Annotated in this window: 101 protein-coding genes, 1 tRNA gene and 2 pseudogenes (2 of these 104 cut by a window edge); 46 read left to right on the plus strand and 58 right to left on the minus strand. The window is 65.7% G+C overall.

The window, feature by feature from the left end:
* On the plus strand, positions 1-2,415 hold the 3' portion of the coding sequence (locus ACZLIB_RS14560) for a UvrD-helicase domain-containing protein (RefSeq protein WP_478467990.1). The gene continues 339 nt to the left of window position 1, outside the view; only the last 2,415 of its 2,754 coding nucleotides appear in the window; the start codon falls outside the window, past its left edge; it ends in the stop codon at positions 2,413-2,415.
* 221 nt (positions 2,416-2,636) lie between these two features.
* Here the strand turns inward: ACZLIB_RS14560 and ACZLIB_RS14565 are convergent.
* The 3 genes and pseudogenes from ACZLIB_RS14565 to ACZLIB_RS14575 form a co-directional block, all read right to left on the minus strand.
* Positions 2,637-2,935: pseudogene (locus ACZLIB_RS14565) on the minus strand (transposase); the annotation flags it as partial.
* A 306-nt stretch (positions 2,936-3,241) separates the two neighbouring features.
* Positions 3,242-3,718: a hypothetical protein gene (locus tag ACZLIB_RS14570; protein ID WP_478444811.1), complete on the minus strand. Its 477-nt coding sequence runs from the start codon at positions 3,716-3,718 to the stop codon at positions 3,242-3,244.
* Between the two features lie 770 nt (positions 3,719-4,488).
* On the minus strand, positions 4,489-4,728 hold the full coding sequence (locus ACZLIB_RS14575) for a hypothetical protein (RefSeq protein WP_279912174.1): 240 nt from the start codon (positions 4,726-4,728) through the stop codon (positions 4,489-4,491).
* A gap of 455 nt (positions 4,729-5,183) precedes the next feature.
* On the opposite strand from ACZLIB_RS14575, the gene ACZLIB_RS14580 reads away from it, so the two are divergent.
* Complete coding sequence (locus tag ACZLIB_RS14580) at positions 5,184-5,399, plus strand: helix-turn-helix transcriptional regulator (protein ID WP_010480570.1); 216 nt, start codon at positions 5,184-5,186, stop codon at positions 5,397-5,399.
* A 65-nt stretch (positions 5,400-5,464) separates the two neighbouring features.
* On the opposite strand, the gene ACZLIB_RS14585 is transcribed toward ACZLIB_RS14580, so the two are convergent.
* Positions 5,465-5,554 (minus strand) — tRNA-Ser (locus ACZLIB_RS14585).
* Positions 5,555-5,678: 124 nt separating this feature from the next.
* Here ACZLIB_RS14585 and ACZLIB_RS14590 point away from each other — a divergent pair.
* Positions 5,679-6,749 carry a DUF4241 domain-containing protein gene (locus tag ACZLIB_RS14590; RefSeq protein ID WP_478467992.1) on the plus strand — a complete coding sequence of 357 codons (1,071 nt, stop codon included), beginning with the start codon at positions 5,679-5,681 and terminating at the stop codon, positions 6,747-6,749.
* An 81-nt stretch (positions 6,750-6,830) separates the two neighbouring features.
* On the opposite strand, the gene ACZLIB_RS14595 is transcribed toward ACZLIB_RS14590, so the two are convergent.
* A complete protein-coding gene (locus tag ACZLIB_RS14595) occupies positions 6,831-7,823 on the minus strand; it encodes a LysR family transcriptional regulator (protein ID WP_005410175.1) in 993 nt (330 codons plus the stop codon).
* Positions 7,824-7,945: 122 nt separating this feature from the next.
* Between ACZLIB_RS14595 and ACZLIB_RS14600 the strand changes: the two genes are divergently transcribed.
* Entirely contained in the window at positions 7,946-8,533 is a 588-nt protein-coding gene (locus ACZLIB_RS14600; RefSeq protein ID WP_032129793.1) for an FMN-dependent NADH-azoreductase, read from the plus strand.
* 223 nt (positions 8,534-8,756) lie between these two features.
* Positions 8,757-9,108 (plus strand): annotated as a pseudogene (locus ACZLIB_RS14605) (SH3 domain-containing protein).
* Positions 9,109-9,287: 179 nt separating this feature from the next.
* On the opposite strand, the gene serS reads toward ACZLIB_RS14605, so the two are convergent.
* The gene (serS, locus tag ACZLIB_RS14610; protein WP_032129791.1) at positions 9,288-10,568 is read right to left on the minus strand and encodes a serine--tRNA ligase; all 1,281 of its coding nucleotides are present in this window, start codon (positions 10,566-10,568) and stop codon (positions 9,288-9,290) included.
* Between the two features lie 113 nt (positions 10,569-10,681).
* On the opposite strand from serS, the gene ACZLIB_RS14615 reads away from it, so the two are divergent.
* A complete protein-coding gene (locus ACZLIB_RS14615; RefSeq protein WP_049399657.1) occupies positions 10,682-11,320 on the plus strand; it encodes an energy transducer TonB in 639 nt (212 codons plus the stop codon).
* Between the two features lie 119 nt (positions 11,321-11,439).
* Positions 11,440-12,012, plus strand: a complete 573-nt coding sequence (locus ACZLIB_RS14620) for an energy transducer TonB (protein ID WP_107432860.1) — start codon at positions 11,440-11,442, stop codon at positions 12,010-12,012.
* 272 nt (positions 12,013-12,284) lie between these two features.
* Here ACZLIB_RS14620 and aroA read toward each other — a convergent pair whose 3' ends face one another.
* The 4 genes from aroA to ACZLIB_RS14640 form a co-directional block, all read right to left on the minus strand.
* Positions 12,285-13,592 carry a 3-phosphoshikimate 1-carboxyvinyltransferase gene (gene aroA, locus ACZLIB_RS14625; protein ID WP_478467993.1) on the minus strand — a complete coding sequence of 436 codons (1,308 nt, stop codon included), beginning with the start codon at positions 13,590-13,592 and terminating at the stop codon, positions 12,285-12,287.
* A 76-nt stretch (positions 13,593-13,668) separates the two neighbouring features.
* A complete protein-coding gene (pheA, locus tag ACZLIB_RS14630; RefSeq protein ID WP_478467994.1) occupies positions 13,669-14,868 on the minus strand; it encodes a prephenate dehydratase in 1,200 nt (399 codons plus the stop codon).
* Between the two features lie 51 nt (positions 14,869-14,919).
* Positions 14,920-16,005 carry a 3-phosphoserine/phosphohydroxythreonine transaminase gene (gene serC, locus ACZLIB_RS14635; protein ID WP_478467995.1) on the minus strand — a complete coding sequence of 362 codons (1,086 nt, stop codon included), beginning with the start codon at positions 16,003-16,005 and terminating at the stop codon, positions 14,920-14,922.
* A gap of 459 nt (positions 16,006-16,464) precedes the next feature.
* On the minus strand, positions 16,465-17,271 hold the full coding sequence (locus ACZLIB_RS14640; protein WP_032127717.1) for an FHA domain-containing protein: 807 nt from the start codon (positions 17,269-17,271) through the stop codon (positions 16,465-16,467).
* A gap of 125 nt (positions 17,272-17,396) precedes the next feature.
* Here ACZLIB_RS14640 and ACZLIB_RS14645 point away from each other — a divergent pair, with 125 nt between their 5' ends.
* The 3 genes from ACZLIB_RS14645 (at position 17,397) to ACZLIB_RS14655 (ending at position 19,492) form a co-directional block, all read left to right on the plus strand.
* Complete coding sequence (locus ACZLIB_RS14645; protein ID WP_005417302.1) at positions 17,397-17,672, plus strand: polyhydroxyalkanoic acid system family protein; 276 nt, start codon at positions 17,397-17,399, stop codon at positions 17,670-17,672.
* Positions 17,673-17,752: 80 nt separating this feature from the next.
* Positions 17,753-18,244, plus strand: a complete 492-nt coding sequence (locus tag ACZLIB_RS14650; protein WP_049399651.1) for a phasin family protein — start codon at positions 17,753-17,755, stop codon at positions 18,242-18,244.
* Positions 18,245-18,481: 237 nt separating this feature from the next.
* The gene (locus ACZLIB_RS14655) at positions 18,482-19,492 is read left to right on the plus strand and encodes a restriction endonuclease (protein ID WP_049463202.1); all 1,011 of its coding nucleotides are present in this window, start codon (positions 18,482-18,484) and stop codon (positions 19,490-19,492) included.
* Positions 19,493-19,611: 119 nt separating this feature from the next.
* Here ACZLIB_RS14655 and ACZLIB_RS14660 read toward each other — a convergent pair whose 3' ends face one another.
* The 4 genes from ACZLIB_RS14660 to ACZLIB_RS14675 form a co-directional block, all read right to left on the minus strand.
* Positions 19,612-20,004, minus strand: a complete 393-nt coding sequence (locus tag ACZLIB_RS14660) for a type II toxin-antitoxin system HicB family antitoxin (protein WP_049463201.1) — start codon at positions 20,002-20,004, stop codon at positions 19,612-19,614.
* A 13-nt stretch (positions 20,005-20,017) separates the two neighbouring features.
* Positions 20,018-20,194, minus strand: a complete 177-nt coding sequence (locus tag ACZLIB_RS14665) for a type II toxin-antitoxin system HicA family toxin (RefSeq protein ID WP_223224646.1) — start codon at positions 20,192-20,194, stop codon at positions 20,018-20,020.
* A gap of 73 nt (positions 20,195-20,267) precedes the next feature.
* A complete protein-coding gene (hutC, locus tag ACZLIB_RS14670; protein WP_049422110.1) occupies positions 20,268-20,996 on the minus strand; it encodes a histidine utilization repressor in 729 nt (242 codons plus the stop codon).
* A 28-nt stretch (positions 20,997-21,024) separates the two neighbouring features.
* Positions 21,025-22,395 carry a formimidoylglutamate deiminase gene (locus tag ACZLIB_RS14675; protein WP_478467996.1) on the minus strand — a complete coding sequence of 457 codons (1,371 nt, stop codon included), beginning with the start codon at positions 22,393-22,395 and terminating at the stop codon, positions 21,025-21,027.
* A 67-nt stretch (positions 22,396-22,462) separates the two neighbouring features.
* Here ACZLIB_RS14675 and hutI point away from each other — a divergent pair, with 67 nt between their 5' ends.
* The 4 genes from hutI to hutU are packed head-to-tail and all read left to right on the plus strand — an operon-like array spanning position 22,463 to position 27,739.
* Positions 22,463-23,686, plus strand: coding sequence for an imidazolonepropionase (gene hutI / locus ACZLIB_RS14680; protein WP_125892038.1), 1,224 nt, complete (start codon positions 22,463-22,465; stop codon positions 23,684-23,686).
* Positions 23,683-25,224, plus strand: coding sequence for a histidine ammonia-lyase (hutH, locus tag ACZLIB_RS14685; RefSeq protein ID WP_478467998.1), 1,542 nt, complete (start codon positions 23,683-23,685; stop codon positions 25,222-25,224). The genes hutI and hutH overlap by 4 nt, the downstream gene beginning before the upstream one ends.
* On the plus strand, positions 25,221-26,075 hold the full coding sequence (hutG, locus tag ACZLIB_RS14690) for an N-formylglutamate deformylase (protein WP_197615094.1): 855 nt from the start codon (positions 25,221-25,223) through the stop codon (positions 26,073-26,075). Before hutH ends, hutG begins: the two co-directional genes overlap by 4 nt.
* Positions 26,072-27,739, plus strand: a complete 1,668-nt coding sequence (gene hutU, locus ACZLIB_RS14695) for a urocanate hydratase (RefSeq protein WP_049399643.1) — start codon at positions 26,072-26,074, stop codon at positions 27,737-27,739. The genes hutG and hutU overlap by 4 nt, the downstream gene beginning before the upstream one ends.
* Before the next feature lie 146 nt (positions 27,740-27,885).
* Here hutU and ACZLIB_RS14700 read toward each other — a convergent pair whose 3' ends face one another.
* From ACZLIB_RS14700 to ACZLIB_RS14710, 3 genes are all read right to left on the minus strand, one after another.
* Complete coding sequence (locus ACZLIB_RS14700; RefSeq protein WP_478468000.1) at positions 27,886-28,113, minus strand: T6SS immunity protein Tdi1 domain-containing protein; 228 nt, start codon at positions 28,111-28,113, stop codon at positions 27,886-27,888.
* Between the two features lie 4 nt (positions 28,114-28,117).
* Positions 28,118-28,555, minus strand: coding sequence for a GAD-like domain-containing protein (locus ACZLIB_RS14705; protein WP_478468001.1), 438 nt, complete (start codon positions 28,553-28,555; stop codon positions 28,118-28,120).
* A 108-nt stretch (positions 28,556-28,663) separates the two neighbouring features.
* Entirely contained in the window at positions 28,664-29,077 is a 414-nt protein-coding gene (locus ACZLIB_RS14710; protein ID WP_478468002.1) for a hypothetical protein, read from the minus strand.
* A 324-nt stretch (positions 29,078-29,401) separates the two neighbouring features.
* Here ACZLIB_RS14710 and ACZLIB_RS14715 point away from each other — a divergent pair, with 324 nt between their 5' ends.
* Together ACZLIB_RS14715 and ACZLIB_RS14720 are read left to right on the plus strand one after the other, a co-directional pair.
* The gene (locus ACZLIB_RS14715; RefSeq protein ID WP_478468003.1) at positions 29,402-30,838 is read left to right on the plus strand and encodes a serine hydrolase domain-containing protein; all 1,437 of its coding nucleotides are present in this window, start codon (positions 29,402-29,404) and stop codon (positions 30,836-30,838) included.
* A 187-nt stretch (positions 30,839-31,025) separates the two neighbouring features.
* Positions 31,026-33,137 (plus strand): TonB-dependent receptor family protein, encoded by a 2,112-nt coding sequence (locus ACZLIB_RS14720; protein ID WP_478468005.1) that lies wholly within the window; start codon positions 31,026-31,028, stop codon positions 33,135-33,137.
* A 45-nt stretch (positions 33,138-33,182) separates the two neighbouring features.
* Here ACZLIB_RS14720 and ACZLIB_RS14725 read toward each other — a convergent pair whose 3' ends face one another.
* From ACZLIB_RS14725 to ACZLIB_RS14735, 3 genes are all read right to left on the minus strand, one after another.
* Entirely contained in the window at positions 33,183-33,701 is a 519-nt protein-coding gene (locus ACZLIB_RS14725; RefSeq protein WP_478468007.1) for a hypothetical protein, read from the minus strand.
* 254 nt (positions 33,702-33,955) lie between these two features.
* Positions 33,956-34,339 carry a nuclear transport factor 2 family protein gene (locus tag ACZLIB_RS14730; RefSeq protein ID WP_032127707.1) on the minus strand — a complete coding sequence of 128 codons (384 nt, stop codon included), beginning with the start codon at positions 34,337-34,339 and terminating at the stop codon, positions 33,956-33,958.
* A gap of 52 nt (positions 34,340-34,391) precedes the next feature.
* The gene (locus ACZLIB_RS14735) at positions 34,392-34,967 is read right to left on the minus strand and encodes a TetR/AcrR family transcriptional regulator (protein WP_049463188.1); all 576 of its coding nucleotides are present in this window, start codon (positions 34,965-34,967) and stop codon (positions 34,392-34,394) included.
* A gap of 69 nt (positions 34,968-35,036) precedes the next feature.
* Here ACZLIB_RS14735 and ACZLIB_RS14740 point away from each other — a divergent pair, with 69 nt between their 5' ends.
* Entirely contained in the window at positions 35,037-35,582 is a 546-nt protein-coding gene (locus ACZLIB_RS14740; RefSeq protein WP_478468008.1) for a thioesterase family protein, read from the plus strand.
* A gap of 37 nt (positions 35,583-35,619) precedes the next feature.
* Here ACZLIB_RS14740 and ACZLIB_RS14745 read toward each other — a convergent pair whose 3' ends face one another.
* Together ACZLIB_RS14745 and ACZLIB_RS14750 are read right to left on the minus strand one after the other, a co-directional pair.
* Positions 35,620-35,799: a hypothetical protein gene (locus ACZLIB_RS14745; RefSeq protein ID WP_182266372.1), complete on the minus strand. Its 180-nt coding sequence runs from the start codon at positions 35,797-35,799 to the stop codon at positions 35,620-35,622.
* A gap of 320 nt (positions 35,800-36,119) precedes the next feature.
* On the minus strand, positions 36,120-37,250 hold the full coding sequence (locus ACZLIB_RS14750; RefSeq protein WP_478468010.1) for an agmatine deiminase family protein: 1,131 nt from the start codon (positions 37,248-37,250) through the stop codon (positions 36,120-36,122).
* Positions 37,251-37,355: 105 nt separating this feature from the next.
* Here ACZLIB_RS14750 and ACZLIB_RS14755 point away from each other — a divergent pair, with 105 nt between their 5' ends.
* Positions 37,356-38,216, plus strand: a complete 861-nt coding sequence (locus ACZLIB_RS14755) for a LysR family transcriptional regulator (RefSeq protein ID WP_049400161.1) — start codon at positions 37,356-37,358, stop codon at positions 38,214-38,216.
* A gap of 70 nt (positions 38,217-38,286) precedes the next feature.
* Here ACZLIB_RS14755 and ACZLIB_RS14760 read toward each other — a convergent pair whose 3' ends face one another.
* The 4 genes from ACZLIB_RS14760 to ACZLIB_RS14775 form a co-directional block, all read right to left on the minus strand.
* A complete protein-coding gene (locus ACZLIB_RS14760) occupies positions 38,287-38,640 on the minus strand; it encodes a hypothetical protein (RefSeq protein WP_478468012.1) in 354 nt (117 codons plus the stop codon).
* Positions 38,641-38,784: 144 nt separating this feature from the next.
* A complete protein-coding gene (locus ACZLIB_RS14765) occupies positions 38,785-39,303 on the minus strand; it encodes a hypothetical protein (protein ID WP_478468014.1) in 519 nt (172 codons plus the stop codon).
* 80 nt (positions 39,304-39,383) lie between these two features.
* A complete protein-coding gene (locus tag ACZLIB_RS14770; protein ID WP_478468016.1) occupies positions 39,384-40,187 on the minus strand; it encodes an SGNH/GDSL hydrolase family protein in 804 nt (267 codons plus the stop codon).
* A 49-nt stretch (positions 40,188-40,236) separates the two neighbouring features.
* Positions 40,237-41,202 (minus strand): DUF2268 domain-containing putative Zn-dependent protease, encoded by a 966-nt coding sequence (locus tag ACZLIB_RS14775; RefSeq protein ID WP_032127700.1) that lies wholly within the window; start codon positions 41,200-41,202, stop codon positions 40,237-40,239.
* Between the two features lie 138 nt (positions 41,203-41,340).
* Between ACZLIB_RS14775 and ACZLIB_RS14780 the strand changes: the two genes are divergently transcribed.
* Entirely contained in the window at positions 41,341-42,324 is a 984-nt protein-coding gene (locus ACZLIB_RS14780) for a hypothetical protein (protein WP_132810441.1), read from the plus strand.
* A 10-nt stretch (positions 42,325-42,334) separates the two neighbouring features.
* On the opposite strand, the gene ACZLIB_RS14785 is transcribed toward ACZLIB_RS14780, so the two are convergent.
* The 3 genes from ACZLIB_RS14785 to ACZLIB_RS14795 all read right to left on the minus strand — a co-directional run bounded on the left by ACZLIB_RS14785 (position 42,335) and on the right by ACZLIB_RS14795 (position 46,113).
* Positions 42,335-42,655: a hypothetical protein gene (locus ACZLIB_RS14785; RefSeq protein ID WP_132810442.1), complete on the minus strand. Its 321-nt coding sequence runs from the start codon at positions 42,653-42,655 to the stop codon at positions 42,335-42,337.
* Between the two features lie 133 nt (positions 42,656-42,788).
* On the minus strand, positions 42,789-43,541 hold the full coding sequence (locus ACZLIB_RS14790) for a hypothetical protein (protein WP_478468017.1): 753 nt from the start codon (positions 43,539-43,541) through the stop codon (positions 42,789-42,791).
* Between the two features lie 109 nt (positions 43,542-43,650).
* Entirely contained in the window at positions 43,651-46,113 is a 2,463-nt protein-coding gene (locus ACZLIB_RS14795; RefSeq protein ID WP_182266378.1) for a S9 family peptidase, read from the minus strand.
* A gap of 294 nt (positions 46,114-46,407) precedes the next feature.
* On the opposite strand from ACZLIB_RS14795, the gene ACZLIB_RS14800 reads away from it, so the two are divergent.
* On the plus strand, positions 46,408-47,055 hold the full coding sequence (locus ACZLIB_RS14800; protein WP_152906901.1) for a hypothetical protein: 648 nt from the start codon (positions 46,408-46,410) through the stop codon (positions 47,053-47,055).
* Between the two features lie 515 nt (positions 47,056-47,570).
* On the opposite strand, the gene ACZLIB_RS14805 is transcribed toward ACZLIB_RS14800, so the two are convergent.
* On the minus strand, positions 47,571-47,900 hold the full coding sequence (locus ACZLIB_RS14805; RefSeq protein ID WP_006376346.1) for a hypothetical protein: 330 nt from the start codon (positions 47,898-47,900) through the stop codon (positions 47,571-47,573).
* A 572-nt stretch (positions 47,901-48,472) separates the two neighbouring features.
* Here ACZLIB_RS14805 and ACZLIB_RS14810 point away from each other — a divergent pair.
* The 4 genes from ACZLIB_RS14810 (at position 48,473) to ACZLIB_RS14825 (ending at position 51,630) form a co-directional block, all read left to right on the plus strand.
* On the plus strand, positions 48,473-48,979 hold the full coding sequence (locus tag ACZLIB_RS14810) for a hypothetical protein (protein WP_239669774.1): 507 nt from the start codon (positions 48,473-48,475) through the stop codon (positions 48,977-48,979).
* 12 nt (positions 48,980-48,991) lie between these two features.
* Positions 48,992-50,413 (plus strand): XVIPCD domain-containing protein, encoded by a 1,422-nt coding sequence (locus ACZLIB_RS14815; RefSeq protein ID WP_478468019.1) that lies wholly within the window; start codon positions 48,992-48,994, stop codon positions 50,411-50,413.
* A gap of 70 nt (positions 50,414-50,483) precedes the next feature.
* The gene (locus ACZLIB_RS14820) at positions 50,484-51,260 is read left to right on the plus strand and encodes a HipA family kinase (RefSeq protein WP_049422090.1); all 777 of its coding nucleotides are present in this window, start codon (positions 50,484-50,486) and stop codon (positions 51,258-51,260) included.
* Complete coding sequence (locus tag ACZLIB_RS14825; RefSeq protein ID WP_049400180.1) at positions 51,238-51,630, plus strand: DUF3037 domain-containing protein; 393 nt, start codon at positions 51,238-51,240, stop codon at positions 51,628-51,630. The genes ACZLIB_RS14820 and ACZLIB_RS14825 overlap by 23 nt, the downstream gene beginning before the upstream one ends.
* Before the next feature lie 12 nt (positions 51,631-51,642).
* Here ACZLIB_RS14825 and ACZLIB_RS14830 read toward each other — a convergent pair whose 3' ends face one another.
* From ACZLIB_RS14830 to ACZLIB_RS14840, 3 genes are all read right to left on the minus strand, one after another.
* The gene (locus tag ACZLIB_RS14830) at positions 51,643-51,867 is read right to left on the minus strand and encodes a hypothetical protein (RefSeq protein WP_125892069.1); all 225 of its coding nucleotides are present in this window, start codon (positions 51,865-51,867) and stop codon (positions 51,643-51,645) included.
* A 62-nt stretch (positions 51,868-51,929) separates the two neighbouring features.
* Positions 51,930-53,360 (minus strand): serine hydrolase domain-containing protein, encoded by a 1,431-nt coding sequence (locus ACZLIB_RS14835; protein ID WP_478468020.1) that lies wholly within the window; start codon positions 53,358-53,360, stop codon positions 51,930-51,932.
* Between the two features lie 219 nt (positions 53,361-53,579).
* The gene (locus ACZLIB_RS14840) at positions 53,580-54,485 is read right to left on the minus strand and encodes a LysR family transcriptional regulator (protein WP_049400186.1); all 906 of its coding nucleotides are present in this window, start codon (positions 54,483-54,485) and stop codon (positions 53,580-53,582) included.
* 119 nt (positions 54,486-54,604) lie between these two features.
* On the opposite strand from ACZLIB_RS14840, the gene ACZLIB_RS14845 reads away from it, so the two are divergent.
* Complete coding sequence (locus ACZLIB_RS14845) at positions 54,605-55,594, plus strand: zinc-dependent alcohol dehydrogenase family protein (protein ID WP_478468022.1); 990 nt, start codon at positions 54,605-54,607, stop codon at positions 55,592-55,594.
* Between the two features lie 43 nt (positions 55,595-55,637).
* Here the strand turns inward: ACZLIB_RS14845 and ACZLIB_RS14850 are convergent, their stop codons facing one another.
* The 7 genes from ACZLIB_RS14850 to ligA form a co-directional block, all read right to left on the minus strand.
* Positions 55,638-58,166, minus strand: a complete 2,529-nt coding sequence (locus tag ACZLIB_RS14850) for a membrane-bound PQQ-dependent dehydrogenase, glucose/quinate/shikimate family (RefSeq protein ID WP_478468023.1) — start codon at positions 58,164-58,166, stop codon at positions 55,638-55,640.
* A 131-nt stretch (positions 58,167-58,297) separates the two neighbouring features.
* Positions 58,298-61,012, minus strand: coding sequence for a DNA gyrase subunit A (gene gyrA, locus ACZLIB_RS14855; RefSeq protein ID WP_125892079.1), 2,715 nt, complete (start codon positions 61,010-61,012; stop codon positions 58,298-58,300).
* Positions 61,013-61,232: 220 nt separating this feature from the next.
* Positions 61,233-62,297 (minus strand): S-methyl-5-thioribose-1-phosphate isomerase, encoded by a 1,065-nt coding sequence (mtnA, locus tag ACZLIB_RS14860; protein WP_049400195.1) that lies wholly within the window; start codon positions 62,295-62,297, stop codon positions 61,233-61,235.
* 47 nt (positions 62,298-62,344) lie between these two features.
* Positions 62,345-63,073 (minus strand): DUF3011 domain-containing protein, encoded by a 729-nt coding sequence (locus ACZLIB_RS14865; protein WP_032127686.1) that lies wholly within the window; start codon positions 63,071-63,073, stop codon positions 62,345-62,347.
* A gap of 142 nt (positions 63,074-63,215) precedes the next feature.
* Positions 63,216-64,172: an EF-P lysine aminoacylase EpmA gene (gene epmA, locus ACZLIB_RS14870; protein ID WP_478468025.1), complete on the minus strand. Its 957-nt coding sequence runs from the start codon at positions 64,170-64,172 to the stop codon at positions 63,216-63,218.
* Entirely contained in the window at positions 64,169-64,654 is a 486-nt protein-coding gene (locus tag ACZLIB_RS14875; protein WP_032127684.1) for a GNAT family N-acetyltransferase, read from the minus strand. Before ACZLIB_RS14875 ends, epmA begins: the two co-directional genes overlap by 4 nt.
* A 49-nt stretch (positions 64,655-64,703) precedes the next feature.
* Positions 64,704-67,175, minus strand: a complete 2,472-nt coding sequence (gene ligA / locus ACZLIB_RS14880) for an NAD-dependent DNA ligase LigA (protein WP_478469937.1) — start codon at positions 67,173-67,175, stop codon at positions 64,704-64,706.
* A 237-nt stretch (positions 67,176-67,412) separates the two neighbouring features.
* Between ligA and ACZLIB_RS14885 the strand changes: the two genes are divergently transcribed.
* Positions 67,413-68,537: a pyridoxal phosphate-dependent aminotransferase gene (locus ACZLIB_RS14885; RefSeq protein WP_478468026.1), complete on the plus strand. Its 1,125-nt coding sequence runs from the start codon at positions 67,413-67,415 to the stop codon at positions 68,535-68,537.
* Positions 68,538-68,697: 160 nt separating this feature from the next.
* Here ACZLIB_RS14885 and zipA read toward each other — a convergent pair whose 3' ends face one another.
* Together zipA and smc are read right to left on the minus strand one after the other, a co-directional pair.
* Positions 68,698-69,435 (minus strand): cell division protein ZipA, encoded by a 738-nt coding sequence (gene zipA / locus ACZLIB_RS14890; RefSeq protein WP_006376490.1) that lies wholly within the window; start codon positions 69,433-69,435, stop codon positions 68,698-68,700.
* Between the two features lie 46 nt (positions 69,436-69,481).
* Positions 69,482-72,985, minus strand: coding sequence for a chromosome segregation protein SMC (gene smc / locus ACZLIB_RS14895; protein ID WP_478468028.1), 3,504 nt, complete (start codon positions 72,983-72,985; stop codon positions 69,482-69,484).
* A 173-nt stretch (positions 72,986-73,158) separates the two neighbouring features.
* Here smc and ACZLIB_RS14900 point away from each other — a divergent pair, with 173 nt between their 5' ends.
* Positions 73,159-73,884, plus strand: a complete 726-nt coding sequence (locus ACZLIB_RS14900) for a DUF1963 domain-containing protein (RefSeq protein ID WP_478468030.1) — start codon at positions 73,159-73,161, stop codon at positions 73,882-73,884.
* Positions 73,885-73,986: 102 nt separating this feature from the next.
* Positions 73,987-74,574 carry a YwqG family protein gene (locus tag ACZLIB_RS14905; RefSeq protein WP_478468031.1) on the plus strand — a complete coding sequence of 196 codons (588 nt, stop codon included), beginning with the start codon at positions 73,987-73,989 and terminating at the stop codon, positions 74,572-74,574.
* A gap of 110 nt (positions 74,575-74,684) precedes the next feature.
* Here the strand turns inward: ACZLIB_RS14905 and rplI are convergent, their stop codons facing one another.
* The 5 genes from rplI to ACZLIB_RS14930 all read right to left on the minus strand — a co-directional run bounded on the left by rplI (position 74,685) and on the right by ACZLIB_RS14930 (position 77,038).
* Positions 74,685-75,134 carry a 50S ribosomal protein L9 gene (rplI, locus tag ACZLIB_RS14910; protein ID WP_014037734.1) on the minus strand — a complete coding sequence of 150 codons (450 nt, stop codon included), beginning with the start codon at positions 75,132-75,134 and terminating at the stop codon, positions 74,685-74,687.
* Positions 75,135-75,238: 104 nt separating this feature from the next.
* Positions 75,239-75,469: a 30S ribosomal protein S18 gene (rpsR, locus tag ACZLIB_RS14915; protein WP_002804494.1), complete on the minus strand. Its 231-nt coding sequence runs from the start codon at positions 75,467-75,469 to the stop codon at positions 75,239-75,241.
* An 11-nt stretch (positions 75,470-75,480) separates the two neighbouring features.
* The gene (gene rpsF, locus ACZLIB_RS14920) at positions 75,481-75,918 is read right to left on the minus strand and encodes a 30S ribosomal protein S6 (RefSeq protein ID WP_005410228.1); all 438 of its coding nucleotides are present in this window, start codon (positions 75,916-75,918) and stop codon (positions 75,481-75,483) included.
* Positions 75,919-76,078: 160 nt separating this feature from the next.
* Positions 76,079-76,621 (minus strand): CbrC family protein, encoded by a 543-nt coding sequence (locus ACZLIB_RS14925; RefSeq protein ID WP_049400202.1) that lies wholly within the window; start codon positions 76,619-76,621, stop codon positions 76,079-76,081.
* A 78-nt stretch (positions 76,622-76,699) separates the two neighbouring features.
* Positions 76,700-77,038 carry a HesB/IscA family protein gene (locus ACZLIB_RS14930; protein WP_006376495.1) on the minus strand — a complete coding sequence of 113 codons (339 nt, stop codon included), beginning with the start codon at positions 77,036-77,038 and terminating at the stop codon, positions 76,700-76,702.
* Between the two features lie 128 nt (positions 77,039-77,166).
* Here ACZLIB_RS14930 and asnS point away from each other — a divergent pair, with 128 nt between their 5' ends.
* From asnS to ACZLIB_RS14990, 12 genes are all read left to right on the plus strand, one after another.
* Positions 77,167-78,561, plus strand: a complete 1,395-nt coding sequence (gene asnS, locus ACZLIB_RS14935; RefSeq protein ID WP_478468033.1) for an asparagine--tRNA ligase — start codon at positions 77,167-77,169, stop codon at positions 78,559-78,561.
* A 30-nt stretch (positions 78,562-78,591) separates the two neighbouring features.
* Positions 78,592-78,891 carry a hypothetical protein gene (locus tag ACZLIB_RS14940; protein WP_005417403.1) on the plus strand — a complete coding sequence of 100 codons (300 nt, stop codon included), beginning with the start codon at positions 78,592-78,594 and terminating at the stop codon, positions 78,889-78,891.
* 7 nt (positions 78,892-78,898) lie between these two features.
* Positions 78,899-79,213, plus strand: a complete 315-nt coding sequence (locus tag ACZLIB_RS14945) for a hypothetical protein (RefSeq protein ID WP_014037738.1) — start codon at positions 78,899-78,901, stop codon at positions 79,211-79,213.
* Positions 79,214-79,220: 7 nt separating this feature from the next.
* Positions 79,221-79,859: an FMN-binding negative transcriptional regulator gene (locus ACZLIB_RS14950; protein WP_478468034.1), complete on the plus strand. Its 639-nt coding sequence runs from the start codon at positions 79,221-79,223 to the stop codon at positions 79,857-79,859.
* A 72-nt stretch (positions 79,860-79,931) separates the two neighbouring features.
* A complete protein-coding gene (gene can, locus ACZLIB_RS14955) occupies positions 79,932-80,594 on the plus strand; it encodes a carbonate dehydratase (protein WP_014037740.1) in 663 nt (220 codons plus the stop codon).
* Between the two features lie 19 nt (positions 80,595-80,613).
* Positions 80,614-81,135, plus strand: a complete 522-nt coding sequence (locus ACZLIB_RS14960) for a 3-hydroxyanthranilate 3,4-dioxygenase (protein ID WP_049422134.1) — start codon at positions 80,614-80,616, stop codon at positions 81,133-81,135.
* A 162-nt stretch (positions 81,136-81,297) separates the two neighbouring features.
* Complete coding sequence (kynU, locus tag ACZLIB_RS14965) at positions 81,298-82,572, plus strand: kynureninase (RefSeq protein ID WP_032127677.1); 1,275 nt, start codon at positions 81,298-81,300, stop codon at positions 82,570-82,572.
* Between the two features lie 31 nt (positions 82,573-82,603).
* Positions 82,604-83,971: an FAD-dependent oxidoreductase gene (locus ACZLIB_RS14970; protein ID WP_032127676.1), complete on the plus strand. Its 1,368-nt coding sequence runs from the start codon at positions 82,604-82,606 to the stop codon at positions 83,969-83,971.
* Positions 83,971-85,410 (plus strand): exodeoxyribonuclease I, encoded by a 1,440-nt coding sequence (sbcB, locus tag ACZLIB_RS14975; protein ID WP_182266389.1) that lies wholly within the window; start codon positions 83,971-83,973, stop codon positions 85,408-85,410. Before ACZLIB_RS14970 ends, sbcB begins: the two co-directional genes overlap by 1 nt.
* Positions 85,407-86,093, plus strand: a complete 687-nt coding sequence (locus ACZLIB_RS14980) for a DUF2461 domain-containing protein (RefSeq protein ID WP_032127674.1) — start codon at positions 85,407-85,409, stop codon at positions 86,091-86,093. The genes sbcB and ACZLIB_RS14980 overlap by 4 nt, the downstream gene beginning before the upstream one ends.
* On the plus strand, positions 86,093-87,073 hold the full coding sequence (locus tag ACZLIB_RS14985) for an aldo/keto reductase (RefSeq protein WP_049463159.1): 981 nt from the start codon (positions 86,093-86,095) through the stop codon (positions 87,071-87,073). The genes ACZLIB_RS14980 and ACZLIB_RS14985 overlap by 1 nt, the downstream gene beginning before the upstream one ends.
* A 42-nt stretch (positions 87,074-87,115) precedes the next feature.
* Positions 87,116-87,667, plus strand: a complete 552-nt coding sequence (locus ACZLIB_RS14990; protein WP_478468035.1) for a DUF2939 domain-containing protein — start codon at positions 87,116-87,118, stop codon at positions 87,665-87,667.
* 206 nt (positions 87,668-87,873) lie between these two features.
* Here the strand turns inward: ACZLIB_RS14990 and ACZLIB_RS14995 are convergent, their stop codons facing one another.
* The 3 genes from ACZLIB_RS14995 to ACZLIB_RS15005 form a co-directional block, all read right to left on the minus strand.
* On the minus strand, positions 87,874-88,818 hold the full coding sequence (locus tag ACZLIB_RS14995) for a 5'-nucleotidase (protein ID WP_005410242.1): 945 nt from the start codon (positions 88,816-88,818) through the stop codon (positions 87,874-87,876).
* Between the two features lie 47 nt (positions 88,819-88,865).
* The gene (locus ACZLIB_RS15000) at positions 88,866-89,639 is read right to left on the minus strand and encodes an NAD kinase (protein ID WP_006376667.1); all 774 of its coding nucleotides are present in this window, start codon (positions 89,637-89,639) and stop codon (positions 88,866-88,868) included.
* Positions 89,640-89,847: 208 nt separating this feature from the next.
* On the minus strand, positions 89,848-94,824 hold the full coding sequence (locus ACZLIB_RS15005; RefSeq protein WP_149909403.1) for an NAD-glutamate dehydrogenase: 4,977 nt from the start codon (positions 94,822-94,824) through the stop codon (positions 89,848-89,850).
* A 250-nt stretch (positions 94,825-95,074) separates the two neighbouring features.
* Between ACZLIB_RS15005 and ACZLIB_RS15010 the strand changes: the two genes are divergently transcribed.
* Genes ACZLIB_RS15010 through ACZLIB_RS15020 form a run of 3 tightly spaced genes read left to right on the plus strand, consistent with a single transcriptional unit; the run spans position 95,075 to position 100,188 of the window.
* The gene (locus ACZLIB_RS15010; protein WP_478469938.1) at positions 95,075-95,731 is read left to right on the plus strand and encodes a TetR/AcrR family transcriptional regulator; all 657 of its coding nucleotides are present in this window, start codon (positions 95,075-95,077) and stop codon (positions 95,729-95,731) included.
* A complete protein-coding gene (locus ACZLIB_RS15015) occupies positions 95,731-96,999 on the plus strand; it encodes an efflux RND transporter periplasmic adaptor subunit (RefSeq protein ID WP_049422071.1) in 1,269 nt (422 codons plus the stop codon). Before ACZLIB_RS15010 ends, ACZLIB_RS15015 begins: the two co-directional genes overlap by 1 nt.
* Positions 97,000-97,014: 15 nt before the next feature.
* A complete protein-coding gene (locus ACZLIB_RS15020; protein ID WP_049400218.1) occupies positions 97,015-100,188 on the plus strand; it encodes a multidrug efflux RND transporter permease subunit in 3,174 nt (1,057 codons plus the stop codon).
* Between the two features lie 139 nt (positions 100,189-100,327).
* Here ACZLIB_RS15020 and ACZLIB_RS15025 read toward each other — a convergent pair whose 3' ends face one another.
* Entirely contained in the window at positions 100,328-100,591 is a 264-nt protein-coding gene (locus tag ACZLIB_RS15025) for a hypothetical protein (RefSeq protein ID WP_080355173.1), read from the minus strand.
* 155 nt (positions 100,592-100,746) lie between these two features.
* A complete protein-coding gene (locus tag ACZLIB_RS15030) occupies positions 100,747-101,895 on the minus strand; it encodes an acyl-CoA dehydrogenase family protein (protein WP_180845359.1) in 1,149 nt (382 codons plus the stop codon).
* Between the two features lie 153 nt (positions 101,896-102,048).
* On the opposite strand from ACZLIB_RS15030, the gene ACZLIB_RS15035 reads away from it, so the two are divergent.
* Genes ACZLIB_RS15035 through metH form a run of 3 tightly spaced genes read left to right on the plus strand, consistent with a single transcriptional unit; the run spans position 102,049 to position 106,825 of the window.
* On the plus strand, positions 102,049-102,978 hold the full coding sequence (locus tag ACZLIB_RS15035) for an ArsR/SmtB family transcription factor (protein ID WP_032127664.1): 930 nt from the start codon (positions 102,049-102,051) through the stop codon (positions 102,976-102,978).
* Between the two features lie 13 nt (positions 102,979-102,991).
* Complete coding sequence (locus tag ACZLIB_RS15040) at positions 102,992-104,083, plus strand: homocysteine S-methyltransferase family protein (protein ID WP_032127663.1); 1,092 nt, start codon at positions 102,992-102,994, stop codon at positions 104,081-104,083.
* Between the two features lie 57 nt (positions 104,084-104,140).
* Complete coding sequence (metH, locus tag ACZLIB_RS15045; RefSeq protein ID WP_478468037.1) at positions 104,141-106,825, plus strand: methionine synthase; 2,685 nt, start codon at positions 104,141-104,143, stop codon at positions 106,823-106,825.
* A gap of 211 nt (positions 106,826-107,036) precedes the next feature.
* Here the strand turns inward: metH and ACZLIB_RS15050 are convergent, their stop codons facing one another.
* The 6 genes from ACZLIB_RS15050 to ACZLIB_RS15075 all read right to left on the minus strand — a co-directional run.
* Positions 107,037-109,109, minus strand: coding sequence for an acyltransferase family protein (locus ACZLIB_RS15050; RefSeq protein ID WP_478468038.1), 2,073 nt, complete (start codon positions 109,107-109,109; stop codon positions 107,037-107,039).
* A 48-nt stretch (positions 109,110-109,157) separates the two neighbouring features.
* On the minus strand, positions 109,158-109,847 hold the full coding sequence (locus ACZLIB_RS15055) for a DUF2058 domain-containing protein (protein WP_032127660.1): 690 nt from the start codon (positions 109,845-109,847) through the stop codon (positions 109,158-109,160).
* 10 nt (positions 109,848-109,857) lie between these two features.
* The gene (locus ACZLIB_RS15060; RefSeq protein ID WP_019660397.1) at positions 109,858-110,097 is read right to left on the minus strand and encodes a SlyX family protein; all 240 of its coding nucleotides are present in this window, start codon (positions 110,095-110,097) and stop codon (positions 109,858-109,860) included.
* Positions 110,090-111,439, minus strand: coding sequence for a UDP-glucose dehydrogenase family protein (locus tag ACZLIB_RS15065; protein ID WP_032127659.1), 1,350 nt, complete (start codon positions 111,437-111,439; stop codon positions 110,090-110,092). Before ACZLIB_RS15065 ends, ACZLIB_RS15060 begins: the two co-directional genes overlap by 8 nt.
* Positions 111,440-111,462: 23 nt before the next feature.
* Positions 111,463-112,440 carry an FKBP-type peptidyl-prolyl cis-trans isomerase N-terminal domain-containing protein gene (locus ACZLIB_RS15070; RefSeq protein ID WP_019337358.1) on the minus strand — a complete coding sequence of 326 codons (978 nt, stop codon included), beginning with the start codon at positions 112,438-112,440 and terminating at the stop codon, positions 111,463-111,465.
* A 96-nt stretch (positions 112,441-112,536) separates the two neighbouring features.
* Positions 112,537-112,786 carry the 3' end of a glutathione peroxidase gene (locus ACZLIB_RS15075; protein WP_019337359.1) on the minus strand. It continues 338 nt past the right edge of the window, so 250 of the gene's 588 nt are visible here — the last part of the coding sequence; its start codon lies beyond the right edge, outside the window; it ends in the stop codon at positions 112,537-112,539.

Consider the following 112,786-nt stretch of genomic DNA (forward strand, 5'->3'; position numbering starts at 1 on the left):
GCAGATGCCCTCATCGACCGGGGCAGCACCGGCCGCCGCTGGATCACGCACGAACACCAGCAGGCACTGCTGGCCGGTCGCCCCGCCCTGCCGCTCCCGCCGCGCGAGCTGGAACAATTGTTCCTGGATGAGGATGTGCACGAGGACCTGCATTCGCCCAGCCACCGTGCAGCACTGGACGCCCTGGGCGACTGGCAGCTGGACTGGCCCGAGGCGTGGGCCGACGCCAACGCAACCATGGCAGCGCGCGAACGGGTACTGGCCAAGGACTTCCTGGACCGGGTCGAGAGCAAGCCGCTGACCGACGAACAGGCCCGCGCCGTCATCTGTTTCGACAACCGCGTGCAGGTCGTCGCCTCCGCTGGCTCTGGCAAGACCTCCACCATGGTCGCCAAGGCCGCTTATGCCATTGATCGCGGCTTTGTCGAACCCGAACGGATCGTGATGCTCGCCTTCAACAAGGACGCTGCCAAGGAGCTGGAGGAGCGCGCGCAGCGATGCTTCGACCGGCTCGGCATGGGCGACACCGTGGTTGAAGCCCGGACCTTCCACGCCCTCGGCCTGGCCATCGTCGCCAAGGCCACCGGACGCAAGCCCGACATCCCCGAATGGACCACTGACGCCACGCTGGGCTTCAACAAGCTGGCCGAACTGGTGGATGACCTGAAGGACCGCTCGACCCACTTCCGCACCCAATGGGACATGTTCCGCCTGGTGTTCGGGCGCGACCTGCCGCCATTCGGCGCGGAAATGGAGGCCGACGGCTACGACCGCGATGGCACGCCCTACATCCGTACCCTGCAGGGGGAACGGGTGAAGAGCCTGGAAGAGTGCGTGATCGCCGACTGGCTCTTCTACAACGGCGTGACGTACGACTACGAGCGACGCTACGAATTTGATACCGCGACAGACACCCATCGCCAGTATCGCCCGGACTTCTACTATCCGGACGCCGGGCTGTATCACGAGCACTTTGCGCTGGATGCTGATGGTCAGCCGCCGAAGCACATTGCCAACTACAGCGAACGGATGCACTGGAAGCGCCAGCAGCATGTGGCACGCGGCACGGCCCTTGTCGAGACGACATCCTTTGGCCTGCGCAACGGGCATGCCCTGCGGGATCTCGCAGAGAAGCTTGGCGAGTGTGACATCGAGCTCGACCCGAACCCGGACCGCGAGCTGCCCGATCAGGGCGCCAAACCGATGCCCGATGCGGACCTGATCGGCTTGATGCGCACCTTCATTGCCCACGCCAAGAGCAACTGCCTGACGCTGGACGATATGGCCGCACGCCTGCGGCAGATGCCCGAGGATCAGTTCAAGGAGCGACACCGTCGCTTCCTGGAAATCGCAGGGCCGGTTTTCCAGGCTTGGGACAACGCACTGGCTGACGAGCGCGGCATCGACTTCGAGGACATGCTCAACATGGCGGCCGGGCTGCTGGAACAGGGCCGCTACGAATCGCCTTACGAGCTGGTGATGGCCGATGAATTCCAGGACGCTTCGCGCGCCCGCGCACGCCTCTGCCGTGCATTGGTCAGCCAACCGGGCCGCTATCTGTTTGCAGTGGGCGATGACTGGCAGTCGATCAACCGCTTCGCCGGGGCCGACGTTTCGGTAATGACCGGATTCCGCGAGTGGATGGGCCATGGCCAGGTGCTGAAACTGGAACAGACGTTCCGCTGCCCACAGGCGCTCTGCGATGTGTCCAGCCGCTTCATCAGCCGCAACCCCGCGCAGATCGCCAAAGCAGTTCGCTCAGCTGCACCGGCGATGGGCCCGGTACTGCAGGCGTTCCAGATGAACCGGCGTGAGGAGGTGCAGGATGGTGTTCGCCAGTACCTCGCCAAGCTGCATCAGCAGTTGTTGTCCGGGGCGGTGCCGCAAGGGCGCAACGGACGCGTGACGGTCTTCATCCTGGGGCGCTACCGCGCCGATCGCAGCGCGATGCCTTCGGATTGGAAGACAGCCTTCGGCAGCACGATGGAGGTCGAGTTCCTGACCGCACATCGATCGAAGGGGCGCGAAGCGGACTACGTAATCCTGCCGGGCATGATCAACCGCAGCTTTCCGAGCCTGCGCGCGGATGACCCGGTGCTTTCCCTGGCAATGCCGGATGGGGATACCTACCCACTGAGCGAAGAACGGCGGTTGTTCTATGTGGCGCTGACGCGAGCGCGGCGGTCGGTTGCGATGTTCACGCTGCAGGGCAAGCACTCGCCGTTCCTGGATGAGCTGGTCAAGGACGGGGCCGTGGAAGTGACGAGCCTGTCTGGCGCGGCCATCCACGAAGAACGCTGTCCGGTATGCAAGGTGGGCGTGTTCGTGGACCGCAATGGACCGCATGGGGCCTTCCGGTCGTGCTCCAGTTATCCGTTGTGCCACAACAAGCCGAAGGGTGGGCGGCGTGGGTAAGTGCATTCGGCCTCATCCATGTGCACCCGCCCAAACCAGGCTGCGCAGGCTGACGTAACGGCTCGATGTCTGGGCAGTAGCTGCGGAAGCAGCAAGAAAGGCCCCTGCTCCAAGGGGCATTTCCATGATTCTGGCAGAGAGAATGCCGGCCATGTAACCGACGTCGCTGGTACCAGCGACGTCGTCAACCGCACAAGGCGGACGGTGATCAGAACACGGCTCACCCGACACCTCAGGATGATTCCTTTGCAAAGACCGTCGCCGCTCCTCGCAAAAAATCCCATTCCTTCTTGACCCGAGCCAGCTCACGCTTAATGCGAGCCAGCTCGTCGTCCCGTGGCGCCCTGGTGCCGCCGAAAGCGGCAGCTCCCGGGTGCTGTGCTTCCCGCTTCCAGCGGGTCAGTAGGGTGTCCCGAACTCCCGGCTCCCACGCCACCTGGGCACAGCTGACGCCGGGCTGGCTTGCCTGCTCAACCACACCACGCTTGAACTCGACACTGAACTTCCTACGCTTTGACATGAACACTCCTCATGGCCTGCATCGGCCCTCTTGTGAGTGTCCGTGAAAACGGGATTGAACCCGTCGCCCGGCCAGACAGCGTGCACGTCAGCCCGCGGTACAGAGGACCGGGAAGGCGAATCGCGATGCCGCCGACCACGCGCTGCACGACACGCAGTTCACCAAGCGCGAGCGCCAGGAGCGCGCCGCCTACTACACAAACGAAGCCGAGCGGCGGGAGTTCCGCGCAGCGCTCGGCGGCCAGCAGATCACCAGTATCAAGGAGGCGCACTCATGACCCGTTGGCGTGACACTTATCGCGGCCGATCACTCGGCCGGCACAATTCCCGCCTCCACTGCGGCCGCATCGCAAGCGGTATCAACTTGTGTGATATGGCCATGCACGAGCTGCACCACCTTCATAGTGGTGCCCCAATCATTGTCTGACGGAACGCCAGCCAACGTCTCAGCGCTTGGAAATATGCGCGCCCAATTCTGGACGATCGCCATAGCGGCGGCCAAGTGTCCGGCAACCGGATGGCCGATGTAATGCAGCCGATCGCTGAGCGACTCCGCCACCGGGAATCTTTGCAGGAGTACCGAGCCTCGTATGCGACTACGGAAGCCCGGGTCTGCCAAGAACTGTCTTTCTGCGCCCTCAGCGAGCATCGCGTCCAACGTGCCTTTCAAGATGCCACGGGCCAATGCCGCCTCAGCCCGTATTTGGATGAGGACCAGCAATCGGCGAGCACGCTCTTGGTCGGCACGGGCTTTCGATTCCTCCGACGCAATTTTCACGGCCAAGTTCGCAGCTCGATTGGCCGCTCTGCCCAGTCTTACGGACATGCGCCCAAGACAGTTTGCCTGGCGGCCAAGCCGAAGCGTAGCGATGCCGAGAAATACCGTCGCAAAGACTGCGAGTGTCGCGACGACAACCGCCCACCCGTCCCACCAGACGACACAGCCGTCGACCCCCAAGCCCGAGCACGTACTAAAGCCGCTCCACCAGCTCATTCCCTGATCCCCCTGTGGACTGCCGGGTATTCTGCCACGCCAATGCGGCCGGAGGAGATCACCCATGGCTGACCAGCTGCTCACCGCTGCACCTGTGCTCAACGTCACCCGCGCGCAATTCGTTGCTTCGCCCGGCGCGAGCGTCCTTGCCGCTCGATTCCAATGTCTATTGTCGTGCGTTCACGTCGTGATCCGCCCAGGCGAGCATGTGTGCGACACCAGGTTCTCCTTGCGCGCGCCTCACACCGCCCCTTGCACCCAATGTCTTAGGTAGACCACCGATGACTGACGGCTTTCCTGCTTCCAGATCGAAGCTCCCCACCGCTCCCGCCTGGGAGCGATTGATGGTGACCCAGTGCCAGCGAGAGGAAATGCGGCACGAAGACGCCCACGCAGATGTTTCCGTTCACTCCATCCGTGCCACCGCATGGTTTGCTTGGAGGGGTCAATCCAAGTACCACGGTGGGTTTGCGGGAGCACGCCGCGGCGCGGCGTCATTCAAACCATTGGGATTTCCTCAGGGAACGAGAGGAGAGTGCGACTCTCCTCTCGCGGACATCTCATTTCTTCCAGCCGTTGTCCAAGAACGCGTTGAGGTCGTCGCGCTTGAACGGTGCCCTGCCCGCATACGTAGCCAGTTTAGTGCCGACTTTCTTCCTATTCTCGTCAGTCAGACCATAACCGCGAGTCTTCAGATACTGATCAATGAAGTAACTCACCTCGTACTGCTCGGTCATCGAGACAAACACTCGATCTATCGGACCACGGTAGTGCTTGTTATCGCTGCTGTTCCAGTTCATTTCGGCCTCCATTAAGTGCCAAGCACAGACTATATCCCCCAGCACACTGCGGCCACGGACAGCCATGTGGATAAGTTGTGGATTAAGAAAATTAAAGCTCGGCTCCGAGGCCCCCAGACTACGCCAGAGCTATAGCCACAAAATGGAGGGCGCATAATGACTCCGCGACATGTAGCTCACCCCGAAGGACTGCCGAACTGCGCCGCCGGCCGCCGGGCGCCACATCCACGACAAGCGCTGCCCGTCCGCTGGCGGCGGCCACCTGGTCGAGTGCGCCTGCAGGTCGACCAGCAAGCATGACGATCCCGATGCGACCATTGCTGCCTGGCGCAGGCTCAACCGACCGGTGCGCGGCGCGCGCCACCCATCGGTCGATACGCCGATCGACAACGTTCTGCAGTTCCAGCTTGGGCTGGCCGACCGCCCTACGGAGGCTAGTCGTATCGGAGGCCATCATGGGCGCGGCTGAAAGACTGGAAGAGCTGCTATCGCTTGATCGCGTGCGCCAGATGACCGGTATGGGCACCACCTTCATCTACGGCGAGATCAAAGCTGGCCGCTTCCCGCGCTCTATCCGCATCGGCCGTCGCGCACTCTGGATACAATCCGAGGTGCAAGGCTGGGTTCGGCAGCAGATCGCGCAGAACCGACCTTTGCAGGTGGATGGGTAAGCGGGCGGGTAGCGAAGGCTGTAGAAACGAAAAAGCCCCTATTTCTAGGAGCTTTTTGTAAAGACTGGCGGAGAGAGTGGGATTCGAACCCACGGAAGGTTTAACCCTTCGCCGGTTTTCAAGACCGGTGCCTTAAACCGCTCGGCCATCTCTCCAATCGGGTCCCGGTCGCCCGGGCAGCGGCGTATTCTCGCACGTGAAGGGCATTTGCCCAAGACCACCCTTGCCCCCGCCCTTCGCATCCGGCACGGTGGGGCCTTCACTGCAATCGGAGCCCCCATGGCCCACCTCGATCTGGCCAACCTGCGCACCACCCTGCTGGACGACACCCAGCTGGCCGCAGTGGCCCTGCACCGCTCGTTCGCCGGGCACCTGCCGGTCAGCAGTGGGCATGTGGTGGTCTGCGATCCGCTGGTCCAGGCCGAGGCGCCGGCGCTGGCCGACTACACCGCCCCGCTGGGCCGGCATCCGGTCGAAATCATCGTGCACAGCGGCCGCCCGGCGCTGGCCGTGGTCTGGTTCAAGCCCCGCGAAGCCCTCACTGCGTCTGCCCTGCACTGGCAGATGGCGCGCTGGACCACGCAGGACCTGACCGGCCTGGATGAGGACAGTTTCATTGGCTATCCGGTCGACGCCGGCATCGGCTGCTTCATGGATACCAACACTCAGCAGGCACTGCTGGCCCTGATCGAACAGACCGATGGCGACGAAGACAGCGAGTGGTCGGATGCGCTGATCGACCATGACGGCCTGGATGAAGGCGCCGAGTACCGCCCCTGGGGCGAGGACTCTCCACACGGCCTGGTCGTATTCACCAGCGGCTGGGGCGACGGCGTCTATCCCAGCTACTGGGCGCTGGATACCTCCGGCATTCCGGTCGCCCTGGTCACCGACTTCCTGTGCATCCAGGGCGGTGACGGGCGCGACGAGCGCGAGATCGCCGACCAGGCCTATCGCGACAGTCTTCCACCCGAAGAAGCTGAAGCGCTGGCACGGCTGGTTGCCGCCGTGGACCGCGACGACCCGGATGCGCTGCGAGAGCTGCTGAAGGATGCGCCACAGCGCGCCAACCAGATTGAGCCCGGATGCGGTGGCACCGCCGTGTTCGAGGCAATCCGTCTGGACCGCCCAGAGGCGTTGCGGGTGCTGCTGCAGGGCGGCGCGTTGCCGGCAATGCCCGAGCGGCTGCACATGAGCAAGGTGACCAGTTACCTGGACTACGCGCGCTTCCTGAAGAAGCCACGCAGCGCGGAACTGATGGCGGTGCTGGAAGCACCGGTCATTGCCGAGCCCAGGCCGGCCGCACCGCCGCGGCGCAGCTTCTGGGACCGGCTGTTCGGCCGGAACTGACCGGGGCCGGAAAGCAGCAACGCCGGGCATGGCCCGGCGCTACCGTTTCACAGATTGGCGGTGCGGTTGCGGCCAGGTGCCTCAGCCCGCGTCCACCGCCAGCGCGCCCAGCGCACTGGCCTTGATCCGCTCCTTGGCCTTTTCACAGGCGCCACCGCAATCCAGGCGCGAGGCCTCCAGCTGCGGCGGCAGGTGCTCGGCCAGGAAGTCGATGAACACGCGCACCGCCGGCAGAAGGCCGCGGCGCGAGGCGAACACGGCATGGCACACGCCCTGCGGCAGCGACCAGTCCGGCAGCACCACTTCCAGCTCGCCGTTGCGCACGGCGTCGGCGCACACGGTTTCCGGCAGCATGGTGATGCCGAAGCCGTCCTTCACCATGCTCTGCAGCAGCGGGAAGTCGAAGCCGGCCACGCGCGGCTGCAGGTCGACCCGGCGCACTTCGCCTTCCGGGCCGTGCAGCTCCCAGCGCTGGCGGGCTTCGTCTTCGCTGATGCTGAGGGTGACGTGCTGGGTCAGCTCTTCAGGATCCTTCGGCCGGCCGGCGCGATCCAGGTACTTCGGGCTGGCCACCAGCAGTTCCTGCACCTGTCCGAAGCTGCGCATCACCAGGCTGCCATCGTCGTCCAGGCGCGAGCGCACGCGCAGGGCCACGTCGTAGCCTTCGTTGATGATGTCCACGCGGCGGTTGCTGATGTTCAACTGCAGGCGCACCTTCGGGTACTGCTCAAGGAACTTGGGCAGCAGCTTGGGCAGCTGCATCTGCGCCAGCGATACCGGCACGCTGGCGCGCACCACGCCGCGCGGTTCCGCGCTGAGGCGGTCCACCACTTCGCGTGCGGCCTGTGCCTCGGCCAGCATCGTCTGCGCGTGGCGGTGCACGCTGGTGCCGACATCGGTGACGGCGAAACGACGCGTGGAGCGCTGCAGCAAGCGAACGCCCAAGTCGGTTTCCAGCTGGCTGATGCGGCGGCTCAGGCGCGACTTGGGGATACCCAGTGCGCGCTCGGCGGCGGCGAATCCGCCATGGTCGACCACCATCGCGAAGTAGTACAGATCATTCAGGTCATGCATGCCCGAGTTCCATATCTAGAACAATACGTGGCATTCAACCACCTTTATTCCGCCTTTGCAACAACCTATCGTTCTCTCCGTCGGCGGCAAGTCCGCCACCTCTCCCGAACATAGGTACTGCCATGAAGCTTCTGCACATCGACGCCAGCGTGCTTGGCGACAACTCCGTCTCCCGCCACCTGACCGCCGCCGTGGTGGCCCAGTTCACGCAGCAGATCGACGGCCTGCAGGTTGATTATCGCGATCTTGACGCCAATCCGGTACCGCATCTGCGCAGCGGATCGCTTGCCAAGGCCGACGCTGCCGAAGCCGCCGATGCTGAACAGGTACTCGAGCAGTTCCTGGCGGCCGATATCGTGGTGATCGGCGCGCCGATGTACAACTTCAGCATTCCGTCCACCCTGAAGGCCTGGATCGACCGCGTGGCCGTGGCCGGGCGCACCTTCAAGTACACCGAGAACGGCCCGGTCGGCCTGGCCGGTGGCAAGCGGGTGATCATCGCCAGCAGCCGTGGCGGCATCTACACCGATTCGCCCGCGGACTTCCAGGAGCCGTTCCTGCGCCAGACGTTTGCCTTCTGGGGCATCAACGATGTCGAGTTCGTACGCGCCGAAGGCATCGCCTACTCGCCGCAGCACCGCGAAGACGCCATTGCCGGCGCACTGGCTGCGCTGCCGTCGCACGAAGCGGCCGAGGCCGCCGCGGCGTAACGCGTTCCAGCGTTCGGCGCCGCTCTCTCCTCGTCTGGGCGCTGAACGCGGGCCGGGATCCCCTCCCCCATCCCGGCCCACCCTGGCGGCCCCGCTTTGCGGGGCCGTTTTTTTGTGGCGTATGGACTGAGCGCTACGTCATCCACGCATGGCGTGGCTCTACCGCACGTGCGCATGGATACGCTGCCATGCGCGACGCTCACCAGAACGTTAGGCTGGGGCCATGAACTACATCGTGACCACTGCACACCGCAGCGAATTTCCGCACCCGATCACCCTGCGCCGTGGCCAGGCGCTGGTGGTGGGCGAACGTTATGAAGGGCCTGAAAGGCTGGGAAGACTGGTTCCTGTGCGAGGCAGAGGGCCAACAGCCGGGATTCGTGCCGGCGCCGGTGATCGGCCGCGACGCGCAGGGTGGCGCATTTGCCACGGAAGACTACTGCGCGCGGGAACTGGATGTGGATCCCGGGCAGCTGCTGCGTGGCGAGCGCACGCTCAATGGCTGGGCGTGGTGCGTGCCGGAAACCGGCGAACCGGGATGGGTGCCGTTGGAGAAGCTGCGGGTTCTGGAGTGATCACGGTGGCTCATCCACGCATGGCGTGGATGTAGCCCGCATCGTAGATCCACGCCATGCGTGGATACGGTGCCATGCAAGCATGGCACCCACCAGAGCCGCAGCAGTGCCATGCAAGCATGGCACCCACCAGAGTCAGAGCAGTGCCATGCAAGCATGGCACCCACCCCATCAGGCTATCATCCGATGGTTTCCAGGCCACCCATGTACGGGCGCAGGGCCTCCGGCACGGTGATGCTGCCGTCGGCGTTCTGGTAGTTCTCCATCACTGCGATCATCGCGCGGCCAACGGCCACGCCCGAGCCGTTCAGCGTGTGCGCCAGCTCCGGCTTGCCGGTGGCCGGGTTGCGCCAGCGGGCCTGCATGCGGCGGGCCTGGAAGTCACCACAGTTCGAGCACGAGGAGATCTCGCGGTAGGTCTCCTGCGACGGCAGCCAGACTTCCAGGTCGTAGGTCTTCACCGCCGAGAAGCCCATGTCGCCGGTGCACAGCAGCACCTTGCGGTACGGCAGGCCCAGCTTTTCCAGCACCACTTCGGCGCAACGGGTCATGCGCTGGTGTTCGGCGTCGCTGTCTTCCGGGCGGCTGATCGAGACCAGCTCGACCTTCTCGAACTGGTGCTGGCGGATCATGCCGCGCACGTCGCGGCCACCGCTGCCGGCCTCGGCACGGAAGCACATCGAGTGGGCGGTCATGCGCAGCGGCAGGCGTTCGGCATCGACGATCTCGTCGCGCACGATGTTGGTCAGCGGTACTTCCGAGGTCGGGATCAGGTAGCGCGTGGAGTCGCCCACGGCGGTCTTGAACAGGTCGTCCTCGAACTTCGGCAGCTGGCTGGTGCCGCGCAGCGAATCGGCGTTGACCAGCAGCGGCACGTTGGTTTCCTCGTAGCCGTGCTCACCGGTGTGCAGGTCGACCATGAACTGGGCCAGCGCACGGTGCAGGCGCGCGATCGGGCCGCGCAGTACGGTGAAGCGCGAACCGGACAGCTTGGCGGCGGTTTCGCCGTCCAGCCAGCCATTGCGGGCGCCCAGTTCGACGTGATCGAGCACCTTGAAGTCGAACTGACGCGGGGTTCCCCAGCGCGCCTGCTCGACGTTGTCGTTCTCGTCGGCACCGGCCGGCACGTCATCGGCCGGCAGGTTCGGAATGCCCATCGAAATGGCATCGATCTTCTCGCGCAGCTCGTCCAACGCCACTTCCGAAGCCTTCAGCTCGTCGGCGAAGGCGGCGACCTCGGCCATGATGGCCGAGACGTCCTCGCCCTTCGCCTTGGCCTGGCCGATGGCCTTGGAACGGCTGTTACGCAGGCTCTGCAGCTCCTGGGTCCGCACCTGGATGCGCTTGCGATCGGCCTCCAGGGACTCCAGGGCAGACACGTCGAGCTCGAAGCCGCGGCTGGTGCGCAGGCGTTCGGCGAGGTCGGCGGGCTGGTGGCGGAGCAGGGCTGGATCAAGCATGGCAGGTGTCGTGGTGGGTATCAGGGATGGGATTATCGCTTGTTATACGGATTTCTGCCGCCCGGTTCATTCCCGGCGTGGCAGAATCGGGCTATTCCGTACTGGTCCGGTCCATGTCTGCACCCCGCTCGTCGTCCGCCAAGTCGTTCACTGTGCATATCCCGCGCAACGCCCTGAAGATCGCCGGCATCGCCTTCGGCGTGGGTGTGCTGCTGTTCGTGCTGGTCTGGCTGACCGGCCGTGACAAGGAGTTCTTCCGCGCCGACCCGGCCGCACAGACCCCGCAGGAAACCGCCCAGGTCGAGCCCCTGCCGGAACCCTTGGCCGCTGCGGCCGGTTCCAGCGACATGCCTGACGCCAAGCCGGCACCCGTGGAGGAAGAAGCGCCGAAGCTGGTCGAAACCGCTCCGCCGCCACCCGCCCCGATCGCCGAGCCGGCCCCGGCCGCCCCGGGCGCTGCGCCGGCTGCGACCAGCAACAGCCAGCCGATGCCGATTGCCGGCCAGTCGCCGCCGCCGTCGTACCCCGCCGCCGCCCTGCGCGCCGGCGAAACCGGCACCGTGGTGGTACGCGTAGACGTGGACGCCACCGGCTATCCCAACAACGCCACAGTGATCCAGCGCAGTGGTTCACGCGACCTCGACCGTGCCGCCACCGACGCGGTGCGCCGCTGGCGTTTCACCCCGGCGCAGAGCAATGGCCAGGCCGTGCCCGGCAGCATTGAAGTACCGTTCGACTTCAAGACGCAGTAAATGAACGCTTCCCGGCAGGCAAACTGAACCCTGCCGGTGGCGTTGACGCAGCGCTGACACTTCCCGTCCATGGCTCGGGCAACACTTCCCACGTCGTCAGTTGACGGAAGGAGTTTGCGATGACTGCCACCACCCACGAAGACCTTCATTCGCCGCAGCTGCAGCAGGATTCGAGCGTGCAGCACAAGCCCACGTCGCCCTGGATGTGGATCGCGCTGATTGTGGCGATGTTTGCGGCCGCCCTGCTGTGGCTGCGCCATTCCAACCAGGAGGATGTGGCGCCGGCACCGGTTGGTGAGCGCATGTTGCCCGCCCCTGAGCAGGCTGCGGTGACTGATGCAGCAACACCTGCAACGCGCCAGGCTGCCCCTGCCTCCAGCCAGCACAAGGCCGCACCGGCGATACGTAATCGCGAAGCACGCCCGCTGGCCAGCAACCGCATGCCCACCTACCCCGCTGCTGCACTGCGCAGTGGCGTGCAGGGCAGCGTGATCGCCAGCCTGAATGTTGATACCCGTGGCAATGTCGCCAACGCTGCGATTGTTTCGCGCAGCGGCGAGCGCAGCCGCGACCTGGACCGTGCGGTGCTGAACACCGTGCAGAACTGGAAGTTCCAGCCTGCGGTGCATGACGGCCGCGCAGTAGCAAGCGTGGTGCGGGTCCCGGTGGATTTCCGTACCGAGCAGCGTTGATCGCGGACGAGGGGTTCGTGATGTTTCGACGGAGGCTTCGGCCTCCGTCCTTTTATTTGGAGAAGCGTGCCAACCAAGGTTGGCACCTTCCGGGCGATATGAGCGTGCCGACCAAGGTCGGCACCTACCGGGTGATATGAGCGTGCCAACCAAGGTTGGCACCTACCGGGCGATATGAGCGTGCCGACCGAGGTCGGCACCTACCGGGTGATGTGAGCGTGCCAACCAAGGTTGGCACCCACCGGGTTACGTCATCTGCCGGGCGTGGCCGCTCAGGCCAGGTTGAACCCGGCGCTGCGCGCCAGGCCATCGAAGTCCGGGAAGGAGGTGGCGACGTTGGCGATATCGTTGATGCGCACTTCGCCGTCACTGATCTGGCCGGCGATGGCGAAGGCCATGGCGATGCGATGGTCGCCGTGGCTTTCGATGGTGCCACTGCCCAGGCGCACACCGCCGTGCAGGGTGGCGCCGTCTTCGGTTTCATCCACCTGCATGCCCAGCGCGCGCAGGCCGGTGGCCATCGCGGCAAGGCGGTCGGACTCCTTCACCCGCAGCTCGGCCGCACCGCTCACCACGGTCTGGCCTTCGGCGGCCGCAGCGGCCACGAACAGCGCAGGGAACTCGTCGATCATGTCCGGCACCAGTGCTTCCGGAATGCGTGCGCCCTTCAGCGGGGCGTAGCGCACCACCAGGTCGGCCACCGGTTCACCGCCCTGCTCGGCCGGGTTTTCTTCGGTGATGTCCGCCCCCATCAGGCGCAGCGCGTGCAGCAAACCGGCGCGACGCGGATTCAGGCCGACCTGCTTCAGGCGCAGTTCGGAGCCGGGAATGATGCTGGCCGCCACCAGATAGAACGCGGCTGAGGAGAAATCGGCGGGCACCACGATGTCGGTGGCGCGCAGGCGCTGGCCGCCACGCAGGCGGGCCTTGCCCGGCGAGAATTCGATCTCCACCCCGAATGCAGAGAGCATGCGCTCGGTGTAGTCGCGAGTCGGGTGCGGTTCCAGCACGCTGGTTTCGCCCTGCGCGTACAGGCCGGCCAGCAGCACCGCCGACTTGATCTGCGCGCTGGCCACCGGCGAGGCGAAGTCGATGCCGTGCAGCGTCTGGCCGCCATGCACGTGCAACGGCGGCGTGCCATCGCTTTCAGTGTCGATCTTCGCGCCCATCTGCGACAGCGGGCCGGTCACGCGGCGCATCGGGCGGCCGGACAGCGACTCATCGCCGATCAGCGTGCAGTCGAATGCCTGGCCCGCCAGCAGACCGGCCAACAGGCGCATGCCGGTGCCCGCGTTGCCGCAGTCCAGCGGCGCATCCGGCGCCTTCAGGCCGTCGATACCGACGCCGTGCACGATGCGCTGCGACGGGCTGGGGGTTTCGATGCGCACGCCCAGCTGGCTGAAGATGCGCGCAGTGGCGCGGGTGTCCTCGCCTTCCAGAAAACCCTCGATATGCGAGGTGCCATCGGCCAGCGCGGCGAACATCACCGAGCGGTGAGAGACCGACTTGTCGCCGGGAATGGTCAGGCTGCCCTGCAGCGGCTGGCCCTTGCGGGCGATCCAGTGTTGCGCGTTGCTCATCGTTCGATCATTCCGTAAACGCCGGCAGCGCCGGCGATGCATCAGGGAGCGGCGGCCGTGGCCGCCGCGGCAGCACTCAGGGCACGGCCACCGGATAGGAGCCCAGCACCTTGATCTGCGCCGAGTGCGCTTCCAGTTCGGCCAGCGCGGCCTGCATCGGCGCATCGTCGATGTGGCCGGCCAGGTCGATGAAGAAGCCGTATTCCCACTTGCCGTGGTGCGACGGGCGCGACTCGATGCGGTTCATGCTGATGCCGTGGCGGGCGAACGGGCTGAGCACGTCGAACAGCGCACCGGGCTTGTCATGGATGAACACCAGCACCGAGGTGCGGTCGTGGCCGGAGGTCGGGAAGATGTTGCGGCCCACCACCAGGAAGCGGGTGGTGTTGTCGGCATCGTTCTGGATCGGCTTGGTGACCACCTTCTTCAGGCCGTAAACATGGCCGGCACTCTCGCCACCGATGGCCGCTGCGTCGTCGGCGTTGCGCGCACGACGCGCACCTTCGGCATTGCTCGAGACCGGAATCTTCTCGGCCTTGGGCAGGTTGGCGCGCAGCCACGCCGAGGTCTGCATGAACGACTGCGGATGCGCGTAGATGCGCTCGATGTCCTCGATGCGGCCGCTGCGCGACATCAGGTACTGCTGCACACGCAGTTCCACTTCGCCACAGATCTTCAGGTTGGAGGTCAGGAACATGTCCAGGGTGATCTGGATGGTGCCCTGCCCCGAATTTTCCACCGGCACCACGCCGAAATCGGCGTTGCCCGCTTCCACTTCCTGGAACACTTCTTCGATGCTGGCCATCGGCAGGCCCAGCGCCGAGCGGCCGAAGTGCTTGAGCACGGCCTGCTGGCTGAAGGTGCCTTCCGGGCCGAGGTAGCCGATCTTCAGCGGCTCCTGCTGGGCCAGGCAGGCCGACATGATCTCGCGGTAGACGTGCACCAGCAGCTCATCGCTGAGCGGGCCTTCATTACGGTCCACCACCATGCGCAGCACCTGCGCTTCGCGCTCGGGACGGTAGTAGTCGACGGCGGCGGCGAGCTTGCCCTTGGCCTTGCCGACCTGGTGGGCGAAGCGGGCGCGCTCGGCGATCAGGCTCTGGATGTCGCGGTCGATCTGGTCGATCTTCGAGCGCACATCGGCCAGCGCCAGCGGCGCCAGGGTGGGTGCCGGGTTCGACGCGGCCTTGGCCTTGCCCTTCGCCCTGGTGGGCGCGCTGTCCTTGGCCGGTTCAGCCTTCTTCGGCGCCTTCTTGCTGGATTTGCTGCTTGCCATCGGAGTTCCTTGTTGCGGGGCACGCACCCGACGGTGCGCGCCGTTCATTGCTCAACCGTGACGCTGCTGGAAATCGGCCATGAAGGCGACCAGCGCCTCGGCCCCGGCCAGCGGCATGGCGTTGTACAGCGAGGCGCGGATGCCACCCACCACCTTGTGGCCCTTCAGCGCCAGCAGGCCAGCGGCCTTGGCTTCGGCGACGAAGCGGGCATCAAGCTCGGCATCAGGCAGGAAGAACGGGATGTTCATCCGCGAGCGTGCCGGGTGTGCGACCTCGTTGCGGTAGAAGCCGCCGGAGCCGTCGATGGCGCCGTACACCAGCGCTGCCTTGGCGGCATTGCGCTTGGCGAACTCGGCCACGCCGCCCTCGGCCAGCATCCACTTGAACACCAGGCCGGCCAGATACCAGTTCCAGGTGGGCGGCGTGTTGAGCATCGAGTCGCGAGCGACGTGCGAGCGGTAATCGAAGATGTCCGCCCGCGGCTGGCCGCTGCGCTCCAGCAGATCGCGGCGGATGATCATCACCGCGATGCCGACCGGACCGAGGTTCTTCTGCGCGCCGGCGTAGATCACGCCATAGCGGCGCACATCCAGCGGTTCGCTGGCGATGGACGAACTGAAGTCGGCGATCAGCGGGACGTTTCCGGTATCGGGTACATCACGGAACTCGACACCGTGGATGGTCTCGTTGGCGGTGAGGTGCACGTAGGCGGCGTCGGGCGACAGCTGCCAGTCGGCGCGCGGCGGCAGCGTGCGGTAACCATCGGCCTCGCTGCTGGCGGCGATGTTGACATCAACGTAGACACCGGCCTGCTTGACCGCCGTCTTGCCCCAGTGACCACTGACCACGTAATCGGCACGCTGGCCGGGGGTGGCGAAGTTGAGCGGGATCAGCGCCTGCTGGGTGGTGGCACCACCGGACAGGAACAGCACCGCATAGTCTTCGGGGATGTCGAGCAGTCGACGCAGGTCGGCCTCGGCCTCGGCGGCCACGGACATGAACTCCGCACCGCGATGGCTCATTTCCACGATCGAGGCACCGGTACCGTGCCAGTCCAGCATTTCCGCCTGCGCCTGGCGCAGGACCGATTCCGGCAAGGTTGCAGGGCCGGCACTGAAGTTGAACGCGCGCGTCATGTCACACCTGTGGGGCAAGACCCCTAGTATGCCGCAGTGCACCAGCCTTGCGGCCTAGTGCGGCAAGGGAAATTTGGTTTCATTGGAATCCATTGGCCAGCAGCATTGCCCCGGTAGTCGCCGACCTTGGTCGGCGTACGCCGTCAGGCGTCAAGCCCACCGGAGAAGCGTGCCGACCAAGGTCGGCACCTACCAGAGCGGATCCAGCGGACTCAGGCCAGGAGCAATGCCCCGGTAGTCGCCGACCTTGGTCGGCGTACGCCGTCAGGCGTCAAGCCCACCGGAGAAGCGTGCCGACCAAGGTCGGCACCTACCAGAGCGGATCCAGCGGACTCAGGCCAGGAGCATTGCCCCGGTAGTCGCCGACCTTGGTCGGCGTACGCCGTCAGGCGTCATCCCCGCCGAAGGAGCGTGCCGACCAAGGTCGGCACCTACCAGAGCGGATACGGCCGGTCCAGATCAGCGCGCGCCGAACCAGAGCAGCAGGCTGAGCAGTGCGGCCAGCAGCAGCGCACTCACCAGCAGCCACGGCCAGCGCCGGACCTTGCGCGGCGCGGCCGGCAGCACCGGCGCCTGCTCGGCGTCCTGGCTGGACTCGTCTTCATCCGGCAGCGGGCGCCGGCGCGGGTCATGCGGCACTTCCAGCACGAACCGGTGCTGGCCATCGAACACCACCTGGTCGCCTGCCTGCAGCCAGCAGTGGCGCACGGCCACGCCATTGACCCGTGTGCCATCGGCACTGCCCAGGTCACGCAACAGCACGCGCTCGCCATGCACTTCCACGCGGGCGTGCTGTTCGGCGAAGGCCGGCTCATTGATCTCGATGTCAGCGTCGCCACCGCGGCCGATCAGGCGGGACCGCGACAGCGTGAAGCTGCGGCCATGGTGCAGGCCACCGACACCGCGCAGCAGGCGCTGCTGCTCATTGGTGCCGTCACCGCTGTTCGGTGCGGGGGCCTGCAGCAGGCTCTCCACCTCGCCCTGCAGGACCATTTCCACGCCGTCCACATACACCGCATCGCCCGCACGCAGCAGCGCCATGCGCCGCACCGGGCGACCGTTCACATGAATGCCGCGGATACCGTTGCCGACCTGCAGCCAGAGGCCGCGATCATCCACGCAGAACTGTGCCAGCAGCAGGGCTCCGTGGCCGGCGTCGCCGAGCCTCACACTGCCATTGGCCTGGCGCACGATGCGTTGCACCCCGGGCCGCAGCGGCTGGTCGGGCTGTTGTTGTTGGCTGAAGTGAACAAGCAGGTTCTGCACGCGGCGCAGCCTAGCAGGTTGGTCGCCAACGAAGAAGAACCCACGATGAGTGCTTGGCGCGAAGGCCCTCGATGCGCACAATGCTCGCCCTCATTGATCATCCCCGCTTTGCGCCAGGAGCCTGCATGTCCACCATCGATGTCCGCCACGCCCACGCCCTGCCCGATGCACAGGCGCGCGCCGCGATCGAACAGGTCGCCGCCAAGCTGTCCGAGCGCTTCGGCCTGAAGTCGTCCTGGACTGCCGACGTACTGAATTTCTCCGGCAGTGGCGTGGACGGCGCGATCGAACTGCAGCCGGGCGCCGTGCGCGTCACGGCCAAGCTGGGCTTCCTGCTGTCGGCGATGAAGGGCATGGTCGAAGGCGAGATCCAGCGCGTGCTGAAGGAAAAGCTGGGCTGAACCCCGGCGGCGGCCATCACGGCCGTGCAACGCCAGCGCGCGCTACTCTCGGGGCAGGCCCAACTCCCACGGGAAGTGCGATGAACCACTACGAGAACGACGACCGCCGCAACGACGACGCCTCTTTCGGTGACCAGGCCGAGCGCTTCTCGCGCAAGCTGAGTGACTCGGCGCAGCAGGTCTGGTTGGCCGGCCTGGGCGCCCTGGGCCGTGCACAGGCCGAAGGCAGCCGCTTCTTCGACGGCCTGGTGAAGGAAGGCGAAGCCTGGGAAGCCCGCCGCCGTGAACGCAACGGCGAACAGGGCCCGGGCTGGCGCGACAACGTTGAAACGTCGCTGGACGAGGCCCGCGAGAAGGCTTCCGGTACCTGGAACAAGGTCGAAAAGGCGTTCGACGACCAGGTGCAGGGCGTACTCAAGCGCCTGCACGTGCCCACCGCCGACGAGGTGACTGCGCTGGAGGCGCGCATCGACGCACTGCAGGCACGCCTGGCCAAGCTGGAGAATCGCGACGCCTCGGGCGCTGATGCACCTGCACCGGGCAGCCATCAGTCGCCAGGCAGCGTGCCCTGACCGACCATTGTTGCAATGCAATAAATTTTGATTGACAATCGCGAGCAACCCGCCAATCGCTTCGGCTGCCGTTTGTTCCCTCCCCTCACGGCTTCAGGATTGGCGGGTTTTTCGTGCCCGCCGTATACCGATCTGCGCGCGCCATCACGTTTCCTGTCAGGAACCTCCTGACCCAGCGATGCGGCACGACCTTTACACTGTCGTCCTCCGCATTCGCCCCTTCCGCGCACCTCCTGCATGCTCCCTTGGATCCTGGCCCTGCTGTCGGCCCTGCTTACCTGTTCCCTGGCCGTTGTCTATCTGTGGTGGATCAAGCGGCGGCAGAAGGAGATGCAACTCGGCCTGCAGGCCTTGGCTGGCATGCACTGGCGCGAATTCTCAGTGCTGGTCAAACGCATGCTGCGCGAACAGCGCGGCCTGCGTGAACTGAACGACCCGGCCGAGGAGTCCCGCGAGCCGAGCAGCGACTTCCTGCTCAGCGATGGTCCCAACCAGTGGCTGGTGTCCTGCAAGCACGGCCTGGCCTACCGCATCGGCACCGCCGCGGTGAACGAACTGGGCGCGGCCGCGCGCCTGGCCGGCGCCAAGGGCGGCGTGCTGCTGACCGAGGGCCGGATCGAACGCGACGGCCGCAGCGCCGCCGAGAAGCAGGCCGTCGAGGTGCTGGACGGCCCGCGCCTGTGGCCGTTGCTGCAGCCCTATCTGCCGGCAGAAATCGAAACCCGTGTGCGCGCCAGTGCCCGCCATGAAGCCCTGCGCCGCATTGCCATAGCCGCGCTCGCCGCGGTGACGCTGGGCCTGCTGGTGGGACTGAGCCTGCAAGGGCTGCATGTGCAGGACGCTCCGCCCGTTGCCGAGGAGACGGGCGCCCCCGCGCCGGTTGCGCCTGCGGTTGAAGCGGCGCCCGAACCGGCGCCGGCCCCCGCCACCACGCCGCCGGCCACGCTGCCTGCGCCGGCCACACCCTCAACCGATGCGCGCAGCAATCCCAACCCGGATGCCGCCACGCTGGAGCGCTTCCAGGCCGATCTGTCCCGTGCCTTGGCCGGCAAACCCGGCATCGCCAGCGGTGTCTGGCTGACCCGGCAGACGCTGGCGATCAACCGTACCGGCGAGCTGGACGCGGTGTGGCCGCAGGTCTGCGAGGAAGTGCTGCACTACCCCGCCCTGCGTAACGTGCGCATCCAGCTCAACGCCCGCCCTGGCGTGGATGAGCCCGTACGCTGGCGGCAGTGCGCTACGTATTGATTGGGGTGTCTGTAGATCCACGCCATGCGTGGATGCCTCTGTAGCGTCGAGCCACGCTCGACTCATCGCGCATCGCGCCAACAGCAGCCGAGATGGGCTCGGCTCTACATGGCGCCCGCTCAGCCCAATGCTGCGAGATGGGCGATGTAACTGGAGCGCGATTCACCTGCCGCTCTGGCCTGCGCATCCAGCCTCGCCAGGATCCGGCGTGGCAGGCTGATATTGACCCGCTCGATGGTGTCGTCCAGCAGGGCCGGATCAATGCAGATGTACGCAAGAATCCAACGGATGTCCTTGGATGCCTCGGCGGCGATTTTCTGTGGCGCGGAAGGTGTCGGAATCGAGCGCCCGTCATCCAGGGCCGCATCAATCCAGGAGAGCGCAGCCTCCTCGGCAGCGCTGAGCGCATCCTCAAGCGTGTCGGCCGCCGAGAAGCACCCCGGCAGATCCGGAACGACTACACCCCACGCGGTGCGCTCATCGCCTGCCTCGATCAAGACTGGATATCGCATGGGCCCTCCTACGTCAGTCCTGCGAGCTTCCGCAACGCCTGCACCAGCCCTTCCCCAGATCCTTCCTTGGGTGAGGCACGGTGATGATGTGGGGGTGCTGCGGGTGCACGAATACATGATGGGATCCGCGAATCCGGCGACAGGTCCAACCTGCCGCCTCCAGATCCCGGATGAGGTCCCTGCTCTTCATACGGGGACGATACACATCGTACACACGCCTCGACAGAGTTCAAGGCGACAGCGTGTCCCGAGCGGGGCCGACCCTACCTTGCGCCAGGCGCGAAGCGCGCCACCAGGTCCCAGGCATCGCCGAGGAACACCTGGCGCACACGGGTGATCGGCTGTTCGCCGCGCCAGGTCAGGCGCTCGATCACCAGACAAGCGGTGCCGGGCTTCACGTCCAGCAGCTTGGCGGTGGCGGTGTCCGCGCCCCAGGCGCTGATGCGGTGCTGGGCGCGGGTCCACGACACGTTCTGCAGCAGCCAGCTGCCCGGCGCGGTGGTACTGAAGTCGACCTCCAGCACCTCGGGCACGCCCACCGGGCTGATCAGGCGGTGCTCCAGCGCCAGCGGGCGGCCGTCGGCCAGGTGCAGGCAGCGCATCGCCAGCAGCATTTCGCTGCCGGCCAGCTCGACTTCACCGGCATTGCCGGCATCTGCAAGGCGCAGGTCGCGCTGCAGCAGGCGATACGCGTACTGATGGCCACGCGAGCCCACTTCCATCGCGATATCGGGAATCTCCAGCGCCACCTGCTCCAGGTGCGGGGGCTGCCGCGCCACGAACGAACCAGCGCGGCGGCGACGCTCGATCATGCCGCTCTCGGCCAGCGCGGTCAGCACCTTGTTCACGGTCATCCGCGAGCAGCCGTACTGCTCCATCAGCTCGTGTTCGTACGGAATACGGAAGCCCGGCGCCCACTCTCCGCTGAGGATGCGGCTTTCCAGATCGCTGCGGATACGCTGGTTGAGCGTGGCGGACTTGCTGGCCTTCACGTGATGGGATCTCGGTGGTGGGATGCGATCAGCCCAGCACGCCGCGCAGGGCGGCAGCGAAGGCGGTGGTGATCGCCTCGCGTTGCAGGTGGCGGCCGTCGGCCACGCACTGGCGGCCATGGCGCCAGACTGATCGCAGCGCGCCATTACGTGCGGCGAACACCCAGCTGTCAAGCCATGCGTCGTCCTGTCGCGCCTGTAGCGCGGGGTGTGCGGCATCCAGCTCGACCAGGTCGGCACTGGCGCCGACCTGCAGGCCGGCGGCCACGCCCAGGGCCTGTGCACCGCCGTGCAGTGCGCCCTCGAACAGGAAGCGACCGCTGCTGCGGGTGGCATCCGGTGCCAGCACATTGCGCCCGCGCAGGGTCAGGCGTTGGCCGTATTCAAGCAGGCGCAGTTCTTCGGCCGCGTCGATCAGCACATTGGAATCGGAGCCGACACCGAAGCGCCCACCCTCGCGCGCGAACGCCTGCATCGGGAACAGGCCATCGCCCAGATTGGCCTCGGTGATCGGGCACAGGCCGGCCACCGCCTGGCTGGCCACGATGGCGGCGCGCTCATCGTCGGTGATGTGGGTGGCGTGCACCAGGCACCAGCGCGCATCCACCGGCGCATGGTTATACAGCCACTGCACCGGGCGCTGGCCGCTCCAGGCCAGGCATGCCTCCACTTCGCGTACCTGTTCGGCGATGTGGATGTGCACCGGGCCGTCGGTAAGCGGCAGCAACGCACTCAATTCCTCGCCGGTGACTGCACGCAGGCTGTGCGGGGCAATGCCGAGCACCGCATCGGGCAGCGCGGCCAAAGACGGCTTGGCGGCGTCCAGCAGCTGCGCAAATCCCTCTACGTCATGGATCAGGCGTCGCTGCGCGGGGTTCGGTGCCGCCCCGCCGAAATCGGCATGCGCATAGAACACCGGCAGCAGGGTCAGGCCGATGCCGGTCTGGTCGGCCGCCGCCGCAATCCGCGCGCTCATCTCGGCACGGTTGGCATACGGCCGGCCGTCAGCATCGTGGTGCAGGTAGTGGAATTCACCGACGCGGGTGAAGCCGCTTTCCAGCATTTCCATGTAGGCCTGGGCGGCGATGGCCTGCACCGCGTCCGGGCGCAGATGGGCCAGGAAGCGATACATCAGCTCGCGCCAGCTCCAGAAGCTGTCACCGTCGCCGCCGCCGATCTCGGTCAGCCCGGCCATGCCGCGCTGGAAGGCGTGGCTGTGCAGGTTGGGCAGGCCCGGCACCAGGATGCCGGCGCGGGTGTCGCCCGCCTGCGCGCCCTGCCCCGTGCTGATCGCCGTGATGCGACCGTCCTGCACCTGCAGGCGGACGTCGCGGGCCCAACCCTCGGCCAGCAGGGCGTGGGCGGCATGGAAACGGTGCGGGGAACGCGAATCGGACATGGCTGGACAACCCGAAATGGACGCCTATATTGTATAGACATATAAGCACAGCCGCGTTGTGGATGCCATGCACGTCGATACCCTCTGGTCCAACGTCCACCTGATCACCCTCGATGGCGAGGGGCTGGGTGTCATCCGCGATGGCGTACTGGCCTGCGCCGATGGCCGCATCGTCCATGTCGGCGCGGCCGGCAGCGATGCCCACCTGCAGCCGACCACCCGCATCGACGGCGAAGGCCGCTGGATTTCGCCCGGCCTGATCGACTGCCACACCCACCTGGTCTACGCCGGCAACCGCGCCAACGAGTTCGAGCAGCGCCTGCAGGGCGTCAGCTATGCCGACATCGCCCGTGCCGGCGGCGGCATCGTCTCCACCGTGCGCGCCACCCGCGCCGCCACACCGGAACAGCTGGCCAGTGAAAGCCGGCCGCGCCTGCTGGCAATGCGCGCCGAGGGCGTGACCACCCTCGAGATCAAGTCCGGCTACGGCCTGACCCTGCCCGACGAGCGCAAGCAGCTGCAGGTGGCGCGTGCGCTGGGCGAGGAATGCCGGGTCAACGTGGTGACCACCTTCCTCGGCGCACACGCGATTCCGCCGGGCCGCGAAGCACAGGAGTACACCGACGAGGTGTGCAACGTGATGATTCCGGCCATCGCCGCCGAAGGCCTGGCCGAAGCAGTGGACGTGTTCTGCGAGAACATCGCGTTCTCGCCGGCGCAGGCGCGGCAGGTCTTCGAAGCGGCGCGCGCCAACGGGCTGGCGGTGAAGATCCACGCCGAGCAGCTGAGCAACCAGCATGGCGCCGAACTGGCCGCCAGCTTCGGTGCACTCTCGGCCGACCATATCGAACACCTGGACGATGCCGGCATCGCCGCGATGGCCGCGGCGGGTACCGTGGCGGTGCTGCTGCCCGGCGCCTTCTATTTCACCCGCGATACCACCCTGCCGCCGATTGCGGCGCTGCGCGCGGCCGGCGTGCCACTGGCGCTGGCCACCGACAGCAACCCCGGCACCTCGCCGCTGACCAGCCCACTGCTGGCGATGAACATGGGCGCCACCCTGTTCCGCCTGACCGTGGACGAGTGCATCGCCGGCTTCACCCGAGAAGCAGCGCGCGCGCTGGGCCATGGCGACCGCATCGGCCGCCTGGCCGTGGGCATGGACTGCGATCTGGCGATCTGGGACATCGACGCCCCCGCCGACCTGGTCTATCGCATTGGATTCAACCCGCTGCACGCGCGCGTGGTGCGCGGACAGCCCGACCTGCCTGCCTCCTGGAGCAACACATGAGCAACACCCTGGTTCTTCGCCCCGGCCATGTCACCCTCGCCCAGTGGCGGCAGGCCTATCGCGGTGCGCCGCTTGCACTGGACCCGGCCGCGCTGCCGGTGGTCCGTGCCAGTGCCGCGACCGTGGCCGCCATCGTCGCCAAGGGCGCGCCGGTCTATGGCATCAACACCGGCTTCGGCAAGCTGGCCAGCGTGCGCATCGAGCGCGAGGACCTGGCTACCCTGCAGCGGAACATCGTGCTCTCGCACGCTGCCGGTGTTGGCGAGCCGATGCCCGCCAGCGTGGTGCGCCTGATGATGGCGCTGAAGCTGGTCAGCCTGGCGCAGGGTGCTTCGGGCATCCGCGAGGAGACCCTGCTGCTGCTGGAAGCAATGCTGGTCAAGGGCGTGCTGCCGGTGGTGCCCGCACAGGGCTCGGTGGGTGCCTCGGGTGACCTGGCGCCGCTCTCGCACCTGGCCAGCGTGATGCTGGGCGTCGGCGAAGCCTTCATCGGTGACGAACGCCTACCGGCGGTCGACGCACTGGCACGTGCCGGCCTGCAACCGATCGAGCTGGGCGCGAAGGAAGGCCTGGCCCTGCTCAACGGCACCCAGTTCTCCACCGCCTATGCACTGGCCGGCCTGTTCGAGATCGAAACCGTGTTCCAGGCCGCGTTGGTCACCGGCGCGCTGTCGGTGGAAGCGGCCAAGGGCTCGGATACCCCGTTCGACCCGCGCATCCATGCCATCCGCGGCCAGCGCGGGCAGATCGCCACCGCCGCTACCCTGCGCACGCTGATGCAGGGCTCGGACATCCGCGAATCACACCGTGACAACGACGTGCGCGTGCAGGATCCGTACTGCCTGCGCTGCCAGCCGCAGGTGATGGGCGCAGCGCTGGACATCCTGCGCCAGGCCGCGACCACGCTGGAAATCGAAGCCAACGGCGTGTCCGACAATCCGCTGGTGTTCACCGACACCGGCGAAGCACTGTCCGGCGGCAACTTCCACGCCGAGCCGGTCGCCTTCGCCGCCGACATGCTGGCGATGGCGGTGTGCGAGATCGGTTCGATCAGCGAGCGCCGCCTGGCGATGCTGGTCGACCCGGCGCTGTCCGGCCTGCCGGCCTTCCTAACCCCGCGCCCGGGCCTGAATTCCGGCTTCATGATTCCGCAGGTGACCGCCGCCGCGCTGGTCTCGGAAAACAAGCAGCGCGCCTACCCGGCCAGCGTCGATTCGATCCCGACCTCGGCCAATCAGGAAGACCATGTGTCGATGGCCGCGCACGGTGCGCGCCGCCTGATGCAGATGGCCGAAAATGCCGCCAACGTGATCGGCATCGAGCTGCTGGCCGCCGCGCAGGGCTGCGACTTCCACGCGCCGCTGCGCTCCAGTGCCGCGCTGGAATCCGTGCGCGCCACACTGCGTGCACAAGTGCCGACGCTGGAAGAAGACCGCTACTTCCACCCGGACATGGTGACCGCCACGAACCTGGTGCGCAGCGGCGCGCTGGCACAGGGTTTGGCGGAGCTGCTGCCGACTGTGGAACCGCAGGCATGAATGTCCATCCCGAATGGCTGACGGTGCACGAAGGCGATGCCCCGCTGATCGTCAGCTTTCCGCATACCGGCAGCGAGCTGCCGCACGACCTGATCGGCGACTACCACTCGCCGTGGCTGGCCCGTCGCGACGCCGACTGGTGGGTGCACGAACTGTACGACTTCGTGCGCGGCATGGGCGCGACCACGGTGCGCTCGGCGATCTCGCGCTCGGTGATCGACCTCAACCGCGATCCCAGCGGCGTGTCGCTGTACCCCGGCCAGAACACCACCGGCCTGTGTCCGCTGACCACCTTCGACAACCAGCCGCTGTACCACGCCGGGCGCGAACCGGATGACGCGGAAATCGCCCGTCGCCGCGACACGTATTTCCTGCCTTACCACGATGCGCTGGCCGCACAGATCACGCGCCTGCGTGCGAGGTTCGGCACTGTCGTGGTGTATGACGCACACTCGATCCGCTCACATATCCCGCACCTGTTCGAAGGCGAGCTGCCGCAGTTCAACCTCGGCACCGCCGGCCCGTCCGGCGCACCGGACACGTCCTGCGACAACGCCTTGAGCGATGTGGTGGAGAACCTGCTGAAGATCAGTGGCATGAGCCAGGTGCGCAACGGCCGCTTCAAGGGCGGCTGGATCACCCGCCACTACAGCAACATCGCCGGCGGCGTGCACAGCCTGCAGATGGAACTGGCCTGCCGCGGCTACATGCACGAACCCCTGCCGGACCAGGTGGACGAGCACAGCTGGCCCACCCCGCTCGACCCCGACCACGCCGCACCGCTGCGCCACACCCTGGCGCAGGTGCTCAACGCCTGTCTTGAATTCGCTACGAACCGGAGCGCCGCATGACCCGCAACGACCCGACCCGCACCATTGCCGCGCCGACCGGCACCACGCTCAACGCCAAGAGCTGGCTGACCGAAGCGCCGCTGCGCATGCTGATGAACAACCTGCACCCGGACGTGGCCGAACGGCCGCAGGAACTGGTGGTGTACGGCGGCATCGGCCGCGCCGCGCGCGACTGGGAGAGCTTCGACGCGATCGTCGAAACCCTCAAGCGCCTGGACGACGACCAGACCCTGCTGGTGCAGTCGGGCAAGCCGGTGGGCGTGTTCCGCACCCACGCCGATGCGCCGCGCGTGCTGATCGCCAATTCCAACCTGGTGCCGCGCTGGGCCAACTGGGACCACTTCAACGAGCTGGATAAGAAGGGCCTGGCCATGTACGGCCAGATGACTGCCGGCAGCTGGATCTACATCGGCGCGCAGGGCATCGTGCAGGGCACCTACGAGACCTTCGTGGAGATGGGCCGCCAGCATTTCGGTGGCGACCTGACCGGAAAGTGGCTGTTCACCGGTGGCCTCGGTGGCATGGGTGGCGCGCAGCCGCTGGCTGCAGTGATGGCCGGCGCCTCCTGCCTGGCCGTCGAGTGCCGCAAGAGCAGCATCGACATGCGCCTGCGCACCGGCTACCTGGATACCTGGACCGACAATCTGGACGAAGCGCTGCGCCTGATCGACGAGTCATGCAAGGCTGGCACGCCGAAGTCGGTGGGCCTGCTCGGCAATGTCGCCGACGTGCTGGCTGAACTGCTCAAGCGCGGCGTGAAGCCGGACCTGCTGACCGATCAGACCTCCGCGCACGACCCGGTGAACGGCTACCTGCCGCAGGGCTGGACGGTCGAGCAGTGGGATGAGAAACGTGTCTCCGCCCCCAAGGAAGTGGAGAAGGCCGCGCGCGCGTCGATGGCCAACCACATCCGCGCCATGCTCGGCTTCCACGCGCTGGGCGTGCCGACCGTGGACTACGGCAACAACCTGCGGCAGATGGCACTGGAAGAAGGTGTGGCCAATGCCTTCGACTTCCCGGGTTTCGTGCCGGCCTACATCCGCCCGCTGTTCTGCCGCGGCATCGGCCCGTTCCGCTGGGCCGCACTGAGCGGCGACCCGGAAGACATCGCCAAGACCGACGCCAAGGTGAAGGAACTGATTCCTGACAACCCGCACCTGCACCGCTGGCTGGACATGGCTGCCGAGAAGATCAAGTTCCAGGGCCTGCCGGCGCGCATCTGCTGGGTCGGCCTGGGTGACCGTGATCGCCTCGGCCTGGCCTTCAACGAGATGGTGGCCAACGGCGAACTGAAGGCACCGGTGGTGATCGGCCGCGATCATCTGGATTCAGGCAGTGTGGCCTCGCCGAACCGCGAGACCGAAGCGATGGCTGATGGCTCCGATGCGGTTTCCGACTGGCCGCTGCTGAACGCCCTGCTCAACACCGCCAGCGGCGCGACCTGGGTGTCCCTGCACCACGGCGGTGGCGTCGGCATGGGCTTCTCGCAGCACGCCGGCATGGTGATCGTCTGCGACGGCACCGAGGCCGCGGCCAAGCGGATTGGCCGCGTGCTGTGGAACGACCCGGCCACAGGCGTGATGCGCCATGCCGATGCAGGCTATGAAATCGCGATCGACTGCGCGAAGGAAAAGGGGCTGGATCTGCCAGGAATCCTGGGCTGATCGCAGGGGTGCCGGCCAGCGGCCGGCACTACCGGAAGGCACCTGTAGAGCCGAGCCATGCTCGGCTCAATGTTTCCGGGAACGCGAAGCCTGACCCGAAGGCAGCCGAGCATGGGCTCGGCTCTACAAGTTTCGACTTGGTCGGATCACTTCCGGGCCAGTGGCTTCACATTTTTCGCATAGCGTGGAAATGCAGGCGCGGCGAACTCCCTCAGCATATGCAGGTGCGGCTGAAGCTTGAGCCTGCGCAAGTTGCCAATTGCGACTTCGCCACCGCAAACCAGTGCTGGCTCAAAGCCATACATCTCATCCGCCATCAAGTGCCCGCAAGTACTCACAACCCGATCAAAAGGCAGCTGTTCGGCCCCATCCATCAGATCAAAGTCTTCGAGCTCCGCGCAAGCGAAAAACGCCTTGATGCCCCCCCTCCTGCCGTGCGAGAGACTTGGGTCTCAAACAGTTCTGAAGAGCAAATACTTCACTGCGGATCGGATCGATGCTCACGCCAGCGCCTGATGCTTCGCCGCACAGGTAGAGCCGTCCAAACCCGCTTCTGGCAAACACATGGTAGGTATCGATCAGGGGAAATGGAGTACCAGCCAACCACGTGTGCATCAGGCCTTCGTAGTCCTCGGGATTCACCGTCCACAGCCGTCCATTGCCATAGTTCGCCCATCCATCCCGACGCCAATAGCTCAAGAGCGATTCAGGCAAGATGCCCGTCCACTTGGTGAAACTGGTCTCTGGAACCGACGCGTGCTCACCGGCTTCGCCGAACGTCTCGATGAAAAGTGCAAAGTCCTGATCGTTGTCCATTGTCCTCTCCGTACGGGGCAATCTCGTCAACGTGGAGTGACACGACCGAACACCTGATGCGTCATGGACCACGGCAGTCCGTGGTCGGCACGGTCCACCCTACCCTGCTCACGCTTCATCATCAGGCGATTCGCAGTCTTCAACTATGGATGGTATCCACTTCGATTCGTCGTCTAACGGCTGTGGCAACCGCCCTTCAAGCCACTCAAGCACCTCATCAGGCTTGATGCCGGGTAGCGTCGATTCGATGCGCCAGCTCAGATACCAGCATGCAGGACCATTGAGATAGGGCGGTGGCGCCGTGGGCAGGAAACGAGTGGGGAGAAGCTCCGACACAGAAAGCGTGTTGAGCACATACGCCAACTCCTGCACCGTGCTCCACGCCAGCGGGTGCTCCAAGGCAAGTGAAAAACCAACAGACCAAGTTCCATCGTCGCAGCGCTGCCAGTGGATGGGCTCGGACATCGCAGGAATCTTCTGCAGGTATGCCACCAGTTTTTTGAATTCGCGGGGCTTGGCCATTATTTGCTTCCAGTTGCAGGCAACCACAGATTCACTCGATCCGGCGGTCACAGTGGTACGAGGCGGTGACGCGGTCAACAGACCTTCAATGGACAGGTAAATCCGGCTGGGGCCTGGCCCAGAATCGCCGCGCTTCGGCCCGACGTTGTATCTGAAGGCCCAGCGCACTAGAAGGGGCAATCGCGACAGGCCTGCCACCAGGGGCTTCCGCCTTGCTTCATTCCTGCTCCCCCTATGTTCCTGCGTGGAACAAAGAACCTGCCCGGCTTGACCCCAACTCCCGCCGTGACCAAGATGCGCCATCACCGCTGACGGACCATCGCGATGTACCGCACCTTTGCTGCTGCATTGCTCTGCACGCTGTCTGCGATCCCATCCGTTTCGGCGCTTGAAACTGCCGGCAATCTTTCCAATCAGCTCGACACCCAGTTGCAGACCAACCGCGAACGCTACGGCATCGCCGGCCAGGCGGTACTGGTCGCACACAATGGCCAAGTGTTTTATCAGGGCGCCAGCGGCGAGCGCGATCCGGCCACCCATGCTCCGGCCACCGTGAATTCCATCTTCGCCGCGCAGTCGATGGCCAAGCTGCTGACCAGCACGCTGGTGATGCAACTGGTGGATCAGGGCAAGGTGGATCTGGATGCGCCGGCCAGTCGCTATGTGCCGGACCTGCCATCAGCATGGCAGACCATTCACGTACGCGATTTCCTCAACCACAGCTCGGGTATCGGCGAGTATTACGACCGGGTGGACAACCGCTGGGTGAGCAAGGGCTACACCGGAGTGGCGCCGGACCTTGCAGCAGCGCTGAAGGTGGCCGGCGCGACACCGATGCAGTTCGTCACCGGCAGCCGCGTGCAGTACACCCAGGCCAACTACCTGGTGCTGACCGCCTTGCTGGAAGCGCATTACGGCAAGCCCTACCCGGCCATCGCGCGCGAACGCATCCTGCAGCCGCTGAAGATGACCAGCACTTCATGGGGCGCAGCCAGCGTGCCGTCGCAGCGCGCAGCGGTGCCGTACATCGGCAAGGACGGCCAGCTGCAGCCGGCGAACGAAGACCCCTGGCCGGACTACGGTTGGGGCCACGCCGACCTGCAGACCACCGTGGGCGACATGAACCGTTTCCTGCAGGCGCTGGCGACCGGCAAGCTGCTGCGCACGGCGACCCTGGAAAAACTCTGGCAGCCGCAGAAACTGGCCGGCGGCGGCAGCAATTTCTTCTCCACCGGTTGGGATACCACCCGCAGCGACGGCTACACCCAGGTCGGCCACGATGGCGGCACCCGCGTGCGGGCGCGACTGGCCTACAAGGGCACGCTGGCCAGCGGTTACTGGGTGTTCGTGTACCTGACCAACGGCAGCGCCCGCAATGTCTGGTCGAGCACGCTGGTGGAGAGCACGATGGCGGTGGCCGCGCCGGAGGAGTTCCCACATACGGCGTTGTCCGAGCGACTGATCGCGTATGCGCTGGATGACAGCGCTGGCGCGGCCGAAGCTGTGCATCGCTGGCTGCGCGACAGCAACAAGGTTGCTGCCAGTGAACTGGAACGCGCGATCAATGCCGATGCGTACGCGGTCCGCGAGAGCCTCGGGGCACGCAAGGCAGTAAAGGTATTTGCTCTCAACACCGAGCTGTATCCGGATTCGGCAAATGCGTGGGACAGCCTGGCGGAATGCCATGCGGCGCTGGGTGAGAAGGAAGCGGCCGATCGGCTGTATGCAAAGGCCAAGGCGCTGGCGAAGCCGGCTCTGTAGAGTCGAGCCGTGCTCGACTCCGGGACACAGAGGCAGTCGAGCAAGGCTCGACTCTACAGAAAGCGAAAGACAGTCGAGCAAGCTCGACTCTACAAGGAGCGCGGGCGGCCATACGCCGCCGATGGGTGACGTGACGCCGTCGACCTGTTAACTTGCGCGCCACTTTCGTGGTTTACAGCATTCCCGCATGTCGCTCTCGTCGTACCGCCCCGCCCCGTCGCTGTTGTTCCTGGCCGTTTCTCTTGGCCTCTCCTCCACCGCCGCTGCGGCCCCGCAGGCCACCACGCTGGATGCGGTGCAGGTCACCGCTGCCGCCGATGCCAGCGCGCAGGCGCGCGAGGCGCTGAAGCGCGTACCCGGCGCCAGCAACGTCATCGACGTGGCCAAGGCGGACAGCCGGCTGTCCAGCAGTGCCGATGTGCTGGCCTACCAGCCGGGCATCAGCGCGCAGTCGCCAGGCAACGAAGGCACCAAGATTTCGATCCGTGGCTCAGGCATCAACCGGGGCCCGGGCGCGCATGCCTCGGGTATTGCGGTGTCGATCGACGGCCTGCCACTGACCGGCCCGGGCGGCACGCCCTACGAGCTGCTGGAACCGCTGTGGCTGTCCCGCGTGGAAGTACTGCGCGGCGCCAACGGTTTCGAGCGTGGCGCGCTGGCACTGGGCGGTGCCATCGACTACATCAGCCGCAGCGGCCGTGATTCGGCGGGCGTGCAGCTGCACTACGAAGCCGGCAGCCGTGGCTACCAGAAGCGCGGCATCAGCTGGGGCGGCGTCAGTGGCGATGTCGATTACTTCCTGGCCTACACCGATACCGAGTTCGATGGCTATCAGCGCCATGCGCGCGGCGACGGCAAGGGCGCGATGGCCAACATCGGCTGGCAGATCACGCCCGACCTGCAGACGCGCTTCTTCGTGCGCTACCGCGAAACCAATCACGAAACACCCGGTCGCCTGACCCGCGACCAGATCCGCAACGACCCGCATGCGGCCAACCCGGCCAACCTGGCCATCGATGCACGTCGCCCGCAGCCCGGCAGCACGTGGGTGGGCAATGTCACCACGCTGCAGATCGATGAGGACTCCTCGCTGCAGGCCGGGCTGGTCTACCACAAGTATCCGATGGACTTGAACGAGAGCCTGTACCGCCAGCAGCTGGACTACGCCAACGTCAACGCCACGTTGGACTACCGCCACCGCCACCGGCTGTTCGGCCTGGACAGCGAAACCACGGTCGGCCTGCGCGTCACCCACGATCTGGACGCCGATGTGCGCGAGTCGCTGCGTTTTGCCAGCAACGGCTATGCCGCCGGCACGCGCACGCGTGATTTCCGCCACCACGGCACCGACAGCACGCTGCACGTCGGCAATACCCTCACCTTCAATGACCGCCTGCGCATGCAGACCGGGCTGGCACTGATCAACACCCGCCGCGATGTGCAGGTGACCTGGCCAAGCAGTGGCGGCCGCCTGCGCGATCATGACTGGGACTACGCGCCGCGACTGGGCTTCACCTGGCAGCACAGCGCCCAGACCCAGTGGTTCGGCAACCTCAGCCGTTCGGTGGAGGCGCCGCACCCGTGGTCGATGATCTGGGGCTCCAACCAGTACTTCGGGCCGGGCAATGGCCCGTCCAGCGGCCGCCAGCGCGCGCCGGTGCCGATGCAGAACCAGACCGCCACCACGCTGGAACTGGGCGCGCGCGGTGACGCGGCGCTGGGTCGCTGGGAACTGACCGGCTACTACGCGCACGTGAACCACGAACTGCTGAGCGTCGAACTGCAACCGGTGCCGAACCTGTTCATCGCCGAGAACAACGCCAGCCCCACCGTGCACCGCGGCATCGAAGCCGGATTGGACAGCACCCTGTGGCAGGCTGCACCGGGCCGCCTGTCGCTGCGTCAGGCGTATACCTTCAGCGATTTCCGCTACCGCCACGACGCGCGTTTCGGCAGCAACCGCCTGCCCGGCCTGCCGCGCCACGCCTATCAGGCCGAGCTGCGCTTCGATCACGCATCCGGCCTGTACGCTGCGCTCAATACCGAATACGCCTCGCGCATCGCCGTGGACTACGCCAACAGCTACTGGGCTGACAGCCATGTGATCTTCGGCAGCCGCATCGGCTACGACGCACCCGGTGGCCGCTGGCTGGCGTGGACGGAGATGCGCAACATCGGCAACCGCCACTACGCCGCCACGGTCACGCCAGGCTACAACGATGCCGGCAAGGATATTGCCCGCTCGACCCCGGGCGAAGGCCGTGGCATCTACGCTGGTGTGCGTTTGCGCTTTGACTGATGACCGCAGGCGGCGCCGGGGTGATCCAGCGCCGCCGTTTCAATGTCAGCTGATGCGCCACGCCGGCAGGCGCTCGCTGCGTTTCCAGATGGAAGGCGCGAAGCCGATCAGCACCATCGCCGCCAGCCACTTCGGTAAGGTAGTGAGCAGTGTCGATGTGAGCGAGCCATCGACGGGGGCGGCCATTTCCTGCCACGGGTTGTAGCCCAGGTAGACGACGCTGCCAGCCCACCACAGCAACGCCACACCGACACCCGCCAGCAACAGGGCCAGCGTGCGGCAGGTCCATCGTTGCGAGGTGGTGCCCCATTCGCGGGATACCGCCACCAGCAGGCCCACCACCAGCAGCGAAATCAGGGCCACCAGGCCGATATCGACCTTGGGCCCAATACGCTCATAAGTGCAGGTGCGGCATTGCGCCTCTTCCGCGGCAGTAGCGGCTTCGGCGCCATCGGCCTGCCCGGCTGCAGGCTGTGCCAGTGCTGCAAACGGCAACAACACAGCCAGCAGCACCATCATGGTCCAACGAAACAACGTCCTGTTGCGGTGTGCAGCGACATCCATGCGCTCTTCCTCGTCAGTGGTGGTTGACAGCCGGCCACATACCTTGGCCTTGGCGCGGATCATAGCGCAGGGTGGGCCAGGAACGAAAAACTGGGCTCGGCCATCCACATGCGCCGCTACAGCTCGTGGAGCATGGGGGCTCAAGAGCCTGATGCAGCATGCGGACATCCTTGCCGGGCACGCGCGGGTGGTGTTACGCGGATTCGACCCCGGTCGGGGCCGCTGTCCAGACTACGGGCCGAGGCCATCGATCCTCAGCTGCGGTCGATGATCCGCACGATGCGACCGTCCTCAAAAGCGAACTCGCTGCGTCCCTGCAGGGCCAGTTCCGTGCCCGCACTGGGACCATCGGGAATGTCCTGCGCGAACACGCCACGCCAGCCGATGCTGGCCAGCGCCATGCCATCCTCGAAGGTCAACTCGAGCAACCGCTGCTCGCGCTCGCGGAACAACGGCGCCGATTGCCGTGCCAGTTCGCCGAAGGCATCGATGCCTTCGGTGACCATCGTCAGCTGGCTGCCGCTGTGGTTCTCGAATCGCACGTTATGCGCCAGCACCGCCAGCATGGCGTCGATGTCGAAGCGGTTGTAAGCCTGCAGGTAGTGCTCAATCAGGTGGCGGCAGTGCGATTCGTCCATGGCGGCGTCCAGTCAGGGCCCGCACCGAGTCTCCCGCGACCGTGCCGCCGGATCAAGGCCGCGCGGCGGCTTTCAACAACTGCGCGGCCACCTGGTCGAACGGGGCGATGTCCTGCAGTGCGCGGCTCATCGCCACCGCACCTTCCACGCTGGCAATCACCAGACTGGCCAGCCCACCCGCGGCGGCCGGATCGTGTCCGTCGGCGACGAACGCTGCGGCCAGATGGCCCTGCCAGCGCGCGAATACCTCTGCAGCTGCCGCGCGCGGCTGGCTCGGTACGGCCTCCACCGGCTCCTCCACCGCAGCGGCCAGCACCGGGCAGCCTGCGCGGAAATCGGTGCGCAGCAGGCGCTCGCGCCACATCGTCAGGAACTGCTGCAGGCCCTGCACCGCCCCGCCCTTCAGCAGCTCCACCAACAACGCTTCGACCTTGTCGCCGGCCATATGGGTGGCACGCGCCAACAGCTCCTGCTTGCCGCCGGGAAAGTGGTGATAGGTGGAGCCCAGCGGTGCCTCGGCCAGCTTGGTGACCTCACGGATGCTGGTGGCATTGAGACCCACGCGCGCCAGCATCTGTGCCGCAGCATCAATCACGCGTTGTGGCGCATCAGAGGGACGCGGGCTCACGGGAGGCTCCTTGCCAGGACAGTCGTCATAGATTAGCGTACCGGCGATTCTATAACAGTCGTCATAATCATGAATCTCTGGTTCCGCCTGCTCCACCTGCTCCTGTGCAGCCTGTTCCGGCCCCAGCTGGAGGCCCCGTTCGGGGTCTCGCGGCTGCAGTTCCGGGTACTGCCCAATGACCTGGACAGCAACCTGCACATGACCAACGGCCGCTACTGGAACATCTTCGACCTGGGCCGGCTGGACCTGATCCTGCGCATGGGCCTGGGCCGGGTGGCGCTGCGCGAGAAGTGGGCACCGATCGTCGGCGCCGGCACCATCCAGTTCCGCCGCGAACTCAAGCCATTCCAGCGCTTCACCCTGGAAACGCGGCTGGTCGGCTGGGTCGGTTCGCGGGGCATCATGGAGCAGCGCGTGCTGATCGGTACCGAGCAGAAGATCGCCACCCGTGCACTGCTGGTCACCGGCATCTACGACCGTCGCGCGCGGCAGTTCCTGGGCATGCCGAAGATGATGGAAGCGATCGGCGTGGTCGCCCCGCCGTCGCCGCCGCTCAGTGCAGCCGCCGAGGCGCTGCTGGCTGCCGATGCCGCATTGAAGCAGGACGACGCCTGAGCGGGCTGGATGTGCGCGCCATGCAGGTGCTGCCGCCTCAACCCGGCAGCCGCAAAACTCCGACCACACCACAGGCGACGCCTGCCAGCAGGATCGAGTAGATCAACCACACCGGCCCACCCTGCGAATAGCCGAAGATCACCCATGCCTCACGGATCGGACGGCGGGTCATCCAGGGAATCAGCAGCAGCGCCAACAGCGGCAGACCGCAACTCATGCCGGCTGCCAGCAGCAATGGAAGTGAATCTGTACTGGCGTAGTGACCCAACGGCCAGATCAACAGGCCGCTGATCAACCCGAGCAGGAAAAGCGCGTTTGCACTCCAGATGGAAGCGCGATGGCGGCGTCGCAGGTAGACCAGACTACGGCCGCGGTAGTGACTGGGAAGTCGACCGGCAGCTCGCCGTGCAATCATCGTGGCGATACTGCCGCCCACCAATCCACTCCATATGCCCGTATCCAGATCCATCTGCTCCCCCGAGCATGTGTACCTGGAGCATCATGACACGACCTCCGGCGCGTCAACGCAACAGTGGACTACACCTTCGGCATGTTCTTGGTCACGCAATGGATGCCGCCACCGCCACCGGCGATGGCATCGATATCCACCTGCTCGATCACGCGGCCGGGATACATGTCTTCCAGTAGTTCACGGCAGAATCCATCGGCTTCGTCGTCTCCGAACTGCGGCGCGACCACTGCGCCGTTGATCGGCAGGTAGTTGATGTAGCCCATCGCCAGATCATCGTTGTCGCGGGTATGCACGTTATCGCGCCCGTCCAGCGGCGGCGGCAGCGTATGCACCTGCAGGCGACGGCCATCGGCATCGGTGGCCCCGCGCAGGATCCGCAGATGCTCGCGGGTCAGGTCGTAATCGTAGGACTCCGGATCGTTGTCCAGATTGGCGATCACCACGCCCGGGCGTACGAAGCGCGCATAGAAGTCCACGTGCGCATCGGTGATGTCCTTGCCGGCGATGCCGGGCAGCCAGATCACCTTGCGCAGGCCCAGGTGATGCTTCAGCTCGGCCTCGATATCCGCGCGCGACCAGTCCGGATTGCGGTTGCGGTTGACCCAGCAGCTTTCGGTGAGGATGGCCGTGCCATGGCCATCGACTTCGATGCCACCGCCCTCGCCCACCAGATCGCTTTCCAGCAGCGTCGCGCCAGTCACCTGCGCCAGCCACGGCGCCACCGCGCCATCGTTGCGCGCGCTCTGCTTGCCGCCCCAGCCATTGAAGTTGAAGTCGACCAGGCCCAGCCCGCCCTGGCCATCGGTGACGAAGCACCCACCATAGTCGCGCACCCAGATGTCATCCAGCGGCACCTCGAGGAACTCGATGTTGTCGCGGCCACAGCGATCCTGCGCCTGCTTCAACTGCGCCGGGCGGCACAGCACGCTGACCGGCTGGTGGCGCGCGATGGTACGGGCCAACCGCGCCACGGCGGTGTTCACCGCATCGGCTTGCGCGCCCCACACCCGCGGCTGCGCGGCGAAGGCAAGGAACACGCGTTCCTGTGGGCCGTGCTCGTCCGGCATGCGCCAAGTCCCCGCACCTGGCCCTGCTGCGGATACGCGACCCGGCAGCCCGGCCAGGCCCAGAGCGGCCAGGCCGCCAAGGCCGGCGGCGCCCGCCAGTTGGGTGAGGAAGTGACGACGGTTGCTCATGACGGGCTCCAGGGCCGGTGCGGGATGGGCGCTATGCTGCCCTTGCCGACACATAAGAACAAACGATAGATTCAGCCATCAATTGAACAGTTTTACTTATCTGAAATGCTCAAGCACTGGCCACCACTGAACGCGCTACGGGGTTTCGAGGCTGCGGCCCGGCTGGGCAGTTTCCACCGTGCGGCGGAGGAACTGCACCTGACCCAGTCGGCCATCAGCCAGCAGATCCGGGGTCTGGAAGCGTCGCTGCAGCAGCCGTTGTTCTTCCGGCAGGGCCGCAGCGTCACCCTCACCGATGCCGGCATCGACCTGCTGGAAACAACGCAGGCGCTGCTGCGGCAGCTGGCCAGCGGCATCCGCCGGCTCGATCAGTACCGCAAGCCCAATCAACTGATCGTCAACGCCAGCCCGGCCTTTGCTCGGCATTGGCTGGTGCCACGCCTGGCCAGCTTTCACCGGCTGCATCCCGACGCCGATCTGTGGCTGCTGACCAGCGAGGAAGCGCCGGACATGACCACGCAGACGCTGGACGTGGCGGTACGTGATGACCTCGACTCACAGGCGCAGTGCCAGCATCGCGTGCTGCTGCAGGATCGTCTCTATCCAGCCTGCCATCCGGCCCTGCTCGCCACACCGGCGCACGAACGCCTCACCCTGCATGGCGAGCGCGAGATGGACTGGAGCCAATGGCAGGTACAGGGTGGCGCCGATGTCGGCCAGCGTCGCGAGGGAATGAATTTCTCCGAGCCCGGGCAGTTGCTGGATGCAGCCTGCCAAGGGCTGGGCATCGCACTGGTCAGCGAGCTGCTGAGCGCGCGTGCGTGCGAACAAGGCCTACTGCAAGCCCTGGATGATGCACGCGTGCGCGGCCCACGCTGGAGTTGGCTGGTACATGAGGAGAGTGCAGCCGATCCGCTGGTGATCAGTTTCTGCGAGTGGTTGTTGGGGAGCCTGCCGAATGACTAGCAGCATCGACCGATTGCGCCACGTCATTTCCCTGGGCCACTCTTCGGCGATCCTTGCCTCATTGCCATTGCTATGAGTTTATGAATTCGTAGCTCAGCTCGTTTGGCGCTGCGCCGAAAAAAACAACATGTAAGATGGCCTCGCTGGGCTCGTCGTTTTCAAGCACATAGAACTCCGCTGAAATGTCACCCGCTGTGCTTTCGTACGCAACGATTAGAGGAAACTCTTCGTACTGGCTCGCTAGCGGTGGCACTGACAATTTTGCGCTCGGCGGAAAGTACACCAGCAACGCCTCAAATATCTCACTGATCACTGGGGCGGACAGATTGAACTTGATCATCAGTGTATCTGTGTCTCGATTTGACAGAGCGCTGACAAACTCATCCAACTGAGCGTATTGGGTCGCGCCGACTTCTGCTAACATTTTTTCTCCATTGACCGTGACACTGGCGCTGGCATGCCGTGCCGTGCCGTGCGGACACCCAAACACGCTGATTATCGAAGGCCAAGATGTCGCGCACCTGACAGCAGGAGCAGGCCGCCCTCCCACTCCCAGCAGTGTTGAAGGCTATTGCGATGTCACCACCGATCTCGCGATTGCAGAATTCAGCACCCGTTTCAATCTACGCGAGTGCGACTCGACTGCTCTCCAGTTCCAGCCATCTACGGCAGGAAGACCTACGCCGGATCGCTCTCTACCCAGTGCTGCGCGCTCCGATAAAACGCAGATTCTTGCCGACATGCTGGCATCTGGAGATAGAGGCAAATGAACGTTGATCAGCCCCCATCCGCCTATGGTGAACCGGTGTTTTCCGCGATCCGGCCCCTTGACCAGTTCAAACTTCCGGACGCTGACTTCTCCACACATATCAGGATATTGAACTGCAACGAAAACGGCTCCGCCTTTTACTTCGCGGAGCAGCTTCGCATAGCTGTAGAGCTCTTCAGCGCTACTGAATCGTTGAAAATCCTCTCCAGGAGCCGAGTAAAATTCAGTGACAAGCGAAGGACTTCGCTCAAAAACTGCCCTTGCGACCGCTTCCACCACCGCGAGAGAAACTCCGGGCATCGCTTTTTCCGGTTTCAAGCACAAGTGAGTCATTCTTCCGCAGACAAGCCCCCCAGTCGCGAGGCAATCTCGTCAACGCCTGACGCATAAAGCCAGATCTATGGACCTCTGAATTTCTCATCATTCAGTGCAACGCCAACCGCCGCCTCGGCCAACGGCGCCATCACCGCATAGCCCTTCGCCGTAGGATGCACGCCGTCCTCCGCCAACTGCGGGTCCAGTCCGCCGATCGCATTGGCCATCGGCGTGTAGTAGTCCAGATAGACCAGCTGCTGTGCATCGGCATAGCGCTTCAATGCCGTGTTCAATGCACGCACCTTGGGCGCAGGTGCTGTGCCCGGCAGCCACGGGTAATCGCTGACCGGCAGCACTGATGCCAGCACTACGGCGATGCCATGTGCACGGGCCAGGTCCACCATCGCGTGCAGGTTGTCTTCGATCATCGCCTGCGTGGATGGGCCGGTGTTGCCTGCCATGTCGTTGGTGCCGGCCAGGATCACCACCACCTGTGGCTTCAGTGCCAGCACGTCCTGCGGGAAACGCACCAGCATCTGCGCCGTGGTCTGGCCGCTGATGCCGCGGTTGAGCCAGCCCTTGCCGGGGAAGAAACCGGCACTGCCTTCCCTGCCCCAGCCCTCGGTGATGGAGTCACCGAAGAACACCACGCGCGGCTGGCCGGGCACCGCATCAGGTAGGCGCGCATTGGCATCACGATAGCGTTGCAGCTCCGGCCAATCGGCCAGGCGCTGCTGCATGAAGCGCACTTCGTCGGGGTGTAGCTGGTCGATGGGCGTCTGCAGCAGCGGGTTGACTGCGACGGCCTCAGCGGCGCCCAGCGGAGAAGCCAACGCGAGGCCCAACGTCACGACAGTGGCAGTGGCAAGCTCAACAGGTCCACGCATGCGGGTACTCCAGAAATCATCTTCAGCAGTCTAACGCCCCACCCTGTGCTCAGCGTGCAGCCGTACGCGCCGCCACACCCGTGACTTTCGCCGGCATCCACATACCCGGCGTCCAGCCGCTGGCGGCCAGGATCGCCTTCGGGTTGTCCTGCTGGATCAGCGCACGCACCGCGTCACGCTTGTTCTTGGCCTGCAGGTAATAGGCCTTGGCGATGCGGTATCCCACCCAGTACCCGAGGTCATAGGGCTCCTGCGAACCGGGCTTGTAGTTGTACAGCCACGGCGACAGATCGGTGCTGTCCAGATCCAGCGCGAATGCGCTTTCGATATGCACTTCCCGACCACGGGTCCAGGCCGCATGGCGCCCGTTGCCGACGTTGCCGGAAATCAGTTCGGCGATGAACTCAGCAATGCCCTCGCCCAACGAAACACGCAGCACGGTCGCATGCGGGTCGCCCGGCTCGAAGTCGGTCAGGCCGGTCTGCTGGATGTGCACGTACTCGTGTGCGATCACATGCACGAAGCGGTCCTGCACATTGGGATTCATGAAATCGGCTGCGCACAGCGCTTCCAGGCCGATGATCACGCCGCTTTTCGAGGTCAACCCTACCGGACGACCGCGGCCGACGGCGATGGTCACCGGCGGAAACGCAGCCTGCGGATAGATGGCCTGCAGGTTGGAAAACACCTGCGTCAGACGTTGTTTCACCGCCGGCAGTTCGGCCAGGCAGCTTCGCCCCTGCACATACAGCTCCGGCTGGCTGGCGATGGACTCGGCAATGCGCTCGGGGGTGACCCGGCGTGCCTTGGCCAGCTCGGCCAGGCCCGCCGAACCCTCGGCCATGTAGCCACGCAACTGCGCAACGCTGGGTTTTCCACCTGCGTTGTCGTACAGCGCGTAGAAGCGGCTGACATCGTCAGTGACAATCTGCGGCCCGGCCGGTGCCGCCGCCGTGGCCATGCCAACCACCCCGGCACAGGCCAGGGCCAACAGGCCGCGCAGGATCATGGACATCGCTCCGTCCTTGGTGGAGTGCATGCGAAGCGCGCAATCTATCACTCCGGCCCGGCCGCCGCAGCAAGCAGATGCGGGCACCCCGGCGCTGTGCCAGACTCGCGTTGGCACCTGCCACGGAAGATAGAGCACCCCGCGATGATGATCGTTCCCGCCTACTGGGCCGAAGCCCGCCTGCAGGCCCGTTTCCGTGGCCGGCCGGTGGTGGTGCGCCGCTTCGGCTGGTCCGACGAAGGCCCTGCCGAGGCGCAGGTGCACGCCGACCGCCGCGCCAATGAAGCCCTCAATGCCATCCTCGCCGGACAGGTGCTGCCGCGTCGCGAAGTGCGCAGCAACTACGGCGTGGAAGGCGTGCCGATCCGCGAGCAGATCGTGCAGCGCGACGGCGACGTCGTCATCACCCGCAACAGCTATGGCGCACTGTGCCTCAACAGCCCGGACGTACTGTTCGCCGACATCGACCATGCGCAGCCGCCAGCCGGCTGCGTTATGCCGGCCATCGTTGCGGCGGTCGTGCTGCTTGCCAGCGCCGTCACCGGCACGCTGCTGTGGCATTGGCTGGTGGGACTGGTGCTGGGCGTGGCGGCGGTGGTTCTGGTCAATGCGGCATTGCTGATGCGCCGCAGGCAGCGGCTGGCCGCCGCCGGGGGCGCCGAGGGGTTGGCGCTGCGACGCGTGGAAGCCTTCAGCGAACAACACCCCCACTGGCATCTGCGCGCCTACCGGACGCCCGCGGGACTGCGCGTACTGGCGATGCATGCCACGTTCTCCCCGGAGGACGAGCAGCTGCAGGCATTCTTCAAGGCACTGGGCACCGATACCCTGTACGCGCGCATGTGCCGGCTGCAGCATTGCTTCCGTGCGCGACTGACACCGAAGCCGTGGCGCGTCGGCCTGAAGTACCGCATCCGCCCGCCAGTGGCCGCGTGGTCATCCGAACAGGCCAACAACCCGGATCGATTGGCCTGGATTGCCGAGTACGAAAAGAAGAGCGCCGGCTTCGCAGCCTGCGCTTATCTACGCAGTTTCGGCGATACCACCCGGGTGCATGCCAAGGCCGAGCACGTGCGCGACCTGCATGACGGGTTATCCCACGCGCAGGACCGCCTACCGCTGGCGTGAGGGCGGGTGCTCAGTCAGCGCTCTGCACGAACGGCTGCCCTGCCAGGGTAGTGCCCAGCCGCACCGCGATCTGTTGACCGTCCTTTTCGAAGGTCGTCGCACACTGCTTTCCGTCCTTCTGGCATCCGACTTCCGGAAAGCCCTCCAGCGACTCCGGCGCGCCCTGCGCAGGTTTCGCCTGCCAGCCTGCAGCATCCAGCAGGCGCTTGGCCTTGGCGTAAGGCATGCCGGCGACAATGCCCAATTGCATCAGCTCAGCAGGAAACGACTGAGCATATGCCGTTGAAACCAGGGCCAACGACAACGTTGCAGCAAGGAGAATGGCTTTCATTGCACCGACCTGGAACGAGCGATCAGGTTCAGCCTAGACCATTTGCGTGGCGTGCGAATGTGCCGGTAACACGTCGTTACCGAGTCTCCACAGTTGATTGCAGAGCATCCATGGATGATCAATCTTCCGTTTCCTAGCGCAGGGTTCCACAACGCAGCGCCTCCAAGGCAAGGTCGCCGCGTAATCTGTTCTGAAACCAAGCGATCTTGAAGCGTTCGCGTGTGGGTTCTCCCGCAGGTAGCAGCCCCATCAATGCATCGCTCAACGCCGGACGCCACTCTTCCTGAGCACCTTCCAGAACCTGCTGATCGAAGTCCGCCGACGACAGGCGCTTCCAAGGCAGCATCATCGTGTGCTGTGAGGTGGACACCAAGACGGTATCCGGGTGGCCCAGCCGGGATACGACCACGGTCATGATGGGATAGTCATCGGTCCGGAGACTGTTGAAGTGTTCTGCAACGCGCTCCTGCAAACCCTGCCCGGCCAGAGCTTGCCGTGCCCAGGCCTGCTGCTGGGCAAACGAACATCTGGCCGGAGGCATGCTGCGCAGCTCCGGATCCAGCTTGAGTATCGCGGGCCGGTCCAGCTGCGAAGTGATCAGATCCACCGTGGCGTCCCTGGTCAACGGTGCTGCCCGCAGCGCGGCCTCGAACGCTGACAGCGCGCCGAACGGCAGAAGCTCCGGCAAACGCGGCTGGACGTCGGGCGCATCAACCACCTGTACACGGGTGGTCAAGCCATAGGCATCACGCCGGATGACCCAGCGCTCAGATACAGAACCCCAACCAGACCAGTCGTACGTCACGTGCACGCTCATCCGGGGCTGCACCGCCATTGCCACGGGAGAAACCAACAACGTGGCCAGTACCAACATCCATGCCTTCATGAGACTTTCCTATCTCTGTCGAACAGCAGCCGAGCATGGCGCGGCTCTACAGGATGCAGGAAGGCCGCCCGAAGGCGGCCTCGTGCAAAGCAGTCGAGCTCGCAAGACGCTACTTGGCGTTCTTCACGTAGGTGTCGAACCAGTTCAGCATCTCCGACACCAGCTGCTCGTTGGACTCCAGCGCGGTGTACCAGTGCGGTTCGTTCGGCAGCATCACCAGGCGGGTGGTACCGCCGTTGCCACGAATGGCCTGGTACAGCTTGCGCGACTGGAACGGTTCGGTGCCCGGGTTGGCATCGTCCTCACCGTGCACCAGCAGCAGCGGCAGCTTGATCTTGTCGGCATAGAAGAACGGCGAGGCCTTCAGGTACACGTCCTGCGCCTGCCATACCGAGCGACGCTCGTTCTGGAAGCCGAACGGGGTAAAGGTCTTGTTGTACGAACCGCTGGTCGCCACACCGGCCTTGAACAGGTTGGTGTGCGCGATCAGGTTGGCGGTCATCAGGCCGCCATGGCTGTGACCGGTCACGCCGATGCGGTTGCGGTCGACCACGCCCATGTCCACGGCCTTGTCCACCGCTGCCTTGGCGTCGGCTTCCAGCTGCTCCAGGTAGGTATCGTAGGCGTTCTTCGGGTCACCCACGATCGGGAACGAGGCGTTGTCGATGATCGCGTAGCCGGCCAGCAGCATCAGGCGGTACGGCTGCAGGCGGGTGAAGGTCTGCTGCGAACCGGACACCTGGCCGGCCTGCGCGGCATTGGCGAAGTCGGCCGGGTAGGCGTACAGGATCGCCGGCACGCGCTGGCCCTCCTTGTAGCCCGGCGGCGTGTACAGGGTGAACGACAGGTCCACGCCATCGGCACGCTTGTAGGTCACCAGCTGCTTCTTGATCTGGCGCACTTCCGGGGTCGGGTCGACCAGTTTGGTCAGCGCGGTCGCGGTGGACGCGAACTGCGCCTCGCCGGTCTTCGCATCGGCCACTGCCTCCCCCTGCTGGCGGATGAAGGCGTTCGGCGGATCGATCACCGACTGGTGCCAGGTCAGGTAGCGCCCCGGCGTGTTGCTGAAGCCGAGGAACTGTTCGTAGGCGTCGGCACTGCTACGGAACAGGCGCTCGCTCTTCAGCGTGCCCAGGTCCAGGCGGTCCAGGAACGGACGATCGCCCTGCGGCGAGGCGCCACGGCCGCTGAGGAACACGTGGTTGCCCTCACGGCGCACGACCTGCGCGCCATTCGGCAGGCGGGTAAACACCAGGTTGCCGGGGTTGCCGTACAGCTCATCGCTGGACATGTCCCACAGCAGGCGACCTTCCTTCTTCGGCTGGTCCACATCCACGATGCGGGTCTGCATCCAGTGGCGGTTCTCGTCGTTCTCGTACTGGAAGGCTACGGCCGGATCGGCGGTCCACGCGAAGCCCTCGAATCGCTGCGCGGTACGGGTGATCTCGGTCGGCTTGCCGTTGAACGGGGCCTTCAGCATCAGCACGCGGTCACGGTGCGGCACGCTGACTTTCCAGTCGCCCTTGTCCAGCGCTTCGGCATAGACCAGGGTCGCCGGATCGGTGGCTCGCCAGTCGAAACCGCGCGGGCCTTCCGGTACGCCGTGCACCGGCACGCGATCCGCCAGCGGCAGGCTGGCGATCGGCGTGCTGCGGCCATTGCTCACGTCCAGTACGGCCACGTCGTTGGCGAAGCGCTGGTAGGTCACCGCATGTGAGTACGGCGCCTTGATCGATTCGGTCAGCACGTGCACGCCGTCGGGCGCGGCGCTGACCTCGTTGAACAGCGCAGGCTGCCCCACCGGGCGCACGCTGCCCGCGGCGGTATCGACCACGGCCAGCTGCGAAGCGCCGTAGTAGGCGAACAGCTTTTCATCATGCACGCTGGTCAGCGTGTCGCGGGCTTCGTAGGTGCTGCTCTCGCCACTGCTGCCCAGCGATTCCTGCGCATCCGGACCGGTCGGCACGCCACCGTTGGACGGCGCCGGACCCTGATTGGCCGGCACCAGTTTCACCAGCAGGTTCTGGCTGCCGCCCAGCCACTGCACGGTGTAGCCGAAGATCGGATTCAGCTGCACGTTCGGCACCTGCTTCACCTGGCCGGTGGCCGCATCGCCCACCCACAGCTGCACGCTGGTATCGACCGCATTCTGGAAGGCGAAGTGGCTGCCATCGGCCGACCACAGCGCGCCGGTGGCGCAGCCCTGCGGCAGGTTGACCTTGGTCTCCTTGCTGCTGCCGATATCGACCAGGGTGAAGTCGGCCACGCAGGCCGGAATACCGTAGCCGCCGGGGGTGTCATGCCGACTGCGGTTCTTCGGCTCCAGCCGAACGCCGGCCAGCTTCAGGTACGGCTGGGCGACGCGGCTGATCGACGGATAGGTCTGCGCGGTGGTCAGCAGCAGGCGCTGGCCGCCCGGGGCCACGTTCGGTGCTGGCGGCGGCGGTGCCTTCAGCACCTTGAGCAGGTGCTCCGGCGGCTTCGCGTAATCGGCAAGCGCCGGGCCAGCGGCCAGCAGGCCGACGGTGGCAACGGCAACGGCCGCTGCCAGAGAGGTTCGACGGATCAGCATCCTTATCCCCTGGGGTGTGAATGGGTACCCGGAATCGGGCATGGCCCAGAATCTAGCACCGCAGGGGTTGTCGTGAATGGGCCGGAAGGGCTAGTGGCCGGATGGGGCAAAGTGCATCGGAGAACAGGCCGCGGGGCACTCAAGAAAGAACTGAAGCTGGCTCCAGGCAACGATCTACTGCCACTTCACGGGAGAGATGGCTCCTTTAGCCACGATTCCCGGCCCCCGATTTTCCTGTCCGGCTGCCCTTGCGGCGCCTAGCATCAACAACACCCCTACCCCGTCGGCAGCACAATGATCCTCCGGAAAATCTACCTTTACCTCGATCCCGACGAGTTCCCCAAGGAAGTCGCCATACCTTTCGGCTTCAGGTCGCGATACGCGTGCAATTTCCTGGAAAGGAGGCTTAAACCCCTTCGATTTCATTCAGCTGGATTCAACAGGATTATTATTCAAGGATCAGCACTTCAAACCAGTGTAAAGATCGTCAAGGGCTCGAATGCAATCAGCTCACCAGTACCATTCCAGATCGATCGCTACGAAAAATTAAACAACAACGATCGCCACGAATTCTACCTTTCAATGATCGAGCGTGGACTCAATACAGTCTCCCTTCACCACCCCATTCCGACACCGGAACTAACGGAAGCAATCGACCTTTTCAGAAATTCCGGATATAAAAACGAATGGACGCACCAAACTAAATATTATAGAGAAGACGGACTCCGGGCATCGCTTCTATGCAGGCTCACGCCGGATTCATTCTCGCTCACCCTCAACGTGACCCAGGGCCGCGAGATCATATTTGAAAACACAATACTTGAAACAAAACCCGATGAACTCATATTCGCAGATCAATTCAAGAGCCTTGAACGGCACAAAGACAGCATCATAGTGAGAGACAAATTCGGAAATATTTTTTACCAGACACCAAATATATAGGCATGCCGATGCATGCAGAAAAACTCAAAATCACCATCAAATGAAAGAACAGCCACTACGTTGTTCTTAAACCCAAAGAAGACCTTTTCACCATTGCCCATATGCGCAACCGACCGGTGATGTGCTTCTTCAACATCTGCTCAAGCGAAGACACCCGGGATTCCCCTGATCTGAGCCAAAGTTGCCCGTTGTTCCAAGCGTTCGCCGGCATGGTGGTGACGTCACACTGGCTCCCGTAATCAAGCACAGCCTCTTCGTCGAAGAAGACCGGGAAGCAATCGAACGGTTCGAGCTGACCCACATGCGGGGAAGTCACGACCTGCAGGACAGGCCTATTCGACATTTCATCACCCGGGTAGATCGGGACGACCTCAAATTCGAGGTGTTTCCCGATCTTTGGCCGGATCGACAGGCAATAAGCCCCCTGACACGCAGATTGCCCGAGTGGCTGCGCTAGCCGTCGGTGTGTCCAACGGGCAATCCGCTCCCAGTGCCAGGCTTGGCTTGGCCTGGCACTACTGCTGGGCGTGCAGGTCCCAGGCGGTGAGATAGTCCGGGTCGACCACGATCATGCCGCTGTTGCTCATCCGGTACTCTCCCGGCTGGGCCGGCAGGTACTGGTCGAGCATCGGCGGCAGGTAACGCTCGTGGCCATCGTTCTCGTCGGCCAGCACCACGCCTTCATCGGCACTGATGCGCAGCACCGTTCCCGCGTACTGCTCCAGTCCCTGCACCTGGCCGTCGCCGCCGTAGCGGGTCACCCCGACCAGCACCAGTTTTCCGATCATTTCCTCGACCTTGGCATCGTCCAGGGCCGGCAGCATTCGTTCGTATTGGTCGCTCATCGGTGCACCTCCAAAGCCTGCAGGATTTTCATGGACAAGCCAGCCTCCGCGCTGCGAAGGCCATCGGGCAACGCAGAGGACAATCTGGCGGGCGTATGTCTGTATTGCAGGGCCGGCAAGAGCATGCCGGGACCGCATCGGGTGAACAGTTGCAGATGCTGTGGGTGGCGGCCATCCGTGCCGGCAAAGTGGCCGTATCAGACCAGGGTCAACACCACGCGTTGCATTGCATGCAGGGTAAAGCGTGACAGCTGCGCAGTTGTTGCATGACGGCCTCCTGTTGAAGGTCACACGCGAAGTTGATGCTCCATGGACCCGATGCTGACATCGCGCGCGGAATGATCAAGTGAAGAATGCGCACCCGTTCACCTTTTGTAACGCATTCGGGTGCCTCGATTACGCTTAACCTCTGCTTCATCCGGCTGGCCCTAGGGTCAGCCTTCAATCTGCAAGGAACGCACATGCCCCGGTACGCATTCATACGACCGTGGACGCTCGCACTTTCAGCGGCCACGCTCTGCGCCTGCGCACATGCCGCCGACCGCACGCCGACTTCTCAAGGAACCGACACCATGGCCCCCGCCGTATCCGAGACCACCTCACCCTCCCCGCTCAATGCCGAGCAGTTGCTGCTGCGCCTGTTGGACCTGATCAAGGCCACGACCTCCACCCGCGAGCTCACTGCCGAGCGCCTATCCGCGGCAATGCAGGCGCCGGCGCAGGTCTTCGGCCCCGGCCACTTCGGCTATGGCGGCACGCTGACACCGGAATGGGGCTATGGACTGGAAGTGCAGCGGGCCGGCACTGCCGACGCGCGGCTGGACCTGAACTTCATGGACACCAGCAGCGATCGCAAGGCCTCGGCTGCGGCGATCTGCCAGGTCGACTTCAACCACTTCGCTTCCGCACTGGATGCCGCCGGCTTCAAGCGCGAGACGGTGCGCGGCGAACACGGCCGGGTGATCTACGACCGCTTCGATCGACCGCAGCTGAGCATCAAGGTCGACACCATGCCCGAGAACCCTCACGCCCTCGGCGACGCCACGCATGCCTGCGTGCGTCTTGTCACCGTGCAGTAAGGGGAGCCATCAATGACGATCCTTTCCGCAGAAACGGAACGCCTGCTGGGCGAGTTCGCCGGCAAGACCGACGTCACCAGCGACCAGGTCGACAACCTGCGCAGCGTCATCGCGGGCTCGCCCGTGCTGGCAAAGCAGGTGGACGCCGCCATCGCGGCAGGCTACCTGGAACGCTTCGAACTGTTGCCCGCCACAAGCAACGCGGGTGGCACCTACGAGACCGGCACGAAATCCATCAACCTGCCCGCCAGCAGCTTGTCGACCCCGTCGGCCCCGGACAGGTTCGACGCGGCCGAGGTTGCCTTTGTGCTCGGTCACGAGATCCAGCACGGCTTCAACGACGCTGATGTCGAGCGCGCCTACGTGCAGTTCGAAGCCGACGTGGAGCAGGTCGCGGGCCGTACAACGAGCCATGATTACACCGAGGCCATCGGCACCCTGCTCGCGGCCAACCGCCGCGATGAGGCTTCTTCGAACATCGCAGGCTGGAATGCGCTGGTCAGCCAGGTACGTGCCAACAACCCGGACGCTACCCTGCGTGACCTGTATGAAGCCAGCACCCGCTCGACAGATGTCATCCAGTCGCGACCCGGCCCGCCGATCACCTATGCCCCGCACCCGGAGCTGACCCTCAATGCGGACCTGACCATCTCCCCCACCGCAGCCAACATCGAGGGAATGGCCAGGCACTATTACGATCAGGGCGTCAGCACCGGCCTGGGCCATCATGGGAATTCGGACTACCAGAATTTCTACGGCGCCCTGGCGATCGGACTGGCCAGCGAATTCGAGGCCGCGAATCCAGCGCCCGATGGCGTCAGCCGGATGGAAGTGAACATGAAGAAGCTGGGCCTGGACGAGCACCTGCTGGAGCAGAACGGGCTCAACCTCGGCGAGGGCTCGCCCCCGCGCCAGCCCTACTTCGATACCAGTACCTCGCCGTCGACGCTGCGTTACTTCGACCACACTGAGGGCACGCATACGCATGTGCCGATCACCACACAGCATGCGGTGGAGGGCGATGGCTTACCGACGCTGCTTGCGGAAGGCCGTGACCGTTCGCTGCACGAGCAGATCCGCGGCAAGGTAGCTGAGCTGGATGCTGCCAACGGACGCAGTTTCGATGCGTCCAGCGAGCGCCTGAGTGCCAGCCTGCTGGTGCTGGCCCGCGAAAACGGCCTGGACCGGGTCGACCATGTGGTGCTCAGCCGCCAGACCGAGGGTGCGGGCGCAGCGCAGAACATCTTCGTGGTGAAGGGGCCGCTGGATGATCCGGCCTCGCTGCGCGCCTCCTCACCCACTGCCGAGGCCGCACAACGCCCCGTGCAGGACAGCCTGGATACGCTTGCCGTGGTCAACCAGCGGCAGGCCGATCAGGCCACGCAGGAACAGGTCCGCGTGCAGGAGCAGCAGCGCGGCGCGCTGACGCACTGACGGGGAACGACATGGAGCCGCCGGGACGCGCCCGGCGCTCCCTTGGCGGCACCCACGCTAGAATGCGCGCATGCGCACCGTACATGCCCTCCGCTACATCACCCCCTTGCGGGAAGGTGGCTCCCTGCCGGCCGTGGTCGAGACCGACGACGACGGCATGGCCGTGCTGAAGTTCCGTGGCGCCGGCCAGGGCCCGAAGGCGCTGATCGCCGAGCTGATCGCCGGCGAGATGGCGCGCACGCTCGGCCTGCCGATTCCGGAAATCCTGTTCGTCGAGCTGGACCGCGAGTTCGCCCGCACCGAGCCCGACCCGGAGATCCAGGAGCTGATCCGCGCCAGCGAGGGTCTGAACCTGGGTCTGGACTACCTGCCCGGCGCGATCAACTACGACCCGGCAGCGATGCCCGTGGATGCTGACCTGGCCTCACGCATCGTCTGGTTCGATGCGTTCACCAGCAATGTCGATCGCACCACGCGCAATCCCAACCTGATGGTGTGGCATCGAAAGCTGTACCTGATCGATCACGGCGCGGCGATGTACTTCCATCACGACTGGGCCAACGCCGGCGATGCCTGCGAGAAGCCCTTCGTGCTGATCCGCGACCACGTGCTGCTGTCGTTCGCCAGCCGCATCGCCGAGGTGGATGCCGAGCTGGCCGCGCGCCTGACCGATGCCGAGATCGAGCGCATCGTCGGCCTGGTGCCGGACAGCTGGCTGGTGGACGAACCGGCGTTCGACAGCCCGCAGGCCTACCGGCAGGGTTATATCAACTACCTCAAGCACCGCCTGAAAGTGCGTGCGGTGTTCGTGCAGGAGGCCATCCGTGCCCACGCTGCACACGTATGACTACGCCGTCATCCGCGTGGTACCGCGGGTGGAGCGCGAGGAATTCATCAACGTCGGGGTGATCGTCTCCTGTCCCGGCGCGCGTCATCTGGAAGCGGCCATCGAGATCGATCCGGCACGCCTGCACGCCTTCGCGCCAGCGCTGGACCAGGAGGCGCTGCAGCCATGGCTGGATGCGATCGTGGCGATCTGCCGCGGCGATGCCAGCGCCGGGCCGATCGCGCAGCTGCCGGCGCGCGCACGCTTCCATTTCCTCACCGCCAAGCGTAGCTCGGTGGTGCAGATGTCGAGCACGCATGTGGGCCGCACGGCCGATCCGGCGGGTGTGGTGGAACACTTGATGACGAAGATGGTGCGGGTGCCGCGCTGACGCGCCCGTCTCTCACTTCCTGGCGCGCGCCCTGTGCCAGGCAATGAGCGCACAGGCTGCTGCAGCGGCAATCAACACCCACCCGGCTGCCGCTTGTCCATGCAGGTAGCCTTGTGCATACGCAGCACTGGCACCTTCGCTGGCCATGGCCGGAACACCCTTGAGTATCACGTGCACCCCACGCAGCAGCAGCACCATGCTGGCGACCAGACACACCACGGGAAGGAGTCGGCTCATGGCCCGATTCTGGTCCGCCACCTGCCCCAGCGTCAACATCGCTGCGGCATAGTCGCTCGGGACTACAGCGGCACTCTTCGCGCGATGTAGTTGACCACATTGCCGATCGCATCCGGATCGACATTGGCCAGCCCAACGATCACATAGCCCTGCGCGGGTAGCACCACGATGGCACTGTTCGATCCGGGCGCACCGCCTTCGTGGCCGTACTGATGCTCCCTGCCCTCGCCCTGCACCACGAAGCCGAACCCGTACCAGCCCTTGCGGTTCTGCGCCGTGGTGGCCTGCTGCAGCAATGCAGGTGAGACCAGCTTTCCGCTGCGCAGCGCCTCGGCGAACTTCACCATGTCGCTCACCGTGCTGTAGCCACCACCGGCTGACATGCCGCGCCAGGGCAGCGACTTCGTTTCACGCACCCATTGCCCTTCCTGCTTCGTATAGGCGACCGCACGCTGTGGCACCGTCACTGTTTCCGGTTCGAAGCCGGTGCCGGTCATGCCTGCCGGGCGCAGGATGTGTTGCTCCACATAGGCGTAGTACGACTGCCCGGAGACGGCCTCGATGATCCGCCCAAGCACGATGAAGCCATAGTTCGAGTAGCTGTCCTGGCTGCCTGGCGTGAACTGCGGTGCATCCTTGGCAAAGCGCTGCACATAGTCATCCAGCGTCTTCAGCGACGCGGAATACTGCTCGAAATGGTCGCCGAAGAAATCACCCAGGCCACTGGTATGGGTCAGCAGCTGGCGAACGGTCACGCTGTTGGCAACGGCCTTGTTCGGATAGTCCGGCAGGTGCTTGCCGATCGTGTCATCGAGACTGAGTTTGCCCTCCTGCACCCGCTGCAGTATGGCCACTGCGGTGAACATCTTGTTGGAGGACGCAAGGCGGAACTGCGTATCCACGCCCACTGGAATGCCAGCGGTGCGATCGGCATTGCCACCGCGCCAGTCCAGCAGCACCTTGCCGTTCCGTGCCACCTGCAACGCACCCGACAGCGCGTCCTGGGCCCGCAGCGCCTCCAGCCTTGCTGTGGCATCGGCCATCAGGGCAGGCAAAGCAACCCTCTCCGGTCTGTACTTGTCCGGCGTTTCAGTGCCTTCGATCTGGAACTGCTTCACATGCGCCGGGCTGGCCGGATCCATGACGACCGTCACCCACATCGCGCGCTCGTTCAGCTGGCCCATCACCAGCACCTTCGCGTGACCGGGCGCGCTCTGGAGTGTTTCCAGCACACGCAGCGGGCCGGTGCTCTCGCGGAACTCGAGATAGGCCTTGGGGCTGCTGCCTTCCTTCTTCGCATAGGTATCAGCGAACGCCTGCAGTTGCTCGAGGCTGCCAGCGTTGAAGGCCACCAGCCAGTCATCGATGGCGTCCTGCGCACGTGGATGTGCACGCTCGGAAGATGTAGCGCCGATTGCTGGAAAAACCGGGGTAACCATTAGAACCGAGCAGGCCAGTGCATTGCAGAGAAACAGGCGTCCAACAACCCTCATGGCAGTTCCTTTGCGGGGATTCCTGGCCGCATCCTAGACCAAGGATGCGGCCGCCGCATCGACGCCAGGGACTCTGCCGCAACACCTCAACAGTGACGCTGAATGCTTCGATGCGACGCCATCCACTCCGCCTGCGTGGTGGAATGCGCACAGCCCCGGATGCAACGTGAATGCGTGATCCTTCGCAGTTGATGGAAACCCTGCTACCCGATGGCCCCGCTATCGCCTTGCCATCGTCTGTTCGCTGAATCGCGCCACGCAGAAGTCCAGGAAGCTGCGCAGCTTGGGCGTCAGCTGGCGATCGCGCGGATACACCAGGTTGATCCAGGTCGACACCGGTACGTAGTCCGGCAGCACTTCCACCAGCTCACCACGCGCCAATGCTCCGGCCAGCATTTCGTGCGGTTGCAGGATCAGCCCCAGCCCTCCGATGGCGGCGGTCAGCAGCGGCTCGGCCTGGTTGACCATGAAGCGGCTGGACACCGGCACGGTCAGCACGCCGCCATCGGTATCGCGAAAGCTCCAGCGGGTGCGGATGATCGAATGCGCGAAGCCCAGGCACTCGTGGCGGCTCAGGTCATTGGGATGGGCAATGGCCGGGCGCGAAGCCAGATAGTCCGGCGAGGCACACAGGACCAGCGGATACGGCCCCAACCGCCGCGCCACCAGCCCACTGTCGGCCAGATCGCCAGTGCGGAACACCAGGTCGTAGCCGTCTTCAACGATGTCCACCAGACTGTTGGACAGGTTCAGATCGACCTGCACGTCCGGGTACTGCTGCAAGTAGGCCACCACCGCGGGGCCCAGCGCGTGCACGCCGAAGGTGACCGGCGCACTGATGCGCAGGCGCCCCATCGGCCGCCCGCGCGCCACTTCGGCCAGCTGCTCGGCCCCCTCCACTTCCTCCAGGATCACCCGCGCCCGCGCCAGGTAGGCCTGGCCGAAGTCGGTCAGGCTCTGCTTGCGCGTGGTGCGGTTGAGCAGGCGCACCCCCAGATGCTGCTCCAGCGCCTGGATGTGCTTGCCGACCAGCTGCGGCGACAGGTCCAGTGCCTCGGCAGCGGCGGCGAAGGAGCCGACCTCGGCCACCTTGGCGAAGGTCCGCAGGGGAACGATCAGGTCCATTGCAAACAATTGTTTTTCAATGAAACGCCAGATTACCCCTTATTCTGGATGCAGACTACGCGCACAGTAGCGCTCACCCTTTCGCCGGCGCCCTCGCCGGCCCTTCCTCGGAGCCCCCCATGAGCCAGGTTGTCCGCATCCACGAATATGGCACTGCCGATGTACTGCGCATCGACGATATCGACGTTCCCGCCCCCGCCCCTGACGAAGTCCAGATCCGGGTGAAGGCGATCGGCCTGAACCGCGCCGAGGTGATGTTCCGTAACGGCGCCTACCTGCAGGAAGCGCAGTTCCCCAGCCGCCTGGGCTACGAAGCGGCCGGCGTGGTTGAAGCCGTCGGCAGTGCAGTGAGCGGATTCACCGCGGGCGATGCGGTCAGCGTGGTGCCGCCGCTGGATATCGCGCGCTGGGGCACCTACGGCGAACTGGCCAACGTGCCGGCACGACTGGTAGTCAAGCATCCGCAGGCACTGGACTTTGAAACGGCCGCCGCGGTGTGGATGCAGTACGTCACCGCCTGGGGCGCGCTGTTGGAACAGGCACGCCTGGCCGCCGGCGATTTCGTCATCATCACCGCCGCCAGCAGCAGCGTCGGCCTGGCCGCCATCCAGATCGCCAATGCAGTCGGCGCCACGCCGATCGCGGTAACGCGCGGCCCGGGCAAGCGCCAGGCCCTGCTCGATGCCGGTGCCGCCCATGTCATCGCCACCCAGGAACAGGATCTGGTGGCCGAAGTGGCGCGCATCACCGGCGGCGCAGGTGCCCGCGTGGTGTTCGATCCGATCGGTGGTCCGCAGTTCGTACCGCTGACCGAAGCCATGGCGCGTGGCGGCATCCTGCTGGAATACGGCGCGCTGAGCAGTGAACCCACCCCGTTCCCGTTGTTCAACGTGCTGGGCAAGTCACTGACGCTGAAGGGTTACCTGTACTCGGAAATCGTCTCCGACGATGCCGCGCTGGCACGCGCCAAGGCCTTCATCGTGGATGGCCTGGACCAGGGCACGCTGGCACCGAAGATCGCCAGGGTATTCCCGTTCGCGCAGATCCAGGACGCACACCGTTACCTGGAATCGAACGAGCAGATCGGCAAGGTGGTGGTGACGGTGTGATCCAGCGTCATGTAATGGGGGTGGATCACCGCCCCCGTTGCGGTTACCTGGGCAACGTAAACGCCATCACGTAATCGCCGTTCGGGGTTTCCATGAAATGGTGGCCGCCGGCCATGATCACCACGTACTGGCGCCCGCCCTGCTCGTATACCATCGGGTTGGCTTGGCCTCCCGCGGGCAGCGTGGCATGCCACAACTCCTTGCCGGTCCTCAGGTCGATGGCGCGCAGCAGGTCATCGGTGGCGGCGGCGATGAAGATCAGGCCGCTGGCGGTCACCACCGAACCGCCATTGTTCGGTGTGCCGATCTCGATCGGCAGGCCAGAGCGGATGCCGAACGGTCCATTGCCACGCGCACTGCCGAACGGACGGTCCCACAGCAGCTTGCCGGTGCGCAGGTCGATGGCACGGATGCCGCCATAGGGCGGCTGCTTGCACAGCAGACCGGTGAACGGCAGGCGCCAACCGGCATTGACCTGGATGGCATAAGGCGTGCCCACCTGCGGGTCACCCGCGCCTTCTGCTCCGCCCTTGTCGAACCGGATCTTTTCGCGCGGCAGCCAGCCCAGCCGGTCGGCCTCCGCGCGTGGCACCAGCCGGTTGTAGTTCGGCATGTCGTTGTAGTTGGCCACGATCACGCCGCGGCGCGTATCGATGGACACACTGCCCCAGTCCGAGCCGCCGTTGTAGCCGGGGTACTCGATGGAATGGCGCTCGCTGCTCGGCGGCGTGTAGAACCCTTCGTAGTAGGCCTTGCGGAACTGGATGCGGCAGACCAGCTGGTCGATCGGGGTGATGCCCCACATGTCACGTTCGGTCAGCTCATGCTCGCGACGCAGCGTGTGGTACAGCGAGAACAACTGCGTGGGTGAACGCTGCTCGGGTTCGACGCCGCCCACCGGCACCTTGCGCTCTTCGGCCGCGGTCAGAAGCTGGCCGTTGCGGCGGTCGAGGATGTAGATGTCGCCCTGCTTGGTCGGCAACAGGATCGCCGGCACTTTGCCGGCAGCGGTCGGGTAATCGATCAGGCTGGCCTGCGAACCGAGGTCGTAGTCCCACACATCCTTGCGCACCGCCTGGAAATGCCAGACCGGCTTGCCGGTGGCCACGTCGATCGCCACCAGTGACGTCGCATAGCGGTTCTGGTTTTCCGTGCGTGAGCCGCTCCAGTAGTCACCCGCGGAATTGCCCAGCGGCAGGTAGACCAGGCCCAGCGCCTCATCACCGGTGGCGGTGGTCCACATGTTGGGCGTGCCGCGCGTATAGGTCTGCTCGCGCGGCGGCAGACCGCTGCGCTCGGGCTGGTCCATGTCCCACGCCCAGCGCAGCTTGCCGGTGATGGCATCGTAGGCCTGGATCACGCCCGACGGCGCGTCACGGCGCTGCCCGTCCAGCACCTGGTGACCGGTCACGATCACGCCACGCACGATGGCCGGTGGCGAGGTGATCGACACGTAACCCGGTGGCACCTCGCCCATGCCCAGGGTGATGTCGACCTGGCCGTTGTTGCCGAAGTTGGCGCAGGGGCGGCCGCTGTCCGCGTCCACCGCGATGATGCGGCCGTCCAGCGTGCCTTCGATGATGCGTGCCCAGCACGCCGGACGGCTGCCCGGTGCAGCACTGCGGGTGACGCTGGGCGGCGGCTCCGGCAGCGCCAGATCGGCGGCGACATCGGCCAATGCCGCATCGGCAATGGTCGGCGTGCGGGGCTGCTCGTAGTAGCTCACCCCACGGCAGGCGGCGGTGTACGGAATCGAGGTGTCCTTCACCTTGGGGTCGAACCGCCACAGTTCCTTGCCGCTGGCGGCATCGAGTGCGATCAGGCGGTTGCGCGCGGTGCACAGGTAAAGGCGATCGCCGATCTTCAGCGGCGTGGTTTCCGCGCCCCAGCGATTCTTGGGCATATCGCCGGTACGGAACTGCCAGGCTGGCTGCAACGTGGCCACATTGGCCGGGGTGATCTGCTGCAGCGGCGAATAGCGGGTGGCGGCGTTGCTGCGGCCCCACGCCGGCCAGTCGCCCTCGGCGGGCTGGTCAGCCGGCTGCAGGCCCGTGGTATCACGCGTAGGTTCCAGTCCGGCGCTGACCGCGCCTTCCGGGAACGGCTGATGTCCATCCACTTCACCATGCGGCGCAAAGGCCAGGCCGAAGGCGGCCACGAACACCAGCATCAGCACACCCGCCGCACTGCGCGACAGGCGTTTGGAGACCGGCTCGTGCAGGGTGGGCGCCAGCAAGGCCAGCACGATGCCGAGTGCGGTCACCAGGCCCAGCCGGGGCACCCAGCGCCAGTAGTCGCTGCCTGACTCCCACCAGGTCCACAGCAGCGTGCCGATGAACACCAGCGCGTACAGCAATGCACCGCTGCGGCGGTTGCCGAACAACAGGATGCCGCTGGCCAGCAGGCCGAGCCCGGCGATGGCGTAGTACGCCGAGCCGCCAAGGCTGAGCAGCCACGCACCGAGCCCGCCGATGACCAGGCCGAGCACGACCAGCAGCAGCGACAGCACGGTAACAAGGGGGTGCCGGGAGGCGCGAACAGGGGCAGGAGCGGACTGCGGCGTGGCGGACATCGTCGATCTCCGGGGGCAGCATGCGCCGTTATCCCACCGCCTGCGTGAAGCGCGCGCGTATGTGCGGCATCCGGATACGACGACGCCGGCACAGGGCCGGCGTCGTCGGGTACCTCAGGCTCGCGGCAGGATCACTCCTGCGCGGCGTCCTCGCTGCTGGCAGCAGCCGGTGCGCCGTCGGTCGCGGCCGGTGCGGCGACGGCCACCTCGTCCTCGTCTTCGTCGATCGAGGCATCCATGCGCTCCACCGCCTGCAGCTTCTCGTCCTTGGACAGGCGGATCAGGGTCACGCCCTGGGTGTTGCGGCCAACGCGGCTGATTTCCGAGCCACGCGTACGCACCAGGGTGCCACCATCGGAGATCAGCAGCACTTCGTCGCTGGAGCCCATCAGCACTGCGGCGACCAGCTTGCCGTTGCGCTCGGTGGTCTGGATGCCGATCACGCCCTGCGTGCCACGGCCCTTGCGCGGGTAGTCCGGCAGCGGGGTGCGCTTGCCGTAGCCGTTCTCGGTGGCGGTAAGGATGTACTGCACGCTGGCGTCATCGGCGCCGTCGATCACCGCATCGCCATTGGCCGCGGTTTCCTCGACACCGTTGTCGTCCTCGTTCTCGTCCTCGCTGCCACCGGCACTTTCGGCCACGATCAGGCTGACCACTTCCTCGCCGGCCGGCATCTTGATGCCGCGCACGCCGGTAGCGGTACGGCCCATCGAGCGGACCTTGTCTTCACCGAAGCGCACGGTCTTGCCGTTGGAGGCGAACAGCAGGATGTCGCGCTCGCCGTCGGTCAGGCCGACGCCGACCAGGGCATCGCCCTCGTCCAGATTGATTGCGATCTTGCCGCGCGCCAGACGGAAGGCGAACTCGCTCAGCGGGGTCTTCTTGACCGTACCGTTCTTCGTGGCGAAGAACACGAACTGGCCGTCGGCGTACTCACGCACCGGCAGCACGGCCTGCACGCGTTCGCCCGGCTCCAGCGGGATCCAGTTGATGATCGGACGGCCGCGGGCATTCGAACCGGCTTCGGGCAGCTGGTAGACCGGCAGCCAGAACACCTTGCCCGAGCTGGTGAAGGTCAGCAGGGTATCGTGCGTGTTGACCAGCCACAGCTGTTCGATGAAATCCTCTTCCTTGGTCGCTGCCGCACTGCGGCCGCGGCCGCCACGGCGCTGTGCGCGGTACACGCTCACCGGCTGCCGCTTCACGTAACCGGCATGCGACACGGTGACCACCACGTCTTCCGGCGCGATCAGGTCGAGGATGTCCAGGTCTTCTTCGCTGTGGCGGATTTCGGTACGACGCTCGTCGCCGAACTCGGCCTTGACGTTGACCAGCTCCTCGCGGATCACCTGCAGCAGGCGGTCGGGATCTTCCAGGATGTGGATCAGCCCGGCGATCACTTCCAGCAGCTGCTTGTACTCGTCGGTCAGGCGGTCCTGCTCCAGCCCGGTCAGGCGGTGCAGGCGCATTTCCAGGATCTGGGTGGCCTGGATCTCGGTCAGCTGGTAGCCGCCCTCGATCAGGCCCACGCCCTTGGGCAGGTCTTCCGGACGCGAGGCTTCGGCACCGGCGGCACCCAGCATCGCACCGACCAGGCCCGGCTCCCACACGCGCGCCAGCATGCGCTCGCGTGCTTCATTCGGGTTCGGCGAGGTCTTGATCAGCTCGATCATCTCGTCGATGTTGGCCAGCGCAACGGTCAGGCCTTCCAGCACGTGGGCACGGGCGCGCGCCTTGCGCAGCTCGAACACGGTGCGACGGGTGACCACTTCGCGACGGTGGCGGACGAACGCTTCCAGCATCTGCTTGAGGTTCATCAACTGCGGGCGGCCATCGACCAGCGCCACCATGTTGATGCCGAACACCGATTCCATCTGGGTCTGCTGGTACAGGTTGTTCAGCACAACCTCGGCAGATTCACCGCGCTTGATCTCGATGTAGATGCGCATGCCGTCCTTGTCGGACTCATCGCGCAGCTCGCTGATGCCTTCAATCTTCTTTTCCTTGACCAGCTCGGCGATCTTCTCGATCAGACGCGCCTTGTTCACCTGGTAAGGAATTTCGGTGACGATGATCGATTCGCGGCCGTTGTCGGCCACTTCGATATCGGCCTTGGCACGGATGCGCACACGGCCGCGGCCGGTGCGATAGCCGGCGACGATGCCGGCAGTGCCATTGATGATGCCGGCAGTCGGGAAATCCGGGCCCGGGATGTACTCCATCAGGCCGTCGACATCGATTTCCGGATTATCAATCAGCGCGATGCAGGCGTTGATCGATTCGCTCAGGTTGTGCGGCGGGATGTTGGTCGCCATGCCCACCGCGATACCGGCCGAACCGTTGACCAGCAGGTTCGGGAACCGGGTCGGCATGACCGTCGGCTCCAGTTCCTTCTCGTCGTAGTTGGGCTGGAAATCGACGGTTTCCTTGTCGATGTCCGCCATCAGCTCATGCGCGAGGCGCGACATGCGCGCTTCGGTGTATCGCATCGCCGCGGCGGAGTCGCCATCGATCGAGCCGAAGTTACCCTGGCCATCGACCAGCATGTAACGCAGCGAGAACGGCTGTGCCAGGCGCACCAGCGTGTCGTACACCGACTGATCGCCATGCGGGTGGTACTTACCGATGACGTCACCGACGATACGCGCCGACTTGAAGTAGGGCTTGTTGCTGTGCGCGTTGAGTTCGTTCATCGCGAACAGCACGCGGCGATGCACCGGCTTGAGGCCATCGCGCGCATCCGGGAGCGCGCGGCCCACGATCACGCTCATGGCGTAATCGAGGTAGCTCTTGCGCATCTCGTCTTCCAGGTTGACCTGGATGATTTCCTTGGCGTTTTCTGCCATTCGGGTTCCGTTGTCTGGTAGCGGTCCAGTCCGGCGCAGCCCTCTGCGGGAGGGGGTCGTGCCGGAACCTCGATTCAACCTGTGGATACTACCACAACAGGCCGTTCCCTGCCTCCATTTACGGGGATTTTACCGGCACAAATCAGGAACTTAGGGGGGGGTGCCGGCCAACGGCCGGCACTACCGGGGGCGGAGGTCACGCTGCCCCCTCCCCTGTGCCTCAGCCACCAAAGGCGGCGCGCATGTTCTCGATGGTCGGGTTCAGGATCACCCCGCGCTCGGTCACGATGGCATCGATCAGTTCACCCGGGGTGACGTCGAACACCGGGTTCCAGGCGGCGATGCCTTCGGCCACGGTGCGGGTACCGCCCACGCCGTACAGCTCGCCCGGGTCGCGCTGCTCGATCTCGATCTGGCTGCCATCCACGGTCTCCATGTCCACGGTCGAGGACGGCGCCACCACCATGAACTTGACCCCGTGGTGGCGAGCGGCGATGGCCAGCTGATAGGTGCCGATCTTGTTGGCGGTATCGCCGTTGGCGCAGATGCGGTCGGCGCCGACGATCACCCATTGCACCGCACCGGTCTTCATCAGGTGCGAGGCTGCCGAATCGGCGATCAGGGTGGCGTCGATGCCATCCTGCTGCAGTTCCCACACGGTCAGGCGTGCGCCCTGCAGCCACGGACGGGTCTCGCCGGCGAACACGCGGGCGATGCGGTGCTGGGCCATACCGGCACGGATCACGCCCAGTGCCGTGCCGAAGCCGGCGGTGGCCAGCGAGCCGGTGTTGCAGTGGGTCAGCACGCCGCTGCCGGCCTCGATCAGGCCCGCGCCCAGCGCGCCCATGTGGCGGTTGGCGGCCAGGTCCTCCTCGGCAATGGCCTGCGCTTCGGCTTCCAGCAGAGCCTTCCAGTCGGCGCCGGCGACGTTCAGGCAGCGACGCATGCGCGCCAGCGCCCAGGCCAGATTGACGGCGGTCGGGCGCGATGCGTTCAGGCGCTGCAGCGCCGGCTCCAACTGCTGAAGCGCATGCGCGCCATCAGCGGCCTGCACGTCCCGCGCCGCCAGCACCACACCCCACGCTGCGGCAATGCCGATCGCGGGCGCGCCACGCACGGTCAGCGCGTGGATGGCGCTGGCAACTTCGTCACTGTCATGGCAGACCACGTGCTCGACCACGAACGGCAGCTTGCGCTGGTCCAGCAGTTGCAGGGCATCGCCGGTCCAGAGGATCGGGCGGATGTGGTCATAACGGGCGTAGTCGATGTCGGAGGCAGTGTTCATGGGCCCATTGTAGGGCCACGCCCCGCGTGGTTGGAGCCTGCCCGGGCTCAATTCACCGAGAATTCGGCGCGGCAGCCGCCGTCCACCCAGATCCCGTTGCGGTTCCAGCCCCAGGTGTTGCCTTCCTCGCACGGGGTGCTGGACAACTGCTCGGTAACGACCGCGCCGACCGAAATGCTCGCCCCACAGAAGCGGCGCTTCTTCGACTTCGACTCGCAGGTCAGGCGGCGTGGCACGTCGACAAAACGGCCGTCCTCGTCAGCCACTTCGAAATCGCCCTGGCAACCACGGCTGGTCCAGACTTCATTGCGCTTGTAGCCCCAGCCCTGCCCTTCGCGGCACGGCAGCACCGACAGCTGGCGCAGCAGGCGCACCGGCGCCCCGTCCAGGCGCACCGGGCAACTCTGCGGGCGGCCATTGGATTCGCAGCGCACCACACGGCGGACCAGGCGCTTGCCTTCCGTTGCCGCAGGCGCTGCACCTTCCGCACGACGCGCACGGAACTCTGCGCGGCAGCCAAGGGTGACCCACACGCCACTGCGGTCGGTGCCCCATTCGCTGCCACGGATGCAACTGTTGCTGGACAACTGGCGCACAAGGTCGATGCCATTGCTGACGTCGATATCGCAATGCACCCAGCCCATGTCGCGCGATTCGCAGGTCACCACTTCGCCGTCATAGCCCGCCTGCTGGGCCGACGCCGATGACGGCAGCCAGGCACCCCAGAGCGCGATGGAGTACACCGGTGCAGCGACAACCGCAAACCACTTGACCAAAGCCTTCCCCAGCAGGAATGGATGAACTGCGTGCCAGTGTCCGGCATCTGCCGTGATAAGAGCATCATCCTGCTTACCGAAGCAAGCGCGGAAACGCGGAATTCCGTTCAGTCTTCGATGTTCAGGAACGTGCGCACCGCGCTCACGCGTGGGCGAAGTCGTAGGCCAGCACATCGGCGATACGCGGCGTGCGGCTCATCGCCATCAACAACCGATCGACACCCACCGCCACGCCAGCGCAGGCAGGCATCGATGGCAACGCCGACAGCAGCGCCTCATCCACGAACGGTTGCACCTGGCCCCGCTCATGGCGGCGCTGCAGGTCACGCTGGAATCGCGCACGCTGTTCTTGCGCGTCGTTCAGTTCGTGATAGCCGTTGGCCAGTTCCACGGCCCCCAGATAAAGCTCGAAACGCTCGGCCAGCGGCGGCGTGCCGGCTCGAATGCGTGCCAGTGCGGCCTGGCTGGCAGGCCAATCATGGACCACGGTCATCACCGCGTCATCGAAATGCGGCTGGATATGATGGGTCATCAGCAGATCCAACCAGTCATCGCGGGTCAGCCCGACCGGGTCGATATGTACCTCGCCCAGCGCGGCACGCAACGCGGCCTCATCGGCATCGAACGGATCCACACCCACGTACTGCTGGAACAGCTCGCGGTAACTGAGCACACGCAGCATCGCACTGCGCCCGACCAGGGCCAGCGCCTGGCCGACCAGCTCGGCGGTTTCCTGCACCAGACGATGGTGGTCCCAACCGACCCGGTACCACTCCAGCATGGTGAATTCCGGATTGTGGCGGCCGCCCGCCTCGCCGTTGCGGAACACCCGGCCCAGTTCGTAACAGTCACCCACGCCCGCCGCCAGCAGGCGCTTGAGCGGATACTCCGGCGAGGTGCGCAGCCAGCGGCGGCGGCCACCGGCATCGACATGCCCGGTGAAATCGGTATGGAAGCTGTCGATGTTCGGCTCGGTGTTGCCTGCCACCGACAGGATCGGTGTTTCCACCTCCAGCACATCGCGCTCGGCGAAGAAGCGGCGCACCAGCGCATTGAGTGCGGCACGCTGCTGCAGCGCGCGCAGCAGGGCCTCGCTCACAGGATGCCCTCCGGGCGTGGATGATCCAGCGGCAGGGTCAGCAGATCGCGGGTGTCATCGATGTAGCCACTGGCCAGGTACAGGCGCCGGGCCAGTTCGTTGTGGTGGTTCACTTCCAGCCGCAGGCGGCTGACGCCACGCCCGCGAGCGCGCTGTTCGCAGATGGCCAGCGCCTGCTTGCCGCGGCCGCGGCCGCGCGCGCGGTGGCTCAGGTACAGCTCGTCCAGCAACATGAAGTGGCCGCCCTGCTCCAGGCTGAAACCCATCGCGATCACTGCGTAGCCCACCACCTCGGCGGCCTCGTCCAGCCACAACAGCACTTCGCCGTTGCGTGGGTCGGCCAGCAGCGCGTCCACGCCGCGACGCACGCGCGCGTCGTCGAAGTCGATCTTGTCTTCGGCATAGAACTCGCGCATCAACGCGATCAACAGTTCTTCGTCGGCACGGGTGGCCAGGCGGAAATCCAGCGGAGCGGTCTGCATCGGTGTTCCTTTGTGTTTCATGCCGGGCGCCAGGCACCCGGCGGGGTCATCATTCGTGTTCGGCGAGGTAGGCCAGCAGGCGGGCTTCGTCCCATACCGGCACGCCCAGCGACTGCGCCTTGTCCAGCTTGGAGCCGGCCTCGGTACCGGCCACCACGAAGCTGGTCTTCTTCGACACGCTGCCGGAGACCTTGGCACCCAGCGCTTCCAGGCGTTCCTTGGCGGCATCGCGGGTGAGCTGGGCCAGGGTGCCGGTCAGCACCACGGTCTGCCCATCCAGCGGGCCGGCCACGATCTCGGCCAGCGCCGGCGCCTTGGCCAGGATCTGCTGCATCGCCTTCTCGGCCGCCAGCAGCATCGCGCCATGGCCATCTGCATCGAGCCACGCAGCCAGGCCGCGTGCAGTGTCATCGGGCAGGCCGGCGTTGACGAACTGGCCATGCTCGGCGTCGAGCACTGCTTGCGCGCCGGAAAGCGCAGCGACCAGTTTTTCGGCGCGCAGGCGGGTGATGCCAGGGATCTCCGATTCGACCAGCAGCTGCGCCAGATCCAGCCCTTCGCGCAGCTTGGCACTGGGCGCATGCACATCGCTGATGCGCACCTGACCGACCTGCAGCAGGTCATCGATGGCCTGCTGGTTGCCCTGCTGCTCGAAGAAGTGGCCCAGCGAACGCGCCACTTCGCCGCCGATGTCCGGCACACGCTTGAACAACGGCCACGGCAGGTGGCGGATCAGCTCCAGGTCACCAAACCACTGCGCCAGCGCCTTGGCCGTGCTCTCACCCACGTGCTCGATGCCAAGCGCGAACAGCAGGCGCTCCAGCGTGGCCGCACGGCTGGCGTCGATCGCCGCGATCAGGTTGTCGGCCCACTTGGTGGCGATCTTCTTCGTGTTCCATTCGAAGCTGGCCGGCTGTGCCAGCGCCTGTGCGCGCCAGCCCGGATCGTTGCCATCCAGCCTGAGCACCGCATTGAGCACCGCACCACTGCCTTCGGCGGGCAGGTGCAGCTTCAGCGCAGCCGCCAGTGCGGAAGGGTCCTCGGCATCCAGCACCAGCTTCAGATGCAGCAGCTGGTCACGGTTGAGGCGGTACAAATCGGCCACGCTTCTGACGATGCCGGCGTCGACCAGGGTTTCGATGTACTTGTCGCCGAGGCCGTCGATATCCATCGCGCGACGCGAGGCGAAATGGGCGATGGCTTCCTTGCGCTGCGCCGGGCAGGACAGTTCGCCCGAGCAGCGCCATGCGGCAGCACCTTCCTCGCGCACGATTTCCGAGCCGCACACCGGGCAGCGCGTCGGCATCTGCCACGGCGTGGTGCCCGGCGGGCGGCGATCAAGGATGACGCTGACCACTTCCGGAATCACATCACCGGCGCGGCGCACGATCACGCTGTCACCCACGCGCACATCCAGGCGTGCGATCTGGTCGGCGTTGTGCAACGTGGCGTTGGACACGATCACGCCGGCCACCGCCACCGGTGCCAGCCGCGCGACCGGTGTGGCAGCACCGGTGCGGCCGATCTGGATCTCGATCGCCTCTACCGTAGTGCTCTGTTCCTGCGCGGGGAACTTGTGCGCGATGGCCCAGCGCGGCGCACGCGAAACGAAGCCCATGGCCTGCTGGCCGGCGCGGTCATCCAGCTTGTAGACCACGCCATCGATATCGAACGGCAGGCCATCGCGGCGCTCACCGATATCGCGGTAGTAGCCGAGCAGGCCGTCGGTGCCTTCCACCACCTTGCACAACTCGCTGACCGGGAAGCCCCAGGCACCGAGCTGGGCCAGTGTGCCCGAATGGGTGTCGGGCAGCTCGCCGCCCTGCACTTCGCCGGTGCCGTAGGCGAAGAAACTCAGCCGGCGCTGCGCACTGATCTTCGGATCGAGCTGGCGCAGCGAACCGGCCGCCGCGTTGCGCGGATTGGCCAGCACCTTGCCGCCCTGCTGGCGCGCACGCTCGTTGCAGGCCTCGAAGTCGGCGCGGGCCATGTAGACCTCGCCGCGTACTTCCAGCACATCCGGCCAGTCCTTGCCGTGCAGGCGCTTGGGAATGTCACCGATCTCGCGCAGGTTGGCGGTCACGTCCTCGCCGGTACTGCCATCGCCACGGGTCGCGCCGAGCACGAAATGACCGTCCTCATAGCGCAGGCTGATCGCCAGGCCGTCCATCTTCGGCTCGGCCGAGAACCGCAGGCTGCGACGGCCCAGGCGCTCATCGATGCGGCGCACGAAGTCGGCCACTTCCTCATCGCTGAAGGCATTGGACAGCGACAGCATCGGCACCGCGTGGCGCACTTCCGGGAAGCGGCCGGAGGGGCGCGCACCGACCTGCTGGGTCGGGCTGTCGGCACGGGCCAGCTCCGGATGCTCGCGCTCCAGCGCTTCCAGCTCGCGCACCATCCGGTCGTAGTCGACGTCGGGGATCTCCGGCGCGTCCAGCTCATGGTAGGCGCGGTTGGCCTGGGCGATCTGCCGGCGAAGGTCTTCGGCGCGTTCGGCGGGGCTGGGGCTCATCGGGATCCGGTGGTTCTGGGATGGCCGGGGATTCTACCGCGCCCGACCGTCAGGCCCTGTAACGCCGCCGCCTTTTGTAGAGTCGAGCCAAGCTCGACTGCGCCTTTCCGTAGAGTCGAGCTTGCTCGACTGGCCTTCATGCACGGCCAAAGCAGTCGAGCAAGCTCGACTCTACAAAAGACGGCTTGCGGCGCACCACCACCGGCGCTAGCGTGCGACGGTCTTCCCTTCGGAATCCCGCCCGTGACCCTGCCCGCTTCCCGTCGACGCTTCCTGCAACTGGCCGGTGCTGGCCTCGCCGTCGCCGGCACCGGGCTGCCGCAGCTCGGCCATGCCCAACCCACGACAGCCGCCGCCCCAGCCCCTGCCGAAGGCGCCGTACTACTGAACTTCAACGAATGCCCGTACGGCCCCTCGCCCGCCGCCCAGCAGGCGGCGCGCGACAGCATCGCCAGCTGCGGCCGCTACCGCTTCGCTCTGGCGGCACAGGTACGCGACGCCTTCATCGAACAGGCCCGCATCCCGGCTGATCACGTGCGGCTGTATCCGGGCTCCAGCGAACCACTGAACCGCGCTGCCACGCTGTGGACCGGCCCGCAGGCGGGGCTGGTAGTGGCCGACCCGACCTTCGAGACGCTGGGCGAGGTCGCCGCCGCACACGGTGCACACGTGCAGAAAGTGCCGCTGCGCGAGGACGGTGCACACGACCTGCGTGCGATGGTCGCCGCCGCACACGCACGCCCGACCGGGCTGCTGTATGTGTGCAACCCCAACAACCCGACCGGCTCGATCAGCCCACCGGATGAGCTCGCTTGGCTGCTGGCCCACAAGCCCGCTTCCACCCGCGTGCTGTTGGACGAGGCGTATCTGCAGTACAGCGAACAGCCGAGCCTGATCGCGCAGGTGGCGCAGCGCGATGACCTGATCGTGTTGCGCACGTTCTCCAAGCTATATGGCATGGCCGGCCTGCGCCTGGGCGTGGCGGCCGCACATCCCGACCGCCTGCGCGAGCTGGCCAGCCTCGGCGACAACCCGCTGCCGGTGCCGGCGCTGGCGGCGGCACTGGCCAGCCTGCGCGATCCGCAGTTGATTCCGCAGCGCCGCCTGCAGAATGCCAAGGTGCGCCAGGCCACCATCGCGTGGCTGGGCAAGCGTGGTTTCAGCTGCGTGCCGTCGGAAGCGAACTGCTTCGTGGTCGACGTGCAACGCGATGGCAGCGCGTTCGCCAAGGCGATGGCGGACAACGGCGTGGTGATCGGACGCAGCTGGCCGATCTGGCCACAGCGCGTGCGCGTGACCGTCGGCACCGAAGAGGAAATGGCCGCGTTCTGCCGCGCGTTCGCGAAGGTGGCCGGCGTGCCGGCCTGAACCTGTTGGTGGGGGCGAACCTTGGTTCGCCCCATCCACGCATGGCGTGGATCTACTGTTGTGGGTGCCGACCTGGGCCCCTGTAGAGTCGAGCGATGCTCGACTGGGGCTTACCCTGGGATCCGCAAGTCGAGCATGGCTCGACTCTACAGTTGGGCGCTTACCAGCGCGGGGTCTTGGTCAGCGGCGGGGCCTGGTGCTGGCGGTCGTAGGCGCGCAGCTCGTCACGGATGTGTGCGATGCGCTGGCGGCCCAGGGCATTGCGGCTGTCATCCAGCACCACGCCATCCAGCAGTTCAGCCATGCGCTGCACCGTCGGCAGCATCTTCTCCCAGGCGTCCAGCGCGGTCAGCGGCGCCGGCAGGGTCAGGAAGAAGGCGATGGCCGGGGTTTCCATGGCACGGATGTTGGCCATGTCGAAGCTGCCCGGCTTCATGATGCTGGCCATCGAGAAGATCGGGCCGCGCTCGGGGTGGCCTTCCACCAGGCGGTGGAACACGTTCATGTGGCCGAACACCAGGCCGGTCTTCTCGGCCGCCACCACGATGTCTTCGCCACGCAACTGCTCGCCGGCCCGGGCAGCCACGAACAAGGAGACGATCTTGTCGAAATCCTGGGTGGCGCGCTTGCCGAGATCACTGGCGCCCGGGTCGGTTTCGCCCAGACCAAGTTCGGCCTGCTCGCCTTCCGTGCCCATGCCCGGTTCGACGCGGCCATCGGCCACGGCGACGCCGTCTTCGCCCAGTACCGGCTCGCGGCGCTCGCCGCTGGTCGGTTCCGCGCCTTCCACGCGGCGCCCCTGGGGCTTCTTTTTCGGACGGCCAAACAGGAAGATCGCGGCGATCAACAGCAGGCCGGCGGCCAGGATGCCGATGCGCAACAGTGCCGTGTCGGACATTCGATAGGTTCTCCGGCTAGTTCATTCAGGTAACTAGGATGGCACGTCAGGCCGCGCCCGCCAATCGCGCGGCTTCTTCCAGGTCCACGCTGACCAGGCGGCTGACGCCCGGCTCGCGCATGGTCACGCCCGACAGCTGGTGCGCGGCCTCCATCGTCGCTTTGTTGTGGCTGACGAACAGGAACTGCACCTTTTCGCTCATTTCCTTGACCATGTTGGCCAGGCGGCCGACGTTGGCTTCGTCCAGCGGCGCGTCCACCTCGTCCAGCAGGCAGAACGGCGCGGGGTTGAGCTGGAAGATGGCGAACACCAGCGCCACCGCGGTCATCGCCTTCTCGCCGCCGGACAGCAGCGAGATGCTGGACACGCGCTTGCCCGGCGGACGCGCCATGATGGTCACACCGGTGTCGAGCAGATCTTCACCGGTCAGTTCCAGGTAGGCGTGGCCGCCACCGAACAGGCGCGGGTACAGCGCCTGCACGCCGGCATTGACGCGGTCGAAGGTGTCCTTGAAGCGGCCGCGGGTCTCGCGGTCGATCTTGCGGATCGCATCTTCCAGGGTTTCCAGCGCGGTGGTCAGGTCGGTGTGCTGCGAATCCAGATAATCCGAGCGTTGCGAAGCCTCGCCGTACTCGTGGATGGCGGCCAGGTTGACCGGCTCCAGCCGGCGCATGCGGCCATCGATCTGGTGCACGGCCTGCTCCCAGTCGCCCAGGCGGGCGTCCTCGGGCAGTGCGTTGAGCACGTCCTGCAGCACGAAGCCGGCCTTCTCCACCGCGCCCTGCAGGGTGTCCGCGCTGAGCACCAGCGCCTGCTGGTCCAGCTTGCGTTGCGAGATTCGCTCGCGCTGGGCCAGCGCCTGTTCGTCGCGCTGGTGGCGGGTCTGTTCGTAATTGCGCAGCTCGGCGTCGATGCCGTCCAGCAGCGTGCGCGCCTCGGTCAGCACGCGATCGGCCCGCACACGCTCTTCCAGTGCGTTCTGGTGCTCGGCCTGCAGCGACTCGACCGGCGAATCACCTTCGTCCAGCTGCGAATGCAGTTCGCCCAGGCGCGAATCCAACTGCCCGCGCTGGGTACCCATGCGTTCCAACGCCTGGCTCAGTGAAGCCAGCTGCGCCCGCTGCGATTCCAGGGTCAGGGCCAACGAGTGCGAGCGCTCGCGCACCGCTCGCGCGGCGTCTCTGGCCAGGTCGCGGGCCTCGGTCAGCTGGCGGCGCTCACCCTCCAGCCGTTGCCGGGTCGATTCCAGGTCGCCCATGCTGCTGACCGCGTTCTCCAACCGCGAACGCGCTTCACGCGCCTGCTCGTTGTTGGCTTCCAACGTTTCCTGCAGCTGCTTCAGTTCACCTTCGATGCGGTCGATGCGCGTGCGCGCCGCCTCCACCTTGCCCTGCTGCCCCTGCAATTGGCCAGCCAGTTCAGAGACCGCACGGTGGGCCTGGTACAGCGCACGCTGCGCGTCTTCGCGCTGCTGTTCAGCCGCCTGCAACTGCTCGCGGAAACCACTCAGCAGTTCTTCCAGCTCGGCCTCGCGATCCTGCAGCTGTTCGATCTGCTCGCGCAGCTCGTTGATCTCGCGTTCGCGCAGCAGCGCGCCCTGCTGGGCCGCACCGGAGCGCGATACGCGCAGCCAGCCCTGGCCCAGGCGCTCACCACTCTGGGTGATGATCGAATCGCCTTCCGGAAGACTGCCCTGCAACACCTTCGCCTCGGACAGGTCCTTGGCTGCGTGCAGGTGTGCCAGCAGTCGACGGATCGCTGCCGGGCCACGCACGCGGGCCGCCAGCGAGGTCGGCGCGACCTTCAGGTCCGCGCCATCGTTGGCGACCAGTGCGATGTGGCCCTCGCCAAGTTCGCCGAGCGCATCGACCAGGCTGGCCGGATCATCAACCAGCACGCCTTCGATCAATTGGCCAAGCGCGCTTTCCACCGCGTTTTCCCAGCCGGCATCAACGTCCAGGCGTTCGCCGACACGCGCTGCCGAATCCAGCCCACGCGCCTTCAGCCACGCCACGGCAGCGCCCTGCTCCTGGCCCAGCGCGGCCTGCTGCAGGGTTTCCAGCGAAGCCAGGCGACCGCGCAGGCCGTTGGCCTGCTTGCGCAGTTCGGCCAGTTCGTTCTGGCCATTGCGCTGCTGTTCCTGCACTGCCGCCACGCCCTGCTTGCGCAGCTCGACGTCTTCGCTCAATTCATCCAGCGCGGTCTTCTGCGTGTCGTGCTGCAGGTGCAGCTGCTCGAAGGCTTCTTCCAGCGCGTCCACGTCCAGCCCGGCGCGCTCGGCGGCCAGCGCTTCGCGACGCCGGTCGGCATCGAGGATCTGCTTGTCCAGGTAGTCCACGCGCGTGCGCTCGACATCGCCGGCGCGCGACGCCTCCGAACTCTGCGAAGTGTGCTGTTCCCAGCGCTGCTGCCAGCTGGCCAGCCGGTCTTCGGCCTCGCGCAGGCTTTCCTGCTTTATCTCGTTTTCTTCCTGCAGCTCCTCCAGCTGCGGGGTGGCGGCCTCCACCGCTTCGCGCAGCACCATCAGCTTGGCCTCGTCACCGCTGATGTGCTGGCCCAGTTCGGCCAGTGCCTGGCGGGTTTCATCGCGTGCCTTGTGCAGGCGCTGCGACAGCTCGCGCTGGTGCTGGATCTGCTGTTCCAGGCGCGCCAGCGTGCTGCCGACCTGGTAGACCGCAGCCTGCGCGGTGTTGAGCGCGTCGGCGGCCTCTTCGCGTCGAACGCGCGAGGTCTCGATGCGGGCCTCGGCGTCACGCTGGTCGGCGATCAGCTGCTGCAGCTTCGTCTCTTCCTGCGACAGCCCTTCGCGCAGCTTGGACAGGCGACCGTCCAACCCGCGGAACTCCAGGGCCTTCCACTCGGCATCCTTGACCCGGCGCTCTTCCTGCAGGGCCTGGTACTGCTCGGCCTGCTTGGCCTGGCGCTTGAGGTGCTCGAGCTGCTTGCTGATCTCGTCGCGCAGGTCGCCCAGCCGGTCCAGGTTCTCGCGGGTGTGGCGGATGCGGGTCTCGGTCTCCTTGCGGCGCTCCTTGTACTTGGAGATGCCGGCCGCCTCTTCCAGGTACACGCGCAGGTCTTCCGGGCGCGCCTCGATGATCTGGCTGATCATGCCCTGCTCGATGATCGAGTAGCTGCGCGGGCCCAGGCCGGTGCCGAGGAACAGGTCGGTGATGTCGCGCCGGCGGCACTTCGTGCCGTTGAGGTAATAGTTGCTGGTGCCGTCGCGGCTGACCGTGCGCTTAACCGAGATTTCGTTGAACGAGGCGTACTCGCCGGAGATCGTGTGGTCCGAATTATCGAAGATCAGCTCGACGGTGGCCTGCGAGACCGGCTTGCGGGCATTGGAACCGGAGAAGATCACGTCGGTCAGCGAGTCGCCGCGCAGGCGGCTGGCCGAGCTCTCGCCCATGACCCAGCGCACGGCGTCGATGATGTTCGACTTGCCGCAGCCATTGGGCCCCACCACGCCGGTCATGTTGGTCGGCAGGTGCAGGGTGGTCGGATCGACGAACGACTTGAAGCCGGACAGCTTGATCGTGGAAAGACGCATGGCGTGATTGGGTTCCAACAGGCGCCTTGGGGGCGTCCGCATTGTGGATGTCAGGTCAGCCAGCACCTCAAGCCATTGATTTCAAAAGAATTCAATGAAGCCAAGGGTGACACAATGGAATGAGTATAACGGCGCGAATGTTCCACGGGCGGGATGACCGGCGCGGAGCGCGCTTGAAATGGGTCCAGATGTCGCTTTGCGCCCCGCGCGACGGATTTCCAGGTCGCCGATCAAATCGCAAGCCATTGATATTAATTGCTTTATTAACCACACCGCCGCCCTGCACATCTGAAGCCGTGCAGGATGGAGGGATGCATCGACCGCTTTCCTTTAGCCCCGCCGACGACGCGACGGCCGCTCCCGTGCTCGGCGGGACCATCTGGCTGGATGCCCGCACCCCTTGGCCAACCAGCATCCATGGACACGCACTGCTTCATCTGGCCAGTTTTCCGGGCGCATTCATTCGAAGCCACGTCGCCGGACTGGATATCGCGCCCGAGCTGATCATTTCGGTCTTTACGCCGTACCTCACCTCGGGCAAGCAGAGATTCGAAGAAGCCATGAACCAAGGCGGTCGCGTGATTGCTCATTGTCCCGGGCATGCACCAAGAGCTTCTCCCTGCGAGCCAATTGGGCCGCTCCGCATTTGCGCTGGGGCGGCGACGGCTGAGGGTGAAGCACCTCATGGAAGTTCAAAGATTGGTGGGCGGCCACACTGGCTACAGGATGACGAATCGGAGGATCTGGCGTTCGTCCTTCAGTTCGACGCATTCGATCTTGATACGGCAGCGCCTACACATCGAGGCATTCTGATCGGCTGGATGGGCTATCTGTTGCTTGATCGCAACATTCAATCAGCTTCAACGAGTTGCGGTCGATTCATCATCCAGACGACCTGACAGACGGCCAGGCCAGTTGCCCGACCTCGACCGGCTATGACTCATCAGGCTGGACAAGAACTGGTCGTCGCTGGCCAGCCATCAACATCGCGGGACTCATCGATGTATAGAGAACTTGTATTCGAAAGTTATGGCCAAGCTCCGGGCTGCGCTTTCCTGGGAGGCGCGCCGTACCTGTCTGCCGATACCCCCTGGCCGCGCGACGCCAATGGGAAGCCAATGCTCCATCTTGCGAGCCTTCCTGCGCCTTTCATTCAAACGCATCTTCCGAACATCGCCATCAGAACGAATCTCTGCGTCTCGATTTTCACGCCTTATGACGTTCCTGATGATGCCTACATCGAGACCGCACTACTGACTGGCGGAAGCGTCATCGCCTACACGCCCCACGAATCCGGCGCAGACAGCGCAATACCCCCTTTTGATCCGCGCCTGATCACCACTGCGACAGCCTCCATCCCGGATCACGCCGAGAACGGGATCGCCAAAATTGGCGGAATTCCTGCTTGGCTTCAGGACGATTGTACTGATGGACGGGAATTCATCCTCCAGATCAACGGCTCCCGATTGAACCGGGCAGCACCGACGCACCGAGGAATTCTGGTCGGCGGAATGGGGTATCTGTTGCTTGATCGCAACATTCCCTCACCTTCGATGGACTGCGGTCGATTCGTCATCCAGACGACCTGAGCAATCAGTCGAGCACGCCTCGACTCTATATGTCCAACATTCGCCCAAAACAAAACGGGCACCCTTGCGGGCGCCCGTTCTGCGGTGATTCCAGGCCTTGCGGCGTGGGATCAGGCTTCGGCGACGACGACGACCTTGACGGTGGTCTCGACGTCGGCGTGCAGGTGGACCAGCACGTCGTATTCGCCGATGTTGCGGAAGGCGCCTTCGCCCAGGATGACTTCGCTCTTGCTGACCGGCAGGCCGGCAGCGGTGAAGGCATCGGCGATTTCGCGGGCGCCGACCGAGCCGTACAGCTTGCCTTCGGTCGAAGCGTTGGCCGGGATCGTCACGCTCGCGCCTTCCAGCTTGGCCTTGCGGGCGTCAGCGTCGGCGTGGATGGCCTGGGCCTTGGCTTCGTATTCGGCGCGCTTGGCTTCGAACTCGGCCTTGTTGCTCTCGGTGGCCGGCACGGCCTTGCCCTGCGGCACGAGGAAGTTACGGCCGTAGCCCGGCTTCACGTCGACCAGGTCGCCCAGGTTGCCGAGGTTGGTGACTTTCTGCAGGAGGATCAGCTGCATGGTATTGCTCCAGATAAGTTATTCGTTAGCGAGGCGATGCCCCGCAACAAAGGCTGTCCGAATAGCTGGCACAGCGGGGGCGGCGCCGGGCCGCCCCGCTGGCATCAGACGTCGTGGTTGTCGGTGTACGGGATCAGGGCCAGGAAGCGAGCGCGCTTGACGGCGGTCGCCAGCTGGCGCTGGTACTTCGACTTGGTACCGGTGACGCGGCTCGGCACGATCTTGCCGTTCTCGGTCAGGTACTGGCGCAGGGTGTTGAGATCCTTGTAGTCGATCTCCTTCACACCTTCAGCAGTGAACTTGCAGAACTTGCGGCGACGGAAGAACTTGGACATGGGAAGGCTCCTTAGGCGGCGGAAGCGGCGTCGTCGCCGGCTTCGTTGTCAGCGGTGTTGTTGGACTCGCCTTCTTCGTCGTCACGACGACGGCGCTCACCGCGCTCCGGCTTGTCACCCTTCTCGTCCTTGCTCTTCATGATCAGCGACTGCTCGGTGTCAGCCTCGTCACGCTTGATGACCAGGTTGCGCAGCACGGCGTCGTTGAAGCGGAAGCTCTCGGTCAGTTCGTTCAGAACGGCCTGGTCGGCTTCGATGTTCATCAGCACGTAGTGGGCCTTCACCAGGTTCTGGATCGGGTACGCCAGCTGGCGGCGGCCCCAGTCTTCCAGACGGTGGATGGTGCCGTTGCCGTTCTCGACCAGCGACTTGTAGCGCTCGATCATGGCCGGGACCTGCTCGCTCTGGTCCGGGTGGACCATGAACACGATTTCGTAATGACGACTCATGTTTTTTCTACCTTTCGGATGTGGCCTCGCGGCCGGACAGCCCCCCGCCGTTGAGACCGCGGTGGGGCAAGGATTCCCGCCAGGAAGGCAGGAAGCCGCGCATTATGGCGCAGATGGGGTGGCCGGGCAACCGGCGGGCCGCAGGGCAACCTGAACCGGGCTACCCCAGATCCACATGAAGGCGGTGCTGGCCGCATTCCAGGCACTGGAACAGGCAGCCAATCATCTCCCCGTCCCGGCTCAGGTGTTCCAGCACCCAGTCGGCGTCGCGCGGGTTGACCTCAACCACGTCGGGCCGGACCTCGTCGAGGATGGGCTGGAGGTCCTCGCTACCGGCGTAACCGAGGAAGGCGCAGGGCCGCTCACAATGGCTGAGCCAGACCGACTGCTGCCAGGACGAGTAGCCCGGGGTGCGCTCGCAGATCTCCAGCAGCAGCTCGCGGGCGATGGTCGGCGGCGGATCGGCCGGATCCGGGGATACCCCCTCGATATCGCTCCAGCCGGTGAATTCACCCTCGTAACTGGCCGCCGCCCTGCCATCGGCGATACACCAGGGGCACAGGTAATCGGGACCCAGAACGGAGTAGAACGGCCCCCGGTAGCGCAGTGTGCGCGGCTGACCACAGCAGTCGCAGACCCCGTCGACCTCTTCGAAGGAGAGGGCGTAGGCGTTGGGGTGATAAATGAAAAGCGGTCGTTCCATCCGTGGATCCCTTCCCTGCCGACCAAGGTCGGCATCTACCACCGCCCGGCCATGCCCGGCGGACGCCAGAACCAGCCCTCAGGCCTTGTCGGCGTCGGTGGTGAAGCTCTCGCCGCAGCCACACTCGGCGGTGGCGTTCGGGTTGCTGAACGTGAACGTTTCGCTCAGGCCGTGCTTGCCGAAGTCGATCACGGTGCCGTCCACCAGCGCCAGGCTCTTGGCATCGACATAGATCTTCACGCCGTCCTGGTCGAACACGGTATCGCCCTCGCGCTCGTCGCGGGCCAGGTCGGTGATGTGACCCCAGCCCGAGCAACCGGTCTTGGTCACGCCGAAACGCAGGCCCAGCGCGCCGGGGGTCTGGGCGACAAAGCGCTGCACGCGCTCGAAGGCAATGGGGGTCAGGCTGACGGCCATGGGGCTACTCCAGAGGTACGGGGACATTATAAGGAGCCGTTGCCACGAAAAATGCCTCGCAAGCAGAACGCTGCAACCGGTAAACTCCCGTGTTCACAGATCGAGTCGATCAGCAGAGGATTCAAGTCATGACGGTGGTCAGCGTTGAACATGCGCTTGCCGGGAAGATCCCGGAAGGCGGCGAAGTCACGGTACGCGGATGGGTGCGCACGGTGCGCGGTTCAGCGAATCTGGCCTTCGTGAATGTGAGCGACGGCTCCTGCTTCGCGCCGATCCAGGTCGTGGCCGGCGACAGCCTGGCCAACTTCGATGAGATCAAGCGCCTGACCAGCGGCTGCTCGGTCATCGCCACCGGCACTCTGGTGAAGTCGCAGGGCAAGGGCCAGTCGTTCGAGATCCAGGCCAGCGCGCTGGAAGTGGTCGGCTGGGTCGAAGACCCGCTCACCTACCCGATCCAGCCCAAGCCGATGTCGCCGGAGTTCCTGCGCGAAGTGGCGCACCTGCGCCCGCGCACCAACCTGTTCGGCGCGGTCACCCGCATCCGCAACTGCCTGGCCCAGGCCGTGCACCGTTTCTTCCACGAGAACGGCTTCAACTGGATCAGCACCCCGATCATCACCACCTCCGACGCCGAAGGCGCCGGCCAGATGTTCCGCGTGTCCACCCTGGACATGGTGAACCTGCCGCGTGACGAGAAGGGCGCGATCGATTTCAGCCGCGACTTCTTCGGCAAGGAAACCTTCCTGACCGTGTCCGGCCAGCTGAACGTCGAGGCCTACTGCCTGGCGCTGAGCAAGGTCTACACCTTCGGCCCGACCTTCCGCGCCGAGAACAGCCACACCACCCGCCACCTGGCGGAGTTCTGGATGATCGAACCGGAAATCGCCTTCGCCGACCTGGCCGAAGACGCGCGCCTGGCCGAAGAGTTCCTGAAGTACCTGTTCCGTGCGGTGCTGAACGAGCGTGGCGACGACCTGGCCTTCATCGCCGAGCGCGTGGACAAGAACGCGATCACCAAGCTGGAAGACTTCATCAATGCGCCGTTCGAGCGCATCGACTACACCGATGCGGTCAGCCTGCTGCAGAAGTCCGGCAAGAAGTTCGACTTCCCGGTCGAATGGGGCCTGGACCTGCAGACCGAGCACGAGCGCTGGCTGACCGAAGAACACGTCGGCCGCCCGGTGGTGGTGACCAACTATCCGGAGCACATCAAGGCCTTCTACATGCGCCTGAACAACGACGGCAAGACCGTTGCCGCGATGGACGTGCTGGCCCCGGGCATCGGCGAGATCATCGGCGGCAGCCAGCGCGAAGAGCGCCTGGACGTGCTGGACGCACGCATGGCCCAGTTCGGCCTGGATCGTGAGCACTACAGCTGGTATCGCGACTTCCGCCGCTATGGTTCGGTGCCGCACGCCGGCTTCGGCCTGGGCTTCGAACGCCTGGTGGTGTACGTCTGCGGGCTGTCCAACATCCGCGATGCGATCCCCTACCCGCGCGCCCCGGGCAGCGCGGACTTCTAAGCCCCACACGACCACGGAGGTACCGCTCCCATGACTCTGTTCTTCGCCCTCTGTTTCGTCGGCGTTGCAGTGGCCGGGTTCAGTGCCTTCGTGATCTTCTGGCCGCTGACCCTGGTGCACGTACGCGACCGCCATCCGGCGCTCGCCGAGCGCTTCGGCAGCGGCGCCTTCCTCAAGCCCGATGCCCTGGCCTGGCTGTTGCGCCGTGACTATCGCCAGCAGCCGGACCGCTCGCTGTCCGGGCTGGCGACGCCGGCCTGGGTATCGCTGCTGACCCTGCTGGCCGGACTGGGCATGGCCGCCCTGCTCTGGCTGGCCTCGCTCTGGTAATACCTCCATGAATGACATCTCCGCCTCGCGCGACAGCTGGTGGCTGGCCAGCCTCGGCAACACCCTGATCTGGGCGCGCCTGCGCGTTCGCCCGGCCGGCACTGCCGAGGTGCTCGACAGCGATGGCAACACGCTGAGCTATGACAGCGAAGACACCGCCCGTTCGCAGCTGTTCGACGCCGAGTTCGTCGAGTACGACGGCCTGGACGAGGAAGACGCGCTGGTGCGCGGTTTCAGCCTGCACGAAGTGCAGCCGCCGCAGGCCGACAGTGATGAAGGCCTGCGCGGCCGCATGATCCAGTCGCTGGGCGGGCGCGCCTGACCCCTGCATGTTCACCCCGCGCGCCTTCGCCGAGACCGATCTGCTCTGGCTGGACCGCCTGCTGGCGCGCGACCCGTTCGTTACCGTGCTTACGCCCGGCAGCGATGGCCTGCCGGAGCTGACCCGGATGCCGGTGCTGTACCGGCGTGACGGCGACCAGATCGAACTGCGCGGCCACTGGGCGCGCGCCAACCCGCAGTCGCGCCACCGCGGCGCGGCCAAGGTACTGATCGATGGTCCGCATGGCTACGTCTCGGCCAGCTGGTATCCGGACAAGGAACCCGCTGCGCGGGTACCCACCTGGAACTACGCCGCCGCCGAGCTGCGTGGCCAGCTGCAGACCTTCGACGATACCGAGGCGCTGGCCGAACTGGTCGGCGCGATCAGCGACCGCTTCGAAGCCAGTGTCGGCCAGGCCTGGCAGTTCGATGCCACGCGTGCCGAACATGGCCCGGAGCTGCGCGCCATCCTCGGCTTCCGCTTCCAGGTCGAACAGGTGCAGCTGAAGCTCAAGCTGAGCCAGAACCATCCCGATGCGAACCAGCGCGCGGTGATCGCCGAAATGGAACAGCTGGGCACCCCCGCTTCCACCGAGTTGGCGCAGTGGATGCGCTGGCACCGCGAACAGGCCGCCCGCAGCGACTGAACGCCCCAGATTCCCGCGACGACGCAGCCGGACGGCTGCGGCGAGCCCCCACCCGACGCCAGGGACCCATACATGAAAGACATCCACAAGCTGCTGCAGAACAACCGCGACTGGGCCGACCGGATCGAGAAGGAAGACCCCGAGTTCTTCCACCAGCTCGCCAAGCAGCAGCACCCCGAATACCTGTGGATCGGCTGTTCCGATTCGCGCGTGCCGGCCAACCAGATCATCGGCATGGCCCCGGGTGAAGTGTTCGTGCACCGCAACGTCGCCAACGTGGTCGCCCACACCGACCTGAACTGCCTGAGCGTGGTGCAGTACGCGGTGGACCAGCTGAAGGTGAAGCACATCCTGATCGTCGGCCACTACGGCTGCGGCGGCGTGCATGCCTGCCTGCACAACACCCGCGTCGGCCTGGCCGACAACTGGCTGCGCCACGTTGGCGACGTGATGCAGAAGCACACCGGCATCCTCGATGCGATCGAGACCGACGAGCTCAAGCACGCACGCCTGTGCGAACTGAACGTGATCGAGCAGGTGGCCAACCTGTGCCGCTCGACCATCGTGCAGGACGCCTGGGCCCGCGGCCAGAAGCTGATGGTGCACGGCTGGGTCTACAGCCTGAAGGACGGACGCGTGCGCGAGATGGGCATCGACGTCGGTTCGCAGGAAGAACTGCAGCCCGCCTATGAAAAGGCCCTGTCCTACGTCCCGCGCAAGGGCAAGCGCGACTGATCCCTTACGGATGACCACCATGCTCGCTTCGCCGATCAACCTGCACGCCTGGATCGAAGAAAACCGCCACCTGCTGAAGCCTCCGGTGGGCAACAAGATGATCGACAACGGCGACTTCATCGTGATGGTGGTGGGCGGGCCGAACTCGCGTACCGACTTCCACTACGACGAAGGCCCCGAGTGGTTCTACCAGCTCGAAGGCGAGATGGTGCTGAAGGTGCAGGAAGACGGCGCGGTGCGCGACATTCCGATCCGCGCCGGCGAGATCTTCCTGCTGCCGGCAAAGGTTCCGCACTCGCCGCGGCGCCCGCCCGGTGGTATCGGTCTGGTGGTCGAGCGCAAGCGCCTGCCGCACGAGATGGACGGCGTGATCTGGCACTGCGAGCGCTGCAACCACAAGCTGCACGAAGAGTATTTCCCGCTGCAGAACATCGAAACCGACCTGCCCAAGGTGTTTGCGCGCTATCACGCCAGCCTGGAACTGCGTACCTGCAGCGAGTGCGGGCACGTGGACCCGCTGCCGGCGCCAGCGGCGGGCTGAGCCATCGAACGGTAGTTGCCCACCTTGGTGGGCGCTTGCTTGTACGTGCGCCAACCAAGGTTGGCGTCTACCGGGTCATGCGGCGCTGGCGTTGGGTTGGCAGCTACCGGGCCATGCCCCAGGCGCTACACTGGCGATCCCGTTGCAGCCTGTTGCCCGACCATGTCCGACCTGCTCAGCCGCACCCACGCCATTGCCCTGGACGCCGCCGATCCGCTGCGCCCGCTGCGCAATGAATTCCTGATTCCGCGCCATGGCGGCGGCGAGCAGACCTACTTCGTCGGCAACTCGCTGGGCCTGCAGCCGCGTGGCGCGCAGGCGGCCGTGCAGGAAGTGATGAAGCAGTGGGGCGAGCTGGCGGTGGAAGGCCACTTCACCGGCCCGACGCAGTGGCTGTCCTACCACCGCCTGGTGAGCGCGCAGCTGGCCCGCGTGGTCGGTGCGCTGCCCAGCGAGGTGGTTGCAATGAACACGCTGAGCGTGAACCTGCACCTGATGATGGTCAGCTTCTACCGGCCCACGGCCGAGCGTCCAGTGATCCTGATGGAAGCCGGCGCATTCCCGACCGATCGCCACGCGGTGGAAGCACAGATCCGCTTCCATGGTTTCGACCCGGCCGAGTGCCTGGTGGAAGTGCAGCCGGACGAGGCCAACGGCACGATTTCACTGACCGCGATCGAGCATGCCATCGCCGAGCACGGTTCACGCCTGGCGCTGGTGCTGTGGCCCGGCGTGCAGTACCGCACCGGCCAGGCCTTCGACCTCGATGCGATCACCCGCGCCGCACGCCTGCAGGGCGCGCGTATCGGCTTCGACCTGGCACACTCGGTCGGCAACCTGCCGCTGCGCCTGCATGACGTGGCCCCTGATTTCGCCGTGTGGTGCCACTACAAGTACCTCAACAGCGGCCCGGGCGCGGTTGCCGGCGCCTTCGTCCACGAGCGCCATCACCGCGACACCAGCCTGCCGCGCTTTGCCGGCTGGTGGGGCCATGAGGAATCCACCCGCTTCCAGATGGCACCGCAGTTCACGCCGGCCATCGGTGCCGAAGGCTGGCAGCTGAGCAATCCGCCAATCCTCGGCCTGGCGCCGCTGCGCGCCTCGCTGGACCTGTTCGAGCGCGCCGGCATGGAGGCGCTGCGCAGCAAGTCGCTGGCACTGACCGGCATGCTCGAAGCACTGGTCCGTGCGCGCCTGTCCGGCGTGCTGGACATCATCACCCCGGCCGAGCCGCAGCGCCGTGGCTGCCAGTTGTCGCTGCGCGTGATCGGTGGCCGCGAGCGCGGCCGTGCGCTGTTCGAGCATCTGCGCGGCATCGGCGTGCTCGGCGACTGGCGCGAACCCGACGTGATCCGCATCTCGCCCACCCCGCTCTACAACCGCTACCTGGACGTGCACCACTTCGTCGAGGAAGTGGAAGCCTGGGCCGGCCTCTAAGCCGGCCCCTCCCCTACTGCTGGACAGTTCGTTGATCGCACACGCTTCCCGCTCGTTGAGCATTATCGGTGCCGGCCTTGCCGGGTCCCTGCTGGCCATCCTGCTGTCACGCCAGGGCTGGCGCATCACCTTGTACGAACGCCGCGGCGATCCACGCGTGGCCGACTACGAGAGCGGCCGCTCGATCAACCTGGCGTTGGCCGAGCGTGGGCGCAACGCACTGCGTCAGGCGGGCGTGGAAGACGAGGTGATGGCACGCGCGGTGATGATGCGCGGGCGCATGGTGCACCCGCGCGAGGGCGAACCGCAGCTGCAGCGCTATGGCCGCGACGACAGCGAAGTGATCTGGTCGATCCACCGCAGCGACCTGAACACCACGCTGCTGGAGCTGGCCGAACAGGCCGGCGCCACCGTGCACTTCCATCGCCGCCTGCACACCGTCGATTTCGATGCGGGTTACGCACGCTTCATCGATGACCGTGACGACAGCCCGCACGACATCCGTTTCGACACCCTGATCGGTGCCGACGGTGCCGGTTCGGCACTGCGTGCGGCGATGAACCGGCGCGCGCCGCTGGGTGAGGACATCGCCTTCCTCGACCACTCCTACAAGGAGCTGGAGATCCCGCCGGCTGCCGATGGCAGCTTCCGCATCGAGCGCAATGCGCTGCACATCTGGCCGCGCGGCCACTACATGTGCATCGCCCTGCCCAACCACGAAGGCACCTTCACCGTCACCCTGTTCCTGCCCAACCAGGGCGACCCCAGCTTCGCCACGGTCAATACCGGGGCGCAGGCCGAGGCGCTGTTCGCGCGCGAGTTCGCCGACACCCTGCCGTTGATCCCGAACCTGCGCGCGGACTGGGAGCAGCATCCACCGGGCCTGCTTGGCACGCTCACCCTGGAACGCTGGCACCAGCAGGGCCGCGCGGTGCTGATCGGCGACGCCGCGCATGCGATGGTGCCGTTCCACGGCCAGGGCATGAACTGCGCGTTCGAGGACTGCGTTGCGCTGGCCCGCCACCTGATGGAGGCGGATGATCTGGAAGGCGCGTTCGCCGCGTTCGAAGCCGAGCGCAAGCCGAATGCACGTGCCATCCAGCAGATGGCACTGGAGAACTACCTGGAGATGCGTGACCGCGTGGCCGATCCCGCCTTCCTGCTGCAGCGCGAGCTGGAACAGGAACTGCAGCGGCGCTGGCCGACCCGCTTCGTACCGCACTACACGATGGTCACTTTCCTGCACACGCCGTACGCAGAGGCGCTGCGCCGCACCGAACTGCAGCGCGACATGCTGGTGGCCGCCACCGCCGGTCACGATTCACTGGACAACATCGACTGGACCGCACTGGAAGCACAGATCCACGCCCAGCTACCGGTCCTGGAGGGCGCGCACTGATGGCTGACAGCTTCCTGTTCTACGACCTGGAAACCTTCGGCCAGGACCCGCGGCGCACGCGCATCTCGCAGTACGCCGCGATCCGTACCGACGCCGATCTCAACGAAATCGACACGCCGGTCAGCTTCTTCGTGCGCCCGGCCGATGACCTGCTGCCCTCGCCGATGGCCACCCTGGTCACCGGCATCACCCCGCAGCAGGCACTGGCCGAGGGCATCAGCGAGGCTGAGGCCTTCGATCGCATCAACGAGCAGCTGTCGCGCCCCGGCACCTGTGCGCTGGGCTACAACACGCTGCGCTTCGACGATGAGTTCGTCCGCTACGGCCTGTTCCGCAACTTCCACGACCCGTACGAACGCGAGTGGCGCAACGGCAATTCGCGCTGGGACCTGCTGGACATGCTGCGGCTGATGCGCGCGATGCGCCCGGACGGCATCCAGTGGCCGCTGCGCGAGGATGGCGCCACCTCGTTCAAGCTCGAGCACCTGGCCGAGGCCAACAACGTGCGCGAAGGCGATGCGCACGAAGCGCTGTCCGACGTACGCGCCACCATCGGCATGGCACGCCTGTTCAAGCAGTCGCAGCCACGGCTGTGGGAGTACGCGCTGAAGCTGCGCGACAAACGCTTCGTCGGCAGCCTGCTGGACGTGGCCGCGATGAAGCCGGTACTGCACATTTCCATGCGCTACCCGGCCAGTCGCCTGTGCGCGGCCCCGGTGCTGCCGCTGGCCGCGCACCCGACCATCAACAACCGGGTGATCGTGTTCGACCTGGAAGGCGAGATCGACGATCTGCTGGAACTGCCGGCCGAGGTGATCGCACAGCGCCTGTACATGCGCGCCAGCGAGCTGCCCGAGGGCGTGGCGCGGGTGCCGCTGAAGGAAGTGCACCTGAACAAGGTGCCCGCGCTGATCGCCTGGAACCACCTGCGCGCCGATGACCACGCGCGCCTCGGCCTGGACGTGGCCGCGATCGAGGCCAAGGTGGAACGCCTGCGCGCGTTCGCCCCGCAGCTGGCCGAGAAGGCCCGGCAGGTCTACAACCAGCCCCGCGCCGCCACCGTGGCCGATGTCGATGCCTCGCTCTACGACGGCTTCCTCGGCAATGGCGACAAGCCGCTGCTTGCGCTGGCACGCACCACCGCGCCGGAGCAGCTGGCCGCGCTGGAAGGCCGCTTCCGCGACCCGCGCCTGCCGGAGCTGCTGTTCCGCTACCGCGCGCGCAATCATCCCGACAGCCTCGCGCCGGCTGAACGCCAGCGCTGGCAGGATTACCGCCGCCAGCGCCTGCTCGGAGACGGCGGGCTGGGCGAACTCAACCTGCCCCAGTACCAGCAGCAGCTCGATGCACTGGCCGCTGAAGCGCCCGACGATGCACGGCGCCAGGCCCTGCTGCAATCGCTGCGCGACTGGGGCCAGCACCTGCAGGAGACCTTGTGAGTACCTATTTCTCGGACGCCAGCTTCAAGTTCCTGCGCAGCCTGGCGCGGCATAACGACAAGGCGTGGTTCAACGACCACCGCCAGCAGTATGAAGACCACGTGCGGCAGCCATTCCTGCGCCTGCTGGGTGACCTGCAGCCGGCGCTGGCCGAGGTCAGCGACCACTTCCGCGCCGATACCCGCGGCGTCGGCGGCTCGCTGTTCCGCATCCATCGCGACGCGCGCTTCTCCAACGACAAATCCCCGTACAAGACCTGGCAGGGTGCACGCCTGTTCCATGAGCGCCGCCGCGAGGTGGCCGCGCCCTCGTTCTACGTGCACCTGCAGCCGGGCGAGAGCTTCGTCGGTGCCGGCCTGTGGCATCCGGAACCGGAGACCCAGCGCCGCGTGCGCCACTTCATCCTCGACAACCCGGGCAGCTGGAAGGCCGCAGCGCATGCACCGGCGCTGCGCAAGCGCTTCGACTTCGAAGAGAGCGAGAAGCTGGTGCGTCCGCCGCGCGGCTTCCCGGCCGACTTCGAATTCATCGACGACCTCAAGCACCGCAACTGGGTGATGTGGCGCTCGCTGGACGACGCCACCATGACCGGCCCGCGCCTGCTGTCCACGCTGGGCAAGGACCTGGCCGCGCTCGGCCCGTTCGTCGACTACCTGTGCGCGGCGCTGGACCTGGAATTCTGATGCCGTTGGCACAGCAACGCCGCACGCTGGGCCGCACCGGCCTGGCGGTTTCGCCGGTGGGCCTGGGCTGCTCCGGCTTCTGGGGGCATCGCCGCTTCCCGGAACAGTCGGCCGCGCACGTGGTCGAGCATGCACTGGCACAGGGCGTGAACCTGTTGGACACCGGCCACAACTATTCCGGTTTCCACGCCGAACCGCGGCTGGGCCGCATCCTGCGCCCGTTGCTGAAGCGATACCCGCGCGAGTCGCTGGTGATTTCCAGCAAAGGCGGCACGCTGACCGGCCAGGCCGGCGTCAGCGGCGCCGAGCAACGCAATTTCTCGCCGGCAGCCATCACTGCCAGCTGCGAGGCCTCGCTGCGCAACCTCGGCCTGGATTACCTGGATATCTACCAGCTGCACGGTGCCAGCCAGCACGACATCAACGATGACCTGCTGGCCGCGCTGCAACGCCTGCGCGAACGTGGGCTGATCCGGCACACCGGCATCAATACGCACACGGCATCGACCCTGCGCTGGATGATCGACCATCCCACGCTGTTCGACGTGGTGCTGCTCGATTACAACGCCCTGCAGCAGGACCGTGAACCCCTCATCGACCAGTTGCACGCGGTGGGCATCGGCGTACTGGCCGGCACCGTGCTGGCGCAGGGCCATCTGCTGCCACCACGCCCGCGCCTGCCACGACCGGCGGATGCCTGGTACCTGGCCAGGGCCTGGCTCAAACCGAGCAGCCGTCAACTGATGCGCAGCGCACGCAACATGCGGAAGGCACTCGCCGCCATCCGCAGCCAGCGCCCGGCCCAGACCGCGTTTGCCTACGCCCTGGGCCATCCCGGCGTGGCCAGTGGCATCCTGGGCACCACCCGCACCGGCAGCCTGGACGAAGTACTGGCGACGCGGCTTGAGGCACTGACCGCAGCCGAACGCCAGCAGCTGGTGGACGCCTTCGGTGATGGCCGCGGATCTCCCAGTCATTGAGTCTTCACCCCATGCTGCTGCGGTTGCGGCAGTCTGGGCGGCATGAAGAAACTCACCGCACTCGTTGGGCTGCTGGTCCTGGCCTTGGCCGCCTGGTGGTTCGGCGGCCCGTACATGACCGTCAATGGCCTGTCCAAGGCCATCGAGCAGCGCGACACCGCCCGCCTGGAGCGCTACGTCGATTTCCCGCGCGTGCGCAACAGCCTGCGCGCGCAGCTCAATGACTATCTGGTGCGCCAGGCCGGCCCGGATGTGGCGGCCAGCCCGTTCGGTGCCCTGCTGTACGGGCTGGGGGACCAGCTTGGTGGTGCCGCGGTGGACACCATGGTGACCCCGACCGGGATCGGCGCGATGCTGCAGGGTCACGTGCTGTGGAAGCGCGGCCGCAATGAACTGCAGGGCGGCGATGCCTTCGGCGCGACCGAACCCGCACGGCCGCTGAAGCATGCCGAACATCATTTCGAAGCGCTGGACCGCTTCGTGATCGATGTCGATCGCGGCCCCGGCCAGCCGCCGATGAAGGTGGTGCTGGAACCGCAGGGCCTGCGCTGGAGGGTGGTGGACCTGCAGCTGGGGATGTCCGGCAGCCCGTGACCGGACCCGTGGCCTGACGGCAATGCCAACCAAGGTTGGCGACTACCGGGGCATGGCGCTCTGGTAGATGCCCAACTTGGTGGGCATGGATCCAATACGGCGCCAACCAAGGTTGGCGACTACCGGGGTACAGCGCTCTGGTAGATGCCCACCTTGGTGGGCATGCATCCAGAACAGCGCCAACCAAGGTTGGCAACTACCAGACCCTATCCTTCGTTGGCAACGCCATGCGGCACGTGGCCGGCGGCCACATGCTCGCGGGCGCTGTCGATGTTGTGCTGCGAATCATCGAAGAAGATGTCGGCACCGAACGCCTGCAGGAACGGCCCCTTGTGGCGCCCTCCGAGGAACAGCGCCTCGTCCAGGCGCACGCCCCACTCGCGCAGGGTGCGGATCACCCGCTCATGCGCCGGTGCCGATCGCGCGGTGACCAGTGCGGTCCGGATCGGCGCACTCTCGCCGGCCGGGAACACTTCCTGCAATGTATGCAGGGCCGACAGGAAACCGCGGAACGGACCGCCGCTGAGCGGCTCGCGGGCGCGCTCGCGCTCGTGGCGGCCAAAGGCTTCCACGCCCTGCTCGCGCGAAATGCGCTCGCTCTCGTCACCGAAGATCACGGCGTCACCGTCAAAGGCGATGCGCAGCTGGCCGGCCGGGCGACCGGTATCGATCTGGTCGGCCGCCGCAGCGGCGGTCTCGCCCGGCGGCTTGGGCAGGATGGTCGCCGCCGCAATGCCATGGCGCAGCGCGCTGCGCACCGATTCCGGGTTGGCCGACAGGAACAGGTCGGTACCGAACGGCTTCACGTACGGCCAGGTCGGCTCGCCGGCGGTGAACGTCGCACGGATGATGCCCAGACCGTAGTGCTGGATCGAATTGAAGATGCGCAGGCCGGTATCGGCCGAATTGCGCGACAGCAGGATCACCTCGACCCGCGGGTTCTCCGGGCTGGCGCCCTGGTTCAGCGCCAGCAACTTGCGCACCACCGGGAAGGCCACGCCGGGCCCGAGGATATCGTCCTCGTGCTGGCGCTGGAATTCGGCATAGGCCGCCACGCCATCGCTCTCGAACAGCGCATGGCTTTCCTCGAGGTCGAACAGGGCGCGCGAGGTCACCGCGACGGTCAGCAAACGGGGGGAGTTGTCGCCCATCGGTGGGGGTCCTTCAAGCGGTCGGCGGGGCCGGCCGCCTATTGTCGTCAAAAAACGAACTGTTCGCTCAGGATCCGGTCTTCCAGGTTGTGCTCCGGGTCGAACAGCAGGGTCACGCGGCGGTCCTTCGACTCGCGGATGGTCACCTCGACCACGTCGCGGGTCTCGTGCGAATCCGCTGTGACGCTGACCGGGCGCTTGTACGGATCAAGCACGCGGAAACGCACCTCGGTGTCGGCCTTGAGGATCGCCCCGCGCCAGCGTCGCGGCCGGTAAGGGGCCAGCGGCGTCAGCGCGATGGTATGCGAGCCCAGCGGCAGCACCGGTCCGTGCGCGGAATAGTTGTAGGCGGTACTGCCTGCCGGGGTGGCCACCAGCACGCCGTCACCGATCAGCTCGGCCACGCGTTCCTGGCCGTTGAGGTCGATTCCGATATGCGCGGCCTGCCGGGTCTGGCGCAGCAGCGACACATCGTTGTAGGCCAGCGAACCGGTGCTGGTGCCCGACTCGGTCAGCGCCACCATTTCCAGCGGGCGCAGGTTGGCCGGTTCGGCACGGGCAATGCGGGCCTGCACGTCGTCGTCGCCGCGGTACTGGTTCATCAGGAAGCCGACCGTGCCCAGTTTCATGCCGAATACCGGCTTGCCCAGGTGCCCATGCCGGTGCAGGGTCTGCAGCATGAAGCCATCGCCGCCCAGTGGGCACAGCACGTCGGCCTGTTCCGGCGCGTGGTCGCCATAGCGCGAGACCATCGCCGCGCGGGCCATCTGCGCGGGCTCGGTGGTGCTGGCCAGGAAAGCGATGCGGGGGGTGTCGCTCATCGGTGGATCCGGGTGGGTGTGCCAGCAAGAGCATACCCGGTAGTGCCGGCCGCTGGCCGGCAACCGCCCATCTGCGGGGAGGCCCATGGGGTTGCCGGCCAGCGGCCGGCACTACCCGTCCCAGGCATGCGCCGCAAAACAGAACGGCCCCGCTTTCGCGGGGCCGTTCTGTTCAACACACGCCGGGCATAACCCGGCGGTACATCACTTACGCACCATGTGCAGCCAGCTGGCCCAGGCGCTGCACCGCGACCGAGACGGTCGGGTAGTCCAGGGTCTTCTGCTCGGCCAGTTCGGCCAGCATCGCCAGGGTGAAGCGCAGGCTGTTGTCGTCGCGACCCATCCAGGCCGCCACCTTCGCTTCAGCACTGCTGCCCTTGGTGCCCAGCACCTGGCCCGCCAGGTTGCGGTGGTTGGCGGCCAGCTCGTCACGCAGCACGCCACGTGCCACGGCGTGCCAACGGCCATTGACCTCCAGCGCGTCGACCTGCTCGAACAGCCACGGCAGCTGCAGGGCGTCGCCCAGGCGGAAGTGAACCTTGGACACGTCCACCGGCTTCAGCTTGCGGGTGCGGGCCAGTTCGATGATGTCGAACGCCGGCTCCAGGAAGTGCAGTTCGGCCAGCTGCTGCGCCAGCGCGGACGGCAGGCCCTTTTCCTTCCACTCGGCCACCAGGGCTTCGTAGGTCGGACGCTGCGAATCCGGCAGCACACCCGAAGCAACGCGGATGTCGTTGAACGGACCCTGGTAGCGGTTGACCGCTTCGGTGATGCCCGGCATCGCGCCCGGGCGCGACAGCAGCCAGCGCACGAACGAGCGCTGCAGCTTCCAGATCACTTCCAGTGCATCGATCTGCACCGACTCCGGCACCTTGCCGTCGAGGGCATCGATCTGTGCCCACAGCGCGCGCGCATCCAGCGTTTCACGGCTGATGGTGTAGGCCTTGGCGACCTCGGCGATGGAACGGCCGGTGTCTTCCTGCATGCGCATCAGGAAGGTGGCGCCCATGCGGTTGATGGTCTGGTTGGTCACGGCCGTGGCGATGATTTCGCGCTTCAGGCGGTGACGCTCCATTGCATCGGCGTACTTCTTCTGCAGCGGGGTCGGGAAGTAGCGCTGCAGCTCCTTGGACAGGTACGGATCTTCCGGAATGTCCGAATCCAGCAGCTGGGCGAACGCCACCAGCTTGGAGTAGGACAGCAGCACCGACAGCTCCGGACGGGTCAGGCCCTGGCCACGTGCCTTGCGCTGCGACAGCTCGGCATCGGACGGCAGGAACTCGATCTGGCGATCAAGCAGGCCCTGCTGCTCCAGGGTACGGATGAAGTGCTGCTTGGAACCTAGGCGCTTGACCGCCATCCGCTCCATCAGGCTCAGCGCCTGGTTCTGGCGGTAGTTGTCGTTGAGCACCAGCTCGGCGACTTCATCGGTCATCGAGGCCAGCAGCTTGTTGCGCTGCTCGACGGTCAGCTTCTTCGCCCGCACCACATCGTTGAGCAGGATCTTGATGTTGACTTCATGGTCGGAGGTGTCGACACCGGCCGAGTTGTCGATGAAGTCGGTGTTGAGCAGCACGCCTGCCTGGGCAGCTTCGATGCGGCCCAGCTGGGTCATGCCCAGGTTGCCGCCCTCGCCCACCACCTTGCAGCGCAGCTCGCCACCGTTCACGCGCAGGGCGTTGTTGGCGCGGTCGCCGACATCGCTGTGCTGCTCGCTGGCGGCCTTGACGTAGGTACCAATGCCGCCGTTCCACAGCAGGTCGACCGGTGCCTTCAGGATCGCGCTCATCAGGTCGTTCGGCGACAGCGCCTTGACGTTCTCGTCCAGGCCCAGCACTTCACGCACCTGCGGGGTGATCTCGATCGACTTCAGACTGCGCGGGTACACGCCGCCGCCCTTGCTGATCAGCTTGGCATCGTAGTCCGCCCAGCTCGAACGCGGCACGGTGAACAGGCGCTCACGTTCGACGAACGTGGTGGCTGCATCCGGGTTCGGGTCCAGGAAGATGTGGCGATGATCGAACGCAGCGACCAGGCGGATGTGGCGCGACAGCAGCATGCCGTTGCCGAACACGTCGCCGGACATGTCGCCGACGCCGACTGCGGTGAAGTCCTGGCTCTGGCTGTCACGGCCCAGCGCACGGAAGTGGCGCTTGACCGACTCCCACGCACCGCGTGCGGTGATGCCCATGCCCTTGTGGTCGTAACCCACCGAACCACCAGAGGCGAACGCATCGCCCATCCAGAAGCCGTGCGCGATGGCCAGGCCGTTGGCAATGTCGGAGAAGGTCGCGGTGCCCTTGTCGGCAGCCACCACCAGGTACGGATCGTCCATGTCGTGGCGCACGACATCCACCGGCGGCACGATCTTGTTGTTGACGATGTTGTCGGTGATGTCCAGCAGGCCCTGGATGAACAGCTTGTAGCAGGCCACGCCGTTGGCGAAGATCGCGTCGCGGTCGCCGTTCACCGGCGGGGTCTTGGCGAAGAAGCCGCCCTTCGCGCCAACCGGCACGATGACGGTGTTCTTGACCATCTGCGCCTTGACCAGGCCCAGCACTTCGGTACGGAAGTCTTCGCGACGGTCCGACCAGCGCAGGCCACCGCGGGCGACCGCGCCGAAGCGCAGGTGGGTACCTTCCACGCGCGGGCCGTAGACGAAGATTTCGCGGTACGGGCGCGGCTTCGGCAGGTCCGGCACCAGCGCCGAATCGAACTTGAAGCTGATGACATGGCCGTGCTGGCCGTTGGCATCGGTCTGGTAGTAGCTGGTACGCAGGGTCGCGTCGATCACGCCCATGAACGAGCGCAGGATGCGGTCCTCGTCCAGGCTGGACACGCGGTCCATCAGCTTCAGCAGCGCATCGCGCGCGGCCTGCATCTGCGCATCGCGGTCACCCTTGCGGGCGTCGACCACGGTCTTGAGCACCTTCAGGGTGGCGTCGTCGCCAGCAGCCAGCACATCGAAGTGGGCCTTCAGCTGGGCCTGGCCGGCGGCGATATCGTCCTTGCTCTCATGGCCGGTAGCCGGATCGAAGCGGGCTTCGAACAGCTCGACCAGCAGGCGGGCCAGCAGCGGGTAGCGCGCGAAGGTGCCTTCCACGTAGGCCTGCGAGAACGGCACGCCGGTCTGCAGCAGGTACTTGCAGTAGCCACGCAGCATGGCGACCTGGCGCCAGTGCAGGCCGGCAGCCAGCACCAGGCGGTTGAAGCCGTCGTTCTCGGCATCGCCGTGCCAGACGCGGGCGAAGGTCTCGCCGAAGGCTTCATCGACGCTGGCGGCATCGATCGCGCCGGCGGTCGACTCGACCTCGAAGTCCTGCACGTACACCGGCGCGTTGTCGACCGACAGGCGGTACGGACGCTCGGCGATCACGCGCAGGCCCATGTTTTCCATCATCGGCAGCGCGTCCGACAGCGGGATGTCATCCAGTTGGCGATACAGCTTCAGGCGCAGGCCATCACCAGATTCACGCGGCACCGCCTGCAGGCTCAGGCGCAGGTCGTCCGGGCCGGTCAGGGCGTCGAGCTGGCTGACATCGTTGGCAGCAACGGCGGTGCTGTTGTCTTCGATGTAGCCGGCCGGCAGTGCCTTGCCAATGCGGGCAGCGATGCGCAGGCCTTCGGTTTCGCCGTGGCGGGTCACCAGCGCTTCGCGCAGGTCGTCCTGCCAGTTGCGCAGCACCTGGGCCAGCTTCTGCTCCAGTTCGGCGGTATCGACGTCCAGCATTTCGCCCGGCTTGGGGCGCACGATCAGGTGCACCTGGGCCAGCGGCGATTCGCCCAGCACCACCGAGCTGTCCACGTACTCGCCGTGCAGCGCGTCCTTCAGCATCGCTTCGATGCGCAGGCGCACGTCGGTGTTGAAGCGCTCACGCGGCAGGTAGACCAGCGCGGAGATGAAACGGCTGTACTTGTCGCGGCGCAGGAACAGGCGGCTGCGCACGCGCTCCTGCAGGCCCAGCACGCCCATGGCAGTGCGGAACAGTTCGTCCTCGCTGGACTGGAACAGTTCTTCGCGCGGCAGGGTTTCCAGGATGTGGCGCAGGGCCTTGCCGCTGTGGCTGGCCGAGGCCAGGCCCGACTGCTTCATCACGTGCTCGTGGCGCTGGCGCACCAGCGGGATTTCCCACGGGCGACGGTTGTAGGCGCTGGAGGTGAACAGGCCAAGGAAGCGCTGTTCGCCGATGATCTTGCCCTTGGCGTCGAATTCCAGCACGCCGATGTAGTCCATGTAGCCGGCGCGGTGCACGCGCGAACGGGCATTGGTCTTGGTCAGGATCAGCGCGTCCTTCAGCCCGGACGTGGTGTTCAGGCCCTGCGCGGCCAGGGTCTTGACCGGACGTGCGGCGGACTTGTCCTTGCCGCGCATCAGGCCCAGGCCGGTGTCGTTCAGCGGCGCCAGCACCTCTTCCTTGCCCTGCTTCTCGACGCGGTACTCGCGGTAGCCGAAGAAGGTGAAGTGGTTGTCGGCGGCCCAGCGCAGGAATTCCTGTGCTTCCTTGCGCGACGCGTCGTCGACCGGCAGCTGGCGGCTGCCCAGGTCGTCGGCCAGCGCCAGCGCCTTGTCCTTCATCGGCTGCCAGTCGCGCACGATCGCACGCACTTCGTCCAGCGCCTTGCTGATGGCCTGCTCGATGGCCGCCATGGCTTCGGCCGGCTGGCGGTCGATCTCCAGCAGCATCACCGACTCGGCATCACCCTCGCCGACCTTGACCAGCTTGCCGGCCTTGTCGCGGGTGAAGCGCAGCACCGGGTGGCCCAGCACGTGGACGCCCACGCCCTGTTCGGCCAGCGACATGGTGACGGTGTCGACCAGGAACGGCATGTCGTCGTTGACGATCTGCAGCACGGTGTGCGGCGATTCCCAACCGTTGGCCTTCGCGGTCGGATTGAACACGCGGACGTTGGCCTTGCCGGCCTTGCGGGCACGGGCGAATTCCAGCGTCTCAGCCGCGAGCGCGGCCCACTCTTCAGCGCTGTGGTGCGGGAACTCGTCCGACTCCATGCGCTTGTAGAAGTCAGTGGCGAAGGCCACCGCTTCGGCCTGTGCGGCCGCGGGGTAACGCTTGCGCAATGCCGTGTACACCGGCTCCAGGGAGAAACCAGCGGTCACTGCGACCTCCGACTCTGCTGGTTTGGTCTTGTTTTTCACGGTCTTGGCTGCGGTTTTTTGCGGTTTCATGGCAGAGCGATGCGCTTGCTCAGTTGGGAAAATGAAATTGTAGCCCTACCGCACGAAAAGGCCTTGCTGCAGGACGGAATAACCAGATTCGGGTTTGCTGCGGTTTAGACGCCTATTCAGTTCGCACCGGTATGGTGCTGGTGCGCGCTTCAGCACTGCCGACAGGATCGGCAAAGCGTGTTACCGGAAGACACACGCGGCGACGCCGATTCGATTCCACAATCCTGAACTGGACGGTATAGTCCACCGCGTGAACCCGGCCTACCTCCCCGTTGCCCTCGACGCACGCGATGAGCGCGTGTTCGATGCCGTGCGCGAGCTGTTGGCCCAGCAGGGCATGCAGATGAGCATGGACGCGGTGGCCCAGCATGCCGGCTGCTCCAAGCAGACCCTGTACTCGCGCTACGGCAACAAGCAGGAACTGCTGCGCCGGGTGATGCAGCGCCATGTCGGCCACGCTACCGGAGCCATGGTTCGTGCACTCCGCAGTGACGACCTGCGTGCCAGCCTGCTCCAGTTCGCCACCGACTTCCTGGAGCATTTCAACCAACCGCACGTAGGGCAGGCCTGTCGGCTGATCGCCGCCGACGCGTCACAGTTTCCCGAAGAGGCGCGTACGCTGTACCGGCATGGCGCCGGCGCGCTGACGCTTCATCTTGCTGAATGGATTGAAACCGTTTGCATGCGTGGCCAGCTCCGGCATGACGACCCGCACTTCATGGCCGAACTGCTGCTGAGCATGATCGCCGGTCAGGATTTCGACAAACAGCGTTTCCATACCCCCCATCGTGATGACGCGCAGCTGCGTCGGCGCTGGGCAGAGTTCTCCGTCGACAGCTTCCTGCGCGCCTTCGCGCCTCAGCCGTCGGCGGCCCCGTCTTCAAACCAACCCCGGAGTTCCTCCTGATGACCGCCCCACTCCGCACCCTTGCCCTGACGTGCGCCGTTGCTGTCGCGCTGGCTGCCTGCAAGAAGCCGGAACAGCAGACGCCCCCGCCGCCGGAGGTGGGCGTGATCGACGCCAAGCCGCAGACCCTGCCGCTGCAGCGTGAGCTGGTCGGCCGCCTGTCGCCGTTCCGCAGCGCCGACGTGCGCGCGCGCGTGCCGGGCGTACTGCTCAAGCGCGTCTACCAGGAAGGCTCGCAGGTCAAGCAGGGCCAGCCCCTGTTCCTGATCGACCCGGCGCCGCTGCGTGCTTCGCTCAATGCCTCCGAGGCCCAGCTGGCCTCGGCCCGCGCGACCTACGCCAATGCCAAGGTGGCCGCGGACCGCGCGCGTTCGCTGGCGCCGCAGCAGTTCGTCTCCAAATCCGACCTGGACAACGCCGAATCGGCCGAGCGCACCGCGCTGGCCGCGGTCAAGCAGGCCGAAGCGGCGGTGACCTCTTCGCGCATCAGCCTGGGTTATACCGAAGTGACCGCGCCGATCAGCGGTGTGGCCAACAAGCAGCAGGTCACCGAAGGCGCACTGGTCGGCCAGGGCGATGTGACCCTGCTGACCACCGTCGACCAGCTCGACCCGCTGTACGTCAACTTCTCGCTGAGCGTGGACGAGTTGACCCAGCTGCGCGCGCAGCAGGCCAAGGGTGCGCTGGCGCTGTCTGGTGACGGCAAGGCTACGGTCAACGTCAAGCTGGCCGACGGCAGCACCTACAGCGAACCGGGCACGCTGGACTTCTCTTCGACCACGGTCGACCCGGCCACCGGCGCGGTGTCGCTGCGCGCGCTGCTGCCGAACCCGCAGCAGATCCTGCTGCCCGGCGCCTTCGTCAGCTTCCAGGCCAACCTCGGCGAGCGCAACAACGCCTACCTGGTGCCGCAGCAGGCGCTGCTGCGCGACACCACCGGCGGCTACGTGATGGTGGTCGGTGCCGACGGCAAGGTCGTGCGCAAGAACGTGAAGACCGATGGCGCGCAGAACGGCAACTGGCTGGTCAGCGACGGCCTGGCCGCCGGTGACAAGGTGATCGTGGCCGGCGTGCAGAAGGTCAAGGAAGGTGCGCCGGCGGTGGCCAAGCCGTGGACCCCGGGGCAGGACGCCAACGGCAAGCCTGCCGCAGGCGGCGCCGCTCCGGCGGGCGCAGCACCGGCCGCAGGCAAGGCACCGGCCGACGCGGCCAAGCCCGAGCAGGCCGATGCGGCCAAGCCGGCCGCCACCGATTCGAACAAGCAGTAACGGGAACCTTCCGTCATGCCTAAATTTTTCATCGAACACCCAGTCTTCGCCTGGGTGGTTGCGATCCTGATCTCGCTCAGCGGCGTGATCGCGATCCTCAACCTGGGCGTGGAGTCCTATCCCAACATCGCCCCGCCGCAGGTCACCGTCTCGGCGACCTACCCGGGCGCCAGTGCGGACACCACCGAGAAATCGGTCACCCAGGTGATCGAGCAGCAGCTGACCGGTATCGATCACCTGCTGTACTTCAGCTCCTCGTCCGCCTCCAACGGCCGCGCGCAGATCACCCTGACCTTCGAGACCGGTACCGATCCGGACATCGCCCAGGTGCAGGTGCAGAACAAGGTCTCGCTGGCCACGCCACGCCTGCCTTCGGAAGTGACCCAGCAGGGCGTGGTGGTGGCCAAGGCCAACGCCGGCTTCCTGATGGTGATCGCGCTGCAGTCCGATACGCCGGCCATCAACCGTGACGCCCTGAACGACATCGTCGGTTCGCGCGTGCTCGACCAGGTCTCGCGTATTCCCGGCGTCGGCAGCACCCAGCAGTTCGGTTCCGAGTACGCCATGAACATCTGGCTCAACCCGGAGAAGATGCAGGGTTATGGCCTGTCGGCCAGCCAGGTGCTCGCCGCGGTGCGTGCGCAGAACGTGCAGTTCGCTGCCGGTGCGCTGGGTTCGGACCCGTCGCCGGAAGGCCAGCACTTCACCGCCACGGTCTCGGCTGAAGGCCGCTTCAGTTCGCCGCAGGAGTTCGAGAACATCATCCTGCGGGCAAATCCGGACGGTTCGCGGGTGCTGATGAAGGACATCGCCCGCGTTGCCTTCGGTGCCAACAACTACGGTTTCGACACCCAGTACAACGGCAAGCCGACCGGTGCCTTCGCCATCCAGCTGCTGCCGGGCGCCAACGCCCTGAACGTGGCCGATGCGGTGCGCGCCAAGATGGACGAGCTGCAGCCCAGCTTCCCGTCCGGGGTGACCTGGTTCTCGCCGTACGACAGCACCACCTTCGTCAAGATCTCCATCCAGGAAGTGGTCAAGACACTGTTTGAAGCAGTGTTCCTGGTGTTCCTGGTGATGCTGATCTTCCTGCAGAACTTCCGCGCCACCCTGATCCCGACCCTGGTCATCCCGGTGGCCCTGCTCGGCACCTTCCTGGGCATGTGGATGATCGGCTTCACGATCAACCAGCTGACCCTGTTCGCGATGGTGCTGGCGATCGGCATCGTGGTCGATGACGCGATCGTGGTGATCGAGAACGTCGAACGCATCATGACCGAGGAAGGCCTGGCGCCGAAGCCGGCCACGCAGAAGGCGATGACCCAGATCACCGGCGCGGTGGTGGCGATCACCGTCGTACTGGCCGCGGTGTTCATCCCGTCCGCCCTGCAGGGCGGCGCCGCCGGTGAGATCTACAAGCAGTTCGCGCTGACCATCGCCATCTCGATGGCGTTCTCGGCGTTCCTGGCTCTGGGCTTCACCCCGGCGCTGTGCGCGACCTTCCTCAAGCCGACGCACAACGACAACCCGAACATCATCTACCGCACCTTCAACAAGTACTACGACAAGATCAGCCATACCTATGTGGGGCACATCACTTCGGCGGTGCGCCACGCACCGCGCTGGATGATCCTGTTCGTGGTGCTGACCGCACTGTGCGGCTTCCTGTTCACCCGCATGCCGGGCAGCTTCCTGCCGGAAGAAGACCAGGGCTATGCGCTGGCGATCGTGCAGCTGCCGCCGGGCTCGACCAAGGGCCAGACCAACGAAGTGTTCGCGCAGATGCGTGGCATCCTGGAAAAGCAGGATGGCTATGAAGGCATGCTGCAGGTGGCCGGTTTCAGCTTCGTCGGTTCCGGCGAGAACGTGGGCATGGGCTTCATCCGCCTGAAGCCATGGGAGGAACGCAAGTTCACCGCGCCCGAGTTCATCCAGAACATGAACGGCGCGTTCTACGGCATCAAGGAAGCGCAGATCTTCGTGGTCAACCTGCCCACCGTGCAGGGCCTCGGCCAGTTCGGCGGCTTCGACATGTGGCTGCAGGACCGCAGCGGTGCCGGCTACGAGCAGCTGACCCAGGCCCGCAACATCCTGCTTGGCCAGGCTGCGCAGAAGCCCGACCATCTGGTGGGCGTACGCCCGAACGGCCTGGAAAACGCCCCGCAGCTGCAGCTGCATGTCGACCGCGTGCAGGCGCAGTCGATGGGCATGTCGGTGTCGGACGTGTACAGCACCATCCAGCTGATGCTGGCCCCGGTGTACGTGAACGACTTCTTCTACGAAGGCCGCATCAAGCGCGTGACCATGCAGGCCGATGGTCCGTACCGCACCGGCCAGGAGTCGCTGAAGAGCTTCTACAGCCCGTCCAGCCTGACCACGAATGCCGACGGCACCAATGCGATGATCCCCCTCAATACGGTGGTCAAGTCCGAATGGGTGTCGGCACCGCCGTCGCTGAGCCGCTACAACGGCTACTCGGCGATCAACATCGTCGGCTCGCAGGCACCGGGCACCAGCTCGGGTGAGGCGATGCAGACCATGGAAGGCATCGTCAACGACGATCTGCCGGCTGGCTTCGGCTACGACTGGTCGGGCATGTCCTACCAGGAAATCCTGGCCGGCAACGCGGCGACGCTGCTGCTGGTGCTGTCGATCGTGGTGGTGTTCCTGTGCCTGGCCGCGTTGTATGAAAGCTGGTCGATCCCGGTGGCAGTGCTGCTGGTGGTGCCGCTGGGCGTGCTTGGCGCCCTCGGCCTGTCGATGCTGCGTGGCCTGCCGAACGATCTGTTCTTCAAGATCGGCCTGATCACCGTGATCGGCCTGGCCGCCAAGAACGCGATCCTGATCGTGGAGTTCGCGGTGGAGCAGCGCGCAGCAGGCAAGACCCTGCGCGATGCCACCATCGAGGCGGCACGCCTGCGTTTCCGACCGATCCTGATGACCTCGTTCGCGTTCATCATGGGCGTGATCCCGATGGCGATCTCCACCGGCGCCGGCGCCAACTCCCGCCACGCCATCGGCACCGGCGTGATCGGCGGCATGCTGTTCGCCACCCTGCTCGGCCTGCTTATGATCCCGGTGTTCTTCGTGGTCGTGCGCCGCATGCTGGGTGACAAGCTGGATGAGTCCTCCAAGGAATTCATGGAGCGCCAGCGCGACGCGGAAGCCGCGCACCGCCCGGATCGTTGATCCGGCGGTGAGTTGAAACGAAAAGGCCCCGGAGCGATCCGGGGCCTTTTCATTCGTGCCATGAAGCCGGTAGTCGCCAACCTTGGTTGGCGCCGCTGGATCCATGCCAACCAAGGTTGGCGCATGCCAAGCCGGCGTCTCAGCGCAGCAGTGCAACCACCACGCACACCACCACGAGAGCCAATGCAGCCCATTGCATCGGCACAAAGAAGAAATGATGAGGTGCAGCCATACCCTTCTGCCGGGGCGCACGGTTGAGCCACAGACCCAGCAATACGTTCACCGCTGCGCCGATGCCTGCACCCAACAGAACCTGGGGCAGCGGCGTGTTGCCCCTGGAGCCTTCATGCGGAAAGAAGTACGCCAGCAGCAGGATGGCTGCAATCGGCGTCACCAGCGTCATGAATCCCCAACCTCGATAGATCATCTTTGCAGACCGCGTAAAAGCCGGCTTGCATTGGACCAGATCGGGTATCGCTCGGCCAAGAAGACCGTGTATCCACGCATGGCGTGGATCTACTGGCCGCGCCGCCGTTGCAGCGGCGCGACCGGTCGAACTCAGCGCAGCCCGGTCTCGTTGCGGGCGATCACCAGGCGCTGGATTTCCGAGGTGCCCTCGTAGATCTCGGTGATCTTGGCATCACGGAAGTAGCGCTCCAGCGGCATTTCCTTCGAATATCCCATGCCGCCATGAATCTGCACGGCCTGATGGGTGATCCACATCGCCGCTTCCGAGGCGGTCAGCTTGGCCACCGCCGCTTCGGTGCTGAAGCGCTTGCCCTGGCCCTTCACCCACGCCGCGCGCAGGGTCAGCAGCAGCGCTGCGTCCAGCTTGCACTTCATGTCGGCGATCTTGGCCTGGGTCATCTGGAAGGTACCGATGGCCGCGCCGAACGCCTTGCGCTCCTTCACGTACTCCAGGGTCGCTTCATAGGCGGCACGGGCGATGCCGATGGCCTGCGAGGCGATACCGATGCGGCCAGCATCGAGCACGCTCATCGCGATCTTGAAGCCCTCGCCTTCCTGGCCCAGCACGTCTTCAGCCTGCGCCACGTAGTCGTTGAATTCGATCTCGCAGGTGGCCGAAGCGCGGATGCCGAGCTTCGGCTCGGTCTTGCCGCGACCGAAGCCCGCCTTGTCGGTATCGATGATGAAGGCGGTGATGCCGCGCGCGCCCTTGTCAGGCTCGCTCATTGCGAACAGCACGATGTACTTGGCCACCGGGCCGGAGGTGATCCAGCTCTTCTTGCCGTTGATGACGAAGGTGCCATCGGCCTGCTTCACTGCGCGGCAACGCATGGCCGTGGCGTCCGAACCGGACTGCGGCTCGGTCAGCGCGAACGCGCCGATGGCCTCGCCTTCGGCGATGGCACGCACATACTTCTGCTTCTGTTCCTCGGTGCCGTGGGTGAGGATGCCGTTGCAGAACAGCGAGTTGTTGACCGACATGATGGTCGAATGGGCTGCGTCGGCGGCGGCGACCTCCACCATCGCCAACACGTACGCCACCGGGTCCATGCCCGCGCCACCGTATTCGGTCGGCACTTCGATGCCCATCAGGCCGTTTTCGCCCAGCAGGCGGATGTTGTCCAGCGGGAACTCGCCGGTGCGGTCATGGTGCTCCGCGCTGGGGGCGATCTTTTCCTGCGCGATGCGCCGCGCCACGTCCTGCAGCATCAACTGCTCTTCAGTAAAGCTGAAATCCACAACACCCTCCCGGGTACATGAAGTTATGGGCCGCGCACCGCGCGCCCAGGTGCCTCGATTGTACCGGGGCCCGCCAGTTTCCGTACGCCAGCGACTTGACCGCGGCAGGCCTTCTCAGCGAATATATCTCTATATCGCGATAGGTAGATATTTATGGATCTGGAAGACTGGTCGACCCGCCTCAAGGTGTTTGCCGATGCCACCCGCGTGCGCTTGCTGGCGCTGCTGGAGCAGGAGGAACTGACCGTGGCCGAACTGTCGGCGATCACCCGGCTGGCACAGCCGCGGGTGTCCACCCACCTGGCGCGCCTGAAGGAAGCCGGCCTGGTCCGCGACCGCCGTGCGGGCGTGTCGGCCTATTACCGCTTCGACGAGGCCCAGCTGGACCCGGCGCAGCGTGCATTGTGGCATGCCTTGAGCAATGGAAGCGACGACCCGTTGCTGCGGCAGGACGCTGAACGTGTCGCCGCCGTGCTGGCCCACCGTGCCTCCGACCAGAACTGGGCCGACAGCGTGGCCGGCGACATGGAGCGCCACTATTCTCCCGGCCGCACCTGGGAAGCCCTCGCGCGTACCGCGTTGCCGCTGCTGGAGACCGGCGACGTGCTGGACATCGCCTCCGGTGACGGCGTGCTGGCCGAACTCGTCGCCCCGCATGCCAAGCGCTACATCTGCATCGATACCAGCGCGCGCGTGGTTGCCGCCGCCAGCGAGCGCCTGCGCCGCCTGCCCAATGTGGAAGTGCGCGAGGGCGACATGCATGCGCTGCCGTTCAAGGACGGCAGCTTCGACCTGGTGGTGCTGATGCATGCGCTGACCTACGCCAGCAAACCGGCGCAGGCGGTGACCGAAGCCGCGCGCGTGCTGCGCTCCGGCGGCCGCCTGCTGCTGTGCAGCCTGGCCCGCCACGAGCATAAGGCGGCGGTGGAGGCCTACGGCCACGTCAACCTCGGCTTCAGCGACAAGGAGCTGCGCAGGTTCGTCGACAAGGCCGGCCTGCAGGTATCCAGCCTGGAGACGGTCACCCGCGAAAAGCGTCCGCCGCACTTCGAAGTGATTTCACTGATCGCCAACAAGCCCTGAGCCCGAGATCGCCATGCCTGCCCTGCCCTGGTTGCATCCTGATCGTGCCAACGCCCTGCTCGACGCCCTGCGCGAGCGGATCCTGATCATCGACGGCGCGATGGGCACCATGATCCAGCGCCATGGCCTGCAGGAAGACGACTACCGCGGCGAGCGCTTCGCCGGTGGCTACGATCATGTGCATGGCCCCGCTTGCGACCACGCCGTGCAGGAAGGGCATGACCTGAAGGGCAACAACGATCTGCTGCTGCTGACCCGGCCGCAGATCGTCGCCGACATCCATACCGCCTACCTGGAAGCGGGCGCGGATCTGGTCGAGACCAACACGTTCAACGCCACGTCGGTCAGCCAGGCCGACTACCACCTCGAACACCTGGTGTACGAGTTGAACAAGGCTGGCGCAGCGGTGGCACGCGCCTGCTGCGATACGGTAGCCGCAACCACACCAGGCAAGCCACGCTTCGTGATCGGGGTGATCGGCCCGACCAGCCGCACCGCCTCGATCAGTCCCGATGTCAACGATCCGGGCTTTCGCAACACCAGCTTCGACGAGCTTCGCGACACGTACCGCGAAGCCATTGACGGCCTGATCGACGGCGGCGCCGACACCATCATGGTCGAGACCATCTTCGACACGCTCAATGCCAAGGCCGCGCTGTATGCACTGGAGGAGGCCTTCGATGCACGCGGCGCAAGGTTGCCCGTGATGATCTCCGGCACCATCACTGATGCCTCGGGACGCACGCTGTCCGGGCAGACCGCCGAGGCCTTCCACGCGTCGCTCGCGCATGCGCGCCCATTGTCGATCGGCCTGAACTGCGCACTGGGTGCCGACGCGATGCGCCCGCACGTGGAAACCCTTTCGCAGGTCGCCGACTGCTACGTCAGCGCGCACCCCAACGCAGGCCTGCCCAATGCCTTCGGCGAGTACGACGAGACGCCCGAGGACATGGCCAGCACCCTGCGCGGTTTCGCCGAGGATGGCCTGTTGAACCTGGTCGGTGGCTGCTGTGGCTCCACCCCTGACCATATCCGCGCAATCGCCGAGGCCGTGGCCGGGCTGCCGCCGCGCGCCCTGCCCGGTGTCCAGGAGCAGGCCGCATGAATGTCGCCGCCACCGTTCCGCACTTCCCGCCCTATTGCTGTTGAGCTGACGCCTGCCATGACGCCTGTCCGCCCTACCCGCCTGTCCGGCCTGGAGCCTCTGGTCATCACTCCGGACCTGCTGTTCATCAACGTCGGCGAACGCACCAACGTCACCGGCAGCGCGCAGTTCCGCAAGCTCATCAAGGAAGGCCGCTACGAAGAAGCGGTGGACGTGGCCCGCCAGCAGGTGGCCAGCGGTGCGCAGATCCTCGACGTCAACATGGACGAGGGCCTGATCGATTCGGAAGCGGCGATGACCCGCTATCTCAACCTGATCATGTCCGAGCCGGACATCGCCCGTATTCCGGTGATGGTCGACTCCTCCAAGTGGAGCGTGATCGAGGCCGGCCTGAAGTGCCTGCAGGGCAAGAGCGTGGTCAATTCGATCTCGCTGAAGGAAGGCGAGGCGCTGTTCCGCGAGCACGCACGCAAGGTCCTGCGCTATGGCGCGGCCGCGGTGGTGATGGCATTCGACGAAAGCGGCCAGGCTGACACCTGCGCACGCAAGGTCGAGATCTGCACCCGCGCCTACCGCATCCTGGTCGACGAGATCGGCTTCCCACCGCAGGACATCATCTTCGACCCGAACATCTTCGCCGTCGCCACCGGCATCGAAGAGCACGACAACTATGCGGTGGACTTCATCGAAGCCACCCGCATCATCAAGCAGACGCTGCCGCACTGCCATGTGTCCGGCGGTGTTTCCAACGTCTCGTTCTCGTTCCGCGGCAACGAAACGGTGCGCCAGGCCATCCACTCGGTGTTCCTGTACCACGCCATTGCCGCTGGCATGGACATGGGCATCGTCAACGCCGGCGCCATGCCGATCTACGACGAACTGGAACCGGAACTGCGCGAGCGCGTGGAGGATGTGATCCTAAACCGCCGCAGCGATGCCACCGAGCGCCTGCTGGAAATCGCCGAGCGCTACAAGGGCAAGAAGGGCGCGGCGAAGACCGAAGACCTCGCCTGGCGCGAGAAGCCTGTGGCGCAGCGCCTGGCGCACGCGCTGGTGCACGGCCTGGATGCCTTCGTGGAAGAAGACACCGAACTGGCCCGGCAGGCGTCCAGCCGTCCGCTGGACGTGATCGAAGGTCCGTTGATGGATGGCATGAACGTGGTCGGCGACCTGTTCGGCGCCGGCAAGATGTTCCTGCCGCAGGTGGTGAAATCCGCGCGCGTGATGAAGAAGGCCGTGGCCTACCTGCTGCCCTACATCGAGGCCGAGAAGGCGCGCAGTGGCGACACCGCCAAGAGCAACGGCAAGATCATCATGGCCACGGTGAAGGGTGATGTGCATGACATCGGCAAGAACATCGTCGGCGTAGTCCTGGCCTGCAACAACTTCGAGGTGGTCGACCTTGGCGTGATGGTGCCGGCGCAGAAGATCCTCGATGCCGCGCGCGAGCACAACGCCGACCTGATCGGCCTGTCCGGCCTGATCACTCCATCACTGGAAGAGATGAGCCACGTGGCCCGGGAGATGCAGCGCCAGGGCTTCGACCTGCCGCTGCTGATCGGTGGAGCGACCACCTCGCGCGCGCACACCGCGCTGAAGATCGACCCACATTACAAGGCGCCCACGGTGTGGGTGAAGGACGCCTCGCGCGCGGTCGGCGTGGCCCAGTCGCTGATCTCGCGTGACCTGCGCGAGGCCTTCGTAGCCGCCAACGAGGCCGACTATGCCGAGATCCGCGCGCGCCATCGCAACCGTGGCGATGCCAAGCGCCTGGTTTCGCTGGAACACGCGCGTGGGCAGAAATTCCAGGGCGGCTGGGACACCTACACGCCGCCGGCACCGAACCAGCCCGGCCTGCACGTATTTGACGACTACCCGCTGGCCGAACTGGTCGACTACATCGACTGGACGCCGTTCTTCCAGGCCTGGGAGCTGGCCGGCAAGTTCCCGGCCATCCTCACCGACGAGATCGTCGGCACCCAGGCCAGCGATCTGTACAGGGACGCCCGCGCGATGCTTGAGCGCATCGTCAATGAGAAATGGCTGACCGCCAAGGCCGTGTTCGGCCTGTGGCCGGCCAACAGCATCGGCGACGACGTGCGCGTGCAGCACCCGCAGGGCGAGACCACCCTGCACTTCCTGCGCCAGCAGGTGGACAAGCCGGCCGAGCGCCCGGATTTCTGCCTGGCCGATTTCATCGCCCCGGCCGACAGCGGCAAGCAGGATTGGATCGGCGCCTTCGCCGTCACTGCCGGCATCGGCATCGACGCGCACGTAGCGCGGTTCGAAGCCGACCACGATGACTACAACGCGATCCTGCTGAAGGCCCTCGCCGATCGCTTCGCCGAAGCGCTGGCCGAGCGCCTGCACCAGCGCGTGCGTACCGAATTCTGGGGCCATGAGCACGCCGAGACGCTGGACAACGAGGCGCTGATCGACGAGGAGTACCGTGGCATCCGCCCGGCACCGGGTTACCCCGCCTGCCCGGAGCACAGCGAAAAGCGACGCCTGTTCGACCTGCTGCAGGCCGAAGCCAACGCCGGCATGGAACTGACCGAGAGCTTCGCGATGCTGCCTACGGCGGCCGTTTCGGGCTACTACTTCAGCCATCCGCAGAGCCAGTACTTCGTGGTCGGCCGCCTCAGCCGCGAGCAGATCAGCGACTACGCCCGCCGCAAGGGCGTGGACCGCGCCCAGGCCGAGCGCTGGCTGGCCTCCAACCTCGACTACGATCCCGAATGACACAAAAGGGGACGGAGGGGATTAAGTCGTTTGTGCCCCAAACGACTTAATCCCCTCCGTCCCCTTTTCGCTTCATCATTGCGCAGGGCTTTGACGGTTTCTCGTCCGGTGTCGTTTGCCCTGGTCGGCGCACTGCTGTGCTTCTTCGCACCGAGCCTGCCACTGATCCGCGCACGCCGGAGCCGCTTCAAGGCCTGACGCCGGCGCGGTCCTACTGCTGCAGCAGTACCTGCTGCAGCGACGGCAGCAGCACACGGTTGCCATGCGCGCTGAGGTGATCGCCATCGAAGAACAACGGCCGGCCATCGCGCTGCGCCGGGCACAGCACGTCATCACACAGCACCGGCATCGGATCCCACAGCACACCTCCTGGCAGGCCATCGACCACCTGCTGCAGGCTGCCCAGCATCGGCGCACGCAGCGTTTCCATCGCCTCACGCGTGCTGTCCAGGCCGTTGCGGCAGACCTCGTTGCGTGAATTGAAGCGGTCAGAGCAGCGATACGGCGGCGCCGGCAGCACCGGTTTGGGCGCCTCCAGCACAATTCGCACACCGCGCTCGGCCAACGGTTTCCACTGGGTGATCGCCTCGGCCACTTCGGCCTCGCGCCCTGCAGTGGCTTCCGGGGTCACCTCGCCCGCCAGCTGCGCCTGCGCATCGAACAATACGAACTGATCGGACAAGCGCGGTATCCGCAGCGACACCAGCACCACGGCATCACCTGGCTGCGCACGCTGCGCGACATCGGCGAGCATCGCTGCGTCGAAATCACTGCAACCGGCACCCGCGCCGCGCCACTTCTGCAGGCTCACCTGCGGGCATCCACCACGACCGTAGAGAATCACCTCCGAGCCACTCTCAAGCGCCAGCCGCTGCAGCAGCTCGATGTAGGCCATTGCATGCGAATCGCCAGCAACGAACACCTGCTTCGGCGCACCGGCAGGCACCGGCCGATCGCAGTCACCACGCGCATAGGTCCGCATGCTGCCACCTTCGAAGCGTCGCTTGGTGGTCACCAGGCTGCAGTCGAGATAGTCGCCTGCCACGCTCTTGCCGTTGGGATACCAGTCGCCGGGATGCCGACTGACCGTGCTCAGTGATATCCGCGGTGCCTGCAGGTACAGCAGCGTCTGGGTGCCGGCCGCGACCAGCAGCACAGCCGAACCTGCCAGCACCCAGCGACCCGGGCGCAGACGCTGCGCCAAGGGGCCCCGGAACGGTTGCTCCACCCAGCGCCACGACAACCACGACAGCAGCAGCACCAGCGCCATCGCAGCGCTCATCTGCAGGGGTGTCTGCAGGCCCACGGTCCAGCGCATCAGCACGAATACCGGCCAGTGCCACAGATACAGCGAGTACGACAGCAGGCCGATGGAGCGCGTCGGCCTGCTGGCCAACAGGCGTGCCACCCAGGACCGGGGATGATGATGCAGCGCCCACAGCAGGCCTGCCGCAGCAAAGGTCGGCAGCAGGCCATCAGGCCACGGCGAACGTCCGGCCCGTGCGGTCCACAATGCCCAGCACAGCAAGGCCAGCGCCACCATCGCGAGCAGCGAGAACACGGGCGCAGCGCGCTTCAGTGCAGTCGTCGTCACCGCATCCACTGGCTGGCGAACATGCAGCAGCTGGAACAGCAGTACGCCAACACCCAGCTGCCACAGCCGCGTAGTGGTGGCGTAGAACGCCCACGATGGCGGCGCCTCGCGCAGGCCCAGCACCGCCGCATGCAGCAGCGACGCCGCGCTGACCACGGCAAACAGGCCAAGGCTGATCCAACGCCCGCGCGCGCCGCGCGCCCAGGCCAGGAACAGCAGCGGGAACAGCAGGTAGAACTGTTCCTCCACGCCCAGCGACCAGGTATGGGTATAGGGATTGAATTCGGCCTTGGGCGCGAAATAATCGTTGCCGATCAGCGCCAGCACCCAGTTGCTGAAGCCGAAGAATGCCATCAGCCCGGTCTTGTCACTGGCCTCGCTGAGCCAGGACTCGGGAATGAACAGCACGCTGCCGACGGCGGTCAACAGCAGGCAGCTGATCAGCGCAGGTGCGATGCGGCGGATGCGACGCGAATAGAAGCGCAGCATCGACTGCCACAGCGACAACGGCGGCAGCCGGTGCACCGACGCGCTGACCACGAACCCGGAAATGACGAAGAACACGTCTACGCCGGTGAACCCGCCCGGCAACCAGGCCGGGTCCAGGTGGAACACGATGACGGCCAGCACGGCAATCGCGCGCAGGCCGTCAATGTGCGGCACGTAGCCGCGGCTTGGATCAGCGGTCATCCCTTCCCCCCAACCGCGGAGGCAATGCCGTCCGCGGTGGTTGCGCCTTTACCAGACCAGGTCGTCCGGCACCTGGTACTGCGGATCCGCATACGGATCTTCCTCGGCCGGCGCATTCGGATCGACCTTCAGCGCCACCGAGGCAGCGAACACCGCCTCGGACTGTGCCAGCACGTCGGCCGTTACCAGCAGGTAGCGGCCATTGAGCTGGACCACACCCAGCTCACCGGCATTGAGCGCGGTCAGCTGTTCGGCGGTCACATAGATGCGCTTGATCTTGCCGCCATACGGGAAGTGGCGGGCGATGTCCGCTGCCTCGGCGTTGAGGCTCTTGTCCTTCAGCAGTTCTTCCAGCTTGGCCTTCGCCTCGCGGCGCACGCGTGCTTCTTCCTGCTTCAGGCGCTCGGTCTCGATGCGCTCTTCCTTCTCCCGCTGCGCCCGGATGGCATAGGCCTTGGCCAGGTCCATCTCTTCGGTGCTGCGCGGCTTGCGCGGGCCCTGCTGGCCCTGGCCACCGCGCGCATGCCCGCCGGGCTTGCCCGCGCCATGGCCCTGCCCACGACGCTCACCGGGCTTGTGCTCGCCCTTGCCTGCGCCCTGCGGCTTTCCATTGCCGTTGCCGTTGCCACCCTTGCCCTGCGGGCGGCCATCACGGCGGGGGCCATCATTCTTGCGCTCGGGCTTGGGCGCGGGCTTGAAGCCCAGGCCCATCAGCTGGTCGCGGAGGGTATCGCTCATAGGATTCGGATCAGTAGTGCGGCGGCGGCGGTTCGCTCGCCGGATCGGAAGAATTCAGTGCGTTGCGGACCTTGCCCAGGTCTTCCAGCAGCACGCGCAGCACATCGGCGTTGCGCATGCCCTGCATGCGGGCATCAGCCAGCGCGTCGCTCAGCTCGGCCAGCGCTTGTTCCTGGAAGGACACGCGCATTTCCAGCTCGACCAGGCGCGCTTCCAGCGCCTGCTCGCGTTCAGTGGGCAGATCAGACATGCAACGAGCGCCCCCGGCCAATGCCGTAGTACGCAAGACCTGCGGCTTCCACTTCGCCCGGCTCATACAGGTTGCGGCCGTCGAACACCGCCGCATCCTTCAGCTGCTCGCGCAGCTTCTGGAAGTCGGGGCTGCGGAACTGCTTCCACTCGGTCACCACCACCAGCGCGTCGGCACCCTGCAGCGCTTCATCGGCACTGTTGCAGAACACCAGGTCATCGCGTTCGCCGAAGATGCGCTGCGACTCGTGCATCGCCTCCGGATCGTAGGCACGCACCGTCGCACCGCCTTCCCACAGCTGCGCCAGCAGTCGACGGCTGGAGGCCTCACGCATATCGTCGGTGTTCGGCTTGAAGGCCAGACCCCATACGGCGAAGGTCTTTCCACGCACGCCCTCGTCCTCGCCCTTGTCGTAATGACGCTGGATGAGGGCAAACAGATGGCCCTTCTGCGCATCGTTGACCGCTTCAACCGCATTGAGCAGCTTCGGCTCAAGGCCATACTGCTGGGCGGTACGGGCCAATGCCTGCACGTCCTTGGGGAAGCACGAGCCGCCGTAACCGGCACCCGGATAGATGAAGTGCCAGCCGATGCGTGGATCCGAACCAATGCCCTGGCGGACCTGCTCGACATCGGCACCGACGCGTTCAGCGATGTTGGCGATTTCATTCATGAACGAAATCTTGGTCGCCAGCATCGCATTGGCGGCGTACTTGGTCAGTTCGGCCGAACGCACGTCCATTTCCACCACGCGGTCGTGGTTGCGGTTGAACGGCGCGTACAGGCGACGCATCACCGCCACCGACTCTTCGTTCGCCGCACCGATGATGATGCGGTCCGGGCGCATGCAGTCCGCAACCGCATCGCCTTCCTTCAGGAATTCCGGGTTGGACACCACGTCGAAGGCGATGTCCGCGCCACGCGCGGCCAGCTCTTCGGCAATGGCGGCACGCACCTTGTCGGCGGTGCCGACCGGCACCGTCGACTTGTTCACCACCACGGTCGGCACACTCATGTGCCGACCAATGGTCCGGGCTACGGCAAGCACGTATTGAAGATCGGCACTGCCATCCTCGTCCGGTGGCGTACCAACGGCGATGAACACCACCTGGCCGTGATCGATGGCGGCCGCGGCATCCGTGGTGAACGCCAGCCGCGCTGCGGCATGGTTGGCCTTCACCATCGGCTCCAGGCCGGGTTCATAGATCGGGATGATGCCCTGGTTGAGGCCATCCACCTTGGCCTGGTCGATATCGACACAGACCACCTGATGACCAACATCGGCCAGGCAGGTGCCGGTCACCAGTCCAACGTAGCCGGTACCAAAAATCGCAACGCGCATATCCGTATTCGCTCCTGAATGACTTACGGCAGAACGCCCAGCAGCTCGACGTCGAACGTCAGAGTCGCGTTCGGGCCGATCGGGCCGCCCGGGGTGCCGTTCTCACCGTAGGCGAGTTCGCCCGGGATCCAGAAGCGGTACTTCGAACCGACCGGCATCAGCGCGACGCCTTCGGTCCAGCCCTTGATCACCTGGTCCAGACCGAACTCGGCCGGCTGGCGGCCGTAGGAACTGTCGAACACGGTGCCGTTGAGCAGCTTGCCTTCGTAGTTCACGCGCACCTTGCTGCTCGGCAGCGGGCGCTCGCCGCTACCCGGGCGGATCACCTGGTACTGCAGGCCCGACGAGGTGGTCACCACGCCCGGCTGGGTCTTGTTCTTGGCCAGGAATGCGTTGCCTTCCGTGCGGTTGGTCTGCGCAGCCTGGGCGGCCTTGGCCTGCATTTCAGCCTGCTTGGCACCCATGAAGGCCTGGATGGTGGCGGTCGCGTCAGCTTCCGTCATCTTCGGCTGGCCCTTGGTCAGGCCGGTGCTGATTGCGTCAAACAACGAGGCGACATCGATATCGTCCTTCAGCTGCGCCAGCGACGGACCCACCGAGTAGGAGCCGATCATCTGCGACACCTTGACGCGGTCGACCTTCGGCGGCTGCGAGCCCGGTGCCACGCCCGGCACCTGCTGGCCGCTGCGGGCCATCACGACCTGGCGCAGGGCGGCATCGGTGGCCTTGGCCTGTTCCTGGGTGATCTGCGGCTGCAGGCCCTCGAACGAACGCTCAACGGCGGTGCGCAGGGCGGCCACATCGATCTCATCGGCGATCGGGGTGAACGACTTGGCGACATCAAGGCCGATGGCGTAGCCGAGCTTCTGCTTGGGGGAATTCAAGGTTGCGGTCTCCTTGGCGGCTGCGGGGGCAGCCGGTTGTTGCGACAGAGCGACACCCGAAGTGCCCATCGCCAGAATCAGAACCGACGCCGCGGCGCCGCGCATTCCCATCTTCATTCGCTGCATTCCTGGAAGTGTCTGGGCGCCGACGTCGGCGCGAAAAGAAGCATTGTCGCACGCATGCCGTCGATGTCGAGGCATGCGTGCTGGATATCAATGCGTGGCGGCTGCCGCCAGCGCCTTGTCGATGGCCGCGGTCAGCTGCGGATCGTCCGGCGTCACCTTGCTGGCGAACTGGGCAATGACCTTGCCATCGCGGCCCACGAGGTACTTGTGGAAGTTCCAGGCCGGCGCAACGCCGGTCGCTGCGGTCAACCGCTGGTACAGCGGCGTGGCCTGCGTGCCGACCACATGCACCTTCTCGAACATCGGGAACTTGACGCCGTAGGTCAGGGTGCAGAAG

This window comes from Stenotrophomonas sp. 220_Sma (assembly GCF_056487375.1).

Bases quoted from the DNA above. Each gene is read 5' to 3' on its own strand.
- aroA (WP_478467993.1), bottom strand. From the start codon at position 13,592: ATGAGCAACGCGCAACACTGGATCGCCCGCAAGGGCCAGCCGCTGCAG.
- smc (WP_478468028.1), bottom strand. From the start codon at position 72,985: ATGCGTCTTTCCACGATCAAGCTGTCCGGCTTCAAGTCGTTCGTCGAT.
- kynU (WP_032127677.1), top strand. From the start codon at position 81,298: ATGTCCGACCTGCTCAGCCGCACCCACGCCATTGCCCTGGACGCCGCC.
- ACZLIB_RS14710 (WP_478468002.1), bottom strand. From the start codon at position 29,077: ATGGCCAAGCCCCGCGAATTCAAAAAACTGGTGGCATACCTGCAGAAG.
- asnS (WP_478468033.1), top strand. From the start codon at position 77,167: ATGACGGTGGTCAGCGTTGAACATGCGCTTGCCGGGAAGATCCCGGAA.
- ACZLIB_RS14990 (WP_478468035.1), top strand. From the start codon at position 87,116: ATGAAGAAACTCACCGCACTCGTTGGGCTGCTGGTCCTGGCCTTGGCC.
- ACZLIB_RS14615 (WP_049399657.1), top strand. From the start codon at position 10,682: ATGTCTGCACCCCGCTCGTCGTCCGCCAAGTCGTTCACTGTGCATATC.
- ACZLIB_RS14725 (WP_478468007.1), bottom strand. From the start codon at position 33,701: ATGGATGTCGCTGCACACCGCAACAGGACGTTGTTTCGTTGGACCATG.
- ACZLIB_RS14580 (WP_010480570.1), top strand. From the start codon at position 5,184: ATGGGCGCGGCTGAAAGACTGGAAGAGCTGCTATCGCTTGATCGCGTG.
- ACZLIB_RS14705 (WP_478468001.1), bottom strand. From the start codon at position 28,555: ATGGACAACGATCAGGACTTTGCACTTTTCATCGAGACGTTCGGCGAA.
- sbcB (WP_182266389.1), top strand. From the start codon at position 83,971: ATGGCTGACAGCTTCCTGTTCTACGACCTGGAAACCTTCGGCCAGGAC.
- ACZLIB_RS14995 (WP_005410242.1), bottom strand. From the start codon at position 88,818: ATGGGCGACAACTCCCCCCGTTTGCTGACCGTCGCGGTGACCTCGCGC.
- ACZLIB_RS15065 (WP_032127659.1), bottom strand. From the start codon at position 111,439: ATGCGCGTTGCGATTTTTGGTACCGGCTACGTTGGACTGGTGACCGGC.
- ACZLIB_RS14780 (WP_132810441.1), top strand. From the start codon at position 41,341: ATGATGATCGTTCCCGCCTACTGGGCCGAAGCCCGCCTGCAGGCCCGT.
- ACZLIB_RS15070 (WP_019337358.1), bottom strand. From the start codon at position 112,440: ATGAAGATGGGAATGCGCGGCGCCGCGGCGTCGGTTCTGATTCTGGCG.
- ACZLIB_RS14770 (WP_478468016.1), bottom strand. From the start codon at position 40,187: ATGCGTGGACCTGTTGAGCTTGCCACTGCCACTGTCGTGACGTTGGGC.
- ACZLIB_RS14790 (WP_478468017.1), bottom strand. From the start codon at position 43,541: ATGAAGGCATGGATGTTGGTACTGGCCACGTTGTTGGTTTCTCCCGTG.
- ACZLIB_RS14800 (WP_152906901.1), top strand. From the start codon at position 46,408: ATGATCCTCCGGAAAATCTACCTTTACCTCGATCCCGACGAGTTCCCC.
- mtnA (WP_049400195.1), bottom strand. From the start codon at position 62,297: ATGAACACTGCCTCCGACATCGACTACGCCCGTTATGACCACATCCGC.
- ACZLIB_RS14730 (WP_032127707.1), bottom strand. From the start codon at position 34,339: ATGGACGAATCGCACTGCCGCCACCTGATTGAGCACTACCTGCAGGCT.
- ACZLIB_RS14755 (WP_049400161.1), top strand. From the start codon at position 37,356: ATGCTCAAGCACTGGCCACCACTGAACGCGCTACGGGGTTTCGAGGCT.
- ACZLIB_RS14745 (WP_182266372.1), bottom strand. From the start codon at position 35,799: ATGAGTTGCGGTCTGCCGCTGTTGGCGCTGCTGCTGATTCCCTGGATG.
- ACZLIB_RS14590 (WP_478467992.1), top strand. From the start codon at position 5,679: ATGGCCCACCTCGATCTGGCCAACCTGCGCACCACCCTGCTGGACGAC.
- metH (WP_478468037.1), top strand. From the start codon at position 104,141: ATGACGCCTGTCCGCCCTACCCGCCTGTCCGGCCTGGAGCCTCTGGTC.
- ACZLIB_RS14940 (WP_005417403.1), top strand. From the start codon at position 78,592: ATGACTCTGTTCTTCGCCCTCTGTTTCGTCGGCGTTGCAGTGGCCGGG.
- ACZLIB_RS15020 (WP_049400218.1), top strand. From the start codon at position 97,015: ATGCCTAAATTTTTCATCGAACACCCAGTCTTCGCCTGGGTGGTTGCG.
- ACZLIB_RS14810 (WP_239669774.1), top strand. From the start codon at position 48,473: ATGGCCCCCGCCGTATCCGAGACCACCTCACCCTCCCCGCTCAATGCC.
- ACZLIB_RS14875 (WP_032127684.1), bottom strand. From the start codon at position 64,654: ATGCAGACCGCTCCGCTGGATTTCCGCCTGGCCACCCGTGCCGACGAA.
- hutU (WP_049399643.1), top strand. From the start codon at position 26,072: ATGACCCGCAACGACCCGACCCGCACCATTGCCGCGCCGACCGGCACC.
- ACZLIB_RS14905 (WP_478468031.1), top strand. From the start codon at position 73,987: ATGTATAGAGAACTTGTATTCGAAAGTTATGGCCAAGCTCCGGGCTGC.
- ACZLIB_RS14945 (WP_014037738.1), top strand. From the start codon at position 78,899: ATGAATGACATCTCCGCCTCGCGCGACAGCTGGTGGCTGGCCAGCCTC.
- ACZLIB_RS14750 (WP_478468010.1), bottom strand. From the start codon at position 37,250: ATGAGCAACCGTCGTCACTTCCTCACCCAACTGGCGGGCGCCGCCGGC.
- ACZLIB_RS14760 (WP_478468012.1), bottom strand. From the start codon at position 38,640: ATGTTAGCAGAAGTCGGCGCGACCCAATACGCTCAGTTGGATGAGTTT.
- ACZLIB_RS14775 (WP_032127700.1), bottom strand. From the start codon at position 41,202: ATGTCCATGATCCTGCGCGGCCTGTTGGCCCTGGCCTGTGCCGGGGTG.
- ACZLIB_RS14595 (WP_005410175.1), bottom strand. From the start codon at position 7,823: ATGCATGACCTGAATGATCTGTACTACTTCGCGATGGTGGTCGACCAT.
- ACZLIB_RS14665 (WP_223224646.1), bottom strand. From the start codon at position 20,194: ATGAAGAGCAGGGACCTCATCCGGGATCTGGAGGCGGCAGGTTGGACC.
- serS (WP_032129791.1), bottom strand. From the start codon at position 10,568: ATGCTTGATCCAGCCCTGCTCCGCCACCAGCCCGCCGACCTCGCCGAA.
- hutH (WP_478467998.1), top strand. From the start codon at position 23,683: ATGAGCAACACCCTGGTTCTTCGCCCCGGCCATGTCACCCTCGCCCAG.
- hutG (WP_197615094.1), top strand. From the start codon at position 25,221: ATGAATGTCCATCCCGAATGGCTGACGGTGCACGAAGGCGATGCCCCG.
- ACZLIB_RS14785 (WP_132810442.1), bottom strand. From the start codon at position 42,655: ATGAAAGCCATTCTCCTTGCTGCAACGTTGTCGTTGGCCCTGGTTTCA.
- can (WP_014037740.1), top strand. From the start codon at position 79,932: ATGAAAGACATCCACAAGCTGCTGCAGAACAACCGCGACTGGGCCGAC.
- gyrA (WP_125892079.1), bottom strand. From the start codon at position 61,012: ATGGCAGAAAACGCCAAGGAAATCATCCAGGTCAACCTGGAAGACGAG.
- ACZLIB_RS14650 (WP_049399651.1), top strand. From the start codon at position 17,753: ATGAACCACTACGAGAACGACGACCGCCGCAACGACGACGCCTCTTTC.
- ACZLIB_RS14925 (WP_049400202.1), bottom strand. From the start codon at position 76,621: ATGGAACGACCGCTTTTCATTTATCACCCCAACGCCTACGCCCTCTCC.
- ACZLIB_RS14815 (WP_478468019.1), top strand. From the start codon at position 48,992: ATGACGATCCTTTCCGCAGAAACGGAACGCCTGCTGGGCGAGTTCGCC.
- ACZLIB_RS14930 (WP_006376495.1), bottom strand. From the start codon at position 77,038: ATGGCCGTCAGCCTGACCCCCATTGCCTTCGAGCGCGTGCAGCGCTTT.
- ACZLIB_RS14675 (WP_478467996.1), bottom strand. From the start codon at position 22,395: ATGTCCGATTCGCGTTCCCCGCACCGTTTCCATGCCGCCCACGCCCTG.
- ACZLIB_RS14835 (WP_478468020.1), bottom strand. From the start codon at position 53,360: ATGAGGGTTGTTGGACGCCTGTTTCTCTGCAATGCACTGGCCTGCTCG.
- ACZLIB_RS15035 (WP_032127664.1), top strand. From the start codon at position 102,049: ATGGATCTGGAAGACTGGTCGACCCGCCTCAAGGTGTTTGCCGATGCC.
- ACZLIB_RS15005 (WP_149909403.1), bottom strand. From the start codon at position 94,824: ATGAAACCGCAAAAAACCGCAGCCAAGACCGTGAAAAACAAGACCAAA.
- ACZLIB_RS15025 (WP_080355173.1), bottom strand. From the start codon at position 100,591: ATGACGCTGGTGACGCCGATTGCAGCCATCCTGCTGCTGGCGTACTTC.
- ACZLIB_RS15055 (WP_032127660.1), bottom strand. From the start codon at position 109,847: ATGAGCGATACCCTCCGCGACCAGCTGATGGGCCTGGGCTTCAAGCCC.
- ACZLIB_RS15060 (WP_019660397.1), bottom strand. From the start codon at position 110,097: ATGTCTGATCTGCCCACTGAACGCGAGCAGGCGCTGGAAGCGCGCCTG.
- serC (WP_478467995.1), bottom strand. From the start codon at position 16,005: ATGACGCGCGCGTTCAACTTCAGTGCCGGCCCTGCAACCTTGCCGGAA.
- ACZLIB_RS14715 (WP_478468003.1), top strand. From the start codon at position 29,402: ATGTACCGCACCTTTGCTGCTGCATTGCTCTGCACGCTGTCTGCGATC.
- ACZLIB_RS15050 (WP_478468038.1), bottom strand. From the start codon at position 109,109: ATGACCGCTGATCCAAGCCGCGGCTACGTGCCGCACATTGACGGCCTG.
- ACZLIB_RS14660 (WP_049463201.1), bottom strand. From the start codon at position 20,004: ATGCGATATCCAGTCTTGATCGAGGCAGGCGATGAGCGCACCGCGTGG.
- ACZLIB_RS14845 (WP_478468022.1), top strand. From the start codon at position 54,605: ATGAGCCAGGTTGTCCGCATCCACGAATATGGCACTGCCGATGTACTG.
- ACZLIB_RS14655 (WP_049463202.1), top strand. From the start codon at position 18,482: ATGCTCCCTTGGATCCTGGCCCTGCTGTCGGCCCTGCTTACCTGTTCC.
- ACZLIB_RS14620 (WP_107432860.1), top strand. From the start codon at position 11,440: ATGACTGCCACCACCCACGAAGACCTTCATTCGCCGCAGCTGCAGCAG.
- rpsR (WP_002804494.1), bottom strand. From the start codon at position 75,469: ATGTCCAAGTTCTTCCGTCGCCGCAAGTTCTGCAAGTTCACTGCTGAA.
- ACZLIB_RS14820 (WP_049422090.1), top strand. From the start codon at position 50,484: ATGCGCACCGTACATGCCCTCCGCTACATCACCCCCTTGCGGGAAGGT.
- ACZLIB_RS14795 (WP_182266378.1), bottom strand. From the start codon at position 46,113: ATGCTGATCCGTCGAACCTCTCTGGCAGCGGCCGTTGCCGTTGCCACC.
- ACZLIB_RS14985 (WP_049463159.1), top strand. From the start codon at position 86,093: ATGCCGTTGGCACAGCAACGCCGCACGCTGGGCCGCACCGGCCTGGCG.
- ACZLIB_RS14575 (WP_279912174.1), bottom strand. From the start codon at position 4,728: ATGAACTGGAACAGCAGCGATAACAAGCACTACCGTGGTCCGATAGAT.
- ACZLIB_RS14850 (WP_478468023.1), bottom strand. From the start codon at position 58,166: ATGTCCGCCACGCCGCAGTCCGCTCCTGCCCCTGTTCGCGCCTCCCGG.
- ACZLIB_RS14950 (WP_478468034.1), top strand. From the start codon at position 79,221: ATGTTCACCCCGCGCGCCTTCGCCGAGACCGATCTGCTCTGGCTGGAC.
- ACZLIB_RS14720 (WP_478468005.1), top strand. From the start codon at position 31,026: ATGTCGCTCTCGTCGTACCGCCCCGCCCCGTCGCTGTTGTTCCTGGCC.
- ACZLIB_RS14960 (WP_049422134.1), top strand. From the start codon at position 80,614: ATGCTCGCTTCGCCGATCAACCTGCACGCCTGGATCGAAGAAAACCGC.
- ACZLIB_RS15015 (WP_049422071.1), top strand. From the start codon at position 95,731: ATGACCGCCCCACTCCGCACCCTTGCCCTGACGTGCGCCGTTGCTGTC.
- ACZLIB_RS14805 (WP_006376346.1), bottom strand. From the start codon at position 47,900: ATGAGCGACCAATACGAACGAATGCTGCCGGCCCTGGACGATGCCAAG.
- ACZLIB_RS14700 (WP_478468000.1), bottom strand. From the start codon at position 28,113: ATGGATGGGGCCGAACAGCTGCCTTTTGATCGGGTTGTGAGTACTTGC.
- ACZLIB_RS15040 (WP_032127663.1), top strand. From the start codon at position 102,992: ATGCCTGCCCTGCCCTGGTTGCATCCTGATCGTGCCAACGCCCTGCTC.
- ACZLIB_RS14830 (WP_125892069.1), bottom strand. From the start codon at position 51,867: ATGAGCCGACTCCTTCCCGTGGTGTGTCTGGTCGCCAGCATGGTGCTG.
- ACZLIB_RS14645 (WP_005417302.1), top strand. From the start codon at position 17,397: ATGTCCACCATCGATGTCCGCCACGCCCACGCCCTGCCCGATGCACAG.
- rplI (WP_014037734.1), bottom strand. From the start codon at position 75,134: ATGCAGCTGATCCTCCTGCAGAAAGTCACCAACCTCGGCAACCTGGGC.
- ACZLIB_RS14840 (WP_049400186.1), bottom strand. From the start codon at position 54,485: ATGGACCTGATCGTTCCCCTGCGGACCTTCGCCAAGGTGGCCGAGGTC.
- rpsF (WP_005410228.1), bottom strand. From the start codon at position 75,918: ATGAGTCGTCATTACGAAATCGTGTTCATGGTCCACCCGGACCAGAGC.
- ACZLIB_RS15000 (WP_006376667.1), bottom strand. From the start codon at position 89,639: ATGAGCGACACCCCCCGCATCGCTTTCCTGGCCAGCACCACCGAGCCC.
- pheA (WP_478467994.1), bottom strand. From the start codon at position 14,868: ATGGCAAGCAGCAAATCCAGCAAGAAGGCGCCGAAGAAGGCTGAACCG.
- ACZLIB_RS14740 (WP_478468008.1), top strand. From the start codon at position 35,037: ATGAATCTCTGGTTCCGCCTGCTCCACCTGCTCCTGTGCAGCCTGTTC.
- hutI (WP_125892038.1), top strand. From the start codon at position 22,463: ATGCACGTCGATACCCTCTGGTCCAACGTCCACCTGATCACCCTCGAT.
- ACZLIB_RS14600 (WP_032129793.1), top strand. From the start codon at position 7,946: ATGAAGCTTCTGCACATCGACGCCAGCGTGCTTGGCGACAACTCCGTC.
- zipA (WP_006376490.1), bottom strand. From the start codon at position 69,435: ATGTCCGACACGGCACTGTTGCGCATCGGCATCCTGGCCGCCGGCCTG.